The organism is Acinetobacter celticus, assembly GCF_001707755.1.
Taxonomy (GTDB): Bacteria; Pseudomonadota; Gammaproteobacteria; order Pseudomonadales; family Moraxellaceae; genus Acinetobacter; species Acinetobacter celticus.
Genome location: NZ_MBDL01000010.1, coordinates 346,030 through 454,950 on the forward strand (window position 1 = coordinate 346,030; position 108,921 = coordinate 454,950).

Below are 108,921 nucleotides of genomic sequence, written 5' to 3' on the forward strand. Positions count from 1 at the left end.
GCTTTAAAATGGTCGGATTTAAAAATGGAATATCAGCCATTACGGCACCTCCCGACATTCTGTACCAAACCACATATCACGCATGGTGGCCAACATTTCGTAATTGGCACGGCGACTATGGTCATAATTTTGCTCACTTGGACGCCAGCGTGTCAAACTGGTGGGCATAGGTGCTTCTACTGGAATGGTTTCAATACCGTTCAAGGCAAATAACCGTCGTGTGCGTGGCATATGATAACGGTCAGTAATTAAAATGACTGTGGGTGCTCCGCCTTTCTTTTGTAAAAGCAATGAACTGAAGCGGGTATTTTCACATGTGTTCATGCTACGGTCTTCTAATAACTTGGCATCTACATCATGATTTTTTAGCCAACGTTGCATATAAGGGGCTTCGACACCACTTAAGACAATGGGTAAATGATATTGATTTTTTACGGCTAACGTTGTTTCTAAACGCAAGCGTGTATAGTTATTGACAACAATGTCTTTGCCTTTCTTGTCTAATGTTAAACCACCACCCAAAACGACAATCGCATAAGGTTCAGACTGTTCCGCTTTTTTTTGCTGATTCTGATCATGAATTAAAGCAATATCTTTAAAAATTTCTTCATCTACAGGTTCAGATGCAGCTTGCTCAATAGGATGGCTATTTAAAAACTCAATATATTGCGCCATCAGCTCTTTATTTTCAGAGCTGTTTAACTCCAAGAGATCTTTTACTTTTTGCGCTGGGTCTTCTAATTCCTGAGTTGAGGCCTCTGAAGTAGCACTGACCAACAAAGGTACAACAGGTTTTTCTTTCTCGTCTCTTTCCTTTTGCTGATCTTCTTCAATCAGTTTTTGCAAAGCTTTATAACGCGTTTGAATGACAGTCAAATTCTCAGAATTTTTATTCTTAATTGCATCTTCCATCACTTTCAAATAAGCCTGCCGTGCAATCCACATGTCCGAACCCGGCTCATAACTGTCTTGATCGCTAAGGGCTGCTTGTTTCTGACTTTTAGCTGCAACTTCATTGACCTCTACAGGTACAAAATAATTCAGCCCTTTAACAATCATTTGTGAATAAAACGGGGTATAAATAAAAACCATCAGACAGGCAAATAGTGCGAACAGCACGGTGGCTATTTGCACTAATCGAACCATCCAATATGTTTTCTTCATTAAGTTACAACCTTATTTTTAATTCAATCGTGATGAGAACGCAGTAAACCATTTTCATCAAATAATACGGGTTCTGGCTCTAAGTGAATCTTGAATTTATTCAAGATATCTTGTTGAACAGCATGATATGTAGCCTTCACGTGTTGCAATGTCGCATTATCGTAATTAACCAAAACCAAGGCCTGCTTATGGAACATACCAACCATATCCAACTTCTTGCCTTTCCAACCTGCCTGATCAATTAACCAGCCTGCTGCAATTTTAACTTGATTATTGGCCTGAGGATAATGGGGTAAATTTGGAAAAAGCTGTGCAATTTGGTCATACTCAGCCTGACAAATGACTGGATTTTTAAAAAAACTCCCTGCATTTGGGTATTCATTAGGATCTGGTAATTTACTTTGGCGAATATGAATCACTTGGTTTTGTAAATTTTCTGCTGTTTTATTTTCACCAACAGCCGTTTTTAAGTCACCATAATTTATTTTTAAATCTGGTTTTTTTAATAACTTAAAGTTCACTTGAGTAATGATATAACGGTTCGGATTATCTTTAAAAATGCTGTGTCGATAACTAAACTGACAGTCTGTGGCCGTAATAGATGCAAAAGTTTTTAGTTGTCGATCGTACACACGTACAAGGTCAATAAACTCACCAACCTCGACCCCATAAGCCCCAATATTCTGCACAGGTGAAGCACCGACTAACCCAGGAATTAAAGCCAAATTTTGTAAACCAAACAAATTTTTTGAGGTAGTCCACAGCACAAAATCATGCCAAATTTGTCCCGCACCTACAGCAATGGTTTGAGTCAGGTCATCTTCTGCAATAATGTCCAGACCTTGAATATCCATGTGTAAAACCAAGGCATGAATATGCTCTGGTAAAAGCATATTACTGCCACCCGACAAAACCAAAACATTCAATTTTTGACGTTCAGCATAGTCTAGCGCTTCAAGCAGATGATCTTCTGTTTGAATTTGAGCATAATGCGATGCCACTGCACTTAAATTGAGTGTATTGAAAGGCTTAAGTTGTACGTGTTGTTGAATATTCATGACTTAAACCTTATTGCTCCATCTGTTGTTTAAATAAATTGACCCATGCTTTACTGCTCGATTCACATTGATTCAATACCTGCTCAAAACCATCCTCGCCACCATAGTATGGGTCTGGGACAGCTTGTTGCGGGTAAGCTGTATCATGTTGGCTCATCAATGAAATTTGTGCGCGAATTTGTGATGCGCCATATTCTTGCTGTGCATGATGCATCAACAATTGCATATTTTCCAAATTTTCATAGTCCATCGCCAAGATTAAATCAAACTCTATAAAATCTGCCGTTGTTAACTGACGGGCACGTAAACCAGACAAATCATAACCGCGTTGCTTCGCGTGTTGCTGACTACGACTATCTGGCGCTTTATTGGGATGGTAATTACTGGTTCCCGCTGAATCGACCCATATATTTAGATTGGCTTCATCGCAAAAGTGTCTGAGCACAATCTCCGCTGTTGGCGATCGGCAAATATTACCTAAACAAACACATAACACCTTATATGGCGTTTTGGATGACATAACAACCTCAATACTACTTCTATTTCAAGCAGCTTATGTTAAGTTATTTAAGTGATGAATCCTATATCCAGACTCAAGAATAATATTCATTTAGATAGATAAAATAAGGATAACCTAATGAGTAATTTTCAGTTCCAAACCGTCAGCAATATTATTTCAGGCCTAGGTTCAATCATTGAGCTGAAAAACGTACTTCAAGATTATGCCCCCCAACGGGTACTTTTGGTCACAGACCAAGGCATGATGCAGCATCAACTTCATTTGCCTATTTTAGAGATTCTAGAATCACAAAAACAGGACTATGTTATTTATTTTAATGTGCAAGCAGACCCTGCTGAACACCTTGTATTAGATGCCATTCAATTTGCGAAAGCCGAAAAAGTAGATTTAATTTTGGGCTTTGGTGGTGGCAGCTCACTGGATGTCGCAAAGGTAATTGCGATATTGGCGCATCCAAATCAGAAACAAGGCTTGCAAGATATTTACGGCGTAGCCAATGCCAAAAGACCACGTTTACCCCTCATACTGATACCAACCACAGCGGGAACAGGTTCTGAAGTCACCCCAATCTCAATTATTACAACAGGTGAAACCACCAAAACGGGCATCGTATCTCCTGTTTTATATGCCGATGTCGCTATTTTAGATGCAAATTTCACCCAAAACTTACCTGCACACATTACAGCAGCCACAGGTATTGATGCCATGGTACATGCCATAGAAGCCTATACCTCTAAAATTAAGAAAAACCCGTATGCAGACATGCTTGCAAAACAAGCACTGCGTTTATTAAATAAAAATTTACCTTTAGTTTTAAAAGACGGTTCCAATTTAGAAGCACGCCAAAATATGTTGGTCGGCTCAATGCTAGCAGGTCAAGCTTTTGCCAATGCACCTGTGGCCGCCGTTCATGCACTGGCTTATCCACTGGGTGGACATTTTCATCTTTCACATGGTCACTCCAATGCATTAGTGCTAACTGAAGTCATGAAATTTAATGCACCTATTGCTAAGCTACATTATGCAGAACTTATGCAATGGTTAGAGCCTAAAAGTACAGGTTGTACAGATGGTTTGTGTGATTTATTTATAGATCATATGCAAAATCATTTAGACCACAGTGGCTTGGTCTTAAAATTAAATCAATTGAATATTCCTGAAAATAAACTAGATCAACTGGCAGATGATGCGATGTTACAAACTAGGCTTCTACAGAATAACCCAAGGTTTTTACAAAAAACCGATGCCTTACAGATTTATTCATCCATCTATAAATAATTTGACGTGACTCAAAATAACAATGGGGATGATCTACAGCCTGATGGAAAAATATAATTTTTTCATCGGGTTAAACTAAATTTAATCATGAGTTACGATTTTAAATAGGTCACAATAAAATTGAAATTAATTCTATTGTGACCTATTTAATGAAGAAGCATTGCTTAAAATTTTAAGCAAATTTTAACCGTCCATATCTCTAAACCCTGCTCAATATTCTGAATGATTTTTTGTGACGAATTAAAATTGATCAAGTACACTCAGTCAAATCAGATGAATAAGATCAAGTTGTTAAAACAATGAAACCACAAGTCAGAAATCGTCAAAATTTTAAATTCATTTTTCCCATTCAAACCCGTTGGTCTGACAATGACATGTATGGGCATGTCAATAACATCATCTATTACAGCTATTTCGATACTGCTGCCAATGCACTGTTAATTCATAAGGCAGGATTCAGCCTGCAACACTCGCCCATCATTGGTCTTGTGGTAAATTCATCCTGCAATTTTATGCAAGAACTGAGCTATCCAGAAATCATTGAAGTTGGTGTGAGCATTGCGAAAATAGGCAATTCATCACTCAGCTATGATTTAGCCATTTTCAAACAAGGACAAGACAACGCTTCTGCTCAAGGTCATTTTGTGCATGTCTTTGTTGACCGTAAAACACGAAAAAGCACCCCGATTCCAACCGAAATGCGGGATGCTCTACAACAATTTTTAACTCTAAACAGTGATGAATTTACTTAAGCTGAATATTTTCTAATGTGCCATCAAAAGCACTCAGTAAAGATTTAATCACAGGCTCATTATGCAATAACTCTGCCGCTCTTTGATGTGCTTTCCCCTTACGTGCATGCTGTAAAGCATAGGGGGTGAGCTGTTCTAATTCTTCATATTGTACATCAAAATGAGTCGATGGCCACTGTGCATATACCACTTGTTCTAACAGGTGCTGCATTTGCGTTACAAGGCGTTCGTATTGTTTTGGAATATGGAAAGTACATACGCCATCAATTTCACCCGTCATTACACCATGTTGCGCCAATTCTTGTAATGCAGGTGGTAGTTCACTACTTCTGAACCAATACTCCCACTTGTCTACAGTCCACTCACCTTCAAGTTGCTGTGGTTGTAGTTTTAAAATATCTTGGGGCATCAATGTCGATGCTGCCTGTGCTATTTCAACTGAAGTCGGCACAGTTGGCGCTAAATCAGCCACTAAACTTTCTTCTTGTTGCAGATCTTGCACAGAAATAGTTTGTACTGGTGCTACAGATAATTCTTCAAGCTGTGATTGTGAAGATTTTGTTTGCACCTGCAAAGACATATCATCTAATGGAGCAATTTCTTCAAATAGCAAAAAGTCATCACTACTCGCTTCATTTGATGGAGGTACAATATTTTTTGGGTCTTCAGATTCATCTAAATCAAATAACGCACCATCGCTTGAAGCATCAAAAATAATTTGATCAGTATTTTGAGTTGGCTGAACATGGGTATTCGATGGTGAAACAGCGTCGACTTCTGGCTCATCTAAAAAATCATCAGAAGATGGTTCATCTTGAGATGTCGCAATGTGTGCATCATCTTCATCTGAATAATAGCTTTCATCTAAGGATTCTGTTATTTCTGGCTGAGGCTGAACAACTGAAGTGGTAACAACATCTTGAGCAGTTTCTTTCTGCGCAGTAGCCTGCAGCGCTGGAGGTTGTGTTGCCACAGTGGTTTCTACACTTGAAACCAAACGCTCGTTGGGTTGCATTGGACGAAAAGCCAACAAACGCAACACACACATTTCAAAACCTTGCTCTTGCGTGACTGACATTTGTAAGTCTGAACGCCCTTTACACGCAATTTGATAATACAGCTGTAAGTCTTGTGCAGAAATAAGTTTAGACAGTTGCATAATTTTAGCGTTAATTTCAGCGCTATATTTCAGACTTAAATCGGGCAAATACTGCAACATTGCCAGTTCATGCAAAGTTGAAACCAACTGATCTAAGACCAAAGACACATCTAAGGCTTGCTGACGGAATTGTAATAACAATTCACTGATGCGCCCTTTTTGATTTTGATGAATTGCAGTCATTAAATCATAAATAATGGTGCGATCAATCAAACCCAGCATCTCTTTAACATCTTGATGATGTACTGCACCTTGTCCATAAGCAATTGCTTGATCGGTTAAAGACAATGCGTCACGCACAGAGCCTTGTGCAGATTCGGCAATTTGCCAAATAGCATCCTGCTCTGCTGAAATGCTTTCTTTTTCTAAAATAGTTGTCAGATGCGTTGTAATTTCATCTACAGCCAACGGACGCAGAGTAAATTGTAAGCAACGTGAAATAACCGTAATTGGGAGCTTTTGCGGGTCTGTTGTGGCAAATAGGAACTTTACGTGTTCAGGCGGTTCTTCTAAGGTTTTTAGCAAAGCATTGAATGAGTGCGTAGAGAGCATATGCACTTCGTCAATCAGGTAAACTTTGAAGCGACCTTGTGTCGGTGCATACGGAACGTTATCCAATAATTCACGTGTATCTTCTACTTTGGTACGTGATGCGGCATCAATTTCAATTAAATCGATAAAACGGCCTTCATTGACTGCCGTACATGTTGCACAAACCTCACACGGTGTTGAGGTCACACCGGTTTCACAGTTTAAGCACTTCGCCAAAATTCGCGCAATGGTCGTTTTACCCACACCACGAGTTCCCGTAAATAAATACGCATGGTGTAAGCGACCACGTTCTAAAGCACTAGTTAGCGCACGAGAAACATGATTTTGGCCAACCAATTCGTTAAAATTACGTGGGCGATATTTTCGCGCAAGTACTTGATACATGTATGCTCCTTTTGACATGCATAAGCATACTGTTTTTTTGACGAAGAGTGAATGAAGATATTAATTAGTGGCACTAATTCGATCAATTTCTTCAAACTTAACCACTTTAATATTTGATTTATTTTCCATATTGCCATAAACAGAATGCTCCTACTTTAAAGCACATTCACAACATTTTTTTACATAGTTTTTTAATCGCTCACAAATTGCTTTTTAGAGATATCTTCAGATACTGTTCCATCCTCAACGTCTAAAATAATTCCAGTACCATGTGTTCTAGTACCATTTGGTATAATTTCTTGATAAACACTATGGTGAAGTCTACTTTTATTAAAGTGTGTACCATATCCCCAAAATTCGCCAAGCCCCTGCCAGACTCCATCGCCTTGTGCATATTCAATTAAATATTCACCTACAGGCATCTCAATTTTTTCACTATGCCCTCTAGGCACTTGAACTATTGCCATAATTGTATTATTTAATTTATTTCTGATAATAAATACTGCATCCTTTTTATTAGATGATGTCAGTTGCATTTGACCTTTTACAGAACCATCATCTGAATATCGAAGCATGACTTTTGCTAAAAATGGCTGTGCATTAATGTTTGCTTCTTCTTTTCGGCGCTGTTCGTCTTTTTCAAAATTCTCTAAAGCATTCGGCTGAGAATTTTTTTCATCTGCAAACTGAATATTTTGCACCTTTTCAGACTGATTATCCTTATGATAAAAAAAACATATAAAGACAACCAACAATAACTGCTCCGATGACAAACCCTGAAAATTGAGTATTTAGTTCCTTTTTCTTATTAAAACTCACGATGCCCCGCACAAAATTATAAAATAGAAATTATTTCAATCAATCTACTTTAATACTTAAACTTTTCCGAACTCAAGCAAAAAATCATCCTGAGCAGCATAAGACTGTGCCGTTTGATCTTCTCTTATTTCAAGCATTTGATGTTCTAAGTCGACATAAATCAAATTACGGGTTTTGACATTTAGCAATTCTAATTGTGTCTGAGCTTGATCTTTAAAATGAATACGCCCTTTCAGTACTTCTACATCATGGCCACTTAAACTTTCACGGCGCAGTTCATAGGTCAAATTTTGCTTTAACACTAAATCAACCGCCATGCCGGGACAATCTTCACATCGTGAAAAACACCCCATGCAAGGTGTCGTCCCGCTATAAGTTCCAACCCATACAGGCGCTTGAACATTTTGTTCATTTGCAACCGGGTCTTTTGACTGTGTTTGACTGGCATCCTGACAACCCAATAATGCACCTGTGGCGACTAAAGGAATCAATATTGCTTTTTTCATAACACAATCACATTAAAAATTTAGGCGCTAACATAGCATAAAACGGGTAATTTTCATCTAATAGAAAAACAGCACCTATGATTTAAAACCAACCTTTGCGTCCTTTTAAAGCCCCATCTGCACAGCGTAAAGTTTCTTGAGTTAAAGCCCAAAGGCGATAATCACCAACCAAAGACCCCGTTGGAAAATTATGTGTATAAGCAAAACTAAGTTGTCGTTCAGGATCACACCATGCGCCAGAACCATTAAAGCCAATATGTCCAAAGCCCTTAGATAATTTCCCTAAGCTTAATACGCGGTGATAACCCAAGCGCCAGTGCATGGGGATAGGCATAATTCGGTCACGTTTACGACTTTGAACTTCACTCAGTTGATTAAACACATGAGATGATATCAACGTTTCATTTTCCCACACACCATGATTGGCCAACATTGCATACATTTTGGCTAAGCTATTTGCTGTAAATGCACCATTGGCTGCAGGAATGACAGCTTGCATACCTTGATCGCTAAAAAAGCTAAAATTTTTCATTCCCTTTGGAATCATGGCATCTTGAAAATCTTGCGGATTTTGTCTACTCCATTCAATCAACTTATCTAAAGAAGACGTTTGGCGAACAGCAGTTTTTTTATTTTTAGTTTCTAATTGCGTTTCTTTTTGAATTTTAGGTAATAGTCGCGCAACCCGATTCAACTGCTCATCTGGCACACCAAAATATGCGCCATCCAATGCCAATGGTTCTACAAGATACATCTGCATTAAATGCGCTAAAGATTGATTCGAGGCTTTTTCTAAAACACCACCCACCAACCAACCAAAAGTTAAAGGCTGATAGGCAAAATCTGTACCAAAACTAAAACGCGGTTTGGCTTTTGCCATCACATCTAACATATGGTGCCAATCTGCCATTTCTGTCGCTTCGGCAATATTATTCCGCACATCATACAAACCACTTTGATGGCTCAAAATATGACGCAAGGTTATTTGAGCTTTACCATTTTGCGCAAATTCAGGCCAATAATGCGCAATGGGTTGGTCATACGTTAAAATGCCATGAGTCACCATAATATGCGCTAAAGTTGCTAAAACACCTTTACCTGTGGAATAACAAATCGACAAAGTATCTGCTTGCCACTTGTCATCTACTGACTTTTGACCAGTATAAATATCTACAACTTTATGGCCTTGAAAATATACGGCCAAAGCCGCACCGCCCAAAGTTGAACGTGCATCTTGCAATTTACTAAACAATTGCGCCAAATCAATAAAACGCTCATCGACCACGCCTTGAAAATGATCAGTATTGGCAGAGATCAGCTGTTGAATCTGTTTTACGTCCATGTCCATTGGCCTTATTATCTTTTATGCATCATCTTAATATAAAAAAGCCCAAATCTTAGTCGATTTAGGCTTTTATTCTTCACTTATAGCGATTTAATCATTCCCGTTACATGCGGTTTCTGACTCTTGCTATTTCGAATGAGGAATTCGGTATCTTTTCCTTTTTCAGCAGTCAAAAACTCAACTTTCGATGGCAGATACATCGGCAGTTTAAACCAGACATCTGCTTCATAAGCATTGGGTAAGTTCAAATTTGCTAATGCTTTCGCTTTGCTCCACATCCCGTGTGCAATGGCCTGTTTAAAACCAAAGGCTTTGGCCGTTATTGCATGAATATGAATCAGATTAAAGTCACCTGAGGTCAGTGCATAACGTCGGCCTGTATTTTCCGATACATCCCAAGTCAATGCCAACTGATAGTCTGGGGCTTTGGTTTCCGCAGGTTTAGCACCAGCGCCGCCATTGGTTTTTTGACGTGCCAAATAAGTGGTTAATGCCTCAACAACCACTTCATCGCCTACTTTTGCTGTAGTGATAAAATCAAATTGCACACCTTTATCATGCGGTTTCAACTCACCAAATTTGCATGACAAACTTAACTGTTCGTTGACGCCAACTTTACGGCTTTGTTTCACTTGGTTACGAATATGCACCAAACCTAAAATAGCAAATGGAAACGCTTCTTGCGTCATCATATGCATTTGAAGACTTTGTGAAAGTACTGCTAAATAAATTGCTGGAATATAACCATTATTTTTAAAGCCACAGACTGCGTTATAGGCTTTTAAATGTTGTTGATCGACTTTGAATGAATCCACCACATATTCAACCTGAGGCAGAACTTTTTCACCTTTCGGCTTTTTAAAAATTAAACCTTGAATGACTTTAGGATAAGCCAAATAAGGTTTTGGTAGCTGGCTAAAATGGCGAGTATTCATACTGAACCTTTGAGAAGTTTTATCTTTATAAAGTTCCCTCTCCTTTTAGGAGAGGGTTAGGGAGAGGTAAATTAAATTACTCCCAACCTCCCTTAAAAAGGGAGGAGTCCCTCTTTAATAAAGAGAAATTTAGGGAATTAAAATTAAGCACCCAACAAACTTTGACCACACACACGAACTACGTTGCCATTTAAACCTGTAGATGCTGTTGAAGCAAACATTGCAATTGTTTCTGCAACATCAATAGGTAAACCACCTTGGCTCATTGAGTTCATACGGCGACCTGCTTCACGAATGGCAAATGGAATAGCTGCTGTCATTTGCGTTTCAATAAAACCAGGGGCAACGGCATTAATAGTGACACCATTTTTCAGGACTGGTGCAGTAAATTTCACCACACCAATCACACCTGCTTTAGACGCAGCATAGTTGGTTTGACCCAAATTACCTGCAATACCAGAAATTGACGATACGCAAACAATACGGCCATTTGCATTAAAACCATCATTTTCAAGCAAGTAATCGTTTACGCGCTCAATGGCAGACAAGTTAATATTAATCACCAAGTCCCAAAGCTCTGGCTTCATATTCGCCAAAGTCTTGTCACGTGTAATTCCTGCATTATGTACAATAATATCTAAACCACCTTGTACAGTTGCAGCATCTTTAATTTTTTGACCTGCATCCGCAGCAGTAATATCAATGGCTAAGGTTGAACCACCAATTTCAGCAGCAACACGGTCAAGGTCAGCTTGTTGCTGTGGAACATCTAAACAAATAACGTGTGCGCCATCGCGTGCAAGTACATGTGCAATCGCTTCACCAATACCACGGCTTGCACCAGTTACAACGGCCGTTTTTCCTGCAAGTGGTTTTGCCCAATCAATATCTACAGTTTCAGCTTTAGAAACTCGAATCACTTGGCCAGAAACATAAGCAGAACGCGGAGAAATACTAAAACGTAGTGCAGACTCAAGATTCGCTTCTGCACCTGCATCGACATAAATAAGATTTGCAGCAATACCCTTTTTAAACTCTTTACCCACAGACTTAACAAAGCCTTCTAATGCACGCTGTGCAATCGCTTGTTTTACTGTTGACGCTGTTTCAGGTGTTGTACCCAATATGACTACACGACCAGAGGCTTGAATTTGACGCGCGATAGGATTAAAGAACGCATAAAGTTCATGTAACTGTTCAGAGTTTTCAATGCCAGATGCATCAAAAATAACAACTTTGAACTTAGATTCCTTGTCGCCATCATTAAATGCACTCAAATTCAAACCCGCTTTTGCCGCCACTTGTTGAAGCTGCGCATTGTTACCTGCATAACCATTGGCATGTACATTAGCTAACACCTGAGCAATAGAACCTGACAAGGTGCTATTTGTTGCCGCACCTACCAGTACCGCACCTTTTACCACAGGAGTAGCAGACTCAAAACGTTCTAGAAATGTCGGTGCAGGCAGTCCTAAATTTTTGATGACAAATTTACCAATTGGAGATTTTGAAAATGCTTGGTATTGGTCAGTCATGTTTGTATCTCTCTAAAAAATTAATTATTTGATGGCTTTGAAGATTTCCTTTTGACTTCAATATGATGTCATTCACTTATATTTCAATAGATCCATCAGTTTCAAATGAATCATACTTGAGTTAAAGATTTGATGTCTTGACCTGAATGTATTCTGCAATGTCATTCTAGTCAATTCAGCCACTACCTGAATGTGTTAATGTACCACTCAGAAACACTTTTACATGCTTGGAAAAGCCTTATGAGCAAAACAACTCAAGAAAATCCAACAATTGAAAACTCTGCTGATGAAATTGTGTCAAAACTATCAAAAAGCACTGACACTGACGCTGTTAAAAAAGCGCCACCAGTGAAAAAATCGGCATCAAATACAGTAAAAACGACTGGTACACGTGCTACTTCTACACGTAGTCGCAGTAAAAGCCCAGCTTCAAAACCAACAACTCAAACTTCTGTTCCACAGGAAAAAATCATGAGCCAAAATTCTGTTCGTCGCGTTGCTATTATTGGCGGTAACCGCATTCCATTTGCACGTTCAAACGGCGCATATTTCACTGCATCTAATTCAGATATGTTTACTGCAGCATTAAATGGTTTGGTAGAACGCTTTAATCTACAAGGTCAGCGTTTAGGCGAAGTTGTTGCCGGTGCGGTTTTAAAACATAGCCGTGACTTTAATATGACTCGTGAATGTGTATTAAACACAGAACTTGCTCCTGAAACACCAGCTTATGATCTTCAACAAGCGTGTGGTACTGGCTTACAAGCTGCCTTTCTTGTGGCAAATAAAATTGCTTTGGGTCAAATTGAAGTCGGTGTTGCTGGCGGTGTAGATACAACGTCAGATGCTCCAATTGCATTTGGTGATGGTTTACGTAAAGCATTGCTTGAACTCAACATTGCCAAAACTGGTAAAGACCGTTTAAAAGCTTTAACTAAAATTAATCTGAAAGATTTAATGGATGCGCCAAAAAATGGCGAACCACGTACAGGTCTTTCAATGGGCGACCATCAAGCCATTACAGCGCTTGAATGGGGTATTGCCCGCGAAGCACAAGATGAACTAGCAGCGACTTCACATCAAAAAATGGCAAAAGCCTATGAAGATGGCTTCTTTGATGACCTCATCACCCCATTCCTTGGTTTAGAACGTGATAACAACTTACGTCCTGATTCTACCGTTGAAAAACTAGCAAAACTAAAACCTGCTTTTGGTAAAGGCGATGGCCGTACTATGACAGCGGGCAACTCTACCCCACTTACGGATGGTGCATCTTGTGTATTGCTAGCGTCTGAAGAATGGGCAAAAGCCAATGGTCACGAAATACTTGCTTACTTAAGCTTCCAAGAAACAGCTGCTGTTGACTTTATTGGTAAAAAAGAAGGTTTGTTGATGGCGCCTGCTTATGCAGTTCCGCGTATGCTTGAACGTGCAGGTATTAAGCTACAAGACTTCGACTACTACGAAATTCATGAAGCATTTGCATCTCAAGTTTTATCGACTTTAAAAGCATGGGAAGACACTGCATTCTGTAAAGATCGTTTAGGTTTAGAAGCACCACTTGGCTCAATTGACCGTACTAAGTTAAATGTAAATGGTTCATCTTTGGCTGCAGGCCATCCATTTGCTGCAACTGGTGGCCGTATTTTAGCTACTGCTGCAAAATTGATTAACCAAAAAGGTTCAGGCCGTGTGTTAATTTCAATCTGTGCTGCAGGTGGTCAAGGTGTGACTGCAATTGTAGAAAAATAAATTTTCTACTTTTAATGTTGAAACAAAAAGCCCTTAAATTCATTTAAGGGCTTTTTTAATGAACAATAATTAATGCAGTTTTAGAAGCGGTAACCCACACCAACATATGTAATTAAAGGATCAATATCAATTTTAGTGGTGGCATGAATAAGCTCATTTCCAGTATTGGTATTTAGAACTCTAATCGTTGCTACATTATTCAGTTTTGCATATGAAACCGACGCTGTTGCATACCAATTGTCATTTAAATCATAATTAAAACCAGCTGTGACAATAGGTGCTATGGCATCATTTGCATCTACATCTACCACAATATTGCCACTTGATAGTTTCTTCTCTAGAGCCGCCCCGCCATAACCATCATGGATATTCTGAATCATATGTCCTGCAGCAATAAGATCGTTTTCAACGCCTGAATTTATTTTAATATCACTATAATGGGCATACATAATACCTGCACCAATATACGGTCTAAATTTATTTACCCCAGATTTTCCAAAATGGTAAACAGCCTCTAATGCAGGCGTCCATGCTCTTGCTGATGCAGCATTGTCATATGCTTCTAAATCTGTAATCAATAAATCCTTTTTTAGATAGACCTCAATTGGTGGGACTGATGGGTCATAAATGGGATCTGTTGGTAGTATAGGAAATGGATAGGCCACACTTGAAAAAGGCGCATATACTGCCCCTTTACCTTTTAAATCTACTTTTGGCGGAATTCCACCAATAAATTGCAATGAAACATTATCATTAAGATAATAATCAAATACGATACCCAAAGTATCTATATTATCGGCTTCTAAGCCTGCATTTGAGTTCCAATGCTCTAATCCATTGATTTGTGCATCACCAGTAATTGTCTGTAAAATTGCATCGTACTCTTCAGGGGTCTCATTCCCTGTCAAATTCATTTTTATAATTTCATCTAAATATTTTGTTTTAATAACGCTATTAAAAATAATGTTATTCATATTGTATGGATCTGTGGCTTCTAATTCATCATACTTGGCTTGATCTATATTATTTAAAATAGTATCACCAGAAATCATCCCCACATTGGCGCGCATTCCATTTGCAACATCGGTATTGATATTAAATGAATTCGCTTTCCCTTGTGGCATGACATGTAGCCAACCCGCAGAAACAGAAAAACGTTTGAATCCCTGCTGTGTTGCTGCTACCCCTGTTTGTGTCACACCCAGTAAAATAAGCGGTATTGCAAGTAAACCTACTTTCATTGTCGACTCCTTGTCTGACATTACTTTTAGTTCATAACAAGTCAATTATTTCTATTCATATAATTCATTTAATAATTAAGTGGATATATCTTTTACTTTGAAATTTTATTTTAGATTAAAAAACAATCAACACCTCGTCAATAGGGGCCTAAACATATCATTTCAGGTCTTTTGTCTTCTTCCGGACAAATTTCAATGTTCAACCAACAAAAAATATATTTATAAAACAACAATATGTAGTTATATTAAAAAAACAAAATGACTCATAATTTTTTCATAACAATAGATTAAATATTTTTATGCGTTATTAAAATACTTTTTCAAGCATCTCACTTTGTAAGTTTTTAATTAATTATTATGCTAAATACTACCGATTATTTTAAAGTAAAATTCAAATAAAAAAAGCATCCCTCCAGTTAGACCAGTAGTGTCTAACTTTCAGGATGCGTATAAAAAATATTTTTATAAATTACTTATTAGAAGCGGTAACCCACACCCAAATAAGTAATTAAAGGATCAATATCAATTTTGGTGGTGGCATGAATCAATTGTTGACCTGTAGATTCATTTACGACATTAATGGTGGTTTTGTTATTAAGTTTAGCATATGAAACTGAAGCCACACCGTACCAGTTTTCAGTTAAGTCATAGGTAAAACCTGCTGTAACAATTGGTGCAATTGCATCATCAGCATCGACATCTACTCGCATTACGCCTGAAGATACTTTTCCATCAAGTGCGGCCCCTGCTTTATTATCTAAAACATTTTGAATCATATGACCAGCAGCTTCCAAATCTGATCGGATTTCTGAATTTAATTTAATATCATTAAAATAGGCATACATAAGACCTACGCCCACATACGGTCTGAATTTATTTACACCACTTTTACCAAATTGATACTGTGCTTCTAATGCTGGTGTCCAAGCACGTACAGTTGCAGCTTTAGACTTATTGCCAAGATTTGTAATAGGAATATCTTGTAATAATGGGATCTCTAGCCCTGCTAAATCACCACCAGTAGTAGCAAAGCCACTCAAAGGTGCAAATATTTCGCCTTTACCTTTAATATCCACTTTAGGCGGAATACCACCAATCAACTGCAGGGACACATTGTCATTAATATAGTAGTTAAATGTTAAGCCTAATGTATCTACATCTTCTGCTTCCAAGCCCGTACCTTGCCCTTGCCATTGCTCCAAACCTGAAATCGTTGCAGTCCCTGCCAGATCTGCCTTCACATTACCAGATGCATCAAAAATGATATTTTGTAAATCTGGCTCCTTCATTAGCTGCTCAAAACTATCTTTGAAATTATATATATATTCACCTTCACCAGTAGTTGCATTGGGATCAATTGAATTTAAGAATGCATTTTTACTAATACTACCTACTTTTGAAGTAGTTCCATTTTCTACAGCTGTATTAATATTGAACGGATTCGCTTTGCCTTGTGGCATAACATGTAACCACCCCGCAGAAACCGAAAAACGTTTAAAATTCCCTTGTGTAGCTGCCAATCCCGTTTGGGTTATACCCATTAAAATAAGTGGCACCGCGACTAAACCTAATTTCATTGTCTTATTCCTTTTTTGACATAATTCATTAACAGATTTGTTTGTGTTTTTAATCAGTTTTGTACTTAATCAGTATTTTCAAACTTGTTTTGTCTGTGTTTTTTTATCTTATGTTAAAAGAATAATTATTTTTATATCACAAAAGGCCTGATTTTGTCTTTTCAGGCCTTTATAGAATTTTTACATGAAATTTATTAATGTTTTGGCTGATAACCAAAGTGGGCTTCTATGTGGTCATAACCCCATTGAAAAATAAAGGTATAAACCAAAATACACATGGTTAAGCTGAAATCGAGCACAATAGCTTGCCAGATAGTCATCTGCATCGCATAGGCAACCATAGGAATGGTCGCTAGCATTAGACCTCCTTCAAAGCCAATTGCATGCAAAACACGCACGCCAAATGTTCTTTTTAACTTTCTTTTTGCTTCAAATTTTTCAAAAAAATGGTTAAAAATCATATTCCAAATCACAGAAGTAACCGCCATGGCAATCCCAAGGGCGCCCGTTACTTCTAAAGGCAGATGAAATATAAAACTTAAAGCAATTGCTATGATGACCAATAGGATAATCTCATAGCTTAGCGCATGAATAATCCGTCTCTTGGAAATCAACATTTTAAATACTCTTTGAATAATTACGATAACCGTCATTATATTTATGTTTTATTGATTGATCTAACTAGATTCTTTCAATATATTTGATAGATAAATCTATTTATTTAATGTATTTCTAACAATGAATATCAATCAAGAACAGCTCATTATTTTTAAAACTGTCATGGAAGCAGGTTCTTTTTCTGCGGCAGCCCGACATTTAGGAAAAGTGCCTTCTGCGGTCAGCATGTCTATTGCCAATTTAGAAATTGACCTAAATTTAAAACTTTTTAACCGTGTTGGACGTGAACCTGTTCCAACTGCACAAGCCATTACATTATTTGAAAAGACAGAACAACTGTTGATTGAAATGAATCAATGGAAGCAATACGCTCTGGCTTTAAGTTCTGGCTTAGAATCCGCCCTCAATATTGTTGTTGTGTCTGAATTACTCCATACCCATTGGACAGACTACATCACTCTGCTTGCACATCAATTCCCTGAACTTCAAATTAATATTTTTTCGGCACCGCAAGAAGATGCACAAAAAATGCTGAACAATGGTGTAGCACAATTTGCATTAATGTTTGAACGCGAACAATTAGAAAGTAATGAACAGTTTGTAGAGTTAAAACGTGAAGTCCTGGTTCCTGTTGCATCAAACACCTACGCCTTAGCCCAGTTTGATGCAATTCATTTTGAACAAATTTTACAAAGTAGACAAATTGTTGTGGCCAGCCGAGACCGCAATATTAGACCTGAATTGCTTTATTCAAAAAAATATTGGCGTACCGATAACCACCATTCGGCTTGTGCCATGATTAAACAAAATTTGGGTTGGGGCGTTCTACCCTTAGAAATGTTTACGGAAAACCCCTTACTTAAAAAGCATTTAAAGATTTTAAATTTTGCCGATTTCACACCAAAATTTGAATATTTTGTTGATTTAGTCTGGAACAGAGAAAGTCAGCAAGGCGCAGCTGCTCGTTTTTTGATTGATCATGTCAAAAAACAGCGTAAAAACACTTTTTAAATGCGATAAAACCACGCTTTTCTCTTGGGTTAAATCAACTTTATGATATAACTAATTGTACAAGTAATAACGTTAAGAATTAGAGATCAATGAAACAATCTGCGTTAAACCAATTAAAAAACATGACGACTATTGTTGCTGACAGCAGTGATTTATCTGCAATTGAAAAGTTTCGTCCTTTAGATGCAACAACAAACCCATCTTTAATTACAGCAGCAGCCAATCAGCCTGAAAACAAAAAACTGATTGAAGATGCCTTTGACCAAGCCAAACAAGAAGGTTATGCAAATGATGAGTTAATTGAGCGCACAATTGATATTTTAACCGTCAAGTTTGGTGTCGAAATTTTAAAACTTATTGAAGGTCGTGTTTCTACAGAAGTAGATGCAGCCCTTTCTTATGATACAGATGCAACCATTGCAAAAGCCAAAGAACTACTGGCTTTATATAAACAATATGGAATAGACCCAAACCGCATTTTAATTAAAATTGCATCAACATGGGAAGGGATTCAAGCGGCCAAAGCATTACAGGCAGAAGGCATAAATTGTAATTTAACCCTACTGTTTGGCTTGCACCAAGCTCAAGCTTGCGCAGAAGCCAAGGTCACACTCATTTCCCCATTTGTTGGGCGTATTTTAGATTGGTATAAAAAGGCTGAAAATGTAGATAGCTACAGTATTGATCAAGACCCTGGCGTGCTTTCTGTAAAACAAATTTATCATTACTACAAACAGCACGGCATTCAAACTGAAATTATGGGTGCAAGCTTCCGTAGTGTAGACCAAGTACTTGGACTTGCAGGTTGTGATTTATTAACTGTTTCACCTAATTTATTGGCAACCTTAGCAGAAGACACTCGCGAAATTGAAAATCAATTGTCTGAAAATCATGCGCAGGTGCATATTGATCACCCAATAAACCCATTAAGCAAAGCAGGCTTTAAATCTGCATTAGAACATGACTTAATGTCTTTTCAGTTGCTTCAGGGTGGTATTGACGGCTTTATTAAAGCACGCGAACAACTCAGCCATTTGTTACGCCAATCTTTTGGTTATGACGCAGAAATTCAAGCTTAATTAAATTTTCGTTTTTTCTCTAAGCCGATGCTGCTATTATTCAGTTTCGGCTTTTTTATGTGAGTTTTACCGTGTTTGGCATCACAGATTTAACAACTTATATTATTGGTACAATTTTGATTGTTCTGTTGCCTGGCCCTAACTCTATTTATGTAATGACAATAGCATCACGTTACGGCGTAAAAGCAGGCTACATCGGTGCTTTGGGCGTATACACAGGTGATATGATTTTAATTATATTAACCGCGCTTGGTGCAGCTTCTTTACTGCACACCTTTCCTTGGTTGTTTGTTCTGCTGAAAGTTATTGGCGCAGTCTACCTAAGCTATTTAGGCATTAAACTATTAATGGCTGCCTATAAAACATGGAAAGCTACTGTTGCACCAGAACAAATTCAACAAAAACAACAAAGCCTAAAACAGCCTCATCCTTTTAAAACGGCATTGACCATTAGTATTTTGAATCCGAAAGCTATTCTATTTTATCTTTCTTTTTTTGTGCAATTTGTAGACCCTATCTATCCATACCCGATGCTTACGTTTACGGCCTTAGCAGTAGTATTACAAATAATTAGCATGAGTTACTTAACGGTTCTAATTTTTTCAGGGGTAAAACTCGCGTCTTTCTTTAGCTATCGCTATAAACTGACGGCCTGTTGCGTGGCTTCTGTGGGTCTTCTGTTCTGTGGATTCGGTCTTAAACTGGCAACATCTACACTTTAAAACCAAACTTTTAGATCTTAAATAGAAGCACTTTCAGCCCTATAAAAAAGTGATTAATTATTCGTTTTTTACTTTTCGCCTAAAAATGAATAGCGTATGATTACTACGCTTTTCAACAAATATAATGCTCTTATAGCAATGGATTATGCAAAAACTACTGAATGACTTTTCTGTTCCTGCCGTCTTCGCAGGATTTATTACCTTCTTGGTTGGCATTAGTGTGTCAGCCGTTTTGGTTATTCAAGCTGCCCAAACATTGGGCGCCAATACTGAACAAATTACCTCTTGGTTTTGGGCACTCGGCTTAGCTATTGGGCTTAGTGGCCTACTTCTCTCTTGGAAATTTAAATATCCTGTTGCAACCTCTTGGTCTACCGCAGGACTGGCGCTGATTTTAGCAACTGGAAGCGGTTATAATCTAAATGAAGCCATAGGTGCCTTTTTAGTCTGTGGTCTACTGACTGCCATTTTAGGCTTTTCAGGTGTTTTTCAAAAAGTTCTCTCGTATATTCCACAAAGTTTGACCAGTGCCATGCTTGCTGGAGTTCTGCTAAAATTTGGTATCGCTTTATTTGCCAGTATGCAAAATGAATGGGCATTTATTCTATCGTTATTAGTTGCTTATATTTTATCTAAACGTTTTTGGCCACGGTATAGCATTGTCATTACTGTGATAGCTGGCATTGCCATGTGTCCAATATTTTTGAATTTCAGCATGCCTAGCATAGATTTTGGCATGGCCAAACCAGTATGGGTCACACCTGAATTTAGTAGTTCGGCTATTTTAGGGCTCGCTTTACCATTATTTGTAATTAACATGGCATCGCAATACTTGCCTGGTCTGGCAATGATTAAAAGCTATGGCTATAACCCGCATGTTAACCATCTCATTGGTTGGACGGGTATGGCGCAAGCACTTTTAGCCCCTTTCGGCAGTTATAGTGTCAATATTGCAGCCATCAGTGCCGCCATTAGTTTAGATGATCAAGTACATCCAGATCCTCAAAAACGCTACATTGCAGGTATGAGCTGTGGTTTTTTCTATATTCTGATGGGTATTTTTGCAGCAACTTTAACCAGTTTTTTAATGTCTTTTCCAGCCATCTTTATTACGGCTTTAGCAGGCATTGCTTTATTGGGAACAATCAGCCATAACATTGCCATTGCATTTCATGAAGTTTCAGACCGTGAAGCAGCCTTGTTAACCTTCTTGTTCAGTGCTTCGGGTATTCAATTTTTTGGTATTGGTTCTGCATTTTGGGGCCTAATTTTTGGTTTCGCTGTGCACTTAATTTTAAAACTCAGAAAATAAAAGCTACTAAAAGTACAATATAAACAGCACCATAACTGGTGCTGTTTGTTTATATTTAAATTTGTCATTACAAATAAGTTCTTTGAATTAATTCTTTCTGCATAATCCGCATTTCATTCATATTTTCAGCATTTACAAATACGTTTAGCCAAACACCATCCGCCGTGTAACGTAAAAGTTTTAATTCTAGACCACTATCTGTTTGCTGATGTTTCAGCAATCGGGCATTGAGCCAATCAAACCACAACGTATTAAAAGCATGGTCGGTCAGCATAATCATTGAGATTGCAGACCATAAAGTACCAATACCAGAAAGCTCAGTTTGTAACGTAAAATAAATATAGGCACGTGTAAAACAACCATGTGATTGATCATCTTGTTGCATATAATCATCTACAGCCACATCTAGCCTAAAAAGCACATCTTGTACCATGGCTTCCAGTAGTTTTTGCTTGCTTGGAAAGTGATGAAATACACCGCCTTTGGTCACGCCTGCTAAATCAGCAACAGCCTGAATAGAAACCCCTGCCACCCCTTTTTCTGAAGCCAATTGAATTGTATGTTCAATAATTTTCTGACGGATCAATTCAGGGGCTTTCTTCCGCTGATGCGCATTGTCCATTAGTGCCCCGTCGCATTTGAAAAAAGGTTAATAACCACAACACCAGATACAATCAACCCAATACCCACCATTGCCGCCACATCTAAACTTTGGCGAAAAACAAAAAAGCCAATTAAAGCCGTTAATACAATACCCACACCTGCCCAAATGGCATAAGCAATGCCCAATGGAATGACTTTAATCACTTGGGAAAGCAAATAAAAAGCCATACTAAATAATACAACGACTGCCACGGAAGGCCACAATTTCGTAAAACTTTCCGATTTAACCAAAAAAGTAGAACCAGTCACTTCTAAAGCAATGGCTAAGGCCAACATAGCATAAGCCAATAGCACGGGATTCATATTCACACCTAATAAAAAACATACCAATTGGTTGGTATGTTAGCAATTTTGCATAATAAAGCAAGGGTGATGTGAAATTTTCAATACATTAAGGGCTAAGTTGATTTAAAAATTTGATTGTCTTTTCAAACGTTTGCTGACTAGCGACCTTACTCATCATAAATTGATATTCATGTACTAAAAGCTCTTTTGAATTTGGATAAAAAACCTCTGTGACTGCTACTTTATGTTGTTTTAAGGTCTGTACAAAAGGAAGAGACTGCGAAGCTGTTAAAAAGTCTTTATTGCCACCACTAATCAATACTGGTGGATAATTCGCATTTATATGTTGTCTTGGTGAAATACTGGAAAGAAATGCCTGATCATGCTGACGATCTCCTGTATAAGCCTGCACCAAGTTATAAATCCCCCACTCCAATAATTTTATTTTATCTGATGCAGTATTCACAAAATCATTTAAATCATAAATACCACAATGCAAAATTAAACCTTGAAGTTGCTGGCGTGTAATTGCAGGCTGAAAGTTTTGTGATTGCGCATAAGTCGGATCGGCCACAAAAGCAGCATATTGACTTGCCATATTGGCGCCTGCGGAATCACCCGCTAAATAAAGCTTTGAAGCATCAATATGATATTGCTTTGCCTGCGCTGTAATAAATGCCAAAGCTAAATTCATCTGATTGATTTGTGTCGGATAAATTACATCAGGGGCAAATTGATACTCTACCGAAACCACGTTATAGCCTTGGTCTGCTAATAACTTAAAATAGCCTCGCGCATGTTCCTTAGAACCTGAAATCCAACCACCACCATGTATCCAAACAATGGTCGGTCTTATTCCCAATTGCGCAATATTTTTAGGCTGATACAAATCAATATGCAAGTTAGGGTTCTGCATATACGGAATATTGGTCTGCACGAGCACATCGGCAGGCGCATATTTATCAATCATTTTCTTTTGAATATGAGTCGATGCATTAAATACACCCGCAATCATTTTGGTACTGTTTTTAGTACTCTGGCAAGCGATCAGACTGAACATCAAGCAAGCGATAAAGAGTGATTTTACGATCTTAGATTGCATGACGCCCACCCCAAAAAATATAAATATTGAATAAATGTAATTAGCCTTAATTGAGCAACAATTACAAGTCTTTGTTTTTGTAAAACCTTATAGAAAGTTGATACAAACACTCAGTTTTATTTGCAGTGTAATTGGCATTTCAAACAACCAAGGCATTCTAATTAAATGAATTTACAATATTTTTTCAAATTATAAATTGAACAAAAAAGCCCAATGTGCTATCAATTAAGCATAGGGTCATAATGATAACTTTGGAGTTTCCCCCATGTCTTATAAGCAAATTTTAGTGCCTGTAGATGGTTCACAAATCTCGTTTTCTGCCGTAAAAAAAGCGGCACAGATTGCCAAGGCATTTGGCGGTCAATTGACATTAATTAGCTTAGTTGCTGAAGACCCATTTACAGATGCAGATTTCTACTACTCTTCTGCCATTATGAAAGAATACTTTGTTCAAGCACATGAAAATGCAACCAAAGCATTGGCCGAAGCATTGGAATTTTCAAAGGCTGAAGGTGTAGATGCACAAACTTTGGTGATTAAAGGTCAAGTTTCGGCTGAAGGGATTGCAGAAACAGCCACTGAATTGAAAGCCGATTTAATTGTGATGGGTTCGCATGGCCGTAAAGGTTTCCAAAAAATGTTAATGGGCAGTTTTGCTCAAGACGTTTTACGTAATACAGAACTCCCTGTACTGATTGTAAAAGCTTAAATCAAGATTCCCGCTGATCTTGAGGCGGGAATGCTTTGGATTTGTTTCAGTCTGAATTAAATCTGCAATTTAAAATATAAGCACTTAATATAATAAGGAATAGCGCATGACAACTTATCAGCACATCCTCGTTCCTGTCGATGAATCTCCAATTTCTTATGCTGCCGTGGAAAATGCTCTTACTTTGGCCAAATTATTAAATAGCCAAGTGACCGTTATGAGTGTTGTTGCGATAGACCCATTTGTAGGGGTAGATTTTTATAAAGTTGCACCTGCAATTACCGACTATTTTATGCAAGCAGAAAAAAATGCCAAAGAGCGCTTAGAAGATATTAAGCAATCTTTTGTACGCGATGGTATCCCCGTCGATGTTAAATTGGTACACGGCGTATCACCGACCGAAGGAATTATTCAAGTTGCCAATGAAATTAGTGCAGATTTAATTATTATGGGCTCACATGGCCGAACAGGCATTCAAAAAATGATGCTCGGAAGTGTCGCCAAAAATGTGCTAACACAGTCTCCTATTCCAGTATTGGTTGTTAAAATTTAGTAATTTATGATGTTTAAATTTTAGTTTTATACATAAAAATCCCTCTATTGAGGGATTTTTATAATTTAGCTCTTTTCAATCTTATTGATTACTGCGAATGACAACAGTATTGGCCATTTTGTCATGCCAACCCTGTTTCCTAGGGTCAAACGCCACCCAAAAAATGCCAATAAAAAACACCATCATCGCAGGGAAATACCCCAAATAACGAATTACAGATTGTTTAATATCTAAGTTTTCGCCCGTATCGGCATCCACAATTTTCAATCCCAGTAAAATTTTCCCTGGTGAAGACGACCATATCAGCCAGACCGCAATGGTATAAATAAACGGTAAAATATAATTAATGCTGATATCAAACCATAACACTTGCGGTTGCTCTGCCAAACCTGTGGCAAAAATTAGATCCCAATTGCCTGCATAAAACCACCAAAGTAGCGGATACGTCGCAGTCAACAAAATAATCATATCAATGAGCGAAGCACCAACTCTTACCCAAAAACCTGCATACTGCACATCTGCATCAAGCATTTTTTCTACTCATATTTTTCTTTTCAGAAGAATAATCTACCTGAATTTAGAAAAATGTACGAATTTTGCTTGAGGTCTTAAGGCAAAAAATGACTATTCAGCCACTTTAAGCCCCTAAACCGTGTTTACGCTTTACTAATCATTTGATGCAAGTTTTGTAAATACACTTCGGCATCAATACCATTATGAAATTTTTTCTCAAAGAATCCTGTATTTTGCGTACTATTGGGAGAGTATTCGACAGTAATAATAAATGCATCATCTTGGGGATTTTTAGAAATACGAACTGCAATAATATGTTGAGAGTTTAAATAAAAACCGTCTTCAACCTTAACTAACATAACCGCCTCAAACTAAATAACTGGCATTGGTTTATTTGGAATAATCTATCCAAACCAATGCGTTAAAACCTCTAAATAATTTAAAGATACTATCAAGGGATTATATCAACAAAATGTGACATATAACGCATTTTCAAAAAAATAAAGCATACTGATTAACCTTTTAAAGCTATATGTTCTGCTATTTTTGTCCCCTTTAAATATCATAAGCACATTATGGGTCATCAAATTGGCATAAAAAAAAAGCCTTGCACAACAAAAGTACAAGGCTTTTAGAAGCTTAAAATTTATACGGCAAGCATGCTATTTAAAGATTCTGATACATTCTTCGATTTTACCAATGGTTTCAACGCTTCTAGCTCTGCTTGAACTTGACTGCGTTGCGGTTCCGCTAAGGTATACCAGCGTGAGAGTACCTGTAATAATCGTGAACCGACAATTGGGTTTTTCTCATCTAAATACTTAGCCAGTTCAATGAAATGCTGTACGCCAAAACTCCATGTATTGACTGGATTAGCATTCAAACCACCACTGACTGAACGAATACGATTAGGCACTGTTAAGTCATAATCTGGATGTGAAGTTAAATAAGCTATTGTGGCCGCTGTTGCTTCTGGATGTGCAGCTTGCACCATAAACCATTGGTCCATAGACAGTGCTTCATCTTTAAAATGTGTATAGAAGTCTGCTAAAGCCTCTTTGGCTTGTGGGGCATCATTCCACACCAAGACCTTCAATGCGCCTAAACGCTCAGACATGTTGCGCGTCGTCTGATACTGTTGATGAGCCAACTCAAAAGCATCGACATCACCCTGACGTGCCATCATCATGAGCATGATGTTTTTTAATGCACGTACACCCATGGCTTGTGAAAATTCTTTTTGATTATCTGGATCTAATTCAAGATAAGTATCTTTGCAGAATGAACCTAATTCACGCGCCAAAGTTTTCAGTAAAGCATTACGCTTCTCCTGAATCTGCACAGGGTTATATCCAGCATCAATACGGCTACCCAAATAACCTTCGGCAGGTACATCAAATAGTCGCGAAGCCAATAATGGATCTTTTTGAATTAAATCAGGTAAAGTATTTTTCATTGCCTGAATATAAATATCAGCAACATGATCATTCAGTAAAATGCGGTCTAATAAGGTTTGTGTCGCTTGCCATTGGTTAAAACCATTGGGTTCAAATTGCATTAAAAATGCCAGCTCTTTATCTGAGTAATTAAACTCTAAATTCACTGGCGCAGAAAAATTACGAAGCAACGAAACTACAGGTTTCGTGGTTACCCCTGTAAATTCAATGGTTGCTGTATCTGTATCAAATAAATACACCCCATCTTTCACGCCATTTTCAAACAGTGCAGTAGAATTCAACGTCAGTTGTTCGCCCGTTTCTGCATTAAATAAGGCCAAAGCCACAGGAATAGGCACGGCTTTTAAATTTGCATATTTAGCATGTGCTTTTAGGCTTTGTTTAAAGCTTAATTGATAGGTCTGTGCAGTCGCATCGTAAGTCCCTTGTGCTTCTAATTTTGGTGTACCCGGTTGGTTATACCAAATCAGGAATGCAGATAAATCGACACCTGAACCCGCTGTCAGTGCAGCGACCCAATCTTCTACAGTAACTGCTTGCCCATCGTGGCGCTCAAAGTATTCGTCTGTACCTTTACGGAATTTTTCTTTACCCAAGAGCGTAAACATCATGCGGTTAATTTCCGCACCTTTTTCATATACAGTAGCAGTATAGAAGTTATTAATTTCGACAAAATGGTCTGGACGCGGTGGATGTGACAGCGGGCCTGAATCTTCAGGGAATTGATGTGCTTTTAATACGGCAACATCATCAATCCGTTGTACCGCAGCCGACTGTAAATCTTCCGAGAACGATTGATCACGGAAAACCGTCAAACCTTCTTTTAAGCACAGTTGGAACCAATCACGACAGGTAATTCGGTTACCTGTCCAGTTGTGAAAATATTCATGCGCAATAACGGACTGTACGCGCATGATGGCTGCATCAGTGGTAAATTCTTCATCGGCAAGGACACATGAAGTATTAAAAATATTTAACCCTTTGTTTTCCATTGCACCCATGTTGAAAGCACTGGTGGCAACAATCATATAATTGTCTAAGTCATATGGACGGCCATAATGTTCTTCATCCCAACGCATCGAATGCTTTAAGGCTTCCATGGCAATATGACATTTCGGAATGTCTTTGGGCTCTGCATAAATTTCCAAAGCCACATCACGACCTTCAGAGGTCACATAGCGGTCTTTCAAAACAGCCAAATCACCAATTACACAGGCAAACAAATAAGCAGGTTTTTTGGTTGGATCTTGCCAAATGCTATAGTGACGATCGTTACCCGCCTCACCCGCTTCAATTAAATTACCATTGGCCAAAAGTACAGGGAATTTCTTGTCTGCTTCAACTCGTGTGGTAAAAACTGAAAGTACATCTGGACGGTCTGGGTAAAAAGTAATTTTACGGAAACCTTCAGGCTCATTTTGTGTAACAAACAAATCACCACTGGCTTGATATAAACCTTCCAACTGGGTATTGGTTTCGGGGTGAATCAGCACTTGGGTTTCAATGACAACTTGATCAGGTGCATTCGCAATCACCAGCTGTTCAGTATCTAAGGTATATGCATCTTCAGCCAGCGCTTGACCATTAAGAGCAATCGATTTTAGTTCTAAGTCGCGACCAAGTAACACTAAATCGCCAGCCGTTTGACGTTGCATCACCAATTTAGCAGTAACATAAGTTTTATCGTCAAATACTTGAATATCTAAATCAACAGAATCGACAAGAAATGAAGGTTTTTGATAATCTTTTAAATAGACAGTTTGGTCAACTTCAACCACTGGATTTGCCACAATATTCATAAAATGTCCTGATCCTTTTGCACGAGCCTAGACAGCTGTTTATTATCAAAAAGTGTAAATGATTTAATCATACGATAAGTTTTGCAGGCTGTCTGTGCATTACTTTGTTTTATATATGGGACTGACAGGTGTAATTTTCAATTCAAAACATAGATTGATTTATGCATTGCTGATAAACGAGTCAATTTCTAGGAAAATCATTCAAAATAGATGCTACATTTTTAGATAGTCTTTGTATGATTCTATTTTTTCATCAACGCTAACTGAACATTCTTCACTTGCCAGATCGTGATCAAAATAATTTCAATCATCATTTTTCTACTTCTAGCTACAATAAATTATCTCTATTTAGTTGCTGTAAAGAGCGAATTCAAGTAGCTATTTTTTACGAATTGAATAAAAAGTATGCACTTGTGATTTACTCAAGAGAAGGCGCGCTAGATTAATTTTGCTGTGTATAATAGCCAAGCCAATTCACCAATGATGCCTTGCTATGCTTCAAATTCTGCAAAAAAAACTAGATGAAAGTACACAATGTCCTTTGTGCCGTGCATCTATGTATTGGGTAGAAGCAGAGCAGTATGATAAAGAATTGAATTATCACGAATGTAGCTATTGTGAGCACAAAATCTATCAAGATAAAGTGCATACCTGCCACTGTATAGGTTGCCAAACCAGTCGTAAAAAGCTCATTAAAGAAGCGCTAAATCAAGAAACTTACAAACAAAAAAACAAAGGTAAAGACAAAGCCGATATGGAGCACAAACTGAATCAGCTCAGTTTTATCCAAAAGTTATTTTTATTGTCTATTTTAGATGAACAGGTTTTTGAAAATTCGCAACATGACGAATTCATCGATTGGGAAAAAATAAAGTATTACCCTATTTCACCTAATTATTTGTACCAAAAAAACATCATGAAACGCATGATTGATTTGCATGTTTTGACGTTAAGGGATTATGCAAATGAAGCAGGACAATATTATATTAACGTTCGGTTAGACGGTTATTCAGAACCAAGCCTATATAGTATTACTCACAAATTGCGTCTTTGGTTTTATGAAAATTTGTCGCAAGGTGTTCCCTTTAAGCATTCAGATGAAGTCAAAGATGCGATTTATGAAATTATGTATGAAAAAATTGTCCAATTCATGCAGTTTTACTGTCGGATGTGGCAAGTCCAAATTTCGGGAAATAATGGTTTAAGAACCTTATGCTACCGCTTATTAGACAGCCTAGCCGTTGGACAAATTTTTTACTTAATGCAAACAGCCTTAGATTATTTGCATCAACAAAAACTGCTACAACCCCGTAATGAAAAATTCATTAATACTAATTTACTGAAAAAAACTGTTCAGCAATATCGTGAACGTAGTCTGCAAGAAAAATGGGTAACAACCACACTGCCTCATCCACCACAAATTCCCATGTCAAAAATGGCTGAGATTTTATTTTTTCGCTTTCTTGGCAATGATGAATCAGTTTTTGTTCAACCCATTTGGAAAATTTGGGAAAAAGTTGAACCTCGCTTAAAATTTTTCGCGATGAAACGTTGTATGCATTGTGGGTCAGATGATTTGAAGGTTGAATATGATGCCGAACAGCATATTTCACTTTTTTGCCACAACTGTAAACAACAAGACCATTATTTCACGCGCTAGGGAGAAACTCAATGAACCATCCAGAACAGATGAACAAGACCATGAACACCTCCCTGTCAGGTTTAACTGCACCACTCTTGCAACAAGTCATTGATGCATGGACGGAGCTGAAAACCCAGCAACCTTTAGTACACATTATGACCAATGGCGTGGCGAACAATTACGTTGCCAATATTTTATTGGCTGCTGGTGCCTCTCCAGCCATGATTGATAACCCATTTGAAGCTGAAAGTTTTGCCAGTATTGCCAGTGCAATTAATTTAAATTTAGGCACGCCCACCTCCGAGCAAATGCAAGCCATGCTCATTGCAGCACAAACAGCACAACGCCTTGACAAAATATGGGTACTTGACCCTGTTGGTTATGGCCCAATCTTAAAATGGCGTTCAGAAATGGTCGATACCTTATTGCAATTCAATCCGGCCGTGATTCGTGGTAATGCCTCTGAAATTGGCGCTCTAGCAGGCAATCAAATTCAATCAAAAGGTGTCGATAGTACCGTTAGTAGTGCGTCAGTTTATCGTCAAGCACAGCCACTTTTAGAGCATGCGACCTGTATCGCTATTTCAGGTGAGTCGGATTTTATTTTATCAAAAGAACTAAATTCTGTTATTCAAATTAACGGTGGGTCATATTTGCAACCTAAAATTACAGCTTCAGGCTGTGCTCTAGGTGCGCTGACAGCGGCCTATTGCGCCGTGAGCAATAACATTACCGCAGGTACAGTAGCAGCACACATACATTTTGCAATTGCGGGTAAAAAAGCCTATGAACGTGCAAAAACCGTAGGTAGCTTCAATGTGGCTTTTTTAGATGAAATTTACACATTAGATGCCGAAGATTTTCAGCAATACAGCGACTTTAATATTTTACCTCTATAAATGCGGAAAAATAGATCATTTAATACACTTTACGATCAAGCGCTAAATTAACCACTGTTTCACAAATGGTTTTAAAGTCTAAGCAACAAATGCATATTAACCCTATACCCGAAAAATAATCTGGTACATGTTGCATAAAAAACTGGTTATGTAGGTCAGCTTTTATACGCAAGCAAATTAACTGTTCAGGAATAACTTTAGGCAAATCATAGGGATGTACATATAAATTTTCGCCACGAACCTCGACAGCATTATATTGGCTATGTAGTAACTGTAAAACATCGGCATGTGCTTGTGGCATTTTCTTTCCGACACGCGGGAAAAAATTGGCAGAACGAGAAGCAAATAAAGTATAAATTTTAGGGTGCATGATGGTTGGAACAAACCATAGCGGATACATGGGGTAACGAATCTTATGATTTAATGCAACACGAATTGCCGACTTAAGACTTCTATTACCTCCGCGGTATTCAGCCAAGAAGCCCGCACGCGAACTGATAATAAAAATAGGATTTCCATTTAAAATCAGTTTTAAAATTTGAATGATATTTTGCCCAATTAGTTTATTTTGATGATGGTATTGGACAATAGAAACTGAAAGCGCATCGATGTCATAAACATAACGGTAAAGCTCTTCAATAGAAGAATGTGGAAAAATCTGTTGATCCAGCTCAAAAACTTGCTGAAAAAAATCATGTTTTTCTTTGGGTACCATACGTTTAAAATCAACAATAGTTTCTACTATTTTCATATAGCCTATTCCAGTTTATGGTTAAAAATATGTTCTGTACAGAACAATGCTTTAATCCATTTTTATTTTTTATTTAATCATTCACTTATATCTATTTTTAACACTAAATCTGATTTAAAAACATTTCTAATTTTAAAATTTTTATTTTTCAGTCAAAATTCTCAATAGAATTGACCATTAAAATAAATCAAACGCTATTTTTAAAAATTTATTTTCCCTTTTATATGTCCCCAAAACATTCGACCTAAATATTAGAAAAAATTTAAATATAGTCCATAAAATTTATTGATAATAAATTGTTCAAATTTATAAACCCAGTTTATAGACTTGAATATAAGCCATGAATTTTCAATAGGTATTACAAATGAGATAAAAATACCAGTCTATTTCTCAATAAACTGGTATTCATTTATAAAAGATTCATTTCTTATTAAAAGATTATGAATCTTAGGCTTGAATTAAAACTGTTTTAATTCTATTCGCTTCCATTTCCGTCACTTTAAAACGAATACCCTGGTAATCAAGCTCTGTGCCTACTTCTACCTTACCTTGCATCTTATCCAAAATAAGACCTGAAACACTGATATAACCTGCATCATCCTCGACTAAATCTAACATGCCCAACACCAGCTCCAGTTGGTATATATCTAACATACCTGAAGCCTTCCATGTCTTATCGTCAATTTTGACTAAATCAAGTTGTTCATCTGCGTCAGGAAATTCTCCTGCAATCGCTTCAAACACATCAAGTGGCGAAATTAAGCCCTGAACATTACCAAACTCATCTGTCACCATGACCAATGAACCTTTCGATGTCCTCAAAGTATTAATTGCATCAATCACTTTCATTTTTTCGAAAATATAAATTGGTCGATGTTTTTTAATGAGATCTTTCAGTTCAGCCTCGTCATCTAAAACATCTAACAATTCTTTTGCGCGAACAATACTGATGACTTTATCTACGTTGCCACGGCACACTGGAAATAAACTGTGTGGCACTGAAAGTACCTGCTCACGAATTTGTTCAGGTGTATCATTTAGGTTCACCCAAGAAATTTGGCTACGTGGCGTCATAATAGAAGCAACTGAACGTTCTGCTAAAGTCAGCACGCCACCGATCATATAACGCTCTTCATCTGCAAATGCTTCTTGCGCTTGTTGCTGATTCACACTATCTGATGCTTGAACCTTTCCACCCATCAATTTTAAAATGCTGTCTGCGGTACGGTGACGAAGCGGAATTTTAGATTCTTGTTTTACCATATTGCGTTGGGTAAATTGGTTGAATGCCTCAATGACAATTGCAACACCAATACCTGAGTAAATATAGCCTTTTGGAATGTGGAAGCCAAAACCTTCCGCCATTAAGCTAATCCCAATCAATAACAAGAAGCTTAAACACAGAATAACCACAGTTGGATGACGATTGACGAAATTGGTCAAAGGCTTAGATGCAAGTAACATCACCGCCATAGCAACAATCATGGCGACCATCATCACATAGATGTTATCGACCATTCCAATAGCAGTAATAACAGAATCTAAGGAGAATACGGCGTCTAGCACCACAATTTGGGCAACGACAGCAGTAAAACCTGCATAGACTACATTTGTAGTCACTTTAATTTCAGGCTTCCCTTCCATTTTTTCATGTAGTTCAGTCACGGCTTTATAAACCAAGAATAAACCACCAAATAAAAGGATGAGGTCTCGACCTGAGAATGTCCAATCAAAAAGAGTAATCAGTGGCTTAGTCAATGTGACTAACCAAGAAATGGCAAATAATAAGCCTAAACGCATAAAGAGTGCGAGAGAAAGGCCAACCACACGGGCCTTATCACGCTGTTCTGGCGGAAGTTTTTCAGCCAAAATAGCAATAAAAACGAGGTTATCAATCCCCAAAACAATTTCTAATATAATAAGAGTAAGTAAACCCACCCATATTCCCGGATCTAATAAAAACTCCATTAGTTCATTTCTCCGAAACTATGAATTTGACAAAAATTAACTAGACCTGCGCACGGCGACGGATCCATACAAAAAACCTTTACTACAAAAGATAATTTTATTATGCATAAACTGAAAAGTTTGTAATGTATTTTTTGTGTTTTTTATAAAAATATCTGAACATACAAAGTATGATTTAAATGTACATTTTTTATAAATCACCAATTTGATCTGTACCCTCCAGTCATCTCACTAAATAATTCATCCTCTATCCGCGAAATCTCAACATATGATTCACATGTTAATGATGTAAAATGGCATACAAAATGTAATGAAAAGTATTGTTATAATTCATCAAGTTAAATATTGTTATCCCTGAGTGAAACTTTTCAATTATTAACAATCTGAAATGTCAAGAATGAAACAGATAAATAAGTTTCATTTCTCAACTTATATTTCATAAAAACTATTGATATTGAACCACTATTTTACATAAAATGTGAATCGTTATAATAAAATTACAAGAAAATCGGGAACTTTTATGACAAAGAAATATTCAAAATTTTTACCGGCAGGCGATAATTTTAGTCTAGAAAATTTTCCTTTTTACTGGGTTACACAAGTACATGCTCAATATGTATTAAATGTAGACCACGCTTTGAAAAAATATGGTGTCGATAATTCTAGACGACGTATTTTGCTTGCACTCAAGTCTAAGGCCAATGCCAGTGTTTCTGATTTATCAGAAATGGTGGTTTCTAAAATGTCGACAACCACTAAAATTATCTATCGCTTAAAAGATGAAGGATTAGTAGACACTTATTCATGTGAAGATGATGCTCGTATTACCCGAGTTATTTTGACTGAAAAGGGTCATTTAATGGCTCAAAAGATTAATGACCTAACCAATGTCGTCCTTGAACAATCTTTTGAAGGTCTTACGCCACTACAAATTGAAAAAACGATGGAAAGCTTAAAACATATCTTTAAAAATCTTTCTCGTTAATTTATAGCTAAATTATGAATCGAAAAAATTCAGTTGGGGACTAATTTTTTCGATTTTCATTTTAGGTACATAAGAGCATTCAAATTCCTCTACAGGAAAACCTTGCACAAAAGACTGTATATTCGGAGAATTCCAATTTAACCACTCCTGTAATCGCACCTGTGGAATCACAATAACTGAACGTTTTACTGCGCTAGGTTCATGAAATTCTTTCATCATGGCATGGTCTATTGCATTCATCGTCAGCATGGTTGCAGAGCGAATAAGATCATCGCCTTTTTTGCAAATTTCATATAAAGCAGCAATATAAAATGCATGACCATCTTTTCTACGTACGCCCCAACGTTGAGCTTTTCCATCGATATATTTCGACTCATAAAACTCTGAAACAGGTATTACACCAAATTTGCATTTATTTATAGCATTTTGAAAAGTCGGCTTTTGCATCAAAGTTTCATTACGCGCATTATAAGTTTTTAACGCGATTGACTTATCATTCAACCATTTGGCGATTAAACCAAAATGGACTTTGCGCCATTCCAAGCCTTGTACTGACTGAAAAAGTAAAGGACATTCATAATTTGGATAAACTTCATCTGGATATTCAAAAGGAATATCTACTAAGCCTAAATTTTGAAGCTGAGCAAGAGTCAGCGATTTAAAATTTGCACACATTTTTTAAATATTTTAAACCTCTATTGTCGCTACCCTACCTAAATCAGGCCATGATTGATCATGACCATTGCTTTACCTTTAGCACTATTGAGCTTAGAAGTAAGCTCTCTACCCCATTGATCAATAAAAAGCTTTTACTATATCTTATTGAAATGGACTGTTTATTTTCTGAATAGCGACATAAATACGCCAATACACCAAAAATGAAGAGAATACATCAACTGCCATACTGATCAAATTTTTAATATGTGCAAATTGAGCAGGATCAAAATAGTTCTCAAACTGATTAAAAATCAATAATATACAAATATATAAAACAACAATAAATGCTGTAACTTTCAGCATAATGGGTAAATAAAGTGCAATCAGACGGTTTAAAAAAGCATGTCCCTGCTCTCCACCATTGGCCTTAAAGATGGCATTGGTCCAACTGATAAGTAATCCTAAATTAATCAAAAATAGTGCTAAGCTAGTTTTTACATCTTCAGGTTCAATCTGACTAGCAGCAAAAATACCTAACAAGACAATAACGCCACTGGCCAGATAATAATTTTTAAATTCAGCCTGATTGACCTTATTTTGTTTTAAGTCATCAATCAGTTTATCTGTCCGCCATAAATACATGATTTTCACTCCATTTTAATGTTTTGATCATATACAAAAAAAGCCTCCGAAGAGGCTTTTTTGACTAGATAAGGTGAAGATTAATCACCTATATAACCTTTTAACTTTAAACGTGCTGCATGAAGCAATGGTTCTGTATAACCCGATGGTTGTTCACCACCTTTAAATACTAAGTCATACGCAGCTTGGTATGCATAACCATTAAATGTAGGTGCCATTGGCGTATAAAGTGGATCATTCGCATTTTGCTCATCCACAATTTTCGCCATACGTTGCATCACTTCTTCAACTTGCGCAGCGGTTACAATGCCGTGACGTAACCAGTTAGCAACGTGTTGAGAAGAAATACGTAATGTTGCTCGGTCTTCCATCAAACCAACGTTGTTAATGTCTGGAACTTTCGAACAACCTACACCCAAGTCAACCCAACGAACCACATAACCTAAAATACCTTGAAGGTTATTTTCTAGCTCTTTGGTTTTCTCTTCAGCTGTCCAGTTGGTATCTGTTGCTAAAGGTGGCGTTAACAAATCATCTAACGACAATGCTTCAGTTTCCAACAATTCTTGCTGACGTACAGAAACGTTACATTGATGGTAATGAATCGCGTGAATCACCGCACCAGATGGAGATGGAACCCATGCACAGCTTGCGCCTGCTTCTGGATGTTCAATTTTGGTTTTGTACATATCAGCAAGCATGTCTGGCTTCGGCCACATGCCTTTACCAATTTGTGCTTTACCACGTAAACCGGCTTGAAGACCAATCATGACATTGCGATTTTCGTACGCTGGGAACCAAATTTGAGATTTCACTTCGCCTTTGCGAACAAATGGACCCGCTTCCATAAAGGTATGGATTTCATCACCTGTACGGTCCATGAAGCCCGTATTGATGAAAATAGTACGGTCTTTTGCTTGAGCGATACAGTTTTTCAGGTTTACAGATGTACGACGTTCTTCATCCATAATACCAATTTTTAAGGTTTTTTCTGGTAAGCCAAGTGCTTGCTCAGAACGACCAAACAATTCAACTGCAAAGGCAACTTCTTCTGGGCCATGCATTTTTGGCTTCACGATATACATAGAACCTTTACGCGAATTCTGGTTTTCGTTTTCACCTTTAATGTCTGCAAAAGTTAACAATGGTGTAACCAATGCATCCATAATGCCTTCATAGATTTCAGCACCATCTACAAGGATCGCAGGGTTTGTCATCAAATGCCCCACGTTACGAAGAAGCATTAAAGAACGGCCGTGAAGCTTGGTTTCGCCACCAATTAAGTTTTTGTGCGTACGGTCTTTATTCAAAGTACGAGTTACAGTTTTACCGTTTTTCTCGATAGACTCTGATAACGTACCGCGCATTAAGCCTAACCAGTTACGGTAGCCTTCAACTTTCTCTTCTGCATCTACTGCTGCAATTGAGTCTTCTAAGTCTTGAATCGTGGTAAGCGCAGCTTCAAGAACAAGATCTTTTACACCTGCCGCGTCAGTTTTACCAATTGGGCTGTTTGCATCAATCTCAATAACAACGTGTAAGCCGTTATTTAACAGTACAATTTCAACAGGTGCAGATTCTTCACCATTAAAACCAACAAATTGAGCTTCTTTCGCTAAAGTCGTTGTTGAACCATCTTTTAGCGTTACAACTAATTTTTTGCCTTCAATCGCATATTTAGTTGCATCAGCATGTGAACCATTTGCCAATGGGAAAGTTTCATTTAAGAAATTTTTAGCAAATGCGATAACTTTGTCACCACGGACTGGGTTATAGCCTTTACCTTTTTCTGCACCACCTTCTTCTGAAATAACATCGAAGCCGTAAAGTGCATCATATAAAGAGCCCCAACGTGCATTGGCTGCGTTTAGGCAGTAACGTGCATTTCGTACAGGTACAACCAATTGCGAACCTGCCAATAATGCAATTTCTTCATCTACATTTTCAGTCGTAATTTGAAAATCTTCTACTTCTGGTAATAAGTAGCCAATTTCTTTAAGGAATGCTTTGTAAGCTTCGAGTTCAAATTTGTTGTTGCGGTGCCATTCATCAATTTTTGCTTGAATGTCATCACGCTTAGCCAATAGTGCTTTGTTCTTTGGGCTAAGATCGACAACGACTTGTTCAAAGTTTTTCCAGTAAGTTTCACTGTCCAAACCTGAACCTGGAAGTGCTTCATTTTCGATAAAATCGTAAAGTTCTTTAGCAATCGCTAACTTGCCTTTTTGAATACGTGCAGTCATTGTCTTTCCTGATATTGCTACTTTTTATAACAAGAGATTCCAGTATACCTATTTATACTTAGCTGAATAGCACTATCACATTACTAAATAACGATCATTTTTTATTAAACAAATACCCTCATAAGTTAATAAATTTAAAGATCAGAAATGCGACATCATCATCAACTTGAATGCTCTTCAATAGTGTATAAAGTTTTTGAAATGTCGAAATTAGACTTAAGTTCAGATTTTTGCTTTAAAAACATACAAAATATCTTCTTTTTGTCTTTCCAAGGCTCGATTAAGCCATGAAAAGTGTTAAATGTCGATAAATTAACCAGTCATTTTTACATAAAAAAAAGCGCCAAAAATTGGCGCTTTTCACTTAAACTTTTTTACTAATTAACACTTTCTATTGCATTAATATGTCGATGCGCCGCATGTAAATAATCATCCGACTGCATTTCCAATAAACGTGAACGCGTGCGTTCAATTTCAAAAGCTAATTTTTCACCTTGATACAAGTCAATAATTGAATCTTCAGAGGTTAAAATTAGTTTTACACCACGATCATAAAACTCATCGACTAAATAAATAAAACGGCGCGTTCCTTCTGATAAATAGTCAGTCATATGCGGTACATTACTGACCAAAACCGTATTATAAATATTGGCCATTTCAATAAAGTCGGCTGGGCTACGCGGTTTTAAACACAGTTCCGAATATTCGCACCACAACACATCTTCAGTATGACCAATCGTTTCAACAATACGCTTATTAATAATAATAGGTTCTTGTGACTGTCTTTGGGTCTGGGTTAAAGCGCTAAAACGCTGTGCCATCCAAATTTTATTTTCATGGGTTAATGGTGATTTAAACAGCTGTGCTTGTTTTAGTACGCGTAGACGATAATCGACACCTGCATCGACATTCAGTACCACACAATGCTTTTTCACCATTTCAATAGTCGGAATAAAACGATCACGATGAATGCCATTCTTGTACAAACCATCTGGTGCAATATTCGAGGTTGCAACCAAGGTCACGCCACGAGTAAATAATTTTTGAAATAATTCGCTTAGAATCATAGCATCCGTGACATTTGAGACAAAAAACTCATCAAAACAAATCACGACTGCTTCTTTATAAATTTGGTCTGCAACCAATTCTAATGGATTACGCTGACCAGAAAGTTTGTTTAGCTCACGATGCACATGTTGCATAAAATGATGAAAATGCATTCGTGTTTTACGACGAAATGGAACCGATTCATAGAACTGATCCATCAACCATGTTTTACCACGACCGACACCACCCCACATGTACACACCCTGTGGCGAAGTTTGACGACGGAAACGACGAAAGGCTTTTTTTGATGCCTTAAAACGTTGAATCAGTTCTTGCCAGACTCTATCCAGCTCATGCACTGCTTCAGCTTGTGCTTCATCTGGTAAAAACTGTCCAGATGCTAACGCTTGTGCGTAGCGCTCTGCAGGTGAAATTGGAGTAAAGGCAGTATTGTGCGGAGATTGAAAGTCTGACATATCATTTAATACTATTTTGGGCTACATAAAATTATAGCGAAGATTGAACCGTAATATATAACACTTTGGCATTAATAAACTTAGGCTATTTTGTATATTGACGCGGGCTTTGTCCAAACCAGCGTTTAAATGCATGGTTAAACGCGGCAGGCTCTGAATAACCGAGTAGTTCCGCAATCATCTCAATTGAATATTCGTTATATTCCATTAAACGCAATGCTTTATCCTTAATGATCTTTTCTCTAATCTGTTTATAGCTGGTGTTCAGTTGCTGTAACTGATGGCGTAAAGTACGTTCAGGGATATTCAGTGCTTGAGCCGTTTCAAACATCGTTGGCATTCCCCCTGTTTGCAGTTCTAAGTAATCTTGAACTCGCTGTACTAAAGATGGTGACTCTTCATCTTCCATTAAGCGATTGAGCTCGGCAATGCATTTAGACTCATATAATCTGAATGTCATTGGGTCAGCAGAAGGAATCTTAATGTCTAAAATCCCTTCATCGAACCAGAAAAATGCAAAATCTGATCCAAATTTAACCTGCGAACCATAATAATCATGATAAATCGCTAACTGAGCTGGGTCTTTAGGTTGTTTAAACGGTAGTTCAATGCGTACTTGTGGCGGTGCCAATCCCATCATTTTATATAAGTCTTGAATGAACTTATATGTTCCCGAAATTTCGCATTGCGCCAACAATAAACCTAATTCACTATGAATATTTTGAGGTCGATAACATAACGCCATTTTATGATCTGATATTTCCAGCCCCAAATGACCTGTTAAATGTGTCAATTGTTGAAAACGCATCCCCTGTTCTAACCCTGTTCGTATGGATTGGCTTGTAACCAATAACATCAGAAGCGGGCCATAACCTGCCAAAGCATAATGTTGTCCAATATATATTCCCTTTTCGGGCGCTATATCTTTTCCAATTACTTTAAGCACATCCCACTCTAAACTGGGATGAATCACAGAAGTTGGGTCTAATGCATCTATACGTAAGCCGATTTCTTGTAGTTTTGAATCTACATCTATTCCTGCTTTGCGCATTCCCTGCACCAAATACATCAAGCTCAGAATTGATCGCTTCATTACCACACCAACTCATAAATAGTTCTATCTTTTGTACTATAAAAACTCGGGCTTGAAAATTGCCGTTTTGATCAATTTTCCTGTCATACAAATCATAGTCTTCAAATAACAATGTGTTTTATGCTATGACGTATAAAGAAAACAAGAGCTTCAATTATGCATAATGCACAGCAACAAGAACAAACCATTCAGAAAACTCAAATTGCAATTATTGGTGGTGGTTTTGGCGGCATTGCTATGGCAATTCGTCTCTTACAAAACAATACTCAAGACTTTATTATTTTAGAAAAAGCCAATGACTTTGGCGGGACATGGCGTGAAAACCGTTACCCAGGTGCTGCTTGCGATGTGCAGTCGCATATGTATTCGCTGTCTTATGCACCCAAAACAGACTGGTCTAAACGCTACGCAGAAGCCTCTGAAATTTTTGATTATATTCAGGGACTCATCTCTGAACACCAGTTAAACCAATATGCAAAACTCCAATGTGAAGTCATTTCTGCTCAATATTTAGAAGATGAATGCTGCTGGAATCTGACCTTAAATGATCAAAGTACCTTAGTGGCACAATATGTCATTTTTGCATCTGGCCCTTTACACGTCCCACAAATTCCACATATTTCTGGGATAGAAAAATTTAAAGGCAAAGTTTTTCACTCTTCACAATGGGATCACGAATACGCCTTGCAAGGTAAAAAAGTGGCCTCAATTGGTACAGGTGGTAGTGCAATTCAATATATTCCAGAAATTGCACCTGAAGTAGAGCAACTTTACGTCTTTCAACGCACTGCAGCATGGGTCATTCCCCGAGATGAACGTTTATATAAAACCTTAGAAAAAAAGCTATTTGCTCAATTTGATTGGTTTAGAAAATTGCATCGTGCACGATTGTATTGGTCCAATGAATCACGTGTGGTGCCCATTGTGAAACCTGTCACCATGAAATATGCACAAAAACTTGCCGAGTTCTTTATTCGCTTTCAAGTGAAAGACAAAACTTTAGTTAAAAAATTAACGCCCAACTACATTATGGGCTGCAAGCGAATATTGGTTTCCAATAAGTATTTCCCAACCTTTAACCGTAAAAATGTCGAATTGGTATCCGAAGGAATTCTTGAATTAACCGCCGACAGTATTATGACCAAAGATGGTAAAGAGCGAAAAATTGATTGTTTAATTTATGGTACGGGCTTCATTACCGACCCACGCATTTACTTAAAATCTTTTAACTGCACAGGCTTAAACCATGTTGAACTAAAAGATGCATGGAAAAATGGCGCTGAAAGCTACTTTGGTATTACAACAAAAGGCTTTCCAAATTTATTTCAACTCTTGGGCCCAAATACGGTACTTGCACATAACTCGGTCATTTTCATGATTGAATCCCAAGTAGAATACATTCTACAAATGATCAATTTGGTTGAAAAAACCCATAGCCAAGCCATTGTGGTAAAAGACCAAGTGCAAGATCAGTTCAATCATGATGTACAAACCATGATGGATGGTACGGTTTGGCAATCCGGCTGTGTCAGTTGGTATCAACAAGACGGTGGTAAAAATTTTGCACTTTGGCCAACGTATACATGGAAATATTGGCTAAAAACCAAGAAACTCAATGCTGCAGACTATCTTCTTTTGTCTAAATCACATGGAAACCGTGCAGCGTAAATATTAAGTTGTCATAATAAGCGGGTGTTCTTCACCTGCTTATGTCATTTATGCAATCTCTTTGGTTGATTTTCCAACTTCTCTTTTGTCTTTTTCTTGGTTTTGTACTTGCACGCAAACTTCCGCAGAAATTAGAACAGCTCTGTTTTAAAGTTTTACCCTACTTTACTTATATTTTATTAATTGCAATTGCGATCGAATTTTCACAAACGCTGCATAATATTGCCAATCCTACACAAATCTTATCCAGTGCAATTGGCTTGGCTTTAGCAACCTCTTTGGGTGCATTTATCTGTTGCTATGCATTATTTAAAATGATTGGCTATCAGCCCTTACAAGGGAAAGTTTCAATCGACCTACTCACCAAGTCATTGCTTAATATTGGCTACGCTTTTTTTGCTTTAGCTGTGGGCTATGGGATTGCTGAATTTGCTAACACTTTCAACTTCAGTATGCGTGTCAGCACATGGAGTCTACTTTTAGTTTTTATGTTTTTAATTGGCTTAGATTTAGCTTATTCACCATTAGATCGTTCATGGTTGAACTGGAAAATTTTATTGGTTCCTCTTGCTTGTATTGTTGGTTCAATTTTAGGTGCTATCGCAATTTCATTGTTTATTGATGAAATTAGCCTGAAAGATTTAATCATGCTTTCACAAGGCTATGGTTTTTATTCAATGACCGGAATTGTCGTGACCGAATTAAAGAATGCTCATTTAGGCAGTATTGCCCTAATTAATGATTTATTCAGAGAAATTTTTGCAATTATTTTTATGTACTTAATTGGGTGGCGTTATCCACGCTCAGCTATTTCATCTGCAGGTGCAACAGCAATGGATGTAACCCTACCCATGGTGAAACAATCTTGTGGTAATGACTTTATCCCGCATGCGATGGTGAGCGGTTTTGTATTGTCTGTACTTGCACCAATTGTCGTCAGCATATTGGCAGCACTTTAATCCTTTGCTTTTTGGTTTCCCCTTATAAATGATATGATCTATCAAGGGAAAATGGCATGTAAAACAATGCGTTTTTTGGAACTAAAAATAATAAAAAGCCTTTCGAAAGAAAGGCTTTTTGATTTTGAAAAAATTACAGCGTTGCCAAAATATCTTTTAGCATTTGATTTGGGTTTTCAGCTTGCGTAATTGGTCGACCAATCACTAAATGCGTTGAGCCATCTAACATGGCTTGTTTAGGTGTGACAATGCGTTTTTGATCATCTGCATTCGAACCTTCAGGACGAATACCCGGTGTAACCAATGCAAATTCTGAACCTAAAGTTTCCCGTAGCATTTTTGCTTCTTGGGCTGAACAGACCACACCATCCAAACCACTCTCTTTGGTTAGCTTTGCAAGACGTTTCACCTGTTCAAAGGGTTCAACATCTAGACCAATATCGGCTAAATCTTCACGCCCCATAGACGTCAACACCGTAACTGCAATCAGTTGGGTGTTATAGTTACCAGCCTTTAAACGCTCAACACAAGTTTCCATCATTTTACGACCACCAGAAGCGTGGACATTGACCATCCATACGCCCATATCGGCAGCCGCACACACGGCTTGTGCCGTTGTATTTGGAATATCATGAAATTTTAGATCTAAAAAGACTTCAAAACCTTCGCCATGTAAAGCTTTAACAATTGATGAACCTTCGTGGGTAAATAATTCTTTACCGACTTTTACACGACATAATTCAGGGTCTAATTGCCCAGCAATCGCCATTGCGTCATCATGACTTTTTGCATCTAAAGCAACAATAATACTCATGAGGAGACCCTTCAAACTGACAAAATTATGGCATTATACGGATTAAGCTCAAGACGACCAAGACTAATTTTCTAAAATAATTCAAAATCCCAATTAAGTTTTTTATCCATCTATTTTTATAAATAAACCCCAATTTTGAGTCATTCGATGGATTCAATACGATCATTTTTTACTTTTAAACATGTGATTATTCCATAAATAAAATCTAAAACCCTTCTCATTTAGCAAGTGTTTATCCGAGTTTTACTCAAAGTTTTAACGCAAATACTAATGGCATTCTTTCTATCTAGTTTTAAACCTATAGCTGTATCTATTTCTGCCTATTCTTATAGTGAAAAATAAAAATTGATTCTGACCTTTACTTTATAAGCCTTGAAATGACTAATCAATTTATCAACCTAAGATAGGTTACTACCTGAATATTCATTAACTTTTCTGACCCACGACACACTAATCAACGAAACTATGAGTTTTGAATTAGCTCATTTTCCAACATATTCAAGTAAAAAACACTTATCGGATAAAGAAATGGAAAAAGTGGATAGAGCGAATCTTGCTTTCAGGCTTCAATCACCTTAGAGATGTTTGAATATGGAAAAAAGCCAAATGGAAATTCGCAACACTGCCGAGTGGCAAGATTTTATTCGCAATTGTTTAGATTTTCGTCCCGAAGACGGTGTGTATCGTATTGCACGTGAAATGTTTACAGAAACAGAATTATTTGATTTAGAAATGGAACACATCTTTGAAAAAGTGTGGATCTATGCATGTCATGAAAGCGAAATTCCAAATAAAAATGACTTTTTGACCGTACAAATCGGTCGTCAACCTATGATTATTAGCCGTGATGGTTCTGGTGAATTACATGCGCTGGTAAATGCTTGTCAGCATCGAGGTGCAACCTTAACACGTGTCGCTAAAGGCAATAAATCAACATTTACCTGTCCCTTCCATGCATGGTGCTATAAATCGGATGGTCGCTTGATTAAAGTCAAAGGCCCAAGTGAGTATTGTGAAGACTTCGATAAATCTACACGCAACTTAAAACAAGGACGTATCGAAAGCTATCGTGGGTTTGTTTTTGTCAGCCTAGACACACAAGCAACCGATACACTTGAAGATTTTTTAGGCGATGCTAAAGTTTTCCTAGACTTAATGGTTGATCAATCCCCTACTGGTGAATTAGAAGTTTTACAAGGCAAGTCAGCTTATACCTTCGCAGGTAACTGGAAACTCCAAGATGAAAATGGCCTAGACGGGTATCACGTCAGCACTGTGCATTATAACTATGTGTCAACAGTACAACATCGCCAGCAAGTCAACATTGCCAATGGCCTAGATATGGACACGCTTGATTATAGTAAATTAGGTGCAGGCGATGGTGACACCGATGATGGTTGGTTCAGCTTTAAAAATGGTCACAGCGTATTATTTAGCGATATGCCAAACCCAGCGGTACGTCCCGGTTACGATGTGGTTATGCCATATTTAGTCGAAAAATTTGGGGAAGATCGTGCGAAATGGGCAATGCACCGTTTACGTAATTTAAATCTTTATCCAAGCCTCTTCTTTATGGACCAAATCAGTTCGCAATTACGTATTGTACGCCCTGTGGCATGGAACAAAACTGAAGTGATTAGCCAATGTATTGGGGTAAAAGGTGAATCGGCTGAAGCTCGCCGTAACCGTATTCGCCAGTTTGAAGATTTCTTCAACGTGTCAGGTTTGGGTACACCAGATGATTTGGTTGAATTTAGAGAACAACAGAAAGGGTTCCAAGCACGTTTAGAACGTTGGAGTGATATCTCTCGTGGCCATCACAACTGGAATTATGGCTCAAGCAAAAATGCTGAAATCTTAGGAATTCAACCTGTTATTACAGGGCGCGAAATTACGCATGAAGGCTTATATGTCAACCAACATGGTCATTGGCAACAATTAATGCTCAAAGGCTTAAAGAAAGATGCACTCAAAATGCACGATATTACATTCCAAACTGAAACAGCGGAGGTTTAATCATGAGCATGGAACTCACTTTTGCAGTGTCTCAATTTTTAAACCAAAAATCAGAATATTGCGATAATTTTCAATGGAATAAATATTTAGAGCTGTATGACGAAGACAGTGAATATCATATCCCGCAGTGGATTGATGACCATACTTATGTCACCGATCCAAACCAAGGGATGTCTTATATTTATTATGAAGACCGTACTGGCCTAGAAGATCGCGTATTCCGCATTGAAACAGGCAAAGCTGCTTCGGCAACGCCTTTACCACGTACAGCTCACTTTATTAGTAATGTGCGTGTTAAAGAGCTTGATGGAGGACTAATTGAAGCCAAAGTGGTGTGGAAAACTTTATATAATCGTCAAGGATTAGAAGGCCAATTCTACGGTCATGCAACCTATACTTTACGTAAAACTGAAGACAGCTTCCGTATTCGTAAACAACATACCGTATTACTAAATGACAAAATTGATTCCGTTTTAGACTTCTATCATGTCTAAGAAGTAAAACAATGGCGCATTCAGTAGCACTTCATTTCGCAGATGTAAAAAATTTATCTCTGTTCAAGAAGGCCAATTACTGCTGAATGTGGCCATTTACCAAGGTATCCACCTTCCCTTAGGCTGTCTTGCTAAGGTGTTTATGGAAATGCCAAGGTAAATACGAAATGGGCATTGATGAACAAGAATATGTAGACGAAAAAGCCCTTAGCCCACGTGATTTAGCTGAATACAAAATGCTCGCTTATCAGTCTCGCTAAACATCAGCATCTATCTAAGATTGAACTCTTTTATGCTGTCACTAAAGAAATTGATTTGTGTGAGCTACAGCGTTTACAAGATAATTCCAATAAATTGCCAATTTTAAATATCACCCAGTTGTGAGCCAAGCCACTGAAACATGGACTGGGAAAACAGGATTTATCCAACAATACTGTTAGAGTTTGATACCTTTTAGACTCAATCAGAATGATAGAGTTACCTAACCTAAAACGTGACTCATTTTAAATCTTAGCAATATTCAGATCTTAAGGTTTTGAAATATTAATCGTTTTAGTTTTTATTTATGACACCTAAAAATTAAGCCGCAACAACAAGTAAAAGATATACCATTCAACACAATCGATTTTCAATTATTAAGGGAATAATTATGCAAACAGTCGATATCAATCATGTCATAGATCGTGACAAACTTTCGCCATTACAGTGGTTGGTGTTTTTTCTCGGATTTTTGGTCTTTTTCTGCGATGGATTAGATACAGGAATTATTGGTTTTGTTGCACCCGCCTTACTCGATGACTGGGGAATAACCAAACCACAACTCGCACCTGTACTGAGTGCAGCACTGGTCGGTATGTCTATTGGCGCCATTATTTCAGGGCCACTTGCAGATAAATTTGGTCGTAAAAAAGTAATTGTTGCAACTACCTTGCTGTTTGCCATTTTCACAATCATGTGTGGCCTTGCAACATCTACACAGGATCTGATGATTTATCGTTTTATTACGGGTATTGGTTTGGGCGCAGCGATGCCAAACATCAGTACAATCGTTTCAGAATATATGCCCATTAAACGTAGAGCCTTTCTGACAGGAATTGCAGGTTGTGGCTTTATGTTGGGAATTTCATGCGGTGGGATACTTTCTGCATTTCTTTTAGAAAGTTTCGGTTGGGCTAAAGTTATTATTATTGGCGGTGTGATCCCGATTATTTTAGCGGTATTTTTAATGCTAAAATTACCTGAATCGACCCAATACCTCGTCAAGAAAAATAAGACTCAACAAGCTCAAGGTATTTTAGAGAAAATTCAAGGTCATCCTTTTGCTGACAATGTCCAATTTAAATTAGCCACAGCAGAAGCAAATACAAGTGATGAAAGCCCAGTCAAACAAGTATTAGGTAAATACTTCTGGGGTTCAAGCATGTTATGGTTATGCTGTTTTATGAGCTTATTGGTATTTTATCTTCTAACCAGTTGGATGCCAACAATTCTCAAAACTGCTGGGTTTAGCACACAACAATTCAGTTTAATTGCTGCAATTTTCCCATTTGGTGGCGTGATTGGCGCAGTGATCATGGGTTGGTATATGGATAAGTTAAATCCTACAAATGTCATCAGATATGCTTATCTATTTGCATTTATCCTATTTATCATCACAGGTTTTGTCAGCTCAAACTTTATCTTATTTGGCATTAGCCTATTCTTAATTGGTGCATTATTGGTAGGTGCACAATCTTCACTTTTACCTTTATCTGCCTTATTTTACCCATCAACCTGTCGTGCTGTTGGCGTATCTTGGATGCACGGTATTGGTCGTGTTGGTGCTATCATCGGCGCGTTCTATGGTTCACTTATTTTTACGTTTGAACTCAGCCTCAGTGGTATTTTCTATATCCTAGCAATTCCAACCGTTATCTCATTTATTGCGCTAAGCATTAAAGTAATTTCTGAAAAATCTAAAGATAAACAAGAAATTAACACACAAGAATTGGCTTAATCCACACAGCGCTTGTCCTTTTTAAATAAAGAGGACAAGCGCTCATTTATACTATAAATGCCCCAAAAACTACTGAAATTTCGCCTTAGTTTCACTTGGGTTTTCGCCAAACTCCTCGCGATACTCTTGCGAAAATCGGCTTAAATGACTAAATCCCCAATCATATGCAACTTTTGAAATAGAAATATCTTGTTGCTGACCGCTACTCAAAATTTTATATACTTTCTGTAGACGATGCTTTTTTAAAAAGACCAGTGGACTCATTCCATAATAATACTGAAATTGATCATATAATTTACTTTTCGAAACCCCTGCCACCCGTAAAATCATTTCTATAGACAGCATTTCATGAGCATGATCAATCATAAATTTTTTAACATTACGAATAAAAAGTGGCACCTCTTGAGATGATAAATTTCGCAAAGCTTCTGAAAAATTATTTTCTTGTGAAAGTAACAATGCTTTAATCAAAAAATTTTCATAATCTTCAGAAAACATTCTTAAACCATAAAAATCTGTATATTGTGACTTAACTAACATGAAATTCTGAATGTTTGACCACCAAGCTCCAATCATTTGATCCAGAGCTAAGTCCATGTTGGGATTAAAAATAATACTTTCATGTACGGGATGATTCAGCAAATCAGAGAGCACCAACTGCATACTCTGCTCAGGAATAACGACCTGTAATTTTTTACAATCTTTATCAATAAATAAATCTTGAAAATCATTATTTGAAACAATTAAACCATTACTTTGGTCAGACTGATAATGTTCACCCCTAATATTTAAAGATTGTTTCCCATTCAAAGGCAAACTAATACTATAAGCTTTAAGCTGTGAAATATTAATTGCAACATTGGCACCATATTGAATACAACCAATGGTCATGTGCTTATTAGGCAAACGTAGACCATCATATTGAAAGTCCAAAGTATTGCGATATGTTGTTTCTAAACGATGATCGCCACAAATACTAGACATCAAATTTTGAGCAAAATCGGCTTGCTTTGTATTATGTTTTAAATCTGAGTGTTGGCTAAATGATTGCATCTTCCTTGTACCTCGTTGAGGTTTTACTCCAAGGTTGTACGTTTTAAAATATCCTTTTAAGTTGAACAACCCAATATCATTTTGGCGAATAACTGATAATTTAAAATTAGATTCTTGATAAAAATAGTCTACTTTATTAAAGCTGAAAACATAAGAAAAGTTAATAGCCTTTATTACATAAATTTATACTTTAAAAGTATAAATCAAAGACCATATCTCTGCTCTAGCATATAGAAATGTGTAAAATGTAACAGCTAGAATAGCCAAAGACACAAAGTAGCAATTAGATTCTCTTATGGTGATTTAAAATTCTCATTCAGCATCTTAAATATTGATTTTGGAATATGCCATAAAACCAATAGAAGCCATGTTAGAGCTTAAGCATAGCTGGAAGTTTGAAATATCATGACTGGAATTGATTTCATTAACCCAATGATTTCACGTTCAAAAAAATAAAAATAAAAAGATCAATGGATCGCATCGAATACATTGTATGACCTATAGGACTTTTTCACTGACCATTCCAGTTAATCTAAATACAAGCTAAAGAATTCTTCTTTACTCAAAAACTCTTTCTCAAATGAAAATGTACGCTTTTTATAGTTATCAACCTATTCAAACACAATAAAAAATGCCCTTGGCAATATGTCCAAAGGCATTTAAATTAAACTTGCTTCAATATTCTATAAGATAAAAATCTTATTTATATTGTGGCTTACAGCGGTGTAGATGGACGGTCATTAGGATTGATATCTAATACCGTTTTTTCATGTCTCGTATGTGCTGCAGCTTCAGCAGCTGCCAATTGTGCAGCTTGAATCTGTTCTTTACGTAGGTGTTCAATATCTTTACGCAAACGTTTAATTTCCCAATTGTTTTGGAATACACGAAAGACTTGTACTCCAATCAATAAACCCAGCACAATACCCAAAGCTAAAGTTAACAGTAATAGTAACCCTAAGCGCATTGCAGGAACTTGAGTAAATAGTAAATCTACAGACAATTCAGTTCCATTTTGCAAAACAAGGAACAACGAATAGCCAAACAAAACAATGAGTAAAACAACTAAAACGTAACGCATAAACACCTCGAATTGAATCTAAACTTATTCTGCTGTTTCGTTTACGGCATCACGCAATGCTTTACCTGGTTTAAAGTGAGGAACTGCTTTTGCAGCTACTTCTACAGATTTACCCGTTTTAGGATTACGGCCCACACGTGGTTCACGATGATGCAATGCAAAACTTCCAAAGCCACGAATTTCAATGCGATTATCTGTTGCTAGTGCTTCTATCATTTGATCAATCATGATCTTAACAGCTTCTTCAACCAGCGGTTCAGCTAAGTGCGGGTTTTTAAGAGAAATGCGTTCTATTAAGTCTGACTTATTAAGTGCTTCAGTAGTCATCTGCGACCTCTTTAATTATCAAGCTACTTGGAATCTATTTCCTGATAATAACCTGTTTAAATACAAAACGGTAGCGTAATAATGACTTACTACGCTACCGTTTACAGTAATTATGTAAAAAGTATTAAATAACTTACATTATCAATACAATTCAAACACTTACTTAGTGGTTCATTTGAGCTTTGATCAAATCACCAATGGTTTTAGGACCATTTTCTGTAGTTGCTGTAGCTGTCTTATTAAGGTTAGCTACTGCTTCTTTTTCTTCAGCTTCGTCTTTCGCTTTGATAGACAAGTTGATAGAACGTGATTTACGGTCAACGTTGATGATTTTAGCTTCAACTTCTTGACCAACTTCTAAGAATTTAGTTGCATCTTCAACGCGATCGCGGTTGATTTCAGATGCTTTCAAAGAAGCTTCTACTTCGTCAGCTAACTTAATAGTTGCGCCTTTAGCGTCAACTGCAGTTACTGTACCTTTAACCAACGCACCGCGTTCGTTAGTTGTTAAGTAGTCATTGAACGGGTCATTGTTCATTTGTTTGATACCAAGGCTGATACGGTTGCCTTCAGCATCTACAGACAAGATAACCGCTTCAACAGTGTCACCTTTCTTGTAACGACGGATAGCTTCTTCGCCTTGTTCGTTCCAAGAAATATCAGACAAGTGAACTAGGCCGTCAATACCGCCTGGTAAACCAATAAAGATACCGAAGTCAGTGATAGATTTAATCGTACCAGAAACTTTTTCACCTTTGTCGTGGTCTTTAGCAAACTCTTCCCATGGGTTAGCACGAGTTTGTTTGATACCCAAAGAAATACGACGACGTTCTTCATCAACTTCAAGAACCATAACATCAACTTCGTCACCAATCTGAACAACTTTAGATGGGTGGATGTTTTTGTTTGTGTGATCCATTTCTGAAACGTGTACTAAACCTTCAACGCCTTCAGCGATTTCAGCGAAACAACCATAATCAGTTAGGTTAGTTACGCGTGCTTTAACGATTGAACCTTTAGGGTAACGGTTCATGATCGCTAACCATGGATCTTCGCCTAATTGCTTAAGGCCTAAAGATACGCGGTTACGTTCTTTGTCAAATTTAAGTACTTTAACAGTAACTTCTTGACCAACTTCAACAACTTCTGAAGGGTGCTTGATGCGTTTCCAAGCCATATCAGTGATGTGAAGAAGACCATCAATACCGCCAAGGTCAACGAATGCGCCGTAGTCAGTAAGGTTTTTAATTGTACCAGTAACTGTTTGGCCTTCTTCAAGCTGAGCAAGAAGAGCTTCACGGTCAGCTGAAGATTCAGCTTCCATTACGGCACGACGAGAAACAACAACGTTGTTACGTTTAGCGTCAAGTTTGATTACTTTAAATTCTAACTCTTTGCCTTCTAAGTGAGTAGTATCACGAATAGGACGAGTATCAACTAAAGAACCAGGAAGGAACGCACGTACTGGACCGATGTCAACTGTGAAACCGCCTTTAACTTTACCAGAGATAACACCAGTAACGATTTCGCCGTCTTCAAAGATTTTTTCAAGTTTAGTCCAAGTTTCAGCGCGTTTAGCTTTTTCGCGTGAAAGAACTGTTTGACCCATACCGTTGTCAAGAGCTTCAACAACAACGTCTACAGTGTCGCCAACTTGAACTTCAAGTTCACGTTGTTCATTTAAGAATTCAGCGCGGTCAACAATACCTTCTGATTTAAGGCCAGTGTCAACTGTTACCCAATCAGAGTCGATGCTTACTACAACGCCTTGGATGACAGCACCCTTTTCAACGTTGAGGTTTAATTCGCTTGCTTCAAAGAGGGCTGCAAAAGATTCGGTCATGATATACCTGATAAAGTCAGCGGTCTTGGATCAGACAAGGCCGGTTTAATAAAGCTTCCACATAGTCCGTAATAAACTGATCTAGCTATGCTTTGGCTGAAAATTCTTTAATTGACTAATAATTGCTTATCAACAAAATTTGTCATCAACTTAAATACTTCATCAATACTCAGTTCTGAACTATCGATGATATAAGCATCTGTTGCTGGCTTGAGCGGAGCGATTGCGCGCTCCATATCTCTTTTGTCTCGAGCTTCAATATTAGCTAAAATATCGTTTATTTTAACATCTAGACCCATACCCTGCAACTGATTTACACGACGCTGTGCCCGCGATTGTGCAGATGCAGTTAAATAAATCTTGGCTTGGGCCTCTGGAAAAATAGCAGTCGCCATATCACGACCATCCGCTACTAGACCTGGCGCTTGGGCAAATGCATGCTGACGCGCCAATAAGGCCGCCCTAAGTTCAGGAATTACCGCTACTTTTGATGCAAACTCACCCACGTGTTCTGTTCGAATGGTTTGAGTAACATCTTCTCCATCCAATAAAACTTGAATACCAGCGCCCGTTGTAACAAATTTGATGTCTAAATTTGTTGCAATTTCGGCGCACTTTGTCAATTCTGAATCAAGTTTTTCCAGTAAATCCTGATTATGCAATGACAGCCCCAGTAAACGATATAACGCACCAGAATCTAATAAATGATATTGATAATGCGCCGCCAGTTTAGCTGCTAGTGTGCCTTTACCTGAACCGCTCGGCCCATCAATTGTAATAATATTTACTGTCATTGCTCTTCCGCCACTACCTATACAGTTTTTGCGAGTTTGGAAAACCCAAGTTTAATCGCAGATTTTAACTGTGCAAGTACTAATTTACTGACAAATGGTGCACGTGCTTGAAATTCAATGGTATATGTCACTAATGTCTTATTTTCATCCACAGGTTGAAATTCAATAATACCCAAATGGTGCTTAACCAATGGATTATTGATAATTTTGTATTCAATGCGCTGATTGGGTGTAAGTAATGTGATTTCTTCTTGTAAGGGCTTAATGAAGCCTAAACCTAAACGTCGAACTGACCCCACACCATCTGGGCGCTCTGGGTCTGTCGAATCTTTAACTCGTACCACTTGAATAGGTGCGAATGCAATATTATAAGTTGCATGTTTTGATAGTAATTCAAAAACTGTTTCAACAGGTGCATTAAATTCTTTTTTAATTTGTATGGCGTTCATGACGCTTTATCCTTAAAATATTTGACAATTTATATTGTCATTAAATTTTACCTTATTTTATTCTAATTTTTCTTTACCAATCGCTTTTTCCAGTAATTTTAGTTGTTTTTTTTGTTCACGTCGCAGTTTAAAAAAAGCACTTAGCTGTTGGGAACATTGCTCCTGCAAACAGCCTAGCTCAAATTCGAAGGTATGATTGTAATAACCACTTTGTAGGAGTTGTCTGGCACTCACTAATGAACCTGCTTTCGGTTCAACCGCACCAAAAACCACACGCTTAATTCGTGCATGAATTAACGCCCCAACACACATTGTGCAAGGTTCTAAGGTGACATACAGTGTAGCATCATCAGGAAGACGGTAATTTTCTAAGACTTGACAAGCTTGACGGATGGCTTGTACTTCAGCATGTGCAGTCGGGTCGTTTAAGCTAATCGGAGCATTAAATCCTGCACCAATTATCTGATTATTACTGACAATAATAGCACCAACAGGAATCTCCCCTATCAATGCAGCCGATGCAGCTTGCTCGTAAGCCTGCTGCATCCAATATTCATCACTAAATGGTATTTCTACAGTCATGTATTCACAATAAAGTTAATCAATAATACCGTATTGTTTTAACAATACATTCCAACTGTCAATATTGGTCACTGGCGGATCATTAGCCAAAATACCTTTTAAAGAAAGATCTGTACCAATTTTCCATTCAGGAGATAAATCTTTATCGACCAAACGCGCACGCACGCCTTCGACAAAATCTGCATGACGGATTTTCCAGTTTGAAATTTGCGTTTCGAGTTCAAAAACTTCATTCCAAGAATGAACTTTTTTGCCCCACTGCCACAATAACCATGTCAGCGCTGCTGTTGCTGGCGAGCCTTTTTGCAAATTTTCACTCGCTTGACGCAACCAATCACTACGTGCATCACTTAAGCCAATAATTGATTCGTAATCTTGCTCAAAGTTAACACCGCGACAAACACTTTGAATAACATCTAAAGAGTTTTGCAACGGGCCAGGCCCTACTGGGCGGTGCATACTGTTAAGAGTGTCATCAATTGCGCGGAAATCTCCCGCAGGATAATGTTCCCAATCAATATTAATGACTTTACTTAACACGGTATCACGCTGTGCATCACAAATATGCGTTGCCCAACCAATACCATAAGCACCTGCCGCGGTCATAATTGAACCGGTCAACCCAGTAAATAAGCCAATTGCGCCACGGTCGGCCAAAAAGCGCGTTGCCCCAACATCAGGATATAAACCAATATTAATTTCTGGCATGGCCAAACGTGAATATGGGGTCACCAAACGAAATGGCGCAGCCATAAACAAACCAAGACCACCGCCCATCACATAACCTTCGCCCCACACTAATACTGGTTTTGCATAGTTATGTAGCAATAAGTCGAGTGCATATTCTTGTTCAAAAAATTTATTGGCTGTTTCAACTTCATCATTAATGACCAGTTGGCGTAGTTTACGAACGTCGCCACCTGCACAAAATGCTTTTGGTGTTGTCGAATCTAGCCAAATGGCTTTTACACTGTCATCGGCATGAAAGTCTAGAAAGACCTCTAAAAGCGCAGTAACAATAGATTCATCCAGTGCATGTAAAGATTTTGGACGGTTCAGGCGAACAATGCGCCAACCATTTTTTGCTTCTTCTACAATCAAATCAGGATGATAGTGTTTAGAAATAGGAGAGTTTGTCATGCGTCCAGCTGCCAATCTATAGGCTCAATGCCATGTTGTTTAAGATAATTATTCGATTTTGAAAATGCCTTACAACCAAAAAAACCGCCACGGTTTGCGGCCAATGGTGAAGGATGTGCCGCTTTTAGCACCAAGTGCTTGGTTTCATCAATCCGCTTCCCTTTGCGCTGGGCATATGCCCCCCAAAGGATAAAGACAATATGCTGGCACTGCTCACTTAATACATCAATAACATGATCTGTGAAATCTTCCCAGCCTTGTTTTTGATGTGAAGTCGGTTGTCCTGCTTCCACAGTTAAAACTGCATTTAACAGCAATACACCTTGTTCAGCCCAGTGTGTTAAATTTCCATGTTTAGGAATTTCAACACCTAGATCGCTTTTTAACTCGTGAAAAATATTACGCAAAGATGGTGGTATTGCAACCCCCTTCTGCACTGAAAAACTTAAACCATGGGCTTGATTCGGCCCATGGTAAGGGTCTTGCCCTAAAATAACCACTTTTACATTGGCTATAGGTGTCGTGTTTAATGCATTAAAGATTAATGAACTTGGCGGATAAATCACTTTATTAGCGTTTTTTTCCTGAACAAGAAAGTCTTTTAATTGATCCATTTTTGGGCTAAGTAAAAAATCACTTAAACCATATTTCCAACTTGCATCTAACTGAACTTTTTCAAGTTGAGTCAGTTGCTGTTCCGTTAAAGACATACTTGCTTCCTAATTCCTTTTCTAGCTTAAAATTTCAATGCCACATTAAAGTTTAACTTGTAAATCTACGCTTGGATTTTGAAATTTCAATCCTTGCTTCAATTTTTCAAACATTTCAGGGTCTGTCCATTCAGAAACAACTTGTTCTGAGAATTCAATTTGGGTTAAATCTAAAAGCCCCATTTGCACATTTTCAATATCTTCTGCAAAGCTTTGTGCATAGCCTGTGTCAGTTTCATGCACAATAACAGAATAAACTTCGACATCACCTTCGCCATTTTGTGTTTCAGTCGATGTCAACACTTGCTGTGCCAAATAAAAAAAGATGCGTGAAAACTGTTCTGCTGAAGGAGAGACAGGTAACGATACCCAGCGCGCACTAAATGTTTTGCAAGCCTGAATATATTCAGCATTATCTTGCTGCCAAAAACATATTGCATGATCAAAACTATCAAACAAGTCTTTAATGACGCCTTTGAGCAACCCAAAATCGTATACCATTTGACCGTGATCTAATTTTGAAGCTTTCAGCAATAACTCAACTTTATAGCTGTGCCCATGAATCGAACGCTTACAGCGATCCGACGTGCAATTACGCACAATATGAGCATTTTCAAACTTAAATAACTTACGAATTAACATATGCGGTAATTCAATCAAAATCAGTGAATTTGTCCAGATTATAAAGCAAAACTAAAACCTTGAGCATTAATTTTACAGTTCAACCTCATTAATAAAACTCATCACCCTAAATGATGCCATATTTTAAAAAGGTGCCATACTTCTATATGCCACATAAATAGCCTGATCTTTTCTGACCAACTCTGAACTGAATTGACGTTTTCTACCGTTTAACTCTATTTCTATTTGTGCTTTAAAATAATTTGACTGCACACCTAACAAATTATTTACGGCATTTTTTGTATCTGTAGCAACACTTGAAAAGGGTTCTTTTTCCCAGAGCTCTGATACATTTTTAAAATGTTCTAATGACGCTTGTTGTTGTTCTTGTAATTGCTGTACCGCATGTACATCTAATTTTTCATCTAGGCTTGCCAATAAAAAAGCGGGAGCTGTATTTATATTTACCGTTGTTTCATGGCTTGGCAATGCACTGATATAGGGAAGAATAAGTTGATACTTCTCTTCTTCAAAACCGCGTACCAATTTTAATTCATTAATATTATGAAATTTCGCATTGGCTGGCATAGGTGAATTCTGTAGCCCTCGATAATAACTTGCTTCCGCCCCCATCGAACCAGCAACCTCATCATTTTCATCTTGCCAATCAATCACAGCTTCACTTAACTGTGCAGGTAAACCCGCCCGTACTAATAATTTTTCAAACCATTTTTTGGCATTTTCGTTCACATTACCATCAGCATCGAGCAAACTATTTAAATTAAATTTTCCAGATTCATCTTGTAACACACCAGAAACATAACCATCATCTACCGGAAAGGCGGGCATTGGCTTGGCCCAATTTTCCTGTAAATGATCGACTGCACCTGCATTTTCCGCATCATCTTTTAATAATGCTGAAAAAAATGTTTCTGCACTTTTTGCATATAACAATGATTGATTTTGACGCATTAAATATGCAGTACTTTCAGCTGTATTTGCTTGATGTTTGGCGATACTGGCTACCAAAATAGTGGCCAATGCAACCATCATCAAAATGGTTAACAACGCGATCCCTTTTTGTTGCCGACCGACACCCAACGCCATAATCTCTGTCATGGAGTTTTATCCTCCGGCAACAGAAAATCTGTATTTAAAAGACTAAACAACCATTCATACTCATTATTATTCACACGAAGGTTCATCTTCAAACCACGTGGTAACCGTTGCATTTCACTCAACTTGGTCAAATCCACACTCGCGTCTGGCCAGCTTTTAAGTTCATTCGGATTTAATACAACAATTTCAAACTGCTCTACATCTGTAAGTAACACACTCGGATTTGGCTGATCTTGACCCGTCTGATTTAAATTACTGTATTTTAAGCGATATAATTTTTTTTCATCGGCCTTATATTGATATTCAATACGCTCATCTGGCGCAATACCTTGATTTAAAGGATCCGTCACGCCAGTTTTACTAAAACTAAAACGTCCATTTTGCAACAATAATGCGGACTCAACATCACCATTAATATTGGCAGTCAAAGGAACCGTTTGCACCATATCTCTTAAAATTTGCTGATACGCATCTTGCAATTGAGACAGTCGTACTTCATGCATGCCGTTACGTTCTTTCACTTTTGAAATATAGTCAAAAACCTTCCAACCTAAAGCAGAAAGAACTGCAAAAATTGCAATTGCAACCAATAACTCAACCAAGGTAAAACCACGACGAGCGCTCATAAACTTGCCACTTTGGCATTAAAGAACGTTAAATGAGTGATGCCTGCTTCAACTTTACCTGTTTCAGTATTCATTAAGCTGACCTGTACTTCTATCCGCTGTACATTTGGGCTAATTGTTGCTTGCGCAGACTTATCAATTTGCCACGTTTCCCCTTGCTGGGTGAGTTGCTTAGAAGCCGTTCCCGTCATCCATTCACGGTTAATTTCCATGGTAGATATTTCATTCAACGCAACAAATTGCGCTTTGGTTCTTAAAACGGCATTCGCAGTGGCTTGTGTATATTGCATAGCAACATTGGTCAATGCCATGGCTGCAGTTGCAAAGATTGCCAACGCGACCATCACTTCTAATAAAGTAAAACCTGAACAAGCAGGTACAAAGCGTGGTTTTACCGCCATACAAGACAAAAAATTATGCGCTACGTCTTCAGATTTCATTTATTTTACCTAAATGGTCAATTTCAATTTCATTTCCCACAGGACGTTCTTCAAAATAAAATTGGATACGAACGGGTTTCACTTCACCATTGCCTAACCAAATAAGTTTTGGCGCATTTGCATTGAGTAATTCACTATTACTGGCACGTGCATAGCGCTGTTCTAAGGGCTGAATACGAAATGAAACTTGATCGGATAAAATTCGAGTGGAAAAATCTTTATAGTTTTGCCAACGACTGTTTGAATTATTATTTTGCTGTAAAAGTGTTTCATTTTTTTGATGGATTTGATATTCCACTACATTATATTGAAAACCAGCAACATCTGTCGCAACTTGTGAATGAAGTGCCAAAATTCGTGCTTGATCATTGGATTCACGCAAAAGTTTTTGCACATCCATCATAAATACTTCCCGAGCTTGCATCGCTTTACGCTGATCCGTCCCATTCATATTCATAAGCACCAAAGACGCCATTACCCCCATAATGACAATCACCACCATCAATTCGACTAGGGTGAAACCTTGAACTGATGATGATGTCTTTTTCATACGTTGCCTTTAAGCAAATTGGTTTACTGTATTAACCTGCTTAGGCAATGCTAAAGCTTGGTCAATATAAGCAATTCTTAAGGTGTCCCTTGAACCCAAATAACGTTGATAGAAACTTGAGTTTAGAATTGCGGCTGCACCATGGGTCAGTGCCCAAATTGAACCAAGGTAATCTCGAACCGACATTGCACTATCAATTGATGCTAAATAACTTTCCGTCATACGAATAATTAAACGCAAACGCTGTTTACGTATTTGATAAAGCTCACTAAACAACAACTGAATGCCTGCACCTGTAGTCGCAAGGCGCTCTTCAATTTGATGAAATAGCACGGTGCGTTCAGGATGATGTAAATGATGCAACATAAAGAAAGCTAAATGCTCAGGAAATTGCTTTTCTGTATCTTTAATCATTTCCAACAACATGCGCTCATTACGAATAATCAGCAACATATATAGTTCATCTTTACTTTGAAAATGTTTGTAGAGTGTCCCCTTTGCTAAATCAAGCTCCGCAGCCAGCGCATCAAGCGTCATGCCCGATTCACCATTTTCTAAAAGAAGCTGCTCAGCAACTTGAAAAATCAATGCTTCTCTTGCTCGAAACTGAGCCTGACGATCCATCTTCACCCGATACTCTCTTCTACGCTGATATCAATTCAAACTGATTATTTTAAATTAAGGAGGTTTTCAAAGTTTTGTTGCGTAATGAAAGCCATCTCTTCAAGTGACTTATCATATACATCACTTAAAGCTTTGGCTACATAAGGCACGTATTTTGGTTCATTCGACTTTCCTCGATAAGGCATCGGTGCCAAATAAGGACTGTCGGTTTCAATAAGTACCCGATCTAAAGGCACTTGCTTGGCTACATCTCGTAAATCTTGTGCATTTTTAAACGAGACAATACCCGAAAATGAAACATAGTAGCCACAATCCAATACGGCTTTTGCAGTTTCCCAGTCTTCAGTAAAGCAATGCAAAATACCATGTGTAGATTTTTCCGCTCGGATAATATCGACCGTGTCATGCTTTGCGGCACGTGTATGCACAACCACTGGTTTTTTGACACTTTGCGATGCGTGAATATGACGCGCAAAGCATTCTTTTTGCTCTTTTATAAAGTCTGTACTGTGAAAATAATCGAGGCCTGTTTCGCCCAATGCCCAAACTCTTTCAGGTTGCGCCAGTTCAATTAAATAATCTGTAGTTGCACGCGCCATTGTGACTGGGTCTTCGCAGGGATGGACACCAACCGAATAGCCCACATCTGCATGGCGAGACGCAATTTCAGCCAGTTGAATATGATCATCTAAATCGACCGAGATACTCATAAATCGAGAAACACCCGCTTCGCGAGCCTGTGCCAATGCCAAATCTAAATTTCCTCCGTAAGGATTAAGATCGAGCAAGGTTAAATGACAATGAGTATCTGTAAACACAATAAGTACCTATGTTGAGTAAGATGTAGCTCTACATAGTGTAACTTCTACGCCCTTCAGTTTTAAGCCCTGCAAGCAAACGTTCTGCTTCAGATTTAAAATAAATACCTTTTTCGCCAGCAAGCTGAATGCCAAAACCTTGAGGTTTAGTGCCATTTTGTTTTTGAGAAATCCAAATGACTTTTCCAGTCAATGGGATTTTCTGTGTTTGCTCAGGCAAAGCAGCCAGTACAAAAACTTCATCGCCCATTTTAACTGCCTGTTTTGACGGCACAAAAAGACCACCACCCACAACATAAGGCATATAACTGGCAAATAGGGTTTCCACATCTGGAATATTGGTCTGAATCATTCCGCCCATACGTGGTTGCATTTTGTTCCCCTTTTTAAATATTCATCAACTTAATACAGAGCTGATCTACGACTAAGTTTGCTTGTACGTTTTGTTCAATAAATTTTTTGGATTGCTGTAATTCGGTATAAATCGCAAATAATGACTCTAAATTATACTGATCAGGCAGATCACTAAAGTTTAAATCTATATTTTTAATGGCTTGATTGAGCTTGACACAAATTAAATCAGACAACAAGTATTCAAACATTTGACTAAAATCACTAAAGCTTAAGGCTTTATTCCACTTCGTCGCAATTGCCATGGGCATATTTTTCTGTTTGACCAATTTTTGCCAATCATTCACAAAATCTTGTCGTAAGTTTATCCATTCGCTTCGTGCCAACTCTATAGCTTGTAGTGGCATTTGATTGGATAAATTCATTAACAATTGTTGCATCTGTAAATCTGCATCTGGCAAGTTTTGCTGTAAATACACTTCTGCTTGCTCTGCACTAATACGATCTAAAGCAAAATGCTGTAAACGACTTCGAATGGTTGCAGGCAATTTCAAATAATGCTCTGCCAATAAGATGATCACAGTACGATCACCCGGCTCTTCTAACGTTTTAAGCAACGCATTTGCAGAAGCTGTATTTAATGCTTCGGCAGGTTCAATAACCACGACGCGCCAACCATCTACTGTTTGTTGAACAAACGGTTGTAAGTCTCGAATTTTATCAATTTTAATTTTGGCATTTTGTTTTTTATTATCTTCATCTGTAGTGATATGCACATAATTTGGATGCGTATCCGATTTTAACCATTGGCAACTTCCACACTCACCACACGGTTGATTTTTCAACTGTCGGTTTTGACATAAAATCCATGTCAAAAAATATTGCGCAAAAGCATCTTTTCCACAGCCTTTTTTGCCATAAAACAGCAAGCCATGGCCCATTTTTGGAAAACGTCCCGTTAAGGCATCCCAGACATTTTTTTGCCATGGGTACACTTGTGCAATAACATCATTTGACATAGATGCCATCCTTTATTCGAAGCAAGAAACATCCATTTGATTCAAACGGTCTAAATCTTCCTGTGTATCTACACCTGGTGGTAAATTCGCTTCCGCAACTGCAATGGCAATACGATGACCATTTTCAAGTACACGAAGTTGCTCTAAGCTTTCTAGTTTTTCCAACACACCCATATCCCAAGTCACGTATTCCTGTAACAATTTGACACGATAGGCATATAAACCCAAATGACGATATGCTTGTTGATGCAAAACTGGTTCTGCTTGCTTTACACCGTCACGGTCATAGGGAATAGTCGCACGGCTAAAATACAAAGCCTGTTGATGCTTGGACATCACCACTTTTACAATGCTGTCACGCTTAAATTCATCAAGGCTATGAATTGGCTCACATAAAGTTGACATCGATGACGTAGGCTGATCTTGAAGAAGTTTCGCGACTTGCTTGACCAATTGTGCAGGTAATAATGGTTCATCGCCTTGTACATTGACAATAATATCGTCTGCATTCCAACCTTTAATACGTGCAACTTCACTCAAACGATCCGTACCCGATGGATGATCAGCTGATGTTAAGACAACATCCACACCTTCTGCACGACAGACCGATGCAATCCGTTCATCATCAGTAGCCACACAAAGATCATCAAAACCTTCAACTTTTTTGGCTTGATCCACAACCCGTAAAATCATTGGACGGCCATGAATTTCTAGCAAGGGTTTGCCCGGTAAACGGGAACTAGAAAAACGTGCAGGAATAACAATATGTTTCATTCAAATGAGCCTTGGTTAAATTTAATACCCAACTGTTCAAGTTGTAACTTCAAAGTTTCATAACAAGCTTGTGACAGCACAGCATCTACAGGCACCACCCAAATTTCGCGTTTGAAATGCGGATTTTTCTTTAGTAGCGGTAGAATTTTTACTGCATCTTTTTCTGTGGTAATAATCGGATTACTGTCTTCGAACTGTAAATCATCAAGCTCATATTCATGATGATCTGGAAATTCATGGCCTTGGAATTGCTGAAGACCCATTTTTTCTAAAGTTTGATAAAAGCGCTGAGGGAATCCAATACCTGAAACAGCATAGAAACAAGCTTCCAAATTAAATGGCTGATTCAACTGACCATTCAGCAAATAAGGTTCCGATGCTTCCAAATGCATATTCAGTGGCAATTGAGGGGCCGTTGCATGTTCAATCACTGTACTATTTTTCAATCTGCATTTGGGTTCTCTTAAATAACCTTCAGGTAGTATTTTTTCATTACCTAAACCACGATTATTGTCTAAGACAATCCATTCCAGCTGACGCTCAAGCGCCCAATGTTGCAGGCCGTCGTCACAAATAATCAGATCTAATGCGTGTTTTGACAATAAAAGTTCGATACTTTTTTGTCGGTTTGAACCAACCGCCATCGGTACGCCTGTAGACTGCACAATCAACATGGGCTCATCACCCACAACGTGCGCTTCTGCGTCTAAACCCACATAAGCAGGAAATGGCCCTTTTCCACCATAACCACGACTAATAACACCCAATCTAATTTTATGATTCTGTAAGTACTTTACCAAATGAATCAATAATGGGGTTTTTCCGCTACCACCCACTGTGATATTACCAATCACCATGACAGGCACTGGCGCAGTATAGCTTTGCTTCAAACCTGTTTTATATAAGTTTTTATTGAGTAAAAATCCACCACGGTAAAGCCATGACAAAGGTCTAAGCACAATGAGCCATTTCGCCTGTTTATTCCAAGCATCCTGAATAAATTGTGCAACAGACATTTACTGTTCCTCAAAATTACGTTGGTGCAATTGATAATATGCGCCACGTTTTTCTAACAGCTCTGCATGTGAACCTTGCTCTACAATCACCCCTTTATCCATCACCACAATACGGTCAGCATTTTCAATGGTGGATAAACGATGAGCAATGACAATGGTTGTACGATCACGCATGGCAGCATCAAACGCTTGTTGGATGAAATATTCAGATTCATTGTCCAATGCACTGGTGGCTTCGTCTAAAATTAGAATGGGTGCATCTTTTAAAATGGCCCGTGCAATGGCAAGACGCTGACGTTGACCACCTGACAAAGTTAAACCTTGAGCACCTAATGAGGTATCGTAACCCTGTGGTAGATTCATAATAAATTCATGCGCATAAGCCGCTTTAGCCGCTGCAATCACTTGTTCATCAGATGCATTTTCTAGCTGACCATAAGCAATATTCTCACGCACTGTTCGATTAAACAGTACCACTTGCTGATTGACCATAGAAATTTGCTGACGTAAAGAATTCAGCTCAATTTCTCGAATATCAGTATGATCTAATAACAGTTGCCCAGAATTAACCTCTTGATAACGCAGCAATAAATTCACTAAAGATGTTTTACCTGCCCCAGAGCGCCCAACCAAGGCAACAGTTTCACCTGCATTGACCTTCAGGTTAAAGTTATGCAAGGCTTGATAGCCATCTGAATACACTAAATTAACATTCTTAAATTCTACATTGCCTTTAAGCTCTGGCGTTAATGTGCCACTGTTTGCTTCTTCTGGCATATCCAATAATTCAAATACCGAATGTGCAGCCGCCATTCCGCGCTGAATTTTTTCATTCACATCCGTTAAAGCTTTAATGGGCTTACTGAGCATACCGGCCGCTGTAATATAAGCAATAAACTGTCCCGCAGAAGTATCTTGCATAATTTCAGGACGCAATGCGATATACATCACAATGGCCAATGGAACGGACATAATCAATTGAACAATAGGACTGTTCAGTTGTTGAACCACAACCATTTTCATACCACGGCGCAGATTTTCCTTTGAGCTGTCATAAAAGCGTTTCTGCTCATAATCTTGCCCTGCAAACCCTTTTACCACCATGTTACCGTTAACCGTTTCTTGCACAACGTGGTTAACATCGCCCATAGTATCTTGCACTTGGCTTGACAACTTACGCATGCGCTTAGACGCTTTACGAATAAGCACACCAATAAGTGGCGCAAAAATAAGAATAATGAGAGTTAAACGCCAGTTGCTATAAATTAAATAGCCAACCAGCCCAAAGGTGATTAAACCTTGTTGAACAATGGTTCTTAATGATTCCGTAGAGGCTGCCGTCAATTGCTCGACGTTATACATAATTTTTGCAGTGATGTGCCCACTCGAATTATCAAGATAATACTGTGATGGCAAACGCATCAATTTTGCAAAAACTTCCTGACGAATATTAAAAATTAAATTTCGAGAAATGACTGCTGTAAAGTATCCACCAATGAATGTCCCCAATCCGCGGAAAAACATCAGTATAATCACTAAAACTGGAAATAAAGACGTAAAGCTCTGATCACGATTCTGAATTGCATTAATAATTTTTTCAAGCAACTTAGCAACAGATACCTCTGTGGCGGCGTTAATTGCAAAACCGATGACAACAAATACTGCTAAGCCCCAAAAAGGTTTTAAATAACTTAGTAGGCGTAAATAGACCTTTACATCTTGCTTCACTAATAACCTCGAGTCGGTACTTTCGTACTGATATTTACATTTACAAAGCCAAGCTGGCCAGCAACATCCATGACACGAATCACATCTTGGTGCGCAGCCTTTGCATCAGCAGCAATTACAAACATTAAATCACGACGTTCATTCGAAATCTGTTTAATTGCCGTATTTAAATCGGACGTCTCTTTGCTTGATAAAGACTGACCGTTAACAGAATAATGCCCTGAAGCATCAACCACAACCTCAATTTTTTTATCATATTGCTTCGGTGGAACACCTTGGGCATCTGGTAAAGTCAAATTCATTCGACTCATTTGATTAAACGTCGTTGAAAGAAGCAAAAACACCAAGATAAACAATAAACAATCGATCATTGGTGTTAAGTTAATATGAATATCTTCAACTTGTCTGCGCTTGAATTTCATAGCACACCCTCAGCTTGCTTTTTGCAAATCTTGTGACTCTTCATCTACAAAATTTTGATAAAAAAGCGCCGCATGAAACAATGTTGCTTGTTGCTCTAATTCAGCAACATACTCTTGTACCAAACGCTGAAAATAACGATGTGCAAACAATGCAGGAATCGCAATAAACATCCCAGCAGCTGTGGTAATCAAAGCTTTAGAAATACCAGGCATCATTAATACAGGATCGCTATTGGTACCAATATCAATCATTAAAAATGATTCAATAATACCAATCACTGTTCCCAACAAACCTAACAGCGGTGCAACTGCGCTCAGCGTGCCTAAAAAATTGATATTTTTTTCTAAATAACCAATTTCTTGAGATGCCACCACTTCCATTTGCGCACGCGCATATTGTTCCGTTTGGTTTTTACTGCGATACCCTGCTGTAAAAACACGTCCCAAAGTACTTCGTTGTAAATTTTGATCTTGCTTCAATTGCTGTGCCACTTGCTCTGCTGTTTTATTTGGATTCATCAACAAAACAGCAGGTAACACCAACGACTTTTTCAAACGAATAAAACGCTCGATTGAAATCGCGATCGTAAAAATTGAACACAACACCAGCGGCAGCATGAGCCAGCCACCAGCTTTGACTAATTCCCACATTTGATTTTCCCCAATAAATCGAATTATAAAATTAATCTGCTAAACAAATATTCAAAATACCATCCAACTCTTCGAGTGAATGGTAATTAATCACAAGTTTACCCTTACCTTGTTTGTTATGGTCTATTTTGACATCTGCACCAAAACGGTCAGAAAGGCGTTGGGTTAATTGCTGAATATCTGAAGAAAGCCCTTGTTGTTCTTTGGCTTGTTTGGGTGTATTTAAATCACGTACAAATTGTTCGGTTTGACGTACCGATAAGCTTTTTTCAATCACCAATTCTGCAACTTTAAGCTGATCTTTGGCTTTGAGTGTCAATATTGCGCGCGCATGCCCCATATCCAACAAATCTTGTTGCATAAAATCTTTGACGGGTTCTGCCAAGGTTAATAAGCGAAGTAAGTTACTGACGGTCGTCCGCGCTTTACCCACAGTGTCTGCAATTTCTTGATGGCTTAAACCAAACTCTTCATGAAAGCGTTGTAGTGCCATGGCTTGATCCATTGGATTTAAGTCTTGACGCTGAATGTTTTCTATCAATGCTAAAGCGATTGCAACCTGATCACTTAAATCGCGAACAATGGCTGGAATTTCAGTTAAACCTGCTAACTGAGCTGCACGCCAACGACGCTCACCCGCAATAATTTCATAGGGATGTTTATCATCATCAATCGGACGGATGACAATCGGTTGCATCACGCCATGTTTTTCAATTGATGCAGCCAGTTCTTGTAAAGCCTGCTCATTCATTGAACGACGTGGCTGGTACTCACCACGTTGCAATAAATTTACATCAACTTGCTTCAACTGACCATGGTCTAAAGCTTGTGCTTCAAGCTGTAATTTTTCTTTTTGGATTGATCCAAGTAAGGCATCTAAACCACGACCTTTTGCTAGTCCACGTTTTTTAACGGTCATGCTTTACTTCCTTTTTTTACCTTACTTTTCTTTATCATCTCAGCTGCCAAGTTTAAGTAAGCAACTGCGCCCTTTGAACTTTTTTCGAAATAGATAACAGGTAAACCATGCGCAGGCGCTTCCGCAAGACGCACATTACGCGGAATCACTGTTTCATATAGTTTTTTGCCAAAATATTGTTCTAATTCTTCAGATACATCACGAGTTAATGCATTTCGTGCATCAAACATGGTTCGAAGTACACCCATAATCTGTAAATCTGGGTTTAAAGCTTGCTGAATACGGTCAATCGTTTGCGTTAAATCGGCCAAACCTTCTAATGCATAATACTCACATTGCATTGGAATTAGTACGCTATCGACAGCGGCCAAGGCATTGACGGTAATCAAACTTAGACTAGGTGCACAGTCGACAATAATATAATCAAACTTATCTTCTATTTCACGTAACGCTTCACGTAAAATAAACTCACGGCCTTCTTGGTCTGCAATCGCCAGTTCCACACCCGCTAAATCACGATTAGAACCTAAAACCTTATAACCAACTTCTGCTTTTGCAATAGCGGTCTCAATGGACATTTCACCTAGTAACACGTCGGTGATGGAATACTGCAAATCATTTTTTTGAATACCTGAACCCATGGTTGCATTGCCTTGTGAGTCCATATCCACAAGTAACACACGCTTTTTAAGTACCGCCAATGATGCAGCCAAATTTACTGCGGTTGTAGTTTTACCGACACCACCTTTCTGGTTCGCAATCGCAATAATTTGTGCCATGGTAACCCCAATCCTTAAAAATAATTAAATACGTTTCAACAAAAGCAAATGACGTTGTTCATCTAATCGAGGAACTTTAAGTTCAATAATTTCGCAATGAAATTCATCTTTAAATGCTTCTACTTCTTCACTTGGAATCAGACCTTTCATTGACGCAATAATGCTTTGTTCATGCATAAATGGAACAGATGCATTAATAAAGTCAGTTAACGATGCAAAAGCGCGACTGGTAATCACATCAAATTTACCCAGTTCTTCAATACTGTCTGCATTTTCGACACGTGTTTGTACAGCAATCACATTTTTTAATTTTAGGTCAGCAATAAACTGCTTCAAAAAACGAATCTTTTTACCGTTTGAGTCTAACAAAACGCATTGTCGTTCAGGTTGGCAAAGTGCAATGATCATGCCCGGCATACCACCACCCGTACCAATATCCAAAAGACGGCCTTGTGGCAAATCTTTCAAAATACTTAAGCTGTCTAAAAGATGCTTCACCAGCATTTCTTTTGGATCACGAATAGCGGTTAAATTATAAGCTTTGTTCCACAGCACAAGTGCATCTTGATACTTCAACAATAAATTTAATGCTTCTTCACTCAAATCTAAGCCAAGCGTCTGGCTACCTTGCTTTAAGTCTTGAAAAAAAGGATGCATAAAGCAGACATCTCAATAAAAATTAAATTGGAGTATACCGATTTCTAAGCCGTGGAACACTAGTTAGCGCTTAGTGATTATGCACTTAAGCGTACATCCCTTCACGAATCTGGAGATCTAGAGCACTTAATCGCTCAGGAGTGCCTACATCAACCCAAGTTGCCTGCATTTTTTCTGCAGAAACTTTTCCGTCTAACATGCCTTGTTTTAACAATGGCGCCAATGGACGTTTACCTGCGTCTAAGCCATCAAACATTTTTGGATGAATGACTGCAACACCACTATAAGTCAGCGCTTCACCCATCTGTGCTTGGTCAAAAGTATACGCACGGCCTTCAGCCAAGGTAAAATCGCCCTGTGCATGTTGTGGTGGATTGGTTACAAAAACCAAATGCGCCAAATCGTGTCCAAGTTTAATGTCTAACAAGGGTTCAAACTCATAGGTCGTCCACACATCGCCATTCACTAAAATAAAAGGTTCTGCTCCAAGCAGTGGCAAAGCATTAATAATACCGCCTGCAGTTTCCAAACCTTCTATTTCACGAGTCCAGCGAATATTCACCCCAAATTGTGAACCATCGCCCAGCGCACCAATTAACACATCAGCCAACCATGCAGAATTGATGATAATTTCTGTGACACCAATATTTTTTAGTTTTTCAATATGCCAAACAATAAGTGGCTTACCACCAACTTCTAACAATGGTTTAGGTTTATACAATGTTAGCGGACGCATTCGATTTCCCAAACCCGCCGCCAAAATCATCGCTTTCATTATGCAACCACCTCATAAGTGCCATATTTTGCTTCAAATTTTGGCAATACTTTATTTTGAATAAAAGTCATGAATGGTTGTAGTTCTGCATACGGCTTGCTTTCTTCAAGCAAATACCACATTACACGAGGTAAATCTTTTAAGTATCCAGATTTTCCATCACGTTCAAACAAACGCACAAAAATGCCTAAAATTTTAATATGGCGTTGAATGGCCATAAAGTCTGCATCTTGTTTAAATTGTTCAAAATCGCGACCTTCTTTCGCAGAAGCGGGTAAACGGTCATAAAACACTTTAAACCAACCATACACACGTTCAGGGTTCCACTGCACATACGCATCACGCGTAATAGAAATTAAATCGTAAGTGTCTGCCCCTATCACAGCATCTTGAAAATCAATGACACCCTGCTCTTGCTCACCATCCAACACCATTAAGTTACGGCTATGAAAATCACGATGCACAATCACTTGCGGTTGAGCCAATGCTGCATTGGCTAAAATGGCAAAAGTACGTTTTATTAATGCACTTTCGGCATTTGTCGGTTGAATGTTCAAAGAAGGTAGTAACCAATCTGTTAACAGCGTCATCTCTGACATGAGCTTTTCATACGAATACTCAGGGAAATGACCGCTACCTTCAATAGACTGCAATTGAATTAATTGCGCAAAGCTTTGCGCATAATGTGTATCTACAGTTTGATCATTCAGTAAGGTCGAAAGCAGAACATCCCCAAAATCTTCTAACAAAAGAAAACCTTGTCTCAGATCTTTAGCCACAATATGTGGAACACGGACACCATTTGCATCAAAAAATTCATCAATCGTCACAAAAGGTACACAATCTTCTTTTTCTGGAGGTGCATCCATGAGCATAAATGTTTTATTATTCAATTTGATTCGTGCATAACGACGGAAGCTCGCATCGCCTGCTAAAAAGTTAATTTCAAATTGATCTGAACGAAGTACAGATGTAATCCATGATTGGATTGATTGTTCACGTTGTGTATTCATTTGCAATAAATTCTAATACAGGCTGAGTTTTTAAAGTGCTAAGTGTAGCTACTTATCAACTTTTTCTCTATCATGCGACAATAATTAATTGCGATAAAGCATTCTTGGTTAATGAGACAAATGAAGCATCAGTTTAAATTTAATCCTTTAGCGACTGCTATCTTAACCCTTCTTTGCGGCAGCTCTGTATCAAGCTATGCAGCATCGCCAAACTCTGCAAAAAATAATGCAGATCAATTAAAACAAACAATTTCTGAAGCCTACCCTGGTCAGCAGTTTTTTGAACAATATTATGTAGATAAGTCTGCTCCTGAAGCGCAACAACGCCAAGGACATGGTTTTAGTTCGGCATATTGCCAAGGTGTATGGATTACACCTATTGCATCTAAGACCAAACCTGTTCCTGCAGATCAAGTAACCTCTACCATCACTGCAGATTATGGTCACTTCGACCCTAATGGCGACTCAGTCCTTGAAGGTAATGTCACTATTGACCAACAAGGCCGTCAAATCCGTGCTGACCAAATCAAAATTGATAAAACCCAAACCTTTGCCAATGCTTCTGGCAATGTGCAAATGGCACAAGCGGGTTTACTGTCTCAAAGTGATTCAATCAATTACAACTTAAAAACTCAGCAAGGCGACTTAAACAACAGCCTCTATATTGCAGAACAACAACACGCCCATGGCCGTGCCGAAAAAATTGCACGTACTTCAGAGCAAACTGTTGAATTAAAAAATGCAACGTATAGCACGTGTCCACCCGGTGAAGTTCCGACGTGGAAGATTCAAGCAAATACAATTAAGCTCAATCAGGAAACGGGCCGCGGTGAAACCACGGGAACCAAACTGTATGTAAAAAATGTGCCTGTAATGGCCGTTCCTTATTTCAACTTCCCAATTGATGACCGCCGAACCACAGGTATTCTTACCCCAAGTTTTGGCTTTACCAATGATGGTGGTGTAGAAGTTGCTGTACCGGTCTACCTCAATCTTGCACCAAATTACGATGCCACATTAACCCCACGGTATATCAGTGACCGTGGTGCAATGTTAGAAGGTGAATTTCGCTATTTAACCGAAAATTTTGGGCAAGGGACGATTTGGGGCGGTTATTTACCGTCTGACAAAAGCTACGATGATCAAGATCGTAAAGACCTACATGTTTTACATCAGTGGGACATTAACGAGCAGTTCTCGACCAATGTCGATTACAACTATGCATCAGATAAAAATTATTTCACCGACTTAAATAACAATCCGAATTCAAAAACTGATTTAAACCTACGTCGTGCATGGGAACTCAACTATAGAAATGGCATTCCTGGACTAAAAGCACAGTTAAAAGTTGAAGACTTCCAAACACTGGACAAAACAGTTAAAGACGAAGATCGCCCCTATGCGCGTATGCCACAGTTCTTGTTGAACTATAAGCATGGCAACCCTTTAGGTCTTCAATACGAATTTAGCAACGACACCGCTTACTTCAAAAAAGACATCAGTGATTACAGCGCTTATAACAATAATCAAAATCGTTCATTTGAGCCAAGTGGTACACGTATTTATAACGACTTTACAGTGCGTTACAACTATCGCAATCCATGGTCATTTGCCATCCCCCAAGTTTCTGTACGTAATATCAATACATTCTTTGATAAAAACACTGTTGATTATTTACAAAACAACGGTATTAATTCAACCAGTTCATCGAATGAAAACAAGTCAGTTGTGGTTCCACAATTCACTTTAGATACTGGCTTAATATTTGAAAAACAAGGCAATTACCTTCAAACATTAACTCCACGTCTATTCTATGCATATGCACCTTATCGCAATCAAGATAGTCACCCTAACTTTGATTCAACCACAGCATCAATTAACTACGACCAATTATTTAGCCCGAACCGCTTCTATGGTCATGACCGTTTAGAAGATAATAACTTCGCGTCTTTGGGCTTAAGCTATAGTCTATTTGACGATATTGGTTTAGAACGATTAAAAACGAGTGTCGGTCAAAGTTTTTATTTTGAAGACCGTCGTGTCACACTCAACAACACAAGCGATGAGTTTGACCGCGAACGTCGTACAGGCCCTGTAGTCAATGTGTCCAGCCAACTTTCTGAGCGCTTTAGCGTCAGTGCAAATGGTGCTTGGATGTCGAATGGTGACAATGCACAGCGCGATGTTCAAATGTACTACACGGGTGATCAAGGCAATTTATATAATGTAGGTTATTTTAATCGCCGTGAATTGGTTAACCGTCAAGATTCTTACGATCAAGTTGTTGCTTCGTTCATTCAGCCTATACATAACAATTGGCGCATTATTGGCCATGCCCAGTATGACCTAGACAACAGTGTTGCTCGTGAATATTTACTGGGTGTCAATTATGAATCGTGTTGCTGGGGGCTTTCAGTTTACGGTCGTTCGTATTACAACGATTTAGACAACGTTAAGGATAATGGCGTAAGCCCGAAACGTGCAATCATGGCTGAATTTACCCTTAAAGGCCTTGGTGGTTTTAACAATAAACTTTCATCATTGTTAGAAAACCGTATTTTAGGTTTTAATAATATTAATCAAAATTGGACAGAACGTTAATGAAGACATTACAGTTAAAACGCGTTTTTAAAGCGACAGCACTTGCTCTTTGCCTATCTGCATCATTACCCACTTTTGCTGCTCAACCTAAAGATGAAGTCGTAGCTGTTGTAGACAATAGCGTTATTCTTCGTAGTGATTTAGATCAAAGTATTGCTGAAGTTAAGCACCAACTCACTGCACAAAAAAAGACGATTCCACCAGAACAATATTTGCAACAACAAGCACTTGAACAATTAATTGTTCGCCAAGCACAATTAGAACAAGTTAAACGCTATAACATCAAACCTGACGAAAAAGGTTTAAATGAAGCGGTAATGAAAGTAGCTCGTGATTCAGGCGTATCAAGCTTAGGTGCATTTCAACAAAAGTTAGATGCTATTGCACCCAATACCTATGCATCTTTGCGTAATCGTATTGCTGAAGATTTAGCCATCAACCGTTTGCGTCAACAAATTGTGACTTCTCGCATTCAAATCAGCGATTCTGATGTTAAAAACTTCTTAAATTCACCACAAGGCCAAGTCGCAATTGGTAGTCAAGCTCATCTATTGCATGTTCGAATTTCTGGTGACAAAGAAGCCCTTAAACATGTGGCTAAAGAAGTTAAAGCTGAACTAGAAAAAAACAATGATGTAAAAACCATTGGTGAAAAATTCTCAACTAAAACAGTCAAAGTTGAAGGCGCAGACATGGGCTTTCGTAGCCTATCTGACATTCCTTCTGAACTTGCAGCACGCGTAAGCACACTTCAGACTGGTCAAACCACAGAACTTATTTCAGTGACAGATGGTGTTCATGTATTGAAATTACTTGAACGTAAAGGTGGTGAGCAAAAAGCTATTGTGCCACAGTACCAAACTCGCCACATTTTAATTCAACCGTCTGAAGTCGTTAGCCCTGAAAATGCCAAACAGATGATTGAGAGTTTATATAGCCGTATTCAAAAGGGTGAAGATTTTGCCGTGCTTGCCTCAACTTACTCAAACGATCCAGGCTCTGCCCGTGATGGTGGTAGCTTAGGTTGGGTAACACCTGGCATGATGGTGCCCGAATTTGATGAAAAAATGAAAAATACGGCAAAAGGCCAAGTAAGCGAGCCATTCCAGTCACAATTTGGCTGGCATATTCTTCAAGTTACAGATACGCGCCAACAAGACATGACCAAAGAGTATCAGGAACGTATGGCACGTCAATTATTAGGCGAACGTCAATTTGATGCAGAATTAGACACATGGCTTCGTGAAATTCGTAACAATGCCTTTGTTGATATTAAAGACCCAAGTCTAGATCGTAAAAAGAATGCCTCTTAAAGCGATTACTTAACAAAAAACCAGCCTTAAGGCTGGTTTTTTGTTCTTTCACTATCTTCATAAAAAAAGCCTCCGCAAATGGGAGGCTTTTTTTAATTCTTAATTAACGATTATTTTCGTCGTCTTGAGAATCTTCAAATTTAGTTTCGCCATCAAAACCAGCAGATTGACCACCGAAACCACCTTGACCACCAAAACCGCCAGCAGGTTGACCACCGAAGCCACCTTGACCGCCAAAACCACCTTGACCGCCAAAACCTTGACCACCGAAACCACCTTGACCGCCAAAACCGCCAGCAGGTTGACCACCGAAGCCACCTTGACCGCCGAAGCCACCAGCAGGTTGACCACCGAAGCCACCTTGACCTTGGCCTTGACCACCGAAGCTACCTTGGCCTGGAGCACCAGCAGGAGCGCCAGCAGGACGAGGATTACGTGCAGGAACTACAGTAGAAATCGCGTGCTTATAAACCATTTGACTTACAGTATTTTTTAACAAAACAACATATTGGTCAAAAGATTCAATATGACCTTGTAGTTTAATACCATTCACAAGGAAAATAGAAACTGGAATGCGTTCTTTACGGAGAGAATTTAAGAACGGATCTTGTAAAGTTTGACCTTTAGACATGTTATAACTCCAAAAAAAAATTAAAAATCAGCGCAAAAACTACCTTTATTTTTCAATTAAAAATTATAAAAAAGGCAGTACCTAAATTTTGCTTTATCCGTGACAGTTACGCAAGTCTTCTTGAGCCTGACTCACTGTTAAATATGTAGTAAATTTATGTTTTTCTTGCAAAGATCTCAACCAAGTATATTGACGTTTAGCAAGTTGTCGTGTCGCAAAGAGTGCTTTATCTTCCATTTCACGCTGTTTCCCCGTACTTTTATCACTATTCTTTAGAAAATCGAGTGCTTGTCGGTAACCCACAGAGCGCATTGAAGGTAAGTTTTCGTCTAAATCGTATTTTATCATCAAGTTTTTAACTTCATTTAAAAATCCGATTTTCCACATAATTTCCAAACGTTTTTCAATTCGTTTATGCAATTCTACACGATCTGGCATCAGCGCATAATTATAGAAATTGTATTTATATGGTAAATCTTTAGGCTGTTCTGCCTGTAGTTTTGTAATAGGTTCGCCCGTTAATTGATAAACTTCTAAAGCACGAATAATACGTTGCTTATCACTCATTTTAAATTTTTGGCCCGCCAGTGGGTCTACTTCGCATAAACGCTTATAAACCGCTTCCCATCCCCCTTGTTCCGCCTGTGCTTCAATTTCTGCCCGCACAGCATGGTCTGCACTTGGCAAGTTAGAAGATAAACCTTCCAAGAGCGCCTTAAAATACAGCATCGTACCGCCCACTAAAATTGGCGTTTTGCCCCGTGCATGTATGTCATCAATCAGTAAGCTCGCGTCATCTACAAATTGTGATGCAGAATAAACTTCTAACGGACTAATAATATCGATCAGATGATGCGGATAGCGCGCCTGTTCCTCTTTTGTTGGCTTGGCTGTGCCAATATCCATATCACGATAAACCAGCGCAGAATCGACGGAAATTAGCTCAAAACCACCTTGCTCATATAACTCACACGCCAAAGCAGTTTTACCACTTGCAGTTGGTCCCATTAAATTGATGACCGGCAGTTGATTTGACATGTACCGCTACTCTCCTCGAGCAAATAATTTATCTAATTGAGCCAATGGAAATGCACGCCACGTAGGACGTCCATGATTACATTGACTAGCAAATTCAGTTTGTTCCATTTGACGCAATAACGCATTCATTTCTGAAAGGCTTAGCAACCGATGCGCACGTACCGCACCATGGCATGCCATACCTGCCAAAATTTGGTCGCGTTTTTGCAATAAACCTTGGGCTTGATCACTCGGATCTAGATCATTCAACAACTCAGGAATAAGGGCTTCAAAATTGGCCTTATGCAAAATAGCGGGCACACCGCGAACAATCACCTGCTCATCACCGTACTGATCTATTTCCAAACCCAAACGCGCAAGTTGCTCTTTCAAATCATCAATTCGTGAAGCCTGCATGCGACTAATAGCAACTATCTTAGGAATTAGTAACTGTTGAGAGGTCCAGAATTCAGGTTTATCCCAAGCGGTTTTCATTTGTTGCAACACAATACGTTCATGTGCCGCATGCATATCAACAATAATCAAACCTTCAGTATTTTGCGCAAGAATATAAATACCATGTAACTGCGCAATCGCAATTCCCAAAGGATGCTCATCGACTTTACTTGCAATATGGTTTTCAAGTGAAGATTCATCCAACTTTAAATGGGTTGGGGTTTCACGTAAGGGGGCTAAATAACTTTGCAAAGCATTATTTAGCTTTTGCGAACCTGCATATTGCGAGGTGTAGCCCGCGCTATAACCTTGTGATGATGCATTGGATGAATTAGGCTGTGCATAAGAAACAGTTTGGGGCTGGTCTGAGCTAAAATTGGTTAATCCACCTGACGCAAGTTCAGTATTTGAAGGACCAACCACCTGTTCTTCTGTAGCTCGATGCATCTGGAACTGTTCTTGGTAGCGTGGCTGAGCTTGATAAGCCTGCTGCACAGCAACATCATCTTGCTTCATTGCAGATGATAATTCGGCCGATGCTGTTTGAAATTGCGATAACGTCGCCTTCGCATAATGGCGAACAAATTCATGCACTTCACGCTGATTTAAAAAACGAATTTCATGTTTGGTCGGATGTACATTCACATCAATATTTTCTGGATCGACCTCTAAGAAAAGCAAATATGCAGAATATTGATGCCCATGCAAAATACCTTCATAAGCCATGCGTAAAGCATGTGAAATCGTTTTATCTTTGACGATACGTCCATTCACATAGACATACTGCAAATCTGCCTGTGAGCGTGCATCAGAAGGATGCCCCAACCAACCACTCAGACGCATATTCACGCTGTCTGTATCTATCCAGTAAGCATTTTCAGTAAATTGACGACCAAGAAGTTGTTGCACGCGTTGAAAACGTAATTCTCCGCTGTCTGCAAGTGGCAAATTCAGCTTGATACTATTGTTATGTTCTAATACAAAACGAATATCGAAATGCGTCAGTGCCAGACGACGAACAATTTCTTCAATATGACCAAATTCAGTGCCCGGTTTCTTTAAAAATTTTCGTCGTGCAGGCACATTAAAAAATAAATCCTGCACCCGAATTTGTGTGCCTTTTTGTGATGCAATCGCTTGAATTTCTTGATGGTCAAAAGCCGTACCATTCACTTCAACCTGATAGCCCACACCGTCTTCATCCTGACTGCTACTTAAGGTCAAACGTGACACTGCTGCAATAGAAGCCAATGCTTCACCACGAAAACCTAAACTAACAATGGCCTGTAAATCATCTGCAGTTTGAATTTTACTGGTGGCATGTCGCATAACAGCCAAAGACAAATCGTCAGGATGAATCCCACGCCCATTGTCAATAATTTCAATAAGCGTGCTACCACCTTGTTCAATACGAACCGTCAGCTCAGTTGCGCCCGCATCAATGGCATTTTCCAGCAACTCTTTCACCACCGAAGCTGGGCGTTCAATCACTTCACCTGCCGCAATCTGGTTGGCTAATGCAGGAGCTAGTGTACGAATACGGCGCGTGCTGAGATCATTCATGATGCAAAATGACTCTCTAAAGCCTGCTGTAAAATTGCTGACGATGAGCTTAATTTAGCGGTACGCAAAAGACCATCATCCGATTTTTCGATATTAATAATTAAATCGGCTTCTGGAATTTCATCACCACCTTTAGATGGCCATTCAAATAAAAATAAAGCATTAGGCGTTTCTAAATAATCACGAATACCCATCAACTCAAGTTCATAAGGGTCATTCAGACGATATAAATCGAAATGAAAAACCTCTTTGCCTTGAATACTATACGGTTCGACCAAGGTATAAGTCGGGCTTTTTACGGCACCTTGATGTCCCATGGTTTGTAGCAAATAACGCGTCAGTGTGGTTTTTCCTGCACCTAAATCGCCAATTAAATAAATAACGCCCGCAGTAAAATGCTGTGCCAAAACTTTCGCTAAGTTTTGTGTATCTTCTTCATTGTTTAAAGCTAAATTAAATGAATACTGCATAATACTCACGATATGAATTTAAAGAACAATTATGATAGCATCGCGGGGTTTCAAAAGCCTATTCCCTTTCACTAGATTGTCTGTTTTTTATGGTCTAGTCGCTTATCTTCAAATCAATTTAAAGTAGCAATATGCACCCTGCCGAATTTACACCGCCCATGTTACGTGGCGTGAGCGCCAGCAAAATTTTCCTACACGCCTCTTCTGCACCTATTCAAACCATTTATGCTTATTTATGTATGCAATTTAGTCATATTGATACCATTGAATGGAAACAACGCTTTGAAGATGGTTTGGTTTATGACGCAATAGGTTGCAAACTGACTATTCACAGCCCTTTTCAGGCCAATAGTCATGTGTTTTATTATCGGTTTTTAGCGCATGAAATTCATGTACCTTTTGAACATAAAATACTCTTTGAAAATGATCATTTTATGGTGATTGATAAACCGCACTTTTTAACCATGAGCCCAACGGGGCAATACGTACAAGAAACCTTATTGGTACGCTTAAAAAATCTAACTGGAAATGAAAATTTAAGCCCTATTCATCGTTTAGACCGTGAAACAGCAGGTGTTGTTTTAATTTCTAAACGTCCTGAAACACGAGGCATCTATCAGCAAATGTTTGCGTCCCGTCAGGTACAAAAAACCTATCATGCTATTGCATCGTTTGCAGAGAAACTTATATTTCCGCAAATCACTCGTTTAAAAATGGACAAAGGCCAACCTTTTTACACCATGCAAGTTTTAGATGGAGAGCCGAATAGTGAAACAGAAATTCAATTATTGGAACACAATGACATTTGGGCCAAATACCAACTAAAACCACATACAGGCAAGCAACATCAGCTTCGTGTGCATTTAAGTCACCTCGGTATTCCAATCCAAAATGATCCGTTCTATCCAACCGTACAACATAAGGCGGATGATGATTTTAGTGCCCCCTTACAACTTCTTGCCAAACACATTGCATTTAAAGACCCAGTCACTTTGTTGCCCATGCAGTTCAGCTCAACACAAGAACTGACAATGTCATAACAGTGTCATTACAAAATCTTTGCAATTTTTATCTTTAATTGTTGAAATTCTATGATTTTTGATTAGAATAAAGGCGAAAAGTTAAGTAATTTAAAGCTTTGTAAAATTATGAGAAAAACTGAAGTTTATCAAATCCGTCTTGACTCTCAAGAAAAGAAACAGGCATTCACAGTCTTTAAGCAATTAGGGATTACACCTGCTCAAGCAGTGCGCCTTTTTTTCAAGCAAGTTGTACTGACAAAGTCCATCCCCTTTTCAATTGAAAATCAAAATATCAATTTGGAACAGCTCATTCGGCTACGGAAATTAAAACAACAAGACGCACAATTAAGTGCAGCAGAACTCATTTCCGTACTCGATCAAGATACCCTAGACAATGAAGTACTTTTGGATGATGAGCATATGGACTTGTTTGAAGAACTGAATGCCATTTTGGGCGAAGGTGACAAAAATTAACACTGTTGCATTTACAAACAATTTAAAGACTAACCTATTTTGATTTTTCGCTATGCTTCATTAAAAGAACACAATGAAAGCATGGAGAAAAAAATGATTGTTAGACGCGCCGAAGAACAAGATTTAAATCAACTGGCTGTGCTTTTTGATGAATATCGTCAATTTTATGGCGCTTCATCAAATTTAGACTTATCTTACAGATTTCTCAAACAACGTTTTGACAACCAAGAAAGTGTATTTTTCATTCATATTAAAGATAATGTGTTTACAGGTTTTGTTTTACTGTATTTAGGTTTTTCTTCTGTAGCTTGCTCAACTTACTATATTTTAGATGATGTCTACGTGACCCCTGTTTACCGTCGTCAAGGCTCAGCCAAACAACTCATTGACACTGCAATTTTGTTTGCCCGTCATCAAAATGCGTTACGCATCACCCTTGAAACCCAAAAAAACAATTATCAATCACATCAACTGTATGAAACGATGGGCTTTATTAAAGACAATGAATTTCAAACCTATCATTGTTTCTTAAAATAAAACCCAAGAAAATCGATGTATTCAAAATCTACAAATTATATTTAAATTATTCAGCTCTATATTTAGCCAAGGCAATTTGTTCTGCCGTTAAATAGACCCATTTACCTTCTGGTAACGCATTCAAATGAGTTAAGTTCAACTGACCAATTTGCGCACGGTGCAATTGTTCTACCTTATTGCCCACTGCAGCTAACATACGCTTCACTTGATGATAAACCCCTTGATGCACAGTCATCTGCAACTGATGTGTACCTAAAGCTTCTGCATCCGTCGCGGCAAAAATACCTTTCTCATTGCGTAACTCGACCCCTTGCTGTAATTGCAAAATCTGTTCTGGTGTAACAGGGTCTGCTGTATGCATTTGATATACTTTTGGCACATGCTTTTTAGGATGTGTGAGTGCTTGCAAAAACTGACCATCATCCGTTAATAGAAGCAATCCTGTTGTGTCTTGATCTAAACGCCCGACACATTGTAAGCCACGATTCAGATGTACATCATCAAATAAGTCAAATACGCTAAAATGGTGTGTTGCTTGATGTGAACATTCATAGCCTTTCGGTTTATTTAAAGCAATGTAGATTTTTTCACGGTATTCATACTGTGTACCATGTACAGCAAACACCAAATCATTCAAATTCAGTTTATGTTTTGGGTCAGTGATGACTTCGCCATGAATAGTAATAGCACCAGTTTTTATGAGTTGCTGACAGTGTTTACGCGCACCAAAACCCTGTGACTGGAGCATTTTTTCCAACAACATAAATAAGACTCAAATAATTTTTGATTAATACCACGCATTCTATACTGAAACAGCCTCAACGCAGTGCAAAGTCAGCTTTACTGTCTGTCAAAATGTGAAATAGGTTACAATATTCACAGTTCTTTATCTCCCAGACTAGATTTCATGTCTCAGCTCGATCTCAACTTAATTGTACTTTTAGTTTTATTGGCTTGTGGTGTTTTTAGTCACAACACCGCCATCACCATTGCAGCAGGTGTATTAATTGTATTTCGCATTACACCACTCAGTGAGTTTTTTCCCTTCTTACAACAACATGGGCTAAACGTTGGCATTATCATCTTAACCATAGGTGTACTCACTCCCATTGCCAGCGGGAAGATTCCAGGAGATGCCATTTTAAAATCATTTTTAAGTTGGAAATCATTACTGGCTATCATCATTGGTCTAGCGGTTGCATGGTTAGGCGGGCGTGGTGTTAAGCTAATGTCAAATCAGCCTGATGTTGTAGCTGGTTTACTCATTGGTACGGTCGCGGGGGTTGCAGTGTTACGTGGCGTTCCTGTTGGCCCTTTAATTGCAGCAGGCATGTTGTCTTTACTCATTGGAATTAATCGATAAATGCGAAGTATTGTGGACTGAATAAAATTCATCTTAAATAATCAATCTGCACGCTCATCACTTTCTAAACGTTAAGAAGATAAATATTATTCAGCCAGACTTCGCCCTGCTTGGTGACAACACCAGCCCCTCAACCAAAGTGATGAGCGCCTATTTAACAATTATTGTTGGGCCGACATTCATTGCTGTTGTAATGGGGGAATACATGTATAAATGCACTCCCTTTTATTTAAGATGAATAATAGCTATGACGTTTTTGAGAGAATTTTTCCAGTTGCTTTAAAAATCCTTCAAAATAGCTTTTGTCTTTTTCTTCGGCTCTATATCCCGCATACAAAGTACGGCGCAATCCAGTGGGCGACACACAGCTTAGACGTCGTGAAGTTACCCAACCCTTTTGCTCGTATTCATTGACCACCCAATCAGGCAAAGCAGCCACACCACGGCCACTTGCGACCAGCTGAATCAGCATTTGGGTTAAATCTGTAGTCCGAATATTTTTAGGTTGAATATTCGCTGGAATAAACAACTTAGCCATAATATCTAAACGGTGTTTATCGACAGGATAAGTAATTAAGGTCTCTTCAGCCAAATCTTGTACAGTAATATTTTCTGCGCGAACCAGCGGATGAGTGTGTGACAGTACCAAACGCGACTCATATTCAAAAATTGGAAAATACTCGATGCCCTTTAGCGTAATCGGGTCGGCAGTAATCAGCAGATCAAATTCAGCATTTTGTAGCAACTCATGTGGGTTCGCTTCAAAGCCTGAAGCAAAATCTAAATCGACATCTGGATATTGCTGACGGTAACCATTCAATAAAGGCATCAACCAATCAAAACAGCTATGACATTCAGAGGAAAAAGTAATACGCCCCGTTTGCCCATGCACAATACGGGTAATATCCGACTGGGTAATTTGCACCTGCGGTAAAACATCATCAGCTAGTTTCAGTAAACGTTGCCCAACATGAGAAAAAGTCACAGGACGAGTACGACGATTAACCACTTCGACACCATACCAATGATCTAATTCTTTTAATTGATGTGAAATTGCCGATGGCGTTAAACATAAGTCATTGGCTGCTGCAACCAATGAACCATGCTCTCTCAATGCTGTTAAAGTTTTTAAATGGCGAATTTCTATCATGTATGATATTCCTGCATGAAAGGCTAACTGAATATAAAAAAGAATAGTTTTTTATATTAGAACTTGAATTTCACTCATGTTATCACTTCTATACATAATTTAATTCACGCTCCAAGGGTAACTGTCGGCAAAATCATCAGTTTATTGGCATAAAACTTAAAACTCTCTACAGGTTAAGCATCAAACAGTGAGGAAAAGATATATGCTCTCTTAATCTCTCCTCGCTTCACACACCGTACCCGTCATCGCCATTTCTAATAGCTCATATCAGAACCATTTAAAGTTTTGCAAAAAATAAGTACTTTCGATCAATACGCATTTGCTGATTACCAAATTTTCCGCACTCATAGGTTTTTTTTAAGCTGGATAGCTCACTCGGCTCCAAAATTTTAGCGATACCGATCACGACAGTAAAAATTATTGGAGACAATAATAAATAAAAACTGCCTGAGTGTGATTGGCTTTCTAAAAAAATCAAAATCCATATCCCATCCTTTTATTTCAAATACTTATGATTTAAATTTTTAATAATTTACATCAAAAAATTATTTGATTATTTACTCTCTTTATCATTTTATTTATGCATAAGAAGTAAAATTATAAGTATTATTCAGGCAGTTTTTTGCCACAATGTGGACAATATGCATATTGTTCCCGCTCTTGCTTTAAGGCTTCTTCTCGCTGTTCCCGAAGCAGCTGTAAAATCATATCTCGGGTCTGCTCTACAGTTAACCCAACATCTTTACGAATATCTTCAATTTTATCGACATCTGTAATCAAATCTATTTCTGAATTCTGTAGCAGTTCTCTAAACTTAAGTTCTAAATGTTGCTTACGTTGCTCCAACTCATTGGCCAAACCATTCGCCAAAATACCCGCAGGCAAAGCCGCCAAACCGACACCTAAAACTGTAATGATTGCCCCTAAAAAACGCCCCAAAGGTGTAATGGGTGTCACATCGCCATAACCCACTGTAGTTAAAGTAACAACTGCCCACCACATAGATGCAGGAATAGATGTAAATACATCCGGTTGTGCCTTGCTTTCCACCACGTAAACACAAGCAGCTGCCATCACAATCATAATACTAAGAATAAAAACCACGGCTTGAAAAGAGCCTTTTTCACGTTCAATAACCCGCAACAAAATTTGCAATGAAACAAAATAGCGCGTGAGTTTTAGTAATCTCAATAAACGTAAAATTCTTAAAAAACGTAGATCGATGGGTACAAAAAAATTGATATACGCAGGTAAAATGGCAAGTAAATCAATTATTGCACCGCCACTTTTAATCCATTTCAGGCGGTTTTTCCATGCAGACTCAAAGGGTTCTTTTTCTGCAATTGACCACATGCGTAGCAGATATTCAAAACTAAAAATAGCAATGGATAAATGTTCAAACATATCAAAAAATAAACGATAGGATTGATAAATATCATTGACCGACTCTAATAAAACAGCCGCCACATTCGCTAAAATCAATACAATTAAAATAAAGTTAATAACGCGACTAAACGTCGTCTCATATTCTTCGTTATGTAAATTGTTATAAACGAACTTTCGCAGCGTATACCAAGACGTAAATGCCATAGTCGTATAAATGATGATTTAGAAATTATGTTTCAGTTTAACTGATGATATTTAAAATAGAATCAGGCAATTGAACAAATTTCTAAATCTCACAGTTTATTTTATTCGACAAATAAAAGTGCTAAACGCACCTGGTCATAACCCATGCGTGGATTGGTTAATTCAACAATGGGGCGTAATTTAATACTACCATCATCATTAAAATGATCTGCTTCTTTACGCTTATTTAAGCGCTTATAAATTTTGCGTACTTGCTCGACACTTTCTTCACCAGGATTGGCCACCGAAATATCTAAAGCCTGTTCTTTATGTAAGCGCCCCAAATGATTAATAATGGTTGCTGGTGTTAAACCTCGCTCTACCGCAATGTCCTGAATTTCATAGCCATCTTCAAACAATGCACGCGTCTCATCTAAAGTCGCCGATGCAAAGTTTTGCTTTGCCCCTGTTTTGGCAATTTTCTTCTCATTACGTTCAATTTCATATTCATTTAACGTACCGCCACAATGACGAATAAAGGCTTTATGCTGTACGGTACAATCAGCATCTGCAAAATGCTCATCGGCTTCAGCAGAAAGCTCTTGAAAACGTCGATCGGCTTTAATTGCTAAACTGTCCAACTCTAGCGCTTGATCATTTAAACCTAACAATTTCAAACCATTTAAGGTCTTTAAACGTGACAATGCCACATAACCCTGACCCTTTTCAAAGGTATTCGCCAAATTAATTTCAGCTGTTTCTAAGGTCATCCCTTGTGACTTATGAATGGTAATGGCCCACGCTAAACGTAACGGAATTTGCTGAAAACTGGCAATAGTTTTACCTTCATCATTATCTACCGACCATGTTTCAGGTTCGACCGTTAAAGTCGTACCATCTGTGAGTTTTACTTTCGGCAAAACACCATATTCATCATCTTCTTCAAAGGCAATCACTTCACCCAAACTGCCGTTGATATAACCTAAATCGAAGTTATTTTTTACAAACATGACTTTGGCATGCTTTTTTAAAGTCAAATTTTCAGGGGCGCGTACAGATGATTTTAAGGTTTCAATGAGCTTATCATTACCATCACATTGGGCATCAAATTGACGAGACTCCTGATCAATTTCATTTAAGTGTTTAAAGTTAATACTGTCCACATCCATATTATGGGTATACAAACGAGTAAAAATATCACCAATGCCTTGATCGCGAGTTTGCTTCAAGGCTTGAATATGTTCTGGCGAAATATTTTGCGCACGAATGGCATTTAAAATATCATTAAGATAATCATTACCTTGACGGTGTTGTTCTGTCAAATAACAGACACGAAATTTCGCTTCGACCCATGCATCTGACATAAAGCAAAACTTGTCGCGGTTACGCTCTTCTTTTTTACCGACAGGAGGCAACTGAAAAAAATCACCCGCAGCAATCACTTGTATGCCACCAAATGGCTCTTCACTTTCTTTAAAATATTTCAGTACTTTATTGACTAAATTCAGCTGTTTTGCATGCAACATTGAAATTTCATCAATGATCAGAACTTGCGCATTTTCTAAATGCTCTTTCAAGTATTTGCGCTCTTTCATGCGCTTTAATTCATCTTCTGAAATCGCATCTTTAATGCCAATACCTGCCCACGTATGAATGGTCATGCCATTCATGTGTGTAGCAGCAATACCAGTAGACGCGGTAATAGCCACGGTTACTTTGCGGGCTTTTAAATAATTGATGTACTGATTAAGGGTATACGTCTTCCCTGCACCGGCTGAACCTGTCAAAAAGACGTTTTCGCCCGCTTTTAATAACTTGAGTGCAGTTTCCTGTTTCATATGACCTATACCGTTAAATAACGGCTATAGCCTAACGAGTTTTGGCGAAAATGTTAAGCCTGTTCCGTCATCAATCTAACAACAGATGATCAAACTTATTGATTTCTGGGGAATTCATTTTATTGAGCCAATCAATAAAACGCTGCGCAACCTGTCTAGATGCATCATCCGCTTTTTCATTATTTGGCAATTCCAATTGATCGAAGAGCAGATGATGTTGAATGTCTTGTTGCCGAATACATCCCAAAGTCATACGCTGTCGTAGCTGCGTATGTTGCATTTGGAAAGCCACATACTCACCTTCAATAATACGCTGTGCATAACTAGAAGCTAAACAATGCTGTAACTTTCTAGATTCATCAATAATCTGCTCAATGCTTTGTAGCTCTTCAAATACCCACTGTCCAAATTCAATACGCGGATGTTCGCAAATCGGTTGCCATGTGGCTAAAGAAAAGTCTTTGGTTAATTTTGATAAAATTTCTTCTTTTTGAATCTGCTCATGCCATGCCACAGCTTGATGAAAAAGCCCTGTCCATGTAACAGTTTTCGGCACAGTTTTATTTTCCGAAAAATAAGTGCTTAAATAGTCACGTACATAGGCATCAAACACCGTTTTCCGAACGGCTCTAAACCGTAAGTAAAACTGCCGACGAAATACATCCAACTGAATTCGATGGCGTTGCAAAACTGTGTAAAAGTCACGATCTTGTTGCCGTTCAGGTAAAATATAAGCCATCACATCTAATGGGAAATCGGTGGTATTTTTCTGTAAATGCTGCATGAACGCTTGCATCACACGGCTCAAATTTAAATAAACTTTTTTAAAAACTATCTGGTCTGAACTCGCAATACAACGGGTCAGCGCCATCCATTCATCTAAATACAAAATAGACGGACGAATAGCCACACGATGATCATCTATCGCCTGTCGCGTTCCTTGCAGTACCACTGCATTATTTTGTGGGTGATCGAACCATTTGTCCTGCACAGCCAAATAATGACAACTTTGAATAAATAAACGGGCTGAAATATGTTGAAAATACTGCAATGTGGCTAAAACCACTTGGGGATGCGCCTGACTGGTGTCCATAAAGCTTAATGCGATCACTGCTGTACGAATATTACTGTGTTGAATGTTTTGACTGACCCAATCTAAGACTTCCGCAGACTGCTTAAACAACCAATTCACTGTGCGTGTCGCATCAAACAAAGGCAAGACTGCAACTTTTTTTTGCCAAACGCCATAACTCGTAGTCAAAAAATGTTGCTTAGACAATAAATTTGACCTTTGCCAAATCTCCCGATTCATCAGTCGTGCAAAACCCAAAAGATGAGGCTGTTCCTGCACATGTTGATACAACAGGCGAATATCATCTTCGTGTTCAATCAATTGATTTAAATTAAACTGTTCCTTAAAAGACAAGGACATAATTCTATAAATTGCAGGGTCTAAAAATTGTGCTGCACTAAAACATAAATCATCATAGCTTTCCATTAACGGTTGTAATGGCAAAACCTCTTGTCCAAATACTGAATCTAAACGAAATAAATGCTGAAAAAGATGCAATACAGCAATGGGAATGGAATGCTGATCCAGGACTAAGTTCTGCATCATCTGACAGTCATACACATGTGCATCCAGCATCAACTGGTCAATCAACTGTGCCTGAGCCAAATCTAAATGATGTAAAACCTGTTGCACCCGCTGAGCAACATCACCCCACAGATAAATCTGCTGAATAATGAGTGTTCTTAACTGTTGTGCTTTACTGCGCAAAAATAAAGGATGCTGTGCTTTTAAATCACCTGTTAGAAAATGCACTTCATCTAAAAAAAACTCTTCTAGACCTTCGGCCTTTTGCCCCATATATTCAAAACAACCATGAACCAATGGCTTTGATGCCAGTTGAGTCATTGGCTCTGGACGATGAAACTGAATCATAAAAAGTGGCGATGCAATTCGAATACAACACGCTTCTTGCTCAATTTTAAATAAATGAGAGCCGTTAAAATACTCGACCAATGCCAATTGATCTTGCACGATTTGATTTAATTCAGGTGAGATACGCAGTAGTAACTGAGCTATTTTTCCATGCTCAGAAACTGCACATTCTGTTTGCATACTCTTCCCTTATTCATTTTGACTGATTCAGGCTTGTTCAATATAGAGAATATTAGGTCAATGCTCTATACCGTTGATCAAAGATAAAATATTTATAGTGATAGTTTAGACATTGAATTGAAGATTGAGCTGACTATCTATGAGATTAAAATACACTCAACTTGGTGGCGAAGAAATCACATCACCACGGCGTAAAATTTGACTTAATTGAGGAACGCTTAGTCTTTTCTGGAACCAGTTATGCGCACCTGCGCCAAAGTGGCAAATTAAAATGGCTATGATCCGCAATACTGACCATAGCCATTTTATGTGCATTGTATAAATAAGCAATAACATGGGGCATCAAACACCCCGTAAAGGGTGTGATGACCAATCTACCTTGCAGGCTTTGATGCATCAACATATTCAGCGCCAATAAACATCGACGTGAAATACATTTTGGATAGCGCGCTTAGGTACTTAATCCATTTTGTATCATGTTCAACCTGCAATGCATTTATCCTTTAGGCAACGTGCTTTTGCACTAAAATTGAACCCACTGAATAACCTGCACCAAATGAACAAAGAACACCGTATTCACCGTCATTCACTTGATCTGCTGAACGATTCAACGCAATAATTACACCTGCAGAAGACGTATTGGCAAATTCATCTAGAATAATTGGTACTAGCTCAGATGTCGCATTTTTCTTACCCACAACCAATTTTAAAATCAATTCATTCATGCTCGCATTGGCTTGATGAAGCCAAAAGCGTTTTACATTCGTAGGCGCAATTTGATTTTTTTCCAATTGCTGCGTAATCATTTTCGCAACCAATGGACAAACTTCTTTGAACACTTTACGACCGTCTTGACGGAAACGGTTGTTATCCATATCTGCATCCACTTCGCTCATGTTTAAGTAACCGAAGTTGTTGCGAATATTGTTTGAGAACTGCGTGAACAAGTTAATGTCCAACACTTCAAAACCCGTTTTAGTTGTCGTTTCTTCAATAATCGAAGCCGTTGCAACATCACCAAAAATAAAATGACAGTCACGAGAACGGAAATCGGTATGACCAGAGGTAATTTCTACATTGACCAATAATACACGGCGTGCGCCTGCTTTGATTGCATCATAAGCTTGCTTAATACCGAAAGTTGCAGCTGAACAAGCAACATTCATATCATAAGCATAGCCTTGAATACCAAGCGCAGACTGAATTTCAATTGCAACTGCTGGGTACGCACGCTGAATATTTGAGCATGACAAAATAACTACATCAATGTCTTCTGCCGTTACGCCAGCTTGTTCCATAGCCAGTTTAGAGGCGTTTACACCCCATTCGGCTTGAATAGAAAGTTCGTCATTAGAACGTTCATGCAAAAGTGGGCGTAACCGTTTAGGGTCTAAAATACCTGATTTTTCTGCAACATAACGGCGTTTAACACCCGACGCTTTTTCAATAAATTCAGCACTAGAACCACGACGCGCTTCTAATTCGCCCGCTTCAATTTTTTCAGCGTTGTCTTGGTTATACTGTTCTACATAAGCATTTAAACCTTCAACTAACTCTTCGTTGGTAATCACGTGTTCTGAATGATAAACGCCAGTACCAGTAATGCGAATGCCCATGTAAAACTCCTTATTCAAATTACCTATATATTAACTGATTCCAAGCTTATCCCATACTTTTTGTAAGCGGGATGGAGAAATTGGCATCTTGGTTTTCATCGGTTGAGAAAATAATGAGATACGCAGTTCCTCGACCATGAAATACAGTTCTTTAAGGCGAGTGTCATTTTTAAACTTAAATAATTTTTCCATCCATGGATCAACCTGATCAATGGCAGAATTGTCTCTTTGCAGATTATTGGGCAAACGCTCCAAACGCAAGATCAAACCTTTTAAATAACGTGGAAATTCCTCCCATACATCTGAAGGTTTCACATAAACAAAATCTGCAAGGCACATTAAATCGAGCTGATCTTCAATATCATCAATATTTTTTCCAAACACAGAATCATCTAAAACCAATAATTTTCGACGAATATCTTGCCATTGAATATAAATTTCACTCAGCACTTGCAATGCCTTTTGCCCTTGCATCAAGAAGGTTTTTCTTACGTTTAAGACTAAGTCTTGGAACTCTGCCTCATTGACAGGAAGCTGATTGATTGACATTTGTAGCGTGGCGTACACAAGCATTTGCTCTAATTTGGCTTTATCACCTAAGGGTGAATAAGCCAAGGCCAGCGGTTTAGAAATTTGCTTTTTCAGCTGACGAACCAAGTCACCAAGTTGCATATGTACAAGGTGAATCACACCTTCGCGGTGTTGCTTAATGGCTTCTTTTTGGTCATTAAAAGTTTGAATAACCACACCAGATTCATCTTTTTGCTCTAAGCTAGCAAATGCTTTTGTTGGCACCAGTGCTTGATATTGCTTAACCACAACACCCGTCACTTTTTGTGAAGCCTCAAAAACAAAAGTCTCTGGGAAGGCTTTAAACTCCCCTTTCAGTTGCTTGACAGGGCTATGGGTCTCTGTGCGACAACGGGCTTTTAACTCGGCTAAATCACGGCCTTGCTCAATGACTCGTCCCTTATCATCAATCACTTTAATCAAGGGCAATAAATACTGCTCTATGCGATCTAATGAAAAGTCTTTCTCTGAAATTTGTTCAGCACGCAGTTGAAAAGCCAAAAAGTTAAAGATGTGTTGTTGTAAATGTACCGCATCTATCCGCGACATCAGCTTTCTTGCCGTATCTGGAATAGGCACCAGATTGCGTCGTTTATCTTTCGGCAAAGCCTTGAGCAATGCCTCTATTAAATCTTGACGCCAACCAGGAATGCCCCATGACCACAAATTCTCATCAACCTGAGCCAAAGCTTGTACTGGAATTTTGACTGTTGCACCATCTTCATCATGGCTCGGGTCAAAGCAATAACTGGTAGCCAGACGCAAATCGCCGTTGTGCAGAAAGTCTGGAAATTGCTGTGTAGTTGGACGATCATTCATCCAAAGCGCATCATCATCGACAAATAAATATTTCGGATTTTGCGGTTCTACGGTTGCACGCCAGTCTTCAAATGTTCGACGACTCGCCACATCTTCAGGTACTTTAGAGGCATAAAATTGATAAATGGTTTCTTCATCCACCACCAAATCACGGCGACGTAACTTATCTTCTACTCGCTCCACCTCTTCCAGTTTTCGCAGATTATGCTGTAAAAATGGCGGGGTAGCCCCTAAATTCCCTGTGGTTAATGCATCTCGTAGGAAAATTTCATGAGCCGCAGGCTGATCGACTTTTTCATAATTAATCGGTCGTTTCGGCTCTATAATTAAGCCAAATAATGAAATTTGATCATAGGCATTCACAATTCCCGCTTTTTTAGACCAATGCGGTTCAAAATAATGATGCTTCAGCAAATCACCTGCAGCCAATAAAATCCATTCAGGTTCAATTTTTGCCAATGTCCGCAGATAAACCTGTGAGGTTTCCACCATCTCAAAAGCCATCACCCACGGCGTATTACTTTTATGCAACGTTGATGCAGGGAAAATACGGGCTTTTTGCTGACGTACTGCCATAAAGACATTACGTTCATCGGTTTTATTGGCAATAAACGACAGCAACCCTGTCAATAAAGCACGATGCAAGTTTTCATAACTGGCCTTCTTTTCATTAAAAGACAGCTTTAAACCTTGTGCTAAATCAACCAATTGTTCATGGGTTTTTTTCCATTCACGCAAACGCAACCAACTGAGAAAATGATCACGCGCAAAACTGCGTCGTCTATTTTCACTCATGCGTTCTTCACCGCCATGCACGGTTTCCCACAATTTAATATAAAACAGAAAGTCTGAATCTGCTTCGCGGAATAACGCATGCTTTTGATCTGCCTGCATTTGTTTATCAGCAGGACGTTCGCGCGGGTCTTGCACAGCAAGCGCTGCCACAATCACTAAAACTTCATTCAATACACCAAAATGTGCACCGCCTAAAATCATACGGGCCAAACGCGGGTCAATTGGCATTTTTGCCATTTGTTGACCAATTTTGGTTAATTTTTCTGGTTTCTTCGATTGATTTTGACCTGCCACTCCAGAAGATGAGTTTTCATTTACGGCTTTAAATGAACCTTTTTCATTCATTGCACCCAATTCAATCAGCAGTTTTAGGCCATCATTGACTAAACGGTGATCTGGCGGTTCAATAAAATCAAAATCATCAAATGTGCCTAATCCTAAACTTTCCATCTGTAAAATAACAGAGGCCAAATTGGTGCGCTTAATTTCAGGTTCAGTAAATTCTGGACGACCTTGGAAATCGTCTTCGCTGTATAAACGAATGCACACCCCAGGTGCAATACGACCACAACGACCTTTTCGCTGATTGGCTGCAGCTTGTGATACTGCTTCAATCGGTAAACGTTGTACACGGGAACGATAGTTATAACGTGAAATACGCGCAAATCCACTATCAATCACATAACGGATATTCGGGACAGTTAAAGCTGTTTCCGCCACGTTAGTCGCAATAATAATGCGTCGACCACCACCAGAAGGGTTAAAAATTTTCTGCTGTTCAGCCAAAGCCAAACGGGCAAATAACGTCAATACTTCAGTATGTCGCGGGCCATGCTTTTGCAAAGTTTCTTGAAGCTCACGAATTTCTTGTTCAGTACTGGCAAAAATTAGAATATCAGCATGTTCAGGATGCCCTTTTTCTTGCGCATCTCGGAAACACTCCTCTACCGCAGACACCACTGCACGTGGCAGGTTTTCTTCAAAATCATCAAATTCATCATCATCACTCCCGCCAATATTCAGCTCTGAAATAGGACGATAACGAACTTCAACAGGGAAACTGCGACCTTCAACTTCAAAAATGGGTGCACCATTAAAATAACTTGAGAAGCGGTTTACATCTAAGGTTGCTGAGGTAATGATGACTTTTAAATCTTTACGACGTGGCAAGAGCTGTTTTAAATAGCCCATAATAAAGTCAATATTCAGTGAACGTTCATGCGCTTCATCAATAATAATGGTGTCATATTTGGTTAAATAGCGGTCATGTGACAGTTCTGCCAGCAAAATACCATCCGTCATTAAACGAACGATTGAATCTTGAGAACCTTGTTCATTAAAGCGGACTTTAAAGCTGATGGCCTGACCTAATTTTTGCCCAACTTCTTCTGCGATCCGCTCAGACACACTACGCGCAGCCAAACGGCGCGGCTGTGTATGACCAATCATGCCTGTTAAACCACGGCCGGCCAGCATCGCAATTTGCGGTAATTGTGTGGTTTTACCCGAACCCGTTTCACCTGCCACAATAATCACTTGATGTTTTTGAATGGCTTCGGCCAGTTGCTCTGCACATTGCGTAACAGGCAAATCTTGATTCAGCTTGATGGTTGGCAGGCTGGCAAGACGTGACTTTACCTTATTATTGGATTTTTCAAATAATTCCTGATACTGTTTTTCATTGGCATCTTTGCCTTTACGCAGTCGATTTAAACGATGACGGTCACGCGCCATCACCAGATGGTCTGTATTTAAATGACTCTGCACAGAACAAGATCCCTAATAAAACAACAATTGGCTATTTTACGCTGTAATGGCATGAAGCGAAAGAACTGAGAATTTGTTTAATTCTAACTTTTTCCCTTTACACCCTTGAATTTTGACAACAAAGCCCTCAAGTTCATTAGCAAGTTGAGGAACTGAGTGCTTTTATCATTTAGCCATCATATTTTTCATGCTAAATGAGTAAAATATTCAAACTTGATGGAATGGTTTTTTTATTATTCGTTCGGTTTTTCCGATTTTTGTAATGTAAAAATACCATTTCAGCAATAACAAAAAGTTCGATACTCTATTCGAAATTAAATACAAACCTCAATCATGGAGACAATGATGAGCTTAATTAATACTGAAGTTAAACCATTTAAAACCACAGCATTCCAAAACGGTCAATTTATTGAAGTGACTGAAGCTGATCTTAAAGGCAAATGGTCTGTTGTTTTCTTCTATCCAGCTGACTTCACTTTTGTTTGCCCAACTGAACTGGGTGACCTTGCAGACAACTATGCTGAATTCCAAAAATTAGGCGTTGAAATCTATTCAGTTTCTACTGATACACATTTCACACACAAAGCTTGGCACGATTCTTCTGCAGAAATCAAAAAAATCCAATACGTAATGGTTGGTGATGCGAACTGGACGCTTGCTAAAAACTTCGACGTATTAATTGAATCTGCTGGTCTTGCTGATCGTGGTACTTTTGTTATCGATCCAGAAGGTAAAATTCAAATCGTTGAAATCAATGCTGGCGGTATTGGTCGTGACGCTCAAGAGCTTCTTCGTAAAGTTAAAGCAGCTCAATATGTTCACGCTCACCCAGGCGAAGTTTGCCCAGCTAAATGGAAAGAAGGCGATGCAACTCTTGCTCCTTCAATCGACCTAGTGGGTAAAATCTAATTTGTATTAGATTGAACTGATTCAAAAAACCGCGCCTTTAGCGCGGTTTTTTTATAAACTCAAATAAAAAATTAGTAAAATATTAAAACTAACTAATTCCTAAAAACACAAAAGGTTTGCTTTCCACAAATGCGCCAGTTGCATCACCCGCATAAGTATTTGCTTGATCTTTACCTAAATCTAGCTTTCTGGTTTTACCATCTTTGAAATTAATTTTATTTAAATCAACCCAAAAAACATTGGGCGATACAGCCGATTCAAAAAAATAGAGCTTACGTTGATGATCGACCACTGTACGCCAACGCGTAGATGAAATATTAGGTTCTTCCGCCGTATTTAAGCCATATGGCACAGAAACATTACGAATAACACTAAAGACACTTGCAAGATTTGCATTAGAGCCACCATTTTTAGGAATGGCATGAATATAAAATGAGGCACGCGCAAAACGATCTGCTGCCCGATTTGTTCCTGGCAAGAAGGTCGTTCCACCAATTTGTTTCCAATACTGATTCAATGCTAACTGTTGATCAAAGGTCGGAGAATTGGTCATAACTTGATAATTTTTATTATGATGGATGACTTGCTTCCCTTTAATATACTCAATAATTGCACTGTCTCCGCTCTTATCCGAAATAGATAAATGCAAAGTTGCCAAACGATTTTCACCCGGAACCTGATCTGAAATCACATCAAATGGTTCTTTTTCTAGAAAATGAACCGCTTCAGCAACTGTCGAGAAATTATCTAAAACATATTGTGCCCATAAAGAAATACTGAGTTTTGGTTTTTTAGACTTTTCAAGTTGAGGATATTCAGACTCGACCAACCACAATAAATTAGCATTAAGCCCCTGCTCATTTACCCCATCTGTGGTTGAAATATCATAACCCGTTGCAACCACACTGCCATATTTTGCTGTCCATTGCACCGAATTCGCACCTGCATTACCTGAGCGTTTAACGCCATTTGGTAAAATCCACAGATTTGTACCCACATCACTTTTCCAGTCCATTGAGCGAGCTGTCATAACATTATTACTATCGCCCTGAAATACGACTCGCGTACAGGCATCTGCAACCGAATTTAACATCAATCCCGACGCTACAATCATGCAACACATTGTTTTTTTCATCTGCTTGCCTTCTTATTAAGTCAAAAAAATATTTATCAATCATTAAAACTTATAGATCATAATTTAAGCATAGAAAAACTTTTTTGGGGAGTTCCCCCTCTTATGCAAATAGAAAAAATCTTCCTTTAGCTCGCATAGCCTTTTATTTATCTAAGAAAATAATGTCTTCATCATCAAGGGTGATTTTTATTTAATTGTTTTTACATGAAAGATATCTTTTTAATTGACTATTTTTATCGCATTTTATTTATTCACCGAATATCTATAGTCTTTTAATCTTGCTGATATATAAAATTAAGCCTCCTAAATAAGGCCTGATTTATCAAATGAAAAATCTATTTCACTGATCAGTATTCTAATAATAATTATTTTTACAAATCAGCTATATATCCCGAAGTTTTTTTGTCTTAATTTCATAAGGTGATAGCTAAAAATTAAGATCAAAATTACGAATAAAAAGGGGGTTGCATATGGGAACAACACTCACTATTAAATTTTTAAAATATAATGCGTCTTCGCGTTACCTTCACATTTTTTATACCAATGGAAAGGCAGATTTATATCATCCTGTACCCGCATTTATTTATGACAATATGATGAGATGTAACGACAAGGCTGCATTTGTTCAGAAGTATCTAGAATATGATTTACACTTTAAGCATATTAGCCTCGAATAAAAACCAACGATTATTTGAATAAAAAAACAGCCATCCTTTTCTCTATGCGATGGCTGTTTCAAGTGACATACAACACTTTTAAACTAATTTACTGCCACCTATCCATGCTCTGTACCCATAAGCTATAAATTCAAAAATTCTGTGGCCTGTGACAAAAACTTTTAAGTTGCTTGAATGAGCTTAAAACGAGGCATTGCATGACCATCAATCATGACGTCTTCTGTAAACATGGCCAAAGGTCTAACCCACATAGAATAGTCTCCATATAAACACTGATAAACCACTAATTTTTCTTCAGTTTCACTATGCGTTGCTACATTAAAAACTTGGTATAATTTACCTTTATAGTGTTGATAAATGCCCTTGGTTAACATCAGCTAAAACCCTCAAAACCGTTATGCAATATAATACCTAACATAAAATAGCACCCTCCCAATTAAATTTAACATATCTAATTTTCAGACAAAATTTGTTTTAAAACGATCAAGACAATAGCAGAGCAATTATTCGTTTAAATTTCGCTGTCCTTTTATGATTTAAAACCTAAACGATTAACAATAATAAAGGTGAAATGTCATCAGCAAGTAACTTAAATAAAGCCTAATTGAACAATAAAAGATTGATCTTTTTAACTGGAAAAGTTTAAAAATAAAAGACTTAAGCCAATAAATTGGGCAATGCCGAAAGTGTGAACTCGCACGTATTGTAACCCGCTTGTACATCTACCATTCATGGCATATGATGAGTAATCAATCAATGACTTTTGATTGAAAATAAAAAAAACAAGCGAGTCAGAAATAAGGAGAAATTTATGCACTATCAGTATCACTGTGCTTGTTGCAACAAGGCCGTTGCTTCTACGGACAAAGAATGTAATCAATGTGGTTCACATAATATTAGAAGCCCTTATGGCTTTTGGATTTTTTGTGTCACGGTCTGCTTAGCTGCAGCAATTATGTTTAAAGTTGTGCATGTATATTTGCAAGACCATCAAGAAATACCAATGCAACAATCTTTATTTGATGTATTACAACAAGATAGTAAAAATCCAAAATAGATAGCTTCTGAATGATGTGTTGCCATCTTTCCATAAAAAGCCTGATTGTCTTTTCAGGCTTTTTTAATTTCCTGACTTAATTTTTTGTAATAAATAAAATGATCACGAATAACCTTATTTAAAGCAGAATCCAAACTTAAAACTCGATTAAAATAGGCAAGATATAAATGAGGATTTGAGTATGATTCAATTGATTAAGAAAGGTGGACTACGTGAGCGTGCTAATCGAAGCAGAAGCTACAAGGGTTCAGAAAATACCGAAGCCACTTTAAAACCCAATCGCTATCATCAAGAAGAAAAGAATTTGCTCAATACCACATCAACTTCGACCGAATTGGAACATCCAAATTCAAATAAAGATCACAACAGCTGAATTGCATCTCGCCATAGCCAAACAGCAAAAATCAGAAATAAACCACCTGAAATCAGGTCGATATAACTTCCTGCACGCTGATAAAGCACTTTGATTTTTGGTATAGATAAAATCAGCATTAATAACGTAAATACCACAAACGTTTGGACAGGTATAATTAATGCCAACTGGGTTTTAATATCTGTTCCAGCAGATGAACTAAGAGCTAAAGAAAAAACACTGCTAAAATAAATAAGCGTTTTGGGATTCGATAAATTGGTGAATAAACCCAACATAAAATAATTTTTTGACGCTTCCGATGGCATCGCAGTATTCAGTTCTGTGCTCTGTTTTAAAGCACTGAGCCCTCCCTTTAACATTGACCAACCCATTTTTGCTAAAAATAAACCACCAATGAGCATCAATACTTGTTGAATCCAAGGAAATTGTTCAATAAGCACGGTAAAGCCCATTAGGGTCAACACAACCCAGACTATAATTCCTACCGATATCCCTGCAATAATTTTCAAGGTATTTCTACGAGTTGTAGAGGCGGCACTTTTGGCAATTAATAATACATCTGGGCCAGGGCTGAGCTGTGCAACGAAATGTAGTGCACAAATGGTAAAAAGCAGTGACATATTTTTTTCATTTTCAGTAAATTGAATATCGAAGCATTATATCTTCTGTTCAAATTAAATGAAATTTCTATCAAAATTACGGCATAAAAAAGCCGAATATATAAATTCGGCTAAAGTATTGGAAAATTGCTTATTTAGGATTTACATCTTTAAATTCAATCTTTTTTGCTTCTGGTGTAACTTCACGCGCTTCACCATCAATAATACTTGAATCGCGGTGAACTCCACCTTGCTGATTTTGCATGTCTTGCATTTGACGCATCATATCAGCAAATGGATTCTGGCCTTGACCAGCGCCCATATTGCCCATATCTCCCATCATACCACCCATCATTTTTTCCATCATGGCTTGCTGACGCTTCATCATCACTTTCATCATGGTTGCTTTAAGCATATTTTGTACAGGTGGAATCAAAATTAAAACGGCCAATACATCAGAAATTAAACCAGGAATCATCAATAATAAACCTGCCAAAATTTTTGGAAGGTTTCCTGACAATGCTGGATCTGCGCTCATTTGGCCCGCTTGCATTTGTTGCATTTGAGGCATTAACCCTGTTGCATGCTTACGAACGATATTCATACCGATGACGAATGCCACAATAAACCAGAAGAATACGTACCACATGCTACCGACAAGGTCACCCACGCCAATCCATACAAATACTTCAAGAACTAAGCCAGCAAGGACAATTAGGAATAATTTCATGAAAATTAATCAAATCTCAATTAAATAAATAATGTGCATCACGCAAGCGCTTCATCAGAATTCAGCTTTTCGATCTGCTTAGGTAACAATATGGGCGTTATTTTATTTTTAAAGGGTCAATATGTCATTAATATTTTCAATATATATCTAAGTGACTGATTAGCTAAAATTTAAACGAATATTTTTCTGCATACCGTCCCCAATAAATATAAAATTTCTGCAAAATAATGAGCAAAAGGATAGAAAATAGTGACCGTAGCACTTACTGAAAAACAAATAGAGTACGTAGCAATTGAAATAGTAAAACCTCATGGTTACATCCTCTCAATGAGAGATATTGAAGGAATAGTCACTTCATTATGTGGTAGATTTATCATTATTAAGGCCATGTAAAATGAGTTTCCCCTTGAGTTTTGATAATTTTCATCCTTTCCTATCCCATGCTTTTGGACTAATTATTGGATTGGTTTTCGCTATACAAATCTCACTTTAAAGAAATCACTGCTGGTAAAAAACTTTAAAAACCGTACAAGATGTACTCTATGAGTTTCAGATAAATCAAACGATCTTTAAATAAAATGAGTTTTTAGGGCTTGGATTAATAATGAATAGTAAACTTAGAATAATATTTTGCCTCATCATCTTCTCAAACTTGGGAGCATGTGTTGGCAATATGAATCCAACAGGTGGCAATCATAGACCTGATTATCCTTATTACATCACTACACAGCCGATGATTGTAAAAAAGATCGCGATACCGATAGGCACAAAACTAGAATACGAAGAACAGCATTTTAAATCTGGACAACAAGATTCATTACTCAATGAAAAAAAACTAATCCAAATTTCTTTCCCCAAAGACCACTCTATAAATTGGGCTGGTGTACCTATTGGTTCTATTAACAAATATTTTAACTCTGAAATGAAAGGCTTCTCTGTTGATGCACGTTTTGATCAACTCCCAAGCAATAAACAAACACGCTTTTCTCAACTTTGGCAGGCATGTGATGATGACTTAGGCATTCGTGTTAAGAATACTGATGATTGGTCATTCAATCTGAATAACATTGCTGATATAGATAGTTGTAGTGTGAATTACCAACGGTATTTTAAAAACAATGTGCAACAACAACATTACCTAGATTTGCTTTACCAAGAAATGCAAAAAGCAGGAACAGTAAAGTAATTCTAAGGCGTTTACATAAATATTGATGTTTTACCATCATTGGTCTAGATGATATAAAACACGGTTGTAAAACTTATTGTTAAGTCCTTACTTTTTATAAGTGCTAACTGTTCATTTTTTCCGAAAAAAGTACAGAAAAATTACACATATAAATTAATAAAATCATATAATTAGTTTTGTTTTTATTTTTAAAGGGCCAACATGTCATTAATTATTGGTATTGATCCAGGTTCACGCCTAACGGGTTATGGAATTATTGAACATGAAGGCTCTAAACTGCGTTTTGTTGATGCAGGAACCATTCGTACTGAAACGTCAGAAATGCCTGAACGCTTAAAGCGCATTTTTGCGGGTGTCGACCGCATTGTAAAATTTCACGGCCCAACCGAAGCTGCTGTTGAACAAGTCTTTATGGCACAAAATCCTGACTCAGCCTTAAAATTAGGCCAAGCACGTGGCGCAGCCATTGCAGCATTAACCAATTTAGATTTAAAAGTTGCAGAATATACGGCACGGCAAATTAAACAATCTGTGGTCGGTTACGGTGCGGCCGATAAAGAGCAAGTACAGATGATGGTGATGAAACTGCTCAACTTAAGTATTAAGCCACAACAAGATGCCGCCGATGCTTTAGCTGCTGCCATTTGCCATGCCCATGCTTCAGGCAGTATGAGTAAACTAGCAGTACTCAATGCCTTAGGTGGAATGGCGCGAGGTCGCAGTCGTGTCAGCACCAGAAGGCGCTAAGCTGTAATTTATTGAATTTAGGTAATTCCATGATTATTCAAAAATAGTTATCAGCCTACTATTTTAAATAGTCTTTCAAATTCAAAACAGAAATATCTAATTCGATATAATCGACTTTAGAAACATTTGCATATACAGGGTCGATGAAACTTTGCTTTAATATTTTTGCACAGTTTCATTTGCGCCATATACAACTACTTTAACATCTAACCCACGCTCTAAACTTATCCTTATATTTGTAATTTCAACGCGGTCTTATTCATCCATTATTTTATTGATTGACCACCTGATATACTGCTTGCGCCATATCCTGCGCTTGTAATCCTCGCATGCCTTGTTGCGCCAGATAATCCCCAGCCAAAGCATGTAAAGTAACAATTTCATGTACATGAATATTTTGATGAAACTGGGCCTTTAAACTGGCAATCATACCTGCAAGGACGTCGCCCATACCTCCCGTTCCCATACCTGCATTACCTGCTGTGCAAATCCATAATTGATCTTCTATAATTAGACTTCCTGCACCTTTTAACACCCATTGCCCTGCATATTTTTTCTGTAGTTGATGGACTGCGTTTATGCGGTCTGCCTCTACTTCTTGCGTCGTGATACCCAATAATTTAGCAGCCTCACCGGGGTGCGGTGTCGCATAGCTATTTACTTTCAATGGCTCAGGAAATATCGCCAAAAACCATAATGCATCAGCATCTAATACCGTTTCTAGCGACGATTGCTGAATTAAAGGAAACCAGTTTTGAAACTGTTGTTTCGCCCAATCATCACGACCTAAGCCCATCCCAAAACTTACTGCATCAACATGTGTAATGACAGCCTGAATATCGGCAGTGGAGAGTGCATTAATATCACGTAGCATTATGTTCGGTGCACGAGCCAAAATAGCCGTATGATGTTTGGCATCACATACAACTGTCACTTTGCCTGCGCCTGCATGAAATGCAACTTCAGCAGCCATCATTACCGCCCCACCCATTTCAGCATGTCCTCCCACAATGAGCACATGCCCATAACTTCCTTTGTGGCCAAAAGCTTGACGCTGAGGTAAAGACAGTTTATTTGATGATAATTGAGCAATTGGCTTTAATTCTTGATCTATTGGAAGAATATCAATCACTTGAATCTGACCGCAAAATTCTTTCGCTTGTCCTGTAAATAAGCCTGCTTTTAAACCGAATACAGTTAAGGTGTAATCGGCTTTTATAGCACAAGGCAAAGGTTGCCCTGTATTGGCATTTAAACCGCTGGGAATATCCAGAGCAATTTTCAAACCTGTTTGTGCATTAATATTGTGTATAACCGCCTGCCATTGATCATTGAGCTCACGGTTTAAACCAATACCAAACAAAGCATCAATATAAACATCGTACTGGCTATGAAAAGCAAAACCTGAAGTAATCTTTAAGTCCGCTTCACGTGCTTCAATTTCAGCTTGATACAAGTCTAGCGATGAGCCTAGCTCAACTGCATAAATATCCACAATAAACCCTGCCTGTAGTAGATATTTTGCCACCAAATAACCATCACCTGCGTTATTGCCCTTCCCACAACAGATGGCAATTTGCTGTATATCCTTGTTCTGAAAAATGGGGATTAGGCGCTGAGCTATTGTCCATGCAACTTGTTTCATTAGACCATAGGAACTATTTTGCTGCCCAAACCAGCGCTGTTCCCATGCTTGAATGTCCTGACTATGATAAACTGACTGTCGCATTCTTCTTCCATCCAAATGGTTTATGGTCACACCTGTTCAAGCAAAAATTCAGCTCAATCAAAATGATCCTGTAGCGCTCAAAGCGTGGATTAAGGCAGAAGCTTTGGCTTTAGGCTTTTCAGATTGTGTCATTGCCAAACCAGATGCTCAAGCAGAATTGCCACGGTTTAAGGAATATTTAAAACGTGGTTATCATGGTGATATGAAGTTTCTAGAAGAAAATCTAGAAAAACGTGCCGATCCGACTTTGCTCATTCCTGGGACAAAAAGCATCATTTGCGTGCGTATGGATTACTTGGTAGAAACCCCCAAGCCACGCTATGTACCATTAGAGCCTAATGCAGCCATTATTGCTCGCTATGCGCGTGGCCGTGATTATCATAAAACCATGCGTGGACGTTTAAAGACGCTTTCGGCAAAAATTCGTGAAAAAGTTGGCGATTTTGAGGCACGTCCCTTTGCTGACTCAGCCCCTGTATTTGAAAAGTCTTTAGCAGAAAATGCAGGGATGGGTTGGACAGGTAAACATACTTTACTGATCCATAAAAAATCTGGTTCATTCTTTGTTTTGGGTGAACTATTCACTTCATTAGAGTTGCCTTTTGACACACCCACAACCAAGCACTGTGGATCTTGCACAGCATGTATTGATATTTGCCCAACACAGGCGATTGTCGAACCCTATATGTTAGATGCACGTAAATGTATTGCTTATTTAACTATTGAATATAAAGGTATTATTGCAGAAGAATTACGCCGAGGTATTGGTAACCGAGTTTTTGGCTGTGATGACTGCCAACTGATTTGTCCTTGGAACAGTTTTGCCAAGAAAACCTCTATTGAAGATTTCCACCCTCGCCACGGCTTAGACCAAGTGTCACTACTAGACTTATGGCAATGGGATGAAGCAACATTTTTAAGTTGTACCGAAGGTAGTCCAATCCGTCGCACAGGCTACCAAAGCTTCATGCGTAATATTGCAATAGGTCTAGGAAATGCAGACTTTTCGCCAGCAATTATTCAAGCGCTAGAGCAAACTCGTGAGTTACATGATGAAATTGTGCAAGTCCATATAGATTGGGCAATTGCAGAACAATACAGTAAAAACTGAGTCATCAATTCCAGTTTCTAAAACTAAAGCTCAAATCCAGTTCAACGTAAAGTTTGCAATATTTAAAACTTAAAGTGACAGAATTCCAGCAAAGTTGGTTTATCCAAAAAATAACTTTGCGATTAATTTAAAGAAAAAACCCTAGACTTTGCAACTAAATCTACAATCTTATAATTATAAGTCATTGACACATTCAATCGATAGATACTATCGAAATTGACATTTTATGCCTTTGGCTTTGGCATGATTTCTGTATGATAAGCACCAAGAGATAACAATGATGATGGACAGCAATCATGACTTTACGTAATGACTGGGCTCGCGAAGAGATTCAAGCTTTATATACGCAACCTTTTTTAGATTTAGTTTTTGAAGCGCAGCGTGTACATCGTGAAAACTTTGATGCCAATGCCATTCAGGTCAGTACATTATTGTCAATTAAGACAGGCAAATGCCCTGAAGACTGCAAATATTGTTCTCAATCTGCACATTACGATTCAAATCTTGAAGCTGAAAAACGCATAGCTGTAGATAAAGTCATTTCCGAAGCAAAAGAAGCGCTTGAATCGGGTTCTTCACGTTTTTGTATGGGCGCTGCATGGCGTAATCCTAACGAACGTGACATGCCTTATGTACTTGAAATGGTACGTGAAGTTAAATCTTTAGGCTTAGAAACCTGTATGACTTTAGGTATGTTAAACCAATCACAGGCAGAGCGACTTAAAGATGCTGGGCTGGATTATTACAATCATAATCTAGATACATCACGTGAATATTATTCACATATTATTAGCACCCGCACCTTTGATGACCGCTTAAATACATTAGATCATGTTCGTCAAGCGGGTATGAAAGTTTGTAGTGGTGGTATTGTTGGACTTGGTGAAAACCGCAATGACCGAATTGGTCTATTACAAGAATTGTCTACACTGCCTATTCACCCAGAATCGGTACCAATTAATATGCTAGTTCCTATTGAAGGCACGCCTTTAGCCAATGTTGAAAAGCTTGATGTCACTGAATGGATTCGTACCATTGCAGTTGCGCGTATTATTATGCCAAAAAGTTATATCCGATTGTCTGCTGGCCGTGAAGCACTTTCAGACTCAGATCAAGCGCTTGCATTTATGGCTGGTGCAAATTCGTTATTTTCTGGTGAAAAACTACTCACAACACCCAATGCAGGTGAAGGAAAAGACAAACAACTTTTTGATAAACTTGGATTAGTTGCAGAAAAAGCCAAGCCAAGTATTGCTGAACTTTCTTTAGATGCAATGGCAAGTTAAAATATTACAGACCTGAAATTAGAAAAACCTTTCCTTTCAGTAATGCCAGTCAGTTAAGAAACCGACTGGCATCTTCTTTTTAAATTCTAGACTTCATTTGATACGCAACAACGTCATTTGCAAAATTGGCAAGAAAAAAATCCTTGCCTTTTCACAGTAAAAAAGCTCTTTAAGTGTATAAAGTGAATAGGTTTTACGGTGAGACAAATGAGAGCGAAAAATGTTTTCCTTGCTGATTTTCTTTTCATTTAGCGAAATAAAAGAGCCAAACGGTAATACTCCACCGTGAATAGCCAAAAAGTTAGAAAAAATTCTTACAAAAGGCCTTAACTCCTTAGCACTTTTCTTTTAAATTTTGTCCTGTGTATCTGTTTTAGCAAAATTATGAGCCGTAATTAAAATACCATAACTGGCATTTAAGTAATCACCTTCCATAATTTGGTCTTGCCCATTGGCATGGTAAACCACAAGTGTCTTCTGAATGGCATCATAGCTAAACGAGTCAAAACTGTCCTGATGGCAACATAACCAAGTTAAAGTATCGTTCAACTGATGATCGACAATATATGTATTTTTTTGAAAATTTTTAGACATGTAATAGACAGATAATGATTGAATTTTAGTAAGTTTAATCTCTTTTCTATATATCGGAAAGTTCCAATAAAAGAAGTGAGCTTGCGCTCACTTTTTTTATTTTGACACACCGCACTTTCGACATTCCTTGTGTGCGCCAATTTCTTCCATTTGCTCATATTCGTAAATATGCATACAGAAAATTTTTCTAAATAATTGAAGCATGTTGTTAAAACTCCCGTTTAATTTTATAAAATTGCTTCTTGATATTTCATCCTGAAATATTATGACTTTTGTTCAAAACCATATTTAATTTATTAACACATTTTTCCATTTAGTCAAATAAATTTCGTCTGATTTTGACCTAAATTAATGTAAACAACTCCACAATTCCATATAAAAGTGATAATAAAATGTGTATATCTTGATAATCTGCGTATAAAATCCTATGATTATCCTTAAATAATTTTCTCAGTTATCTGAAAACAACATAGTAAAACAATAAGTCACTTTATAGCAGCTGGCTTCTACCACCGAGCTATAGACACATAAATAATGTCATTACATATTGAGAAACCACATGGCAACTTACCTCATTAGCTTAGAACAGCGTACTAAACGCGATTTCTCGGATCTGGATAAAAAAATCAGAAATTTAAACTAAATTGCGCTCGTTAATCCAGTGAAGTACGTTTGGATTCTTCATTCAATACAAAATTCTGAGGAAATTAGGGATGCTCTACTGGCACATATTCATGCCAAAGATTCATTATTTGTTATTCGTATTCACGCAGATGATTGGGCATCATGGAACGTACATAAAAATACGGAAGTGTGGCTGAACAAAGACATGATTTAAGAATAAACTTAAATTGTTTAGAAGCTAAAAGACAGTACAAAATTACACTGTCTTTTAGAGTTGCACTTAAAACGAGTGTTTTAACGAACTTAGGAATTTGGTTTCATTGGATATTTGAGCCGAAATCTGAATTAGCTTGAATACAATGTTAGAGAGTCTTATTTCTCAAGCTAAGCATTTCTTAATATCATCCAATTAAAATCACATCCCCTACGACACCATCATGAAGCATATTCATTAAATATCAAATACTTAAAATTAAATCACTTCAATTGGTATCGCATAACATTCATTTATAAAGCTCATAAATAATGAAATAAGCTCTATGTATTAAGCTGCAAATTTACGATCCGCAATAGGTACAACTTTACGCAGTTCAGGCCCAGTATAATCTGCACTTGGGCGAATAATACGGTTGTCTGCACGTTGCTCCATGACATGTGCAGCCCAACCTGTCACACGACTCATCACAAAAATTGGCGTGAATAATTTGGTTGCGATGTCCATGAAATGATAAGCTGATGCATGGAAGAAGTCTGCATTACAGAACAATTTCTTCTCACGCCACATCACTTCCTCACAGCGTACTGAGACTGGATAAAGTACAGTATCGCCGACATCTT

Annotated in this window: 104 protein-coding genes and 3 pseudogenes (1 of these 107 only partly in view); 33 read left to right on the forward strand and 74 right to left on the reverse strand. The window is 38.1% G+C overall.

All coding sequences use genetic code 11. The features are described from left to right. The 4 genes in view from BBP83_RS10790 to BBP83_RS10805 are tightly spaced (at most 23 nt apart) and all read right to left on the reverse strand, a layout consistent with a single transcriptional unit that may run on beyond the window. Positions 1-40, reverse strand: partial view of an alpha/beta hydrolase gene (locus BBP83_RS10790; protein WP_068888362.1) — the 5' end (the start) only. The gene continues 1,001 nt to the left of window position 1, outside the view; 40 of the gene's 1,041 nt are visible here — the first part of the coding sequence; it begins with the start codon at positions 38-40; the stop codon falls past the left edge of the window. After that, entirely contained in the window at positions 40-1,164 is a 1,125-nt protein-coding gene (locus BBP83_RS10795; RefSeq protein WP_068888364.1) for a YdcF family protein, read from the reverse strand. Before BBP83_RS10795 ends, BBP83_RS10790 begins: the two co-directional genes overlap by 1 nt. Positions 1,165-1,187: 23 nt before the next feature. Beyond that, positions 1,188-2,222, reverse strand: coding sequence for a UDP-N-acetylmuramate dehydrogenase (gene murB, locus BBP83_RS10800; protein WP_068888366.1), 1,035 nt, complete (start codon positions 2,220-2,222; stop codon positions 1,188-1,190). A 10-nt stretch (positions 2,223-2,232) separates the two neighbouring features. Beyond that, positions 2,233-2,742, reverse strand: a complete 510-nt coding sequence (locus BBP83_RS10805) for a low molecular weight protein-tyrosine-phosphatase (RefSeq protein ID WP_068888368.1) — start codon at positions 2,740-2,742, stop codon at positions 2,233-2,235. 117 nt (positions 2,743-2,859) lie between these two features. Here BBP83_RS10805 and BBP83_RS10810 point away from each other — a divergent pair, with 117 nt between their 5' ends. Both BBP83_RS10810 and BBP83_RS10815 read left to right on the forward strand, forming a co-directional pair. Further along, on the forward strand, positions 2,860-4,020 hold the full coding sequence (locus BBP83_RS10810; RefSeq protein WP_068888369.1) for an iron-containing alcohol dehydrogenase: 1,161 nt from the start codon (positions 2,860-2,862) through the stop codon (positions 4,018-4,020). A 299-nt stretch (positions 4,021-4,319) separates the two neighbouring features. After that, complete coding sequence (locus BBP83_RS10815; protein WP_068888371.1) at positions 4,320-4,772, forward strand: acyl-CoA thioesterase; 453 nt, start codon at positions 4,320-4,322, stop codon at positions 4,770-4,772. Here BBP83_RS10815 and dnaX read toward each other — a convergent pair. The 6 genes from dnaX to BBP83_RS10845 all read right to left on the reverse strand — a co-directional run bounded on the left by dnaX (position 4,765) and on the right by BBP83_RS10845 (position 12,007). Further along, positions 4,765-6,867, reverse strand: coding sequence for a DNA polymerase III subunit gamma/tau (gene dnaX, locus BBP83_RS10820; protein ID WP_068888373.1), 2,103 nt, complete (start codon positions 6,865-6,867; stop codon positions 4,765-4,767). The genes BBP83_RS10815 and dnaX overlap by 8 nt on opposite strands. Positions 6,868-7,058: 191 nt before the next feature. Continuing rightward, entirely contained in the window at positions 7,059-7,622 is a 564-nt protein-coding gene (locus BBP83_RS10825; protein WP_141689972.1) for a hypothetical protein, read from the reverse strand. 120 nt (positions 7,623-7,742) lie between these two features. Beyond that, a complete protein-coding gene (locus BBP83_RS10830; RefSeq protein WP_068888377.1) occupies positions 7,743-8,192 on the reverse strand; it encodes a copper resistance protein NlpE N-terminal domain-containing protein in 450 nt (149 codons plus the stop codon). A gap of 82 nt (positions 8,193-8,274) precedes the next feature. Beyond that, positions 8,275-9,534 (reverse strand): serine hydrolase domain-containing protein, encoded by a 1,260-nt coding sequence (locus tag BBP83_RS10835; protein WP_068888379.1) that lies wholly within the window; start codon positions 9,532-9,534, stop codon positions 8,275-8,277. A gap of 83 nt (positions 9,535-9,617) precedes the next feature. After that, positions 9,618-10,472 carry a MaoC family dehydratase gene (locus BBP83_RS10840; protein ID WP_068888381.1) on the reverse strand — a complete coding sequence of 285 codons (855 nt, stop codon included), beginning with the start codon at positions 10,470-10,472 and terminating at the stop codon, positions 9,618-9,620. Positions 10,473-10,615: 143 nt separating this feature from the next. Beyond that, positions 10,616-12,007, reverse strand: a complete 1,392-nt coding sequence (locus BBP83_RS10845; protein ID WP_068888382.1) for a 3-oxoacyl-ACP reductase — start codon at positions 12,005-12,007, stop codon at positions 10,616-10,618. Positions 12,008-12,247: 240 nt separating this feature from the next. Between BBP83_RS10845 and BBP83_RS10850 the strand changes: the two genes are divergently transcribed. Beyond that, positions 12,248-13,759, forward strand: a complete 1,512-nt coding sequence (locus tag BBP83_RS10850; RefSeq protein WP_068888384.1) for an acetyl-CoA C-acetyltransferase — start codon at positions 12,248-12,250, stop codon at positions 13,757-13,759. Positions 13,760-13,839: 80 nt separating this feature from the next. Here BBP83_RS10850 and BBP83_RS10855 read toward each other — a convergent pair whose 3' ends face one another. The 3 genes and pseudogenes from BBP83_RS10855 to aceI form a co-directional block, all read right to left on the reverse strand. Next, positions 13,840-14,979 carry an OmpW/AlkL family protein gene (locus tag BBP83_RS10855; protein ID WP_415502410.1) on the reverse strand — a complete coding sequence of 380 codons (1,140 nt, stop codon included), beginning with the start codon at positions 14,977-14,979 and terminating at the stop codon, positions 13,840-13,842. Positions 14,980-15,476: 497 nt separating this feature from the next. After that, positions 15,477-16,502: pseudogene (locus BBP83_RS10860) on the reverse strand (OmpW/AlkL family protein); the annotation flags it as partial. 269 nt (positions 16,503-16,771) lie between these two features. Beyond that, positions 16,772-17,194 carry a chlorhexidine efflux PACE transporter AceI gene (gene aceI / locus BBP83_RS10865; RefSeq protein ID WP_068888390.1) on the reverse strand — a complete coding sequence of 141 codons (423 nt, stop codon included), beginning with the start codon at positions 17,192-17,194 and terminating at the stop codon, positions 16,772-16,774. A gap of 121 nt (positions 17,195-17,315) precedes the next feature. On the opposite strand from aceI, the gene aceR reads away from it, so the two are divergent. The 4 genes from aceR (at position 17,316) to BBP83_RS10885 (ending at position 21,319) form a co-directional block, all read left to right on the forward strand. Beyond that, complete coding sequence (gene aceR / locus BBP83_RS10870; RefSeq protein WP_068888392.1) at positions 17,316-18,206, forward strand: HTH-type transcriptional regulator AceR; 891 nt, start codon at positions 17,316-17,318, stop codon at positions 18,204-18,206. A gap of 89 nt (positions 18,207-18,295) precedes the next feature. Next, positions 18,296-19,285, forward strand: coding sequence for a transaldolase (tal, locus tag BBP83_RS10875; protein ID WP_068888394.1), 990 nt, complete (start codon positions 18,296-18,298; stop codon positions 19,283-19,285). A 71-nt stretch (positions 19,286-19,356) separates the two neighbouring features. Then, entirely contained in the window at positions 19,357-20,007 is a 651-nt protein-coding gene (gene leuE / locus BBP83_RS10880) for a leucine efflux protein LeuE (protein ID WP_068888609.1), read from the forward strand. A 145-nt stretch (positions 20,008-20,152) separates the two neighbouring features. Next, entirely contained in the window at positions 20,153-21,319 is a 1,167-nt protein-coding gene (locus BBP83_RS10885; RefSeq protein WP_068888396.1) for a benzoate/H(+) symporter BenE family transporter, read from the forward strand. Between the two features lie 67 nt (positions 21,320-21,386). Here BBP83_RS10885 and BBP83_RS10890 read toward each other — a convergent pair whose 3' ends face one another. The 3 genes from BBP83_RS10890 to BBP83_RS10900 all read right to left on the reverse strand — a co-directional run bounded on the left by BBP83_RS10890 (position 21,387) and on the right by BBP83_RS10900 (position 23,369). Then, positions 21,387-21,941 (reverse strand): TetR/AcrR family transcriptional regulator, encoded by a 555-nt coding sequence (locus BBP83_RS10890; RefSeq protein ID WP_068888398.1) that lies wholly within the window; start codon positions 21,939-21,941, stop codon positions 21,387-21,389. Further along, positions 21,941-22,285 (reverse strand): SMR family transporter, encoded by a 345-nt coding sequence (locus BBP83_RS10895; RefSeq protein WP_068888400.1) that lies wholly within the window; start codon positions 22,283-22,285, stop codon positions 21,941-21,943. The genes BBP83_RS10890 and BBP83_RS10895 overlap by 1 nt, the downstream gene beginning before the upstream one ends. Positions 22,286-22,373: 88 nt before the next feature. Next, positions 22,374-23,369 carry an alpha/beta hydrolase gene (locus tag BBP83_RS10900; protein ID WP_068888402.1) on the reverse strand — a complete coding sequence of 332 codons (996 nt, stop codon included), beginning with the start codon at positions 23,367-23,369 and terminating at the stop codon, positions 22,374-22,376. Between the two features lie 265 nt (positions 23,370-23,634). Between BBP83_RS10900 and BBP83_RS10905 the strand changes: the two genes are divergently transcribed. After that, positions 23,635-24,078 carry a universal stress protein gene (locus BBP83_RS10905; protein WP_068888404.1) on the forward strand — a complete coding sequence of 148 codons (444 nt, stop codon included), beginning with the start codon at positions 23,635-23,637 and terminating at the stop codon, positions 24,076-24,078. 106 nt (positions 24,079-24,184) lie between these two features. Then, positions 24,185-24,631 carry a universal stress protein gene (locus tag BBP83_RS10910; protein WP_068888406.1) on the forward strand — a complete coding sequence of 149 codons (447 nt, stop codon included), beginning with the start codon at positions 24,185-24,187 and terminating at the stop codon, positions 24,629-24,631. An 81-nt stretch (positions 24,632-24,712) separates the two neighbouring features. On the opposite strand, the gene BBP83_RS10915 is transcribed toward BBP83_RS10910, so the two are convergent. The 3 genes from BBP83_RS10915 to pepN all read right to left on the reverse strand — a co-directional run bounded on the left by BBP83_RS10915 (position 24,713) and on the right by pepN (position 28,400). Beyond that, positions 24,713-25,162 (reverse strand): RDD family protein, encoded by a 450-nt coding sequence (locus BBP83_RS10915; RefSeq protein ID WP_068888408.1) that lies wholly within the window; start codon positions 25,160-25,162, stop codon positions 24,713-24,715. Between the two features lie 125 nt (positions 25,163-25,287). Continuing rightward, complete coding sequence (locus tag BBP83_RS10920; RefSeq protein ID WP_068888410.1) at positions 25,288-25,503, reverse strand: hypothetical protein; 216 nt, start codon at positions 25,501-25,503, stop codon at positions 25,288-25,290. Positions 25,504-25,790: 287 nt separating this feature from the next. After that, positions 25,791-28,400, reverse strand: coding sequence for an aminopeptidase N (pepN, locus tag BBP83_RS10925; protein ID WP_068888412.1), 2,610 nt, complete (start codon positions 28,398-28,400; stop codon positions 25,791-25,793). A gap of 493 nt (positions 28,401-28,893) precedes the next feature. Between pepN and BBP83_RS10930 the strand changes: the two genes are divergently transcribed. Both BBP83_RS10930 and thiM read left to right on the forward strand, forming a co-directional pair. Next, positions 28,894-30,060, forward strand: coding sequence for a hypothetical protein (locus BBP83_RS10930; protein ID WP_068888414.1), 1,167 nt, complete (start codon positions 28,894-28,896; stop codon positions 30,058-30,060). Between the two features lie 11 nt (positions 30,061-30,071). Continuing rightward, positions 30,072-30,941: a hydroxyethylthiazole kinase gene (gene thiM / locus BBP83_RS10935; RefSeq protein WP_068888416.1), complete on the forward strand. Its 870-nt coding sequence runs from the start codon at positions 30,072-30,074 to the stop codon at positions 30,939-30,941. Positions 30,942-30,960: 19 nt separating this feature from the next. Here thiM and BBP83_RS10940 read toward each other — a convergent pair whose 3' ends face one another. Together BBP83_RS10940 and BBP83_RS10945 are read right to left on the reverse strand one after the other, a co-directional pair. Next, positions 30,961-31,692, reverse strand: a complete 732-nt coding sequence (locus BBP83_RS10940; protein ID WP_068888418.1) for a hypothetical protein — start codon at positions 31,690-31,692, stop codon at positions 30,961-30,963. Between the two features lie 447 nt (positions 31,693-32,139). Next, entirely contained in the window at positions 32,140-33,660 is a 1,521-nt protein-coding gene (locus BBP83_RS10945) for a TerC family protein (protein ID WP_068888420.1), read from the reverse strand. 520 nt (positions 33,661-34,180) lie between these two features. Between BBP83_RS10945 and BBP83_RS10950 the strand changes: the two genes are divergently transcribed. Further along, on the forward strand, positions 34,181-34,645 hold the full coding sequence (locus BBP83_RS10950; RefSeq protein ID WP_068888423.1) for a MarR family winged helix-turn-helix transcriptional regulator: 465 nt from the start codon (positions 34,181-34,183) through the stop codon (positions 34,643-34,645). Between the two features lie 12 nt (positions 34,646-34,657). On the opposite strand, the gene BBP83_RS10955 is transcribed toward BBP83_RS10950, so the two are convergent. The 5 genes from BBP83_RS10955 to BBP83_RS10975 form a co-directional block, all read right to left on the reverse strand. After that, entirely contained in the window at positions 34,658-35,320 is a 663-nt protein-coding gene (locus BBP83_RS10955) for an SOS response-associated peptidase family protein (RefSeq protein WP_068888425.1), read from the reverse strand. 144 nt (positions 35,321-35,464) lie between these two features. After that, positions 35,465-35,944: a hypothetical protein gene (locus BBP83_RS10960; RefSeq protein WP_068888427.1), complete on the reverse strand. Its 480-nt coding sequence runs from the start codon at positions 35,942-35,944 to the stop codon at positions 35,465-35,467. A gap of 80 nt (positions 35,945-36,024) precedes the next feature. After that, positions 36,025-38,187 carry a malate synthase G gene (locus BBP83_RS10965; protein WP_068888429.1) on the reverse strand — a complete coding sequence of 721 codons (2,163 nt, stop codon included), beginning with the start codon at positions 38,185-38,187 and terminating at the stop codon, positions 36,025-36,027. A gap of 377 nt (positions 38,188-38,564) precedes the next feature. Continuing rightward, positions 38,565-39,710, reverse strand: coding sequence for a cell division protein ZapE (zapE, locus tag BBP83_RS10970; RefSeq protein ID WP_068888431.1), 1,146 nt, complete (start codon positions 39,708-39,710; stop codon positions 38,565-38,567). A gap of 85 nt (positions 39,711-39,795) precedes the next feature. Continuing rightward, positions 39,796-40,803: a helix-turn-helix domain-containing protein gene (locus tag BBP83_RS10975; protein WP_068888432.1), complete on the reverse strand. Its 1,008-nt coding sequence runs from the start codon at positions 40,801-40,803 to the stop codon at positions 39,796-39,798. Between the two features lie 156 nt (positions 40,804-40,959). Between BBP83_RS10975 and BBP83_RS10980 the strand changes: the two genes are divergently transcribed. Together BBP83_RS10980 and BBP83_RS10985 are read left to right on the forward strand one after the other, a co-directional pair. Further along, positions 40,960-42,471: a flavin-containing monooxygenase gene (locus BBP83_RS10980; RefSeq protein WP_068888434.1), complete on the forward strand. Its 1,512-nt coding sequence runs from the start codon at positions 40,960-40,962 to the stop codon at positions 42,469-42,471. 50 nt (positions 42,472-42,521) lie between these two features. Then, complete coding sequence (locus BBP83_RS10985; protein WP_068888436.1) at positions 42,522-43,430, forward strand: LysO family transporter; 909 nt, start codon at positions 42,522-42,524, stop codon at positions 43,428-43,430. Positions 43,431-43,563: 133 nt separating this feature from the next. Here the strand turns inward: BBP83_RS10985 and pyrF are convergent, their stop codons facing one another. Then, on the reverse strand, positions 43,564-44,244 hold the full coding sequence (gene pyrF, locus BBP83_RS10990; protein ID WP_068888438.1) for an orotidine-5'-phosphate decarboxylase: 681 nt from the start codon (positions 44,242-44,244) through the stop codon (positions 43,564-43,566). 606 nt (positions 44,245-44,850) lie between these two features. On the opposite strand from pyrF, the gene antA reads away from it, so the two are divergent. From antA to BBP83_RS11005, 4 genes and pseudogenes are all read left to right on the forward strand, one after another. Further along, on the forward strand, positions 44,851-46,260 hold the full coding sequence (antA, locus tag BBP83_RS10995; protein WP_068888611.1) for an anthranilate 1,2-dioxygenase large subunit: 1,410 nt from the start codon (positions 44,851-44,853) through the stop codon (positions 46,258-46,260). Positions 46,261-46,262: 2 nt separating this feature from the next. Then, entirely contained in the window at positions 46,263-46,754 is a 492-nt protein-coding gene (antB, locus tag BBP83_RS11000; protein ID WP_068888440.1) for an anthranilate 1,2-dioxygenase small subunit, read from the forward strand. 11 nt (positions 46,755-46,765) lie between these two features. Beyond that, a pseudogene (antC, locus tag BBP83_RS15525) lies at positions 46,766-47,011 on the forward strand (anthranilate 1,2-dioxygenase electron transfer component AntC); the annotation flags it as partial. 392 nt (positions 47,012-47,403) lie between these two features. Further along, on the forward strand, positions 47,404-48,750 hold the full coding sequence (locus tag BBP83_RS11005) for an MFS transporter (RefSeq protein ID WP_068888442.1): 1,347 nt from the start codon (positions 47,404-47,406) through the stop codon (positions 48,748-48,750). Between the two features lie 69 nt (positions 48,751-48,819). On the opposite strand, the gene BBP83_RS11010 is transcribed toward BBP83_RS11005, so the two are convergent. The 28 genes from BBP83_RS11010 to BBP83_RS11145 all read right to left on the reverse strand — a co-directional run bounded on the left by BBP83_RS11010 (position 48,820) and on the right by BBP83_RS11145 (position 71,631). Continuing rightward, on the reverse strand, positions 48,820-49,803 hold the full coding sequence (locus tag BBP83_RS11010; protein WP_068888444.1) for an AraC family transcriptional regulator: 984 nt from the start codon (positions 49,801-49,803) through the stop codon (positions 48,820-48,822). A 715-nt stretch (positions 49,804-50,518) separates the two neighbouring features. Next, positions 50,519-50,884 carry a lipopolysaccharide assembly protein LapA domain-containing protein gene (locus BBP83_RS11015; RefSeq protein ID WP_068888445.1) on the reverse strand — a complete coding sequence of 122 codons (366 nt, stop codon included), beginning with the start codon at positions 50,882-50,884 and terminating at the stop codon, positions 50,519-50,521. 24 nt (positions 50,885-50,908) lie between these two features. Then, positions 50,909-51,211, reverse strand: a complete 303-nt coding sequence (locus BBP83_RS11020; RefSeq protein ID WP_068888447.1) for an integration host factor subunit beta — start codon at positions 51,209-51,211, stop codon at positions 50,909-50,911. A 163-nt stretch (positions 51,212-51,374) separates the two neighbouring features. Further along, on the reverse strand, positions 51,375-53,054 hold the full coding sequence (gene rpsA, locus BBP83_RS11025; protein WP_068888450.1) for a 30S ribosomal protein S1: 1,680 nt from the start codon (positions 53,052-53,054) through the stop codon (positions 51,375-51,377). A 107-nt stretch (positions 53,055-53,161) separates the two neighbouring features. After that, on the reverse strand, positions 53,162-53,848 hold the full coding sequence (cmk, locus tag BBP83_RS11030) for a (d)CMP kinase (RefSeq protein ID WP_068888452.1): 687 nt from the start codon (positions 53,846-53,848) through the stop codon (positions 53,162-53,164). 17 nt (positions 53,849-53,865) lie between these two features. Then, positions 53,866-54,297: an SRPBCC family protein gene (locus BBP83_RS11035; protein WP_068888453.1), complete on the reverse strand. Its 432-nt coding sequence runs from the start codon at positions 54,295-54,297 to the stop codon at positions 53,866-53,868. A 57-nt stretch (positions 54,298-54,354) separates the two neighbouring features. Next, positions 54,355-54,879, reverse strand: a complete 525-nt coding sequence (gene tadA, locus BBP83_RS11040) for a tRNA adenosine(34) deaminase TadA (RefSeq protein WP_068888455.1) — start codon at positions 54,877-54,879, stop codon at positions 54,355-54,357. A 15-nt stretch (positions 54,880-54,894) separates the two neighbouring features. Further along, positions 54,895-56,019 carry an enoyl-CoA hydratase/isomerase family protein gene (locus BBP83_RS11045; protein WP_068888456.1) on the reverse strand — a complete coding sequence of 375 codons (1,125 nt, stop codon included), beginning with the start codon at positions 56,017-56,019 and terminating at the stop codon, positions 54,895-54,897. Further along, positions 56,016-56,729, reverse strand: a complete 714-nt coding sequence (gene ung, locus BBP83_RS11050; RefSeq protein ID WP_068888458.1) for a uracil-DNA glycosylase — start codon at positions 56,727-56,729, stop codon at positions 56,016-56,018. The genes BBP83_RS11045 and ung overlap by 4 nt, the downstream gene beginning before the upstream one ends. 45 nt (positions 56,730-56,774) lie before the next feature. Next, positions 56,775-57,371: a 6-pyruvoyl trahydropterin synthase family protein gene (locus BBP83_RS11055; protein WP_068888460.1), complete on the reverse strand. Its 597-nt coding sequence runs from the start codon at positions 57,369-57,371 to the stop codon at positions 56,775-56,777. A gap of 123 nt (positions 57,372-57,494) precedes the next feature. Further along, positions 57,495-58,469, reverse strand: a complete 975-nt coding sequence (gene gspK, locus BBP83_RS11060) for a type II secretion system minor pseudopilin GspK (protein WP_141689973.1) — start codon at positions 58,467-58,469, stop codon at positions 57,495-57,497. Beyond that, entirely contained in the window at positions 58,466-59,095 is a 630-nt protein-coding gene (gene gspJ, locus BBP83_RS11065; RefSeq protein WP_068888462.1) for a type II secretion system minor pseudopilin GspJ, read from the reverse strand. Before gspJ ends, gspK begins: the two co-directional genes overlap by 4 nt. After that, positions 59,092-59,496: a type II secretion system minor pseudopilin GspI gene (gspI, locus tag BBP83_RS11070; protein WP_068888616.1), complete on the reverse strand. Its 405-nt coding sequence runs from the start codon at positions 59,494-59,496 to the stop codon at positions 59,092-59,094. The genes gspJ and gspI overlap by 4 nt, the downstream gene beginning before the upstream one ends. Before the next feature lie 28 nt (positions 59,497-59,524). Beyond that, positions 59,525-60,085, reverse strand: coding sequence for a pilus assembly FimT family protein (locus BBP83_RS11075; protein WP_068888463.1), 561 nt, complete (start codon positions 60,083-60,085; stop codon positions 59,525-59,527). 9 nt (positions 60,086-60,094) lie between these two features. Continuing rightward, positions 60,095-60,709 (reverse strand): TetR/AcrR family transcriptional regulator, encoded by a 615-nt coding sequence (locus tag BBP83_RS11080; RefSeq protein ID WP_068888465.1) that lies wholly within the window; start codon positions 60,707-60,709, stop codon positions 60,095-60,097. A 44-nt stretch (positions 60,710-60,753) separates the two neighbouring features. Beyond that, positions 60,754-61,527, reverse strand: a complete 774-nt coding sequence (locus BBP83_RS11085; protein ID WP_068888467.1) for a TatD family hydrolase — start codon at positions 61,525-61,527, stop codon at positions 60,754-60,756. Positions 61,528-61,558: 31 nt separating this feature from the next. After that, positions 61,559-61,900, reverse strand: coding sequence for a PilZ domain-containing protein (locus tag BBP83_RS11090; protein ID WP_068888469.1), 342 nt, complete (start codon positions 61,898-61,900; stop codon positions 61,559-61,561). Between the two features lie 13 nt (positions 61,901-61,913). After that, positions 61,914-62,897 carry a DNA polymerase III subunit delta' gene (locus tag BBP83_RS11095; protein WP_068888471.1) on the reverse strand — a complete coding sequence of 328 codons (984 nt, stop codon included), beginning with the start codon at positions 62,895-62,897 and terminating at the stop codon, positions 61,914-61,916. Between the two features lie 12 nt (positions 62,898-62,909). Beyond that, the gene (gene kdsB, locus BBP83_RS11100) at positions 62,910-63,671 is read right to left on the reverse strand and encodes a 3-deoxy-manno-octulosonate cytidylyltransferase (RefSeq protein ID WP_068888473.1); all 762 of its coding nucleotides are present in this window, start codon (positions 63,669-63,671) and stop codon (positions 62,910-62,912) included. Continuing rightward, positions 63,668-64,687, reverse strand: a complete 1,020-nt coding sequence (gene lpxK, locus BBP83_RS11105; protein ID WP_068888475.1) for a tetraacyldisaccharide 4'-kinase — start codon at positions 64,685-64,687, stop codon at positions 63,668-63,670. Before lpxK ends, kdsB begins: the two co-directional genes overlap by 4 nt. After that, the gene (gene msbA, locus BBP83_RS11110) at positions 64,688-66,415 is read right to left on the reverse strand and encodes a lipid A export permease/ATP-binding protein MsbA (RefSeq protein WP_068888477.1); all 1,728 of its coding nucleotides are present in this window, start codon (positions 66,413-66,415) and stop codon (positions 64,688-64,690) included. Beyond that, complete coding sequence (locus BBP83_RS11115) at positions 66,415-66,837, reverse strand: ExbD/TolR family protein (protein WP_068888478.1); 423 nt, start codon at positions 66,835-66,837, stop codon at positions 66,415-66,417. Before BBP83_RS11115 ends, msbA begins: the two co-directional genes overlap by 1 nt. A 9-nt stretch (positions 66,838-66,846) precedes the next feature. Next, complete coding sequence (locus tag BBP83_RS11120; protein WP_068888480.1) at positions 66,847-67,488, reverse strand: MotA/TolQ/ExbB proton channel family protein; 642 nt, start codon at positions 67,486-67,488, stop codon at positions 66,847-66,849. Positions 67,489-67,519: 31 nt separating this feature from the next. Then, positions 67,520-68,407: a ParB/RepB/Spo0J family partition protein gene (locus tag BBP83_RS11125; protein ID WP_068888482.1), complete on the reverse strand. Its 888-nt coding sequence runs from the start codon at positions 68,405-68,407 to the stop codon at positions 67,520-67,522. Beyond that, positions 68,404-69,186 carry a ParA family protein gene (locus BBP83_RS11130; protein WP_068888484.1) on the reverse strand — a complete coding sequence of 261 codons (783 nt, stop codon included), beginning with the start codon at positions 69,184-69,186 and terminating at the stop codon, positions 68,404-68,406. The genes BBP83_RS11125 and BBP83_RS11130 overlap by 4 nt, the downstream gene beginning before the upstream one ends. 24 nt (positions 69,187-69,210) lie before the next feature. Beyond that, positions 69,211-69,843 (reverse strand): 16S rRNA (guanine(527)-N(7))-methyltransferase RsmG, encoded by a 633-nt coding sequence (gene rsmG, locus BBP83_RS11135; protein WP_068888485.1) that lies wholly within the window; start codon positions 69,841-69,843, stop codon positions 69,211-69,213. Positions 69,844-69,928: 85 nt separating this feature from the next. Then, positions 69,929-70,618, reverse strand: coding sequence for an N-acetylmuramate alpha-1-phosphate uridylyltransferase MurU (murU, locus tag BBP83_RS11140; protein WP_068888487.1), 690 nt, complete (start codon positions 70,616-70,618; stop codon positions 69,929-69,931). Then, positions 70,618-71,631 (reverse strand): aminoglycoside phosphotransferase family protein, encoded by a 1,014-nt coding sequence (locus tag BBP83_RS11145; RefSeq protein ID WP_068888488.1) that lies wholly within the window; start codon positions 71,629-71,631, stop codon positions 70,618-70,620. Before BBP83_RS11145 ends, murU begins: the two co-directional genes overlap by 1 nt. Before the next feature lie 120 nt (positions 71,632-71,751). Here BBP83_RS11145 and BBP83_RS11150 point away from each other — a divergent pair, with 120 nt between their 5' ends. Then, positions 71,752-74,232, forward strand: coding sequence for an LPS-assembly protein LptD (locus BBP83_RS11150; RefSeq protein WP_068888618.1), 2,481 nt, complete (start codon positions 71,752-71,754; stop codon positions 74,230-74,232). After that, positions 74,232-75,545, forward strand: coding sequence for a peptidylprolyl isomerase (locus tag BBP83_RS11155; protein WP_068888490.1), 1,314 nt, complete (start codon positions 74,232-74,234; stop codon positions 75,543-75,545). Before BBP83_RS11150 ends, BBP83_RS11155 begins: the two co-directional genes overlap by 1 nt. Before the next feature lie 103 nt (positions 75,546-75,648). On the opposite strand, the gene hfq is transcribed toward BBP83_RS11155, so the two are convergent. From hfq to tsaE, 4 genes are all read right to left on the reverse strand, one after another. Further along, complete coding sequence (gene hfq, locus BBP83_RS11160) at positions 75,649-76,176, reverse strand: RNA chaperone Hfq (RefSeq protein WP_068888492.1); 528 nt, start codon at positions 76,174-76,176, stop codon at positions 75,649-75,651. Positions 76,177-76,269: 93 nt separating this feature from the next. Beyond that, positions 76,270-77,214 carry a tRNA (adenosine(37)-N6)-dimethylallyltransferase MiaA gene (miaA, locus tag BBP83_RS11165; RefSeq protein WP_068888494.1) on the reverse strand — a complete coding sequence of 315 codons (945 nt, stop codon included), beginning with the start codon at positions 77,212-77,214 and terminating at the stop codon, positions 76,270-76,272. A 6-nt stretch (positions 77,215-77,220) separates the two neighbouring features. Continuing rightward, positions 77,221-79,212 carry a DNA mismatch repair endonuclease MutL gene (gene mutL, locus BBP83_RS11170; RefSeq protein WP_171258088.1) on the reverse strand — a complete coding sequence of 664 codons (1,992 nt, stop codon included), beginning with the start codon at positions 79,210-79,212 and terminating at the stop codon, positions 77,221-77,223. After that, a complete protein-coding gene (tsaE, locus tag BBP83_RS11175) occupies positions 79,209-79,682 on the reverse strand; it encodes a tRNA (adenosine(37)-N6)-threonylcarbamoyltransferase complex ATPase subunit type 1 TsaE (RefSeq protein ID WP_068888498.1) in 474 nt (157 codons plus the stop codon). Before tsaE ends, mutL begins: the two co-directional genes overlap by 4 nt. 131 nt (positions 79,683-79,813) lie before the next feature. On the opposite strand from tsaE, the gene BBP83_RS11180 reads away from it, so the two are divergent. The 3 genes from BBP83_RS11180 (at position 79,814) to BBP83_RS11190 (ending at position 81,715) form a co-directional block, all read left to right on the forward strand. Further along, a complete protein-coding gene (locus BBP83_RS11180; protein ID WP_068888500.1) occupies positions 79,814-80,722 on the forward strand; it encodes a pseudouridine synthase in 909 nt (302 codons plus the stop codon). 108 nt (positions 80,723-80,830) lie between these two features. After that, positions 80,831-81,178, forward strand: coding sequence for a type II toxin-antitoxin system RelB/DinJ family antitoxin (locus tag BBP83_RS11185; RefSeq protein WP_068888502.1), 348 nt, complete (start codon positions 80,831-80,833; stop codon positions 81,176-81,178). Positions 81,179-81,271: 93 nt separating this feature from the next. Further along, the gene (locus tag BBP83_RS11190; RefSeq protein WP_068888620.1) at positions 81,272-81,715 is read left to right on the forward strand and encodes a GNAT family N-acetyltransferase; all 444 of its coding nucleotides are present in this window, start codon (positions 81,272-81,274) and stop codon (positions 81,713-81,715) included. Positions 81,716-81,761: 46 nt separating this feature from the next. Here the strand turns inward: BBP83_RS11190 and BBP83_RS11195 are convergent, their stop codons facing one another. Then, a complete protein-coding gene (locus BBP83_RS11195; RefSeq protein WP_068888504.1) occupies positions 81,762-82,478 on the reverse strand; it encodes a pseudouridine synthase in 717 nt (238 codons plus the stop codon). A gap of 144 nt (positions 82,479-82,622) precedes the next feature. Here BBP83_RS11195 and BBP83_RS11200 point away from each other — a divergent pair, with 144 nt between their 5' ends. Then, on the forward strand, positions 82,623-83,078 hold the full coding sequence (locus BBP83_RS11200) for a DUF441 domain-containing protein (RefSeq protein ID WP_068888506.1): 456 nt from the start codon (positions 82,623-82,625) through the stop codon (positions 83,076-83,078). Between the two features lie 229 nt (positions 83,079-83,307). Here the strand turns inward: BBP83_RS11200 and BBP83_RS11205 are convergent, their stop codons facing one another. The 7 genes and pseudogenes from BBP83_RS11205 to hrpA all read right to left on the reverse strand — a co-directional run bounded on the left by BBP83_RS11205 (position 83,308) and on the right by hrpA (position 95,327). Then, positions 83,308-84,228: a LysR family transcriptional regulator gene (locus BBP83_RS11205; protein ID WP_068888508.1), complete on the reverse strand. Its 921-nt coding sequence runs from the start codon at positions 84,226-84,228 to the stop codon at positions 83,308-83,310. 606 nt (positions 84,229-84,834) lie between these two features. Then, positions 84,835-85,818: an ion transporter gene (locus BBP83_RS11215; protein WP_068888512.1), complete on the reverse strand. Its 984-nt coding sequence runs from the start codon at positions 85,816-85,818 to the stop codon at positions 84,835-84,837. Positions 85,819-85,919: 101 nt separating this feature from the next. Next, positions 85,920-87,635 (reverse strand): AAA family ATPase, encoded by a 1,716-nt coding sequence (locus BBP83_RS11220; RefSeq protein WP_068888514.1) that lies wholly within the window; start codon positions 87,633-87,635, stop codon positions 85,920-85,922. 70 nt (positions 87,636-87,705) lie between these two features. Further along, positions 87,706-89,760 carry a PcfJ domain-containing protein gene (locus BBP83_RS11225; RefSeq protein WP_068888516.1) on the reverse strand — a complete coding sequence of 685 codons (2,055 nt, stop codon included), beginning with the start codon at positions 89,758-89,760 and terminating at the stop codon, positions 87,706-87,708. 250 nt (positions 89,761-90,010) lie between these two features. Then, positions 90,011-90,251: pseudogene (locus tag BBP83_RS15530) on the reverse strand (glycerol acyltransferase); the annotation flags it as partial. Between the two features lie 12 nt (positions 90,252-90,263). Next, positions 90,264-91,376: a beta-ketoacyl-ACP synthase III gene (locus BBP83_RS11230; protein ID WP_068888518.1), complete on the reverse strand. Its 1,113-nt coding sequence runs from the start codon at positions 91,374-91,376 to the stop codon at positions 90,264-90,266. 30 nt (positions 91,377-91,406) lie between these two features. After that, positions 91,407-95,327 (reverse strand): ATP-dependent RNA helicase HrpA, encoded by a 3,921-nt coding sequence (hrpA, locus tag BBP83_RS11235; protein WP_068888521.1) that lies wholly within the window; start codon positions 95,325-95,327, stop codon positions 91,407-91,409. A gap of 345 nt (positions 95,328-95,672) precedes the next feature. Here hrpA and ahpC point away from each other — a divergent pair, with 345 nt between their 5' ends. Then, positions 95,673-96,236 carry an alkyl hydroperoxide reductase subunit C gene (ahpC, locus tag BBP83_RS11240; protein ID WP_068888523.1) on the forward strand — a complete coding sequence of 188 codons (564 nt, stop codon included), beginning with the start codon at positions 95,673-95,675 and terminating at the stop codon, positions 96,234-96,236. Positions 96,237-96,324: 88 nt separating this feature from the next. On the opposite strand, the gene BBP83_RS11245 is transcribed toward ahpC, so the two are convergent. Further along, positions 96,325-97,371 (reverse strand): linear amide C-N hydrolase, encoded by a 1,047-nt coding sequence (locus BBP83_RS11245; RefSeq protein WP_068888525.1) that lies wholly within the window; start codon positions 97,369-97,371, stop codon positions 96,325-96,327. A gap of 470 nt (positions 97,372-97,841) precedes the next feature. On the opposite strand from BBP83_RS11245, the gene BBP83_RS11250 reads away from it, so the two are divergent. Beyond that, entirely contained in the window at positions 97,842-98,048 is a 207-nt protein-coding gene (locus BBP83_RS11250) for a KTSC domain-containing protein (RefSeq protein ID WP_068888527.1), read from the forward strand. A 161-nt stretch (positions 98,049-98,209) separates the two neighbouring features. On the opposite strand, the gene BBP83_RS11255 is transcribed toward BBP83_RS11250, so the two are convergent. Further along, a complete protein-coding gene (locus BBP83_RS11255; RefSeq protein ID WP_068888529.1) occupies positions 98,210-98,425 on the reverse strand; it encodes a DUF1653 domain-containing protein in 216 nt (71 codons plus the stop codon). 434 nt (positions 98,426-98,859) lie between these two features. On the opposite strand from BBP83_RS11255, the gene BBP83_RS11260 reads away from it, so the two are divergent. Both BBP83_RS11260 and BBP83_RS11265 read left to right on the forward strand, forming a co-directional pair. After that, on the forward strand, positions 98,860-99,105 hold the full coding sequence (locus BBP83_RS11260; protein WP_068888531.1) for a hypothetical protein: 246 nt from the start codon (positions 98,860-98,862) through the stop codon (positions 99,103-99,105). Between the two features lie 181 nt (positions 99,106-99,286). Then, on the forward strand, positions 99,287-99,478 hold the full coding sequence (locus BBP83_RS11265) for a hypothetical protein (protein WP_068888533.1): 192 nt from the start codon (positions 99,287-99,289) through the stop codon (positions 99,476-99,478). On the opposite strand, the gene BBP83_RS11270 is transcribed toward BBP83_RS11265, so the two are convergent. After that, positions 99,466-100,098, reverse strand: coding sequence for a LysE family transporter (locus tag BBP83_RS11270; protein ID WP_068888535.1), 633 nt, complete (start codon positions 100,096-100,098; stop codon positions 99,466-99,468). The two genes, BBP83_RS11265 and BBP83_RS11270, sit on opposite strands and share 13 nt — an antisense overlap. A 130-nt stretch (positions 100,099-100,228) precedes the next feature. Next, positions 100,229-100,807 carry an FxsA family protein gene (locus BBP83_RS11275; RefSeq protein WP_068888537.1) on the reverse strand — a complete coding sequence of 193 codons (579 nt, stop codon included), beginning with the start codon at positions 100,805-100,807 and terminating at the stop codon, positions 100,229-100,231. 604 nt (positions 100,808-101,411) lie between these two features. On the opposite strand from BBP83_RS11275, the gene BBP83_RS11280 reads away from it, so the two are divergent. Both BBP83_RS11280 and ruvC read left to right on the forward strand, forming a co-directional pair. Beyond that, the gene (locus BBP83_RS11280; protein WP_068888539.1) at positions 101,412-101,993 is read left to right on the forward strand and encodes a hypothetical protein; all 582 of its coding nucleotides are present in this window, start codon (positions 101,412-101,414) and stop codon (positions 101,991-101,993) included. 201 nt (positions 101,994-102,194) lie between these two features. Beyond that, positions 102,195-102,740: a crossover junction endodeoxyribonuclease RuvC gene (gene ruvC / locus BBP83_RS11285; protein WP_068888541.1), complete on the forward strand. Its 546-nt coding sequence runs from the start codon at positions 102,195-102,197 to the stop codon at positions 102,738-102,740. 271 nt (positions 102,741-103,011) lie between these two features. Here ruvC and BBP83_RS11290 read toward each other — a convergent pair whose 3' ends face one another. Beyond that, positions 103,012-104,469, reverse strand: a complete 1,458-nt coding sequence (locus tag BBP83_RS11290; RefSeq protein ID WP_068888544.1) for a bifunctional ADP-dependent NAD(P)H-hydrate dehydratase/NAD(P)H-hydrate epimerase — start codon at positions 104,467-104,469, stop codon at positions 103,012-103,014. Between the two features lie 22 nt (positions 104,470-104,491). Here BBP83_RS11290 and queG point away from each other — a divergent pair, with 22 nt between their 5' ends. Together queG and bioB are read left to right on the forward strand one after the other, a co-directional pair. Continuing rightward, positions 104,492-105,580, forward strand: coding sequence for a tRNA epoxyqueuosine(34) reductase QueG (gene queG, locus BBP83_RS11295; RefSeq protein WP_068888546.1), 1,089 nt, complete (start codon positions 104,492-104,494; stop codon positions 105,578-105,580). A 296-nt stretch (positions 105,581-105,876) separates the two neighbouring features. After that, a complete protein-coding gene (bioB, locus tag BBP83_RS11300; RefSeq protein ID WP_068888548.1) occupies positions 105,877-106,866 on the forward strand; it encodes a biotin synthase BioB in 990 nt (329 codons plus the stop codon). A gap of 348 nt (positions 106,867-107,214) precedes the next feature. On the opposite strand, the gene BBP83_RS11305 is transcribed toward bioB, so the two are convergent. Then, on the reverse strand, positions 107,215-107,460 hold the full coding sequence (locus BBP83_RS11305; protein WP_068888550.1) for a hypothetical protein: 246 nt from the start codon (positions 107,458-107,460) through the stop codon (positions 107,215-107,217). Between the two features lie 661 nt (positions 107,461-108,121). On the opposite strand from BBP83_RS11305, the gene BBP83_RS15320 reads away from it, so the two are divergent. Continuing rightward, a complete protein-coding gene (locus BBP83_RS15320; RefSeq protein ID WP_171258090.1) occupies positions 108,122-108,298 on the forward strand; it encodes a hypothetical protein in 177 nt (58 codons plus the stop codon). 330 nt (positions 108,299-108,628) lie between these two features. On the opposite strand, the gene BBP83_RS11310 is transcribed toward BBP83_RS15320, so the two are convergent. Next, positions 108,629-108,921: citrate/2-methylcitrate synthase (locus tag BBP83_RS11310; protein WP_281181031.1), on the reverse strand; the 293-nt coding region annotated here is incomplete at its 5' end.

Coding starts and splice junctions, on each gene's coding strand:
- BBP83_RS10795 (WP_068888364.1), bottom strand. CDS start 1,164: ATGAAGAAAACATATTGGATGGTTCGATTAGTGCAAATAGCCACCGTG.
- murB (WP_068888366.1), bottom strand. CDS start 2,222: ATGAATATTCAACAACACGTACAACTTAAGCCTTTCAATACACTCAAT.
- BBP83_RS10805 (WP_068888368.1), bottom strand. CDS start 2,742: ATGTCATCCAAAACGCCATATAAGGTGTTATGTGTTTGTTTAGGTAAT.
- BBP83_RS10810 (WP_068888369.1), top strand. CDS start 2,860: ATGAGTAATTTTCAGTTCCAAACCGTCAGCAATATTATTTCAGGCCTA.
- BBP83_RS10815 (WP_068888371.1), top strand. CDS start 4,320: ATGAAACCACAAGTCAGAAATCGTCAAAATTTTAAATTCATTTTTCCC.
- dnaX (WP_068888373.1), bottom strand. CDS start 6,867: ATGTATCAAGTACTTGCGCGAAAATATCGCCCACGTAATTTTAACGAA.
- BBP83_RS10830 (WP_068888377.1), bottom strand. CDS start 8,192: ATGAAAAAAGCAATATTGATTCCTTTAGTCGCCACAGGTGCATTATTG.
- BBP83_RS10835 (WP_068888379.1), bottom strand. CDS start 9,534: ATGGACGTAAAACAGATTCAACAGCTGATCTCTGCCAATACTGATCAT.
- BBP83_RS10840 (WP_068888381.1), bottom strand. CDS start 10,472: ATGAATACTCGCCATTTTAGCCAGCTACCAAAACCTTATTTGGCTTAT.
- BBP83_RS10845 (WP_068888382.1), bottom strand. CDS start 12,007: ATGACTGACCAATACCAAGCATTTTCAAAATCTCCAATTGGTAAATTT.
- BBP83_RS10850 (WP_068888384.1), top strand. CDS start 12,248: ATGAGCAAAACAACTCAAGAAAATCCAACAATTGAAAACTCTGCTGAT.
- aceI (WP_068888390.1), bottom strand. CDS start 17,194: ATGTTGATTTCCAAGAGACGGATTATTCATGCGCTAAGCTATGAGATT.
- aceR (WP_068888392.1), top strand. CDS start 17,316: ATGAATATCAATCAAGAACAGCTCATTATTTTTAAAACTGTCATGGAA.
- tal (WP_068888394.1), top strand. CDS start 18,296: ATGAAACAATCTGCGTTAAACCAATTAAAAAACATGACGACTATTGTT.
- BBP83_RS10885 (WP_068888396.1), top strand. CDS start 20,153: ATGCAAAAACTACTGAATGACTTTTCTGTTCCTGCCGTCTTCGCAGGA.
- BBP83_RS10890 (WP_068888398.1), bottom strand. CDS start 21,941: ATGGACAATGCGCATCAGCGGAAGAAAGCCCCTGAATTGATCCGTCAG.
- BBP83_RS10895 (WP_068888400.1), bottom strand. CDS start 22,285: ATGAATCCCGTGCTATTGGCTTATGCTATGTTGGCCTTAGCCATTGCT.
- BBP83_RS10900 (WP_068888402.1), bottom strand. CDS start 23,369: ATGCAATCTAAGATCGTAAAATCACTCTTTATCGCTTGCTTGATGTTC.
- BBP83_RS10905 (WP_068888404.1), top strand. CDS start 23,635: ATGTCTTATAAGCAAATTTTAGTGCCTGTAGATGGTTCACAAATCTCG.
- BBP83_RS10910 (WP_068888406.1), top strand. CDS start 24,185: ATGACAACTTATCAGCACATCCTCGTTCCTGTCGATGAATCTCCAATT.
- BBP83_RS10915 (WP_068888408.1), bottom strand. CDS start 25,162: ATGCTTGATGCAGATGTGCAGTATGCAGGTTTTTGGGTAAGAGTTGGT.
- BBP83_RS10920 (WP_068888410.1), bottom strand. CDS start 25,503: ATGTTAGTTAAGGTTGAAGACGGTTTTTATTTAAACTCTCAACATATT.
- pepN (WP_068888412.1), bottom strand. CDS start 28,400: ATGAATATTGTGGCAAATCCAGTGGTTGAAGTTGACCAAACTGTCTAT.
- BBP83_RS10930 (WP_068888414.1), top strand. CDS start 28,894: ATGCTTCAAATTCTGCAAAAAAAACTAGATGAAAGTACACAATGTCCT.
- thiM (WP_068888416.1), top strand. CDS start 30,072: ATGAACCATCCAGAACAGATGAACAAGACCATGAACACCTCCCTGTCA.
- BBP83_RS10940 (WP_068888418.1), bottom strand. CDS start 31,692: ATGAAAATAGTAGAAACTATTGTTGATTTTAAACGTATGGTACCCAAA.
- BBP83_RS10945 (WP_068888420.1), bottom strand. CDS start 33,660: ATGGAGTTTTTATTAGATCCGGGAATATGGGTGGGTTTACTTACTCTT.
- BBP83_RS10950 (WP_068888423.1), top strand. CDS start 34,181: ATGACAAAGAAATATTCAAAATTTTTACCGGCAGGCGATAATTTTAGT.
- BBP83_RS10955 (WP_068888425.1), bottom strand. CDS start 35,320: ATGTGTGCAAATTTTAAATCGCTGACTCTTGCTCAGCTTCAAAATTTA.
- BBP83_RS10960 (WP_068888427.1), bottom strand. CDS start 35,944: ATGTATTTATGGCGGACAGATAAACTGATTGATGACTTAAAACAAAAT.
- BBP83_RS10965 (WP_068888429.1), bottom strand. CDS start 38,187: ATGACTGCACGTATTCAAAAAGGCAAGTTAGCGATTGCTAAAGAACTT.
- zapE (WP_068888431.1), bottom strand. CDS start 39,710: ATGTCAGACTTTCAATCTCCGCACAATACTGCCTTTACTCCAATTTCA.
- BBP83_RS10975 (WP_068888432.1), bottom strand. CDS start 40,803: ATGAAGCGATCAATTCTGAGCTTGATGTATTTGGTGCAGGGAATGCGC.
- BBP83_RS10980 (WP_068888434.1), top strand. CDS start 40,960: ATGCATAATGCACAGCAACAAGAACAAACCATTCAGAAAACTCAAATT.
- BBP83_RS10985 (WP_068888436.1), top strand. CDS start 42,522: ATGCAATCTCTTTGGTTGATTTTCCAACTTCTCTTTTGTCTTTTTCTT.
- pyrF (WP_068888438.1), bottom strand. CDS start 44,244: ATGAGTATTATTGTTGCTTTAGATGCAAAAAGTCATGATGACGCAATG.
- antA (WP_068888611.1), top strand. CDS start 44,851: ATGGAAATTCGCAACACTGCCGAGTGGCAAGATTTTATTCGCAATTGT.
- antB (WP_068888440.1), top strand. CDS start 46,263: ATGAGCATGGAACTCACTTTTGCAGTGTCTCAATTTTTAAACCAAAAA.
- BBP83_RS11005 (WP_068888442.1), top strand. CDS start 47,404: ATGCAAACAGTCGATATCAATCATGTCATAGATCGTGACAAACTTTCG.
- BBP83_RS11010 (WP_068888444.1), bottom strand. CDS start 49,803: ATGCAATCATTTAGCCAACACTCAGATTTAAAACATAATACAAAGCAA.
- BBP83_RS11015 (WP_068888445.1), bottom strand. CDS start 50,884: ATGCGTTACGTTTTAGTTGTTTTACTCATTGTTTTGTTTGGCTATTCG.
- BBP83_RS11020 (WP_068888447.1), bottom strand. CDS start 51,211: ATGACTACTGAAGCACTTAATAAGTCAGACTTAATAGAACGCATTTCT.
- rpsA (WP_068888450.1), bottom strand. CDS start 53,054: ATGACCGAATCTTTTGCAGCCCTCTTTGAAGCAAGCGAATTAAACCTC.
- cmk (WP_068888452.1), bottom strand. CDS start 53,848: ATGACAGTAAATATTATTACAATTGATGGGCCGAGCGGTTCAGGTAAA.
- BBP83_RS11035 (WP_068888453.1), bottom strand. CDS start 54,297: ATGAACGCCATACAAATTAAAAAAGAATTTAATGCACCTGTTGAAACA.
- tadA (WP_068888455.1), bottom strand. CDS start 54,879: ATGACTGTAGAAATACCATTTAGTGATGAATATTGGATGCAGCAGGCT.
- BBP83_RS11045 (WP_068888456.1), bottom strand. CDS start 56,019: ATGACAAACTCTCCTATTTCTAAACACTATCATCCTGATTTGATTGTA.
- ung (WP_068888458.1), bottom strand. CDS start 56,729: ATGTCTTTAACGGAACAGCAACTGACTCAACTTGAAAAAGTTCAGTTA.
- BBP83_RS11055 (WP_068888460.1), bottom strand. CDS start 57,371: ATGTTAATTCGTAAGTTATTTAAGTTTGAAAATGCTCATATTGTGCGT.
- gspK (WP_141689973.1), bottom strand. CDS start 58,469: ATGACAGAGATTATGGCGTTGGGTGTCGGTCGGCAACAAAAAGGGATC.
- gspJ (WP_068888462.1), bottom strand. CDS start 59,095: ATGAGCGCTCGTCGTGGTTTTACCTTGGTTGAGTTATTGGTTGCAATT.
- gspI (WP_068888616.1), bottom strand. CDS start 59,496: ATGGCGGTAAAACCACGCTTTGTACCTGCTTGTTCAGGTTTTACTTTA.
- BBP83_RS11075 (WP_068888463.1), bottom strand. CDS start 60,085: ATGAAAAAGACATCATCATCAGTTCAAGGTTTCACCCTAGTCGAATTG.
- BBP83_RS11080 (WP_068888465.1), bottom strand. CDS start 60,709: ATGGATCGTCAGGCTCAGTTTCGAGCAAGAGAAGCATTGATTTTTCAA.
- BBP83_RS11090 (WP_068888469.1), bottom strand. CDS start 61,900: ATGCAACCACGTATGGGCGGAATGATTCAGACCAATATTCCAGATGTG.
- BBP83_RS11095 (WP_068888471.1), bottom strand. CDS start 62,897: ATGTCAAATGATGTTATTGCACAAGTGTACCCATGGCAAAAAAATGTC.
- kdsB (WP_068888473.1), bottom strand. CDS start 63,671: ATGAAACATATTGTTATTCCTGCACGTTTTTCTAGTTCCCGTTTACCG.
- lpxK (WP_068888475.1), bottom strand. CDS start 64,687: ATGTCTGTTGCACAATTTATTCAGGATGCTTGGAATAAACAGGCGAAA.
- BBP83_RS11115 (WP_068888478.1), bottom strand. CDS start 66,837: ATGAAATTCAAGCGCAGACAAGTTGAAGATATTCATATTAACTTAACA.
- BBP83_RS11120 (WP_068888480.1), bottom strand. CDS start 67,488: ATGTGGGAATTAGTCAAAGCTGGTGGCTGGCTCATGCTGCCGCTGGTG.
- BBP83_RS11125 (WP_068888482.1), bottom strand. CDS start 68,407: ATGACCGTTAAAAAACGTGGACTAGCAAAAGGTCGTGGTTTAGATGCC.
- BBP83_RS11130 (WP_068888484.1), bottom strand. CDS start 69,186: ATGGCACAAATTATTGCGATTGCGAACCAGAAAGGTGGTGTCGGTAAA.
- rsmG (WP_068888485.1), bottom strand. CDS start 69,843: ATGCATCCTTTTTTTCAAGACTTAAAGCAAGGTAGCCAGACGCTTGGC.
- murU (WP_068888487.1), bottom strand. CDS start 70,618: ATGAAAGCGATGATTTTGGCGGCGGGTTTGGGAAATCGAATGCGTCCG.
- BBP83_RS11145 (WP_068888488.1), bottom strand. CDS start 71,631: ATGAATACACAACGTGAACAATCAATCCAATCATGGATTACATCTGTA.
- BBP83_RS11150 (WP_068888618.1), top strand. CDS start 71,752: ATGAAGCATCAGTTTAAATTTAATCCTTTAGCGACTGCTATCTTAACC.
- BBP83_RS11155 (WP_068888490.1), top strand. CDS start 74,232: ATGAAGACATTACAGTTAAAACGCGTTTTTAAAGCGACAGCACTTGCT.
- hfq (WP_068888492.1), bottom strand. CDS start 76,176: ATGTCTAAAGGTCAAACTTTACAAGATCCGTTCTTAAATTCTCTCCGT.
- miaA (WP_068888494.1), bottom strand. CDS start 77,214: ATGTCAAATCAACTGCCGGTCATCAATTTAATGGGACCAACTGCAAGT.
- mutL (WP_171258088.1), bottom strand. CDS start 79,212: ATGAATGATCTCAGCACGCGCCGTATTCGTACACTAGCTCCTGCATTA.
- tsaE (WP_068888498.1), bottom strand. CDS start 79,682: ATGCAGTATTCATTTAATTTAGCTTTAAACAATGAAGAAGATACACAA.
- BBP83_RS11180 (WP_068888500.1), top strand. CDS start 79,814: ATGCACCCTGCCGAATTTACACCGCCCATGTTACGTGGCGTGAGCGCC.
- BBP83_RS11185 (WP_068888502.1), top strand. CDS start 80,831: ATGAGAAAAACTGAAGTTTATCAAATCCGTCTTGACTCTCAAGAAAAG.
- BBP83_RS11190 (WP_068888620.1), top strand. CDS start 81,272: ATGATTGTTAGACGCGCCGAAGAACAAGATTTAAATCAACTGGCTGTG.
- BBP83_RS11195 (WP_068888504.1), bottom strand. CDS start 82,478: ATGTTGTTGGAAAAAATGCTCCAGTCACAGGGTTTTGGTGCGCGTAAA.
- BBP83_RS11200 (WP_068888506.1), top strand. CDS start 82,623: ATGTCTCAGCTCGATCTCAACTTAATTGTACTTTTAGTTTTATTGGCT.
- BBP83_RS11205 (WP_068888508.1), bottom strand. CDS start 84,228: ATGATAGAAATTCGCCATTTAAAAACTTTAACAGCATTGAGAGAGCAT.
- BBP83_RS11215 (WP_068888512.1), bottom strand. CDS start 85,818: ATGGCATTTACGTCTTGGTATACGCTGCGAAAGTTCGTTTATAACAAT.
- BBP83_RS11220 (WP_068888514.1), bottom strand. CDS start 87,635: ATGAAACAGGAAACTGCACTCAAGTTATTAAAAGCGGGCGAAAACGTC.
- BBP83_RS11225 (WP_068888516.1), bottom strand. CDS start 89,760: ATGCAAACAGAATGTGCAGTTTCTGAGCATGGAAAAATAGCTCAGTTA.
- BBP83_RS11230 (WP_068888518.1), bottom strand. CDS start 91,376: ATGGGCATTCGCATTACTGGTACTGGCGTTTATCATTCAGAACACGTG.
- ahpC (WP_068888523.1), top strand. CDS start 95,673: ATGAGCTTAATTAATACTGAAGTTAAACCATTTAAAACCACAGCATTC.
- BBP83_RS11245 (WP_068888525.1), bottom strand. CDS start 97,371: ATGAAAAAAACAATGTGTTGCATGATTGTAGCGTCGGGATTGATGTTA.
- BBP83_RS11250 (WP_068888527.1), top strand. CDS start 97,842: ATGGGAACAACACTCACTATTAAATTTTTAAAATATAATGCGTCTTCG.
- BBP83_RS11260 (WP_068888531.1), top strand. CDS start 98,860: ATGCACTATCAGTATCACTGTGCTTGTTGCAACAAGGCCGTTGCTTCT.
- BBP83_RS11265 (WP_068888533.1), top strand. CDS start 99,287: ATGATTCAATTGATTAAGAAAGGTGGACTACGTGAGCGTGCTAATCGA.
- BBP83_RS11270 (WP_068888535.1), bottom strand. CDS start 100,098: ATGTCACTGCTTTTTACCATTTGTGCACTACATTTCGTTGCACAGCTC.
- BBP83_RS11275 (WP_068888537.1), bottom strand. CDS start 100,807: ATGAAATTATTCCTAATTGTCCTTGCTGGCTTAGTTCTTGAAGTATTT.
- BBP83_RS11280 (WP_068888539.1), top strand. CDS start 101,412: ATGAATAGTAAACTTAGAATAATATTTTGCCTCATCATCTTCTCAAAC.
- ruvC (WP_068888541.1), top strand. CDS start 102,195: ATGTCATTAATTATTGGTATTGATCCAGGTTCACGCCTAACGGGTTAT.
- BBP83_RS11290 (WP_068888544.1), bottom strand. CDS start 104,469: ATGCGACAGTCAGTTTATCATAGTCAGGACATTCAAGCATGGGAACAG.
- queG (WP_068888546.1), top strand. CDS start 104,492: ATGGTCACACCTGTTCAAGCAAAAATTCAGCTCAATCAAAATGATCCT.
- bioB (WP_068888548.1), top strand. CDS start 105,877: ATGACTTTACGTAATGACTGGGCTCGCGAAGAGATTCAAGCTTTATAT.
- BBP83_RS11305 (WP_068888550.1), bottom strand. CDS start 107,460: ATGTCTAAAAATTTTCAAAAAAATACATATATTGTCGATCATCAGTTG.